Source organism: Flavobacterium sp. Root935 (assembly GCF_001429295.1).
Lineage (GTDB): Bacteria > Bacteroidota > Bacteroidia > Flavobacteriales > Flavobacteriaceae > Flavobacterium.
This window is the reverse complement of the sequence record NZ_LMJL01000008.1, coordinates 290,408-405,750: the sequence shown is the minus strand read 5'-3', so window position 1 is coordinate 405,750 and position 115,343 is coordinate 290,408. Positions and strand designations below refer to the sequence as shown.

95 protein-coding genes, 1 tRNA gene and 4 pseudogenes (1 of these 100 cut by a window edge) are annotated in these 115,343 nt (G+C 34.0%); 51 read left to right on the top strand and 49 right to left on the bottom strand.

The window, feature by feature from the left end:
- From ASE40_RS22490 to ASE40_RS07105, 4 genes and pseudogenes are all read left to right on the top strand, one after another.
- Nucleotides 1-1,216: pseudogene (locus ASE40_RS22490) on the top strand (amidohydrolase) (it extends 493 nt beyond the left edge of the window).
- Nucleotides 1,217-1,360: 144 nt separating this feature from the next.
- The gene (locus ASE40_RS07115; RefSeq protein WP_057116267.1) at nt 1,361-2,704 is read left to right on the top strand and encodes a metal-dependent hydrolase family protein; all 1,344 of its coding nucleotides are present in this window, start codon (nt 1,361-1,363) and stop codon (nt 2,702-2,704) included.
- Between the two features lie 117 nt (nt 2,705-2,821).
- On the top strand, nt 2,822-2,995 hold the full coding sequence (locus ASE40_RS21855; protein ID WP_057116266.1) for an IS6 family transposase: 174 nt from the start codon (nt 2,822-2,824) through the stop codon (nt 2,993-2,995).
- 1,133 nt (nt 2,996-4,128) lie between these two features.
- Entirely contained in the window at nt 4,129-4,350 is a 222-nt protein-coding gene (locus ASE40_RS07105; RefSeq protein ID WP_057116265.1) for a hypothetical protein, read from the top strand.
- 508 nt (nt 4,351-4,858) lie between these two features.
- Here the strand turns inward: ASE40_RS07105 and ASE40_RS07095 are convergent.
- From ASE40_RS07095 to ASE40_RS07075, 5 genes and pseudogenes are all read right to left on the bottom strand, one after another.
- Nucleotides 4,859-4,942, bottom strand: a tRNA-Tyr gene (locus ASE40_RS07095).
- A gap of 465 nt (nt 4,943-5,407) precedes the next feature.
- Nucleotides 5,408-5,794 (bottom strand): annotated as a pseudogene (locus ASE40_RS07090) (TlpA family protein disulfide reductase); the annotation flags it as partial.
- An 18-nt stretch (nt 5,795-5,812) separates the two neighbouring features.
- Nucleotides 5,813-6,574, bottom strand: a complete 762-nt coding sequence (locus tag ASE40_RS07085) for a DUF4369 domain-containing protein (RefSeq protein WP_057116262.1) — start codon at nt 6,572-6,574, stop codon at nt 5,813-5,815.
- Nucleotides 6,575-6,835: 261 nt separating this feature from the next.
- Complete coding sequence (locus ASE40_RS07080) at nt 6,836-7,276, bottom strand: KTSC domain-containing protein (RefSeq protein ID WP_057116261.1); 441 nt, start codon at nt 7,274-7,276, stop codon at nt 6,836-6,838.
- 387 nt (nt 7,277-7,663) lie between these two features.
- Nucleotides 7,664-7,909, bottom strand: coding sequence for a hypothetical protein (locus ASE40_RS07075; RefSeq protein WP_057116260.1), 246 nt, complete (start codon nt 7,907-7,909; stop codon nt 7,664-7,666).
- A gap of 86 nt (nt 7,910-7,995) precedes the next feature.
- On the opposite strand from ASE40_RS07075, the gene ASE40_RS07070 reads away from it, so the two are divergent.
- The 10 genes from ASE40_RS07070 to ASE40_RS07035 all read left to right on the top strand — a co-directional run bounded on the left by ASE40_RS07070 (nt 7,996) and on the right by ASE40_RS07035 (nt 16,205).
- Entirely contained in the window at nt 7,996-8,547 is a 552-nt protein-coding gene (locus ASE40_RS07070) for a hypothetical protein (RefSeq protein ID WP_057116259.1), read from the top strand.
- Entirely contained in the window at nt 8,537-8,683 is a 147-nt protein-coding gene (locus tag ASE40_RS22105) for a hypothetical protein (RefSeq protein ID WP_095931643.1), read from the top strand. The genes ASE40_RS07070 and ASE40_RS22105 overlap by 11 nt, the downstream gene beginning before the upstream one ends.
- An 89-nt stretch (nt 8,684-8,772) precedes the next feature.
- Nucleotides 8,773-9,006: a hypothetical protein gene (locus ASE40_RS07065; protein WP_057116258.1), complete on the top strand. Its 234-nt coding sequence runs from the start codon at nt 8,773-8,775 to the stop codon at nt 9,004-9,006.
- Nucleotides 8,978-9,376 carry a YchJ family protein gene (locus ASE40_RS07060; protein ID WP_241774335.1) on the top strand — a complete coding sequence of 133 codons (399 nt, stop codon included), beginning with the start codon at nt 8,978-8,980 and terminating at the stop codon, nt 9,374-9,376. Before ASE40_RS07065 ends, ASE40_RS07060 begins: the two co-directional genes overlap by 29 nt.
- Before the next feature lie 106 nt (nt 9,377-9,482).
- Complete coding sequence (locus tag ASE40_RS07055) at nt 9,483-10,601, top strand: vWA domain-containing protein (protein ID WP_057116256.1); 1,119 nt, start codon at nt 9,483-9,485, stop codon at nt 10,599-10,601.
- Nucleotides 10,602-10,693: 92 nt separating this feature from the next.
- The gene (locus ASE40_RS07050) at nt 10,694-12,157 is read left to right on the top strand and encodes an AAA family ATPase (RefSeq protein ID WP_057116255.1); all 1,464 of its coding nucleotides are present in this window, start codon (nt 10,694-10,696) and stop codon (nt 12,155-12,157) included.
- Nucleotides 12,158-12,261: 104 nt separating this feature from the next.
- Complete coding sequence (locus ASE40_RS07045; RefSeq protein WP_057116254.1) at nt 12,262-13,116, top strand: DMT family transporter; 855 nt, start codon at nt 12,262-12,264, stop codon at nt 13,114-13,116.
- A gap of 447 nt (nt 13,117-13,563) precedes the next feature.
- Nucleotides 13,564-14,268, top strand: coding sequence for a Glu/Leu/Phe/Val family dehydrogenase (locus ASE40_RS22295; RefSeq protein WP_241774334.1), 705 nt, complete (start codon nt 13,564-13,566; stop codon nt 14,266-14,268).
- Nucleotides 14,192-14,851: a glutamate dehydrogenase gene (locus ASE40_RS22290; protein ID WP_317039089.1), complete on the top strand. Its 660-nt coding sequence runs from the start codon at nt 14,192-14,194 to the stop codon at nt 14,849-14,851. The genes ASE40_RS22295 and ASE40_RS22290 overlap by 77 nt, the downstream gene beginning before the upstream one ends.
- 130 nt (nt 14,852-14,981) lie before the next feature.
- The gene (locus ASE40_RS07035; protein WP_057116253.1) at nt 14,982-16,205 is read left to right on the top strand and encodes a sterol desaturase family protein; all 1,224 of its coding nucleotides are present in this window, start codon (nt 14,982-14,984) and stop codon (nt 16,203-16,205) included.
- A gap of 305 nt (nt 16,206-16,510) precedes the next feature.
- Here ASE40_RS07035 and ASE40_RS07030 read toward each other — a convergent pair whose 3' ends face one another.
- Nucleotides 16,511-18,109, bottom strand: a complete 1,599-nt coding sequence (locus ASE40_RS07030) for a DUF6377 domain-containing protein (protein ID WP_057116252.1) — start codon at nt 18,107-18,109, stop codon at nt 16,511-16,513.
- A gap of 478 nt (nt 18,110-18,587) precedes the next feature.
- Here ASE40_RS07030 and ASE40_RS07025 point away from each other — a divergent pair, with 478 nt between their 5' ends.
- The 6 genes from ASE40_RS07025 to ASE40_RS07000 all read left to right on the top strand — a co-directional run bounded on the left by ASE40_RS07025 (nt 18,588) and on the right by ASE40_RS07000 (nt 28,275).
- Nucleotides 18,588-19,109 (top strand): DUF5004 domain-containing protein, encoded by a 522-nt coding sequence (locus tag ASE40_RS07025; RefSeq protein WP_057116251.1) that lies wholly within the window; start codon nt 18,588-18,590, stop codon nt 19,107-19,109.
- An 8-nt stretch (nt 19,110-19,117) separates the two neighbouring features.
- Nucleotides 19,118-20,200 (top strand): hypothetical protein, encoded by a 1,083-nt coding sequence (locus ASE40_RS07020; RefSeq protein WP_057116250.1) that lies wholly within the window; start codon nt 19,118-19,120, stop codon nt 20,198-20,200.
- 29 nt (nt 20,201-20,229) lie between these two features.
- Nucleotides 20,230-23,247 (top strand): SusC/RagA family TonB-linked outer membrane protein, encoded by a 3,018-nt coding sequence (locus tag ASE40_RS07015; protein ID WP_241774333.1) that lies wholly within the window; start codon nt 20,230-20,232, stop codon nt 23,245-23,247.
- Between the two features lie 28 nt (nt 23,248-23,275).
- Nucleotides 23,276-24,787 (top strand): RagB/SusD family nutrient uptake outer membrane protein, encoded by a 1,512-nt coding sequence (locus ASE40_RS07010; protein ID WP_082586768.1) that lies wholly within the window; start codon nt 23,276-23,278, stop codon nt 24,785-24,787.
- Between the two features lie 199 nt (nt 24,788-24,986).
- Nucleotides 24,987-26,231, top strand: coding sequence for a glycoside hydrolase family 71/99-like protein (locus tag ASE40_RS07005; RefSeq protein WP_057116248.1), 1,245 nt, complete (start codon nt 24,987-24,989; stop codon nt 26,229-26,231).
- A 25-nt stretch (nt 26,232-26,256) separates the two neighbouring features.
- The gene (locus ASE40_RS07000; protein ID WP_057116247.1) at nt 26,257-28,275 is read left to right on the top strand and encodes a glycoside hydrolase family 97 protein; all 2,019 of its coding nucleotides are present in this window, start codon (nt 26,257-26,259) and stop codon (nt 28,273-28,275) included.
- 335 nt (nt 28,276-28,610) lie between these two features.
- On the opposite strand, the gene ASE40_RS06990 is transcribed toward ASE40_RS07000, so the two are convergent.
- A complete protein-coding gene (locus ASE40_RS06990; protein ID WP_057116245.1) occupies nt 28,611-29,525 on the bottom strand; it encodes a hypothetical protein in 915 nt (304 codons plus the stop codon).
- A gap of 174 nt (nt 29,526-29,699) precedes the next feature.
- On the opposite strand from ASE40_RS06990, the gene ASE40_RS06985 reads away from it, so the two are divergent.
- From ASE40_RS06985 to ASE40_RS06975, 3 genes are all read left to right on the top strand, one after another.
- Nucleotides 29,700-30,176, top strand: coding sequence for a MarR family winged helix-turn-helix transcriptional regulator (locus ASE40_RS06985; RefSeq protein WP_057116244.1), 477 nt, complete (start codon nt 29,700-29,702; stop codon nt 30,174-30,176).
- Nucleotides 30,177-30,240: 64 nt separating this feature from the next.
- The gene (locus tag ASE40_RS06980; RefSeq protein WP_057116243.1) at nt 30,241-31,662 is read left to right on the top strand and encodes an MATE family efflux transporter; all 1,422 of its coding nucleotides are present in this window, start codon (nt 30,241-30,243) and stop codon (nt 31,660-31,662) included.
- Between the two features lie 147 nt (nt 31,663-31,809).
- On the top strand, nt 31,810-32,973 hold the full coding sequence (locus ASE40_RS06975; protein WP_057116984.1) for a hypothetical protein: 1,164 nt from the start codon (nt 31,810-31,812) through the stop codon (nt 32,971-32,973).
- Between the two features lie 112 nt (nt 32,974-33,085).
- Here ASE40_RS06975 and ASE40_RS06970 read toward each other — a convergent pair whose 3' ends face one another.
- Together ASE40_RS06970 and ASE40_RS06965 are read right to left on the bottom strand one after the other, a co-directional pair.
- Nucleotides 33,086-33,520 carry a DUF6526 family protein gene (locus ASE40_RS06970; protein WP_057116242.1) on the bottom strand — a complete coding sequence of 145 codons (435 nt, stop codon included), beginning with the start codon at nt 33,518-33,520 and terminating at the stop codon, nt 33,086-33,088.
- A gap of 309 nt (nt 33,521-33,829) precedes the next feature.
- A complete protein-coding gene (locus ASE40_RS06965; RefSeq protein ID WP_057116241.1) occupies nt 33,830-34,315 on the bottom strand; it encodes a DNA-deoxyinosine glycosylase in 486 nt (161 codons plus the stop codon).
- A 164-nt stretch (nt 34,316-34,479) separates the two neighbouring features.
- Here ASE40_RS06965 and ASE40_RS06960 point away from each other — a divergent pair, with 164 nt between their 5' ends.
- Together ASE40_RS06960 and ASE40_RS06955 are read left to right on the top strand one after the other, a co-directional pair.
- A complete protein-coding gene (locus tag ASE40_RS06960) occupies nt 34,480-35,505 on the top strand; it encodes a helix-turn-helix domain-containing protein (protein ID WP_057116240.1) in 1,026 nt (341 codons plus the stop codon).
- Between the two features lie 238 nt (nt 35,506-35,743).
- Nucleotides 35,744-36,694, top strand: coding sequence for a bifunctional helix-turn-helix transcriptional regulator/GNAT family N-acetyltransferase (locus tag ASE40_RS06955; protein ID WP_057116239.1), 951 nt, complete (start codon nt 35,744-35,746; stop codon nt 36,692-36,694).
- A 79-nt stretch (nt 36,695-36,773) separates the two neighbouring features.
- Here ASE40_RS06955 and ASE40_RS06950 read toward each other — a convergent pair whose 3' ends face one another.
- From ASE40_RS06950 to ASE40_RS06905, 10 genes are all read right to left on the bottom strand, one after another.
- Nucleotides 36,774-37,973 carry an NAD(P)/FAD-dependent oxidoreductase gene (locus ASE40_RS06950; RefSeq protein ID WP_057116238.1) on the bottom strand — a complete coding sequence of 400 codons (1,200 nt, stop codon included), beginning with the start codon at nt 37,971-37,973 and terminating at the stop codon, nt 36,774-36,776.
- Nucleotides 37,970-38,512, bottom strand: coding sequence for a low affinity iron permease family protein (locus ASE40_RS06945; protein ID WP_057116237.1), 543 nt, complete (start codon nt 38,510-38,512; stop codon nt 37,970-37,972). The genes ASE40_RS06950 and ASE40_RS06945 overlap by 4 nt, the downstream gene beginning before the upstream one ends.
- The gene (locus ASE40_RS06940; RefSeq protein WP_057116236.1) at nt 38,512-41,331 is read right to left on the bottom strand and encodes an AsmA-like C-terminal region-containing protein; all 2,820 of its coding nucleotides are present in this window, start codon (nt 41,329-41,331) and stop codon (nt 38,512-38,514) included. Before ASE40_RS06940 ends, ASE40_RS06945 begins: the two co-directional genes overlap by 1 nt.
- A 132-nt stretch (nt 41,332-41,463) precedes the next feature.
- A complete protein-coding gene (locus ASE40_RS06935; protein ID WP_057116235.1) occupies nt 41,464-42,303 on the bottom strand; it encodes an MlaD family protein in 840 nt (279 codons plus the stop codon).
- Between the two features lie 22 nt (nt 42,304-42,325).
- The gene (locus tag ASE40_RS06930; protein ID WP_057116234.1) at nt 42,326-43,105 is read right to left on the bottom strand and encodes an ABC transporter ATP-binding protein; all 780 of its coding nucleotides are present in this window, start codon (nt 43,103-43,105) and stop codon (nt 42,326-42,328) included.
- Nucleotides 43,106-43,107: 2 nt separating this feature from the next.
- Entirely contained in the window at nt 43,108-43,866 is a 759-nt protein-coding gene (locus tag ASE40_RS06925; RefSeq protein WP_057116233.1) for an MlaE family ABC transporter permease, read from the bottom strand.
- Nucleotides 43,867-44,126: 260 nt separating this feature from the next.
- Nucleotides 44,127-45,371 carry a beta-ketoacyl-ACP synthase II gene (fabF, locus tag ASE40_RS06920; RefSeq protein WP_057116232.1) on the bottom strand — a complete coding sequence of 415 codons (1,245 nt, stop codon included), beginning with the start codon at nt 45,369-45,371 and terminating at the stop codon, nt 44,127-44,129.
- A complete protein-coding gene (locus tag ASE40_RS06915; RefSeq protein ID WP_057116231.1) occupies nt 45,371-45,928 on the bottom strand; it encodes a TetR/AcrR family transcriptional regulator in 558 nt (185 codons plus the stop codon). Before ASE40_RS06915 ends, fabF begins: the two co-directional genes overlap by 1 nt.
- A 183-nt stretch (nt 45,929-46,111) precedes the next feature.
- Nucleotides 46,112-48,382, bottom strand: a complete 2,271-nt coding sequence (locus tag ASE40_RS06910; protein ID WP_057116230.1) for a glycosyltransferase — start codon at nt 48,380-48,382, stop codon at nt 46,112-46,114.
- Entirely contained in the window at nt 48,363-49,421 is a 1,059-nt protein-coding gene (locus tag ASE40_RS06905; protein WP_057116983.1) for a pesticidal protein Cry7Aa, read from the bottom strand. Before ASE40_RS06905 ends, ASE40_RS06910 begins: the two co-directional genes overlap by 20 nt.
- A gap of 270 nt (nt 49,422-49,691) precedes the next feature.
- Between ASE40_RS06905 and ASE40_RS21680 the strand changes: the two genes are divergently transcribed.
- A complete protein-coding gene (locus tag ASE40_RS21680; RefSeq protein ID WP_082586767.1) occupies nt 49,692-49,853 on the top strand; it encodes a DUF1328 family protein in 162 nt (53 codons plus the stop codon).
- 178 nt (nt 49,854-50,031) lie between these two features.
- Here ASE40_RS21680 and ASE40_RS06900 read toward each other — a convergent pair whose 3' ends face one another.
- The 12 genes from ASE40_RS06900 to ASE40_RS06850 form a co-directional block, all read right to left on the bottom strand.
- Nucleotides 50,032-50,499: a hypothetical protein gene (locus ASE40_RS06900; RefSeq protein ID WP_057116229.1), complete on the bottom strand. Its 468-nt coding sequence runs from the start codon at nt 50,497-50,499 to the stop codon at nt 50,032-50,034.
- A 27-nt stretch (nt 50,500-50,526) separates the two neighbouring features.
- On the bottom strand, nt 50,527-51,033 hold the full coding sequence (locus tag ASE40_RS06895; RefSeq protein WP_057116228.1) for a DinB family protein: 507 nt from the start codon (nt 51,031-51,033) through the stop codon (nt 50,527-50,529).
- Nucleotides 51,034-51,211: 178 nt separating this feature from the next.
- Nucleotides 51,212-51,589: a VOC family protein gene (locus tag ASE40_RS06890; RefSeq protein WP_057116227.1), complete on the bottom strand. Its 378-nt coding sequence runs from the start codon at nt 51,587-51,589 to the stop codon at nt 51,212-51,214.
- A gap of 74 nt (nt 51,590-51,663) precedes the next feature.
- Complete coding sequence (locus ASE40_RS06885) at nt 51,664-51,873, bottom strand: hypothetical protein (protein WP_057116226.1); 210 nt, start codon at nt 51,871-51,873, stop codon at nt 51,664-51,666.
- A gap of 12 nt (nt 51,874-51,885) precedes the next feature.
- Nucleotides 51,886-52,266 carry a DoxX family protein gene (locus ASE40_RS06880; RefSeq protein ID WP_057116225.1) on the bottom strand — a complete coding sequence of 127 codons (381 nt, stop codon included), beginning with the start codon at nt 52,264-52,266 and terminating at the stop codon, nt 51,886-51,888.
- A 211-nt stretch (nt 52,267-52,477) separates the two neighbouring features.
- Entirely contained in the window at nt 52,478-53,209 is a 732-nt protein-coding gene (locus ASE40_RS06875; RefSeq protein ID WP_057116224.1) for a GNAT family N-acetyltransferase, read from the bottom strand.
- A 71-nt stretch (nt 53,210-53,280) separates the two neighbouring features.
- Nucleotides 53,281-53,430, bottom strand: coding sequence for a hypothetical protein (locus ASE40_RS22285; RefSeq protein ID WP_241774332.1), 150 nt, complete (start codon nt 53,428-53,430; stop codon nt 53,281-53,283).
- A 36-nt stretch (nt 53,431-53,466) separates the two neighbouring features.
- Nucleotides 53,467-53,886 (bottom strand): Crp/Fnr family transcriptional regulator, encoded by a 420-nt coding sequence (locus ASE40_RS06870; RefSeq protein WP_241774331.1) that lies wholly within the window; start codon nt 53,884-53,886, stop codon nt 53,467-53,469.
- 276 nt (nt 53,887-54,162) lie between these two features.
- Nucleotides 54,163-55,581 (bottom strand): TolC family protein, encoded by a 1,419-nt coding sequence (locus tag ASE40_RS06865; RefSeq protein ID WP_057116223.1) that lies wholly within the window; start codon nt 55,579-55,581, stop codon nt 54,163-54,165.
- Between the two features lie 127 nt (nt 55,582-55,708).
- Complete coding sequence (locus ASE40_RS06860) at nt 55,709-58,873, bottom strand: efflux RND transporter permease subunit (RefSeq protein ID WP_057116222.1); 3,165 nt, start codon at nt 58,871-58,873, stop codon at nt 55,709-55,711.
- A gap of 12 nt (nt 58,874-58,885) precedes the next feature.
- Nucleotides 58,886-60,103: an efflux RND transporter periplasmic adaptor subunit gene (locus ASE40_RS06855; RefSeq protein WP_057116221.1), complete on the bottom strand. Its 1,218-nt coding sequence runs from the start codon at nt 60,101-60,103 to the stop codon at nt 58,886-58,888.
- 247 nt (nt 60,104-60,350) lie between these two features.
- Nucleotides 60,351-60,944, bottom strand: coding sequence for a TetR/AcrR family transcriptional regulator (locus ASE40_RS06850; RefSeq protein ID WP_057116220.1), 594 nt, complete (start codon nt 60,942-60,944; stop codon nt 60,351-60,353).
- Nucleotides 60,945-61,534: 590 nt separating this feature from the next.
- Here ASE40_RS06850 and ASE40_RS06845 point away from each other — a divergent pair.
- Together ASE40_RS06845 and ASE40_RS06840 are read left to right on the top strand one after the other, a co-directional pair.
- A complete protein-coding gene (locus ASE40_RS06845) occupies nt 61,535-61,969 on the top strand; it encodes a cupin domain-containing protein (protein WP_057116219.1) in 435 nt (144 codons plus the stop codon).
- Nucleotides 61,970-62,197: 228 nt separating this feature from the next.
- Nucleotides 62,198-62,746, top strand: a complete 549-nt coding sequence (locus ASE40_RS06840) for a type 1 glutamine amidotransferase domain-containing protein (RefSeq protein WP_057116218.1) — start codon at nt 62,198-62,200, stop codon at nt 62,744-62,746.
- A gap of 260 nt (nt 62,747-63,006) precedes the next feature.
- Here the strand turns inward: ASE40_RS06840 and ASE40_RS06835 are convergent, their stop codons facing one another.
- The gene (locus ASE40_RS06835) at nt 63,007-63,639 is read right to left on the bottom strand and encodes a hypothetical protein (protein WP_128414946.1); all 633 of its coding nucleotides are present in this window, start codon (nt 63,637-63,639) and stop codon (nt 63,007-63,009) included.
- Between the two features lie 451 nt (nt 63,640-64,090).
- Here ASE40_RS06835 and ASE40_RS06830 point away from each other — a divergent pair, with 451 nt between their 5' ends.
- Nucleotides 64,091-64,327 (top strand): hypothetical protein, encoded by a 237-nt coding sequence (locus tag ASE40_RS06830; protein WP_057116216.1) that lies wholly within the window; start codon nt 64,091-64,093, stop codon nt 64,325-64,327.
- 154 nt (nt 64,328-64,481) lie between these two features.
- Here the strand turns inward: ASE40_RS06830 and ASE40_RS06825 are convergent, their stop codons facing one another.
- The 6 genes from ASE40_RS06825 to ASE40_RS06800 all read right to left on the bottom strand — a co-directional run bounded on the left by ASE40_RS06825 (nt 64,482) and on the right by ASE40_RS06800 (nt 72,922).
- Nucleotides 64,482-64,835, bottom strand: coding sequence for a carboxypeptidase-like regulatory domain-containing protein (locus tag ASE40_RS06825; RefSeq protein WP_057116215.1), 354 nt, complete (start codon nt 64,833-64,835; stop codon nt 64,482-64,484).
- Nucleotides 64,836-65,011: 176 nt separating this feature from the next.
- Complete coding sequence (locus ASE40_RS06820; protein WP_128414945.1) at nt 65,012-65,308, bottom strand: carboxypeptidase-like regulatory domain-containing protein; 297 nt, start codon at nt 65,306-65,308, stop codon at nt 65,012-65,014.
- 23 nt (nt 65,309-65,331) lie between these two features.
- The gene (locus ASE40_RS06815) at nt 65,332-66,849 is read right to left on the bottom strand and encodes a hypothetical protein (protein WP_198530109.1); all 1,518 of its coding nucleotides are present in this window, start codon (nt 66,847-66,849) and stop codon (nt 65,332-65,334) included.
- A 314-nt stretch (nt 66,850-67,163) separates the two neighbouring features.
- Entirely contained in the window at nt 67,164-68,252 is a 1,089-nt protein-coding gene (locus tag ASE40_RS06810; RefSeq protein WP_057116213.1) for an efflux RND transporter periplasmic adaptor subunit, read from the bottom strand.
- Entirely contained in the window at nt 68,242-71,526 is a 3,285-nt protein-coding gene (locus tag ASE40_RS06805) for an efflux RND transporter permease subunit (RefSeq protein ID WP_057116212.1), read from the bottom strand. Before ASE40_RS06805 ends, ASE40_RS06810 begins: the two co-directional genes overlap by 11 nt.
- 10 nt (nt 71,527-71,536) lie before the next feature.
- The gene (locus ASE40_RS06800; protein ID WP_057116211.1) at nt 71,537-72,922 is read right to left on the bottom strand and encodes a TolC family protein; all 1,386 of its coding nucleotides are present in this window, start codon (nt 72,920-72,922) and stop codon (nt 71,537-71,539) included.
- A gap of 175 nt (nt 72,923-73,097) precedes the next feature.
- Here ASE40_RS06800 and ASE40_RS06795 point away from each other — a divergent pair, with 175 nt between their 5' ends.
- From ASE40_RS06795 to ASE40_RS06780, 4 genes are all read left to right on the top strand, one after another.
- Nucleotides 73,098-74,135 carry a sensor histidine kinase gene (locus ASE40_RS06795; protein ID WP_057116210.1) on the top strand — a complete coding sequence of 346 codons (1,038 nt, stop codon included), beginning with the start codon at nt 73,098-73,100 and terminating at the stop codon, nt 74,133-74,135.
- Nucleotides 74,132-74,836 carry a LytR/AlgR family response regulator transcription factor gene (locus tag ASE40_RS06790; protein ID WP_057116209.1) on the top strand — a complete coding sequence of 235 codons (705 nt, stop codon included), beginning with the start codon at nt 74,132-74,134 and terminating at the stop codon, nt 74,834-74,836. The genes ASE40_RS06795 and ASE40_RS06790 overlap by 4 nt, the downstream gene beginning before the upstream one ends.
- A gap of 136 nt (nt 74,837-74,972) precedes the next feature.
- Nucleotides 74,973-75,446 carry a hypothetical protein gene (locus tag ASE40_RS06785; RefSeq protein WP_057116208.1) on the top strand — a complete coding sequence of 158 codons (474 nt, stop codon included), beginning with the start codon at nt 74,973-74,975 and terminating at the stop codon, nt 75,444-75,446.
- A 59-nt stretch (nt 75,447-75,505) separates the two neighbouring features.
- The gene (locus tag ASE40_RS06780; protein ID WP_057116207.1) at nt 75,506-75,958 is read left to right on the top strand and encodes a hypothetical protein; all 453 of its coding nucleotides are present in this window, start codon (nt 75,506-75,508) and stop codon (nt 75,956-75,958) included.
- Nucleotides 75,959-76,206: 248 nt separating this feature from the next.
- Here ASE40_RS06780 and ASE40_RS06775 read toward each other — a convergent pair whose 3' ends face one another.
- The 9 genes from ASE40_RS06775 to ASE40_RS06735 all read right to left on the bottom strand — a co-directional run bounded on the left by ASE40_RS06775 (nt 76,207) and on the right by ASE40_RS06735 (nt 86,180).
- Nucleotides 76,207-76,971, bottom strand: a complete 765-nt coding sequence (locus ASE40_RS06775; protein ID WP_057116206.1) for an SDR family oxidoreductase — start codon at nt 76,969-76,971, stop codon at nt 76,207-76,209.
- Between the two features lie 139 nt (nt 76,972-77,110).
- Complete coding sequence (locus ASE40_RS06770) at nt 77,111-77,836, bottom strand: SDR family oxidoreductase (protein ID WP_057116205.1); 726 nt, start codon at nt 77,834-77,836, stop codon at nt 77,111-77,113.
- Between the two features lie 318 nt (nt 77,837-78,154).
- Nucleotides 78,155-79,078: a helix-turn-helix domain-containing protein gene (locus ASE40_RS06765; protein WP_057116204.1), complete on the bottom strand. Its 924-nt coding sequence runs from the start codon at nt 79,076-79,078 to the stop codon at nt 78,155-78,157.
- Between the two features lie 177 nt (nt 79,079-79,255).
- A complete protein-coding gene (locus ASE40_RS06760) occupies nt 79,256-79,819 on the bottom strand; it encodes a 2'-5' RNA ligase family protein (RefSeq protein WP_057116203.1) in 564 nt (187 codons plus the stop codon).
- 21 nt (nt 79,820-79,840) lie between these two features.
- Nucleotides 79,841-81,211 (bottom strand): alginate export family protein, encoded by a 1,371-nt coding sequence (locus ASE40_RS06755; protein ID WP_057116202.1) that lies wholly within the window; start codon nt 81,209-81,211, stop codon nt 79,841-79,843.
- A 3-nt stretch (nt 81,212-81,214) separates the two neighbouring features.
- Nucleotides 81,215-83,002 (bottom strand): amidohydrolase, encoded by a 1,788-nt coding sequence (locus tag ASE40_RS06750; RefSeq protein ID WP_057116201.1) that lies wholly within the window; start codon nt 83,000-83,002, stop codon nt 81,215-81,217.
- A gap of 150 nt (nt 83,003-83,152) precedes the next feature.
- Nucleotides 83,153-83,842, bottom strand: a complete 690-nt coding sequence (locus ASE40_RS06745; protein ID WP_057116200.1) for a hydrolase — start codon at nt 83,840-83,842, stop codon at nt 83,153-83,155.
- Between the two features lie 225 nt (nt 83,843-84,067).
- Entirely contained in the window at nt 84,068-84,382 is a 315-nt protein-coding gene (locus ASE40_RS06740; RefSeq protein ID WP_057116199.1) for a hypothetical protein, read from the bottom strand.
- A gap of 766 nt (nt 84,383-85,148) precedes the next feature.
- Nucleotides 85,149-86,180 carry an AraC family transcriptional regulator gene (locus ASE40_RS06735; protein WP_057116198.1) on the bottom strand — a complete coding sequence of 344 codons (1,032 nt, stop codon included), beginning with the start codon at nt 86,178-86,180 and terminating at the stop codon, nt 85,149-85,151.
- 107 nt (nt 86,181-86,287) lie between these two features.
- Here ASE40_RS06735 and ASE40_RS06730 point away from each other — a divergent pair, with 107 nt between their 5' ends.
- The 3 genes and pseudogenes from ASE40_RS06730 to ASE40_RS06720 all read left to right on the top strand — a co-directional run.
- A complete protein-coding gene (locus ASE40_RS06730; protein ID WP_057116197.1) occupies nt 86,288-88,681 on the top strand; it encodes a TonB-dependent receptor in 2,394 nt (797 codons plus the stop codon).
- 22 nt (nt 88,682-88,703) lie between these two features.
- Complete coding sequence (locus ASE40_RS06725; RefSeq protein WP_057116196.1) at nt 88,704-89,936, top strand: DUF4374 domain-containing protein; 1,233 nt, start codon at nt 88,704-88,706, stop codon at nt 89,934-89,936.
- 75 nt (nt 89,937-90,011) lie between these two features.
- Nucleotides 90,012-91,433, top strand: a pseudogene (locus tag ASE40_RS06720) (PepSY-associated TM helix domain-containing protein); the annotation flags it as partial.
- A 53-nt stretch (nt 91,434-91,486) separates the two neighbouring features.
- Here ASE40_RS06720 and ASE40_RS06715 read toward each other — a convergent pair.
- A complete protein-coding gene (locus ASE40_RS06715) occupies nt 91,487-92,425 on the bottom strand; it encodes an alpha/beta hydrolase (RefSeq protein WP_057116195.1) in 939 nt (312 codons plus the stop codon).
- Between the two features lie 399 nt (nt 92,426-92,824).
- Between ASE40_RS06715 and ASE40_RS06710 the strand changes: the two genes are divergently transcribed.
- From ASE40_RS06710 to ASE40_RS06670, 9 genes are all read left to right on the top strand, one after another.
- Entirely contained in the window at nt 92,825-94,294 is a 1,470-nt protein-coding gene (locus ASE40_RS06710) for an MFS transporter (protein WP_057116194.1), read from the top strand.
- A 47-nt stretch (nt 94,295-94,341) separates the two neighbouring features.
- Nucleotides 94,342-95,658, top strand: coding sequence for an MFS transporter (locus ASE40_RS06705; RefSeq protein WP_057116193.1), 1,317 nt, complete (start codon nt 94,342-94,344; stop codon nt 95,656-95,658).
- 98 nt (nt 95,659-95,756) lie between these two features.
- The gene (kduI, locus tag ASE40_RS06700) at nt 95,757-96,596 is read left to right on the top strand and encodes a 5-dehydro-4-deoxy-D-glucuronate isomerase (protein ID WP_082586765.1); all 840 of its coding nucleotides are present in this window, start codon (nt 95,757-95,759) and stop codon (nt 96,594-96,596) included.
- Nucleotides 96,597-96,600: 4 nt separating this feature from the next.
- Nucleotides 96,601-97,392 (top strand): gluconate 5-dehydrogenase, encoded by a 792-nt coding sequence (locus tag ASE40_RS06695; RefSeq protein ID WP_057116191.1) that lies wholly within the window; start codon nt 96,601-96,603, stop codon nt 97,390-97,392.
- Between the two features lie 24 nt (nt 97,393-97,416).
- On the top strand, nt 97,417-98,820 hold the full coding sequence (gene uxaC / locus ASE40_RS06690) for a glucuronate isomerase (protein WP_057116190.1): 1,404 nt from the start codon (nt 97,417-97,419) through the stop codon (nt 98,818-98,820).
- Between the two features lie 63 nt (nt 98,821-98,883).
- Nucleotides 98,884-99,906 carry a sugar kinase gene (locus tag ASE40_RS06685; protein ID WP_057116189.1) on the top strand — a complete coding sequence of 341 codons (1,023 nt, stop codon included), beginning with the start codon at nt 98,884-98,886 and terminating at the stop codon, nt 99,904-99,906.
- 10 nt (nt 99,907-99,916) lie between these two features.
- Complete coding sequence (locus ASE40_RS06680) at nt 99,917-100,585, top strand: bifunctional 4-hydroxy-2-oxoglutarate aldolase/2-dehydro-3-deoxy-phosphogluconate aldolase (protein ID WP_057116188.1); 669 nt, start codon at nt 99,917-99,919, stop codon at nt 100,583-100,585.
- A 219-nt stretch (nt 100,586-100,804) separates the two neighbouring features.
- On the top strand, nt 100,805-102,250 hold the full coding sequence (locus ASE40_RS06675; RefSeq protein WP_057116187.1) for a tagaturonate reductase: 1,446 nt from the start codon (nt 100,805-100,807) through the stop codon (nt 102,248-102,250).
- 36 nt (nt 102,251-102,286) lie between these two features.
- Nucleotides 102,287-103,909, top strand: coding sequence for a UxaA family hydrolase (locus ASE40_RS06670; RefSeq protein WP_057116186.1), 1,623 nt, complete (start codon nt 102,287-102,289; stop codon nt 103,907-103,909).
- 315 nt (nt 103,910-104,224) lie between these two features.
- On the opposite strand, the gene ASE40_RS06665 is transcribed toward ASE40_RS06670, so the two are convergent.
- Nucleotides 104,225-105,253: a LacI family DNA-binding transcriptional regulator gene (locus ASE40_RS06665; protein ID WP_057116185.1), complete on the bottom strand. Its 1,029-nt coding sequence runs from the start codon at nt 105,251-105,253 to the stop codon at nt 104,225-104,227.
- A gap of 285 nt (nt 105,254-105,538) precedes the next feature.
- Between ASE40_RS06665 and ASE40_RS06660 the strand changes: the two genes are divergently transcribed.
- The 6 genes and pseudogenes from ASE40_RS06660 to ASE40_RS06635 form a co-directional block, all read left to right on the top strand.
- Nucleotides 105,539-106,984, top strand: coding sequence for a glycoside hydrolase family 28 protein (locus ASE40_RS06660; RefSeq protein ID WP_057116184.1), 1,446 nt, complete (start codon nt 105,539-105,541; stop codon nt 106,982-106,984).
- A gap of 33 nt (nt 106,985-107,017) precedes the next feature.
- Nucleotides 107,018-110,122 carry a SusC/RagA family TonB-linked outer membrane protein gene (locus ASE40_RS06655; protein ID WP_057116183.1) on the top strand — a complete coding sequence of 1,035 codons (3,105 nt, stop codon included), beginning with the start codon at nt 107,018-107,020 and terminating at the stop codon, nt 110,120-110,122.
- Nucleotides 110,123-110,134: 12 nt separating this feature from the next.
- Nucleotides 110,135-111,808, top strand: a complete 1,674-nt coding sequence (locus tag ASE40_RS06650) for a RagB/SusD family nutrient uptake outer membrane protein (RefSeq protein ID WP_057116182.1) — start codon at nt 110,135-110,137, stop codon at nt 111,806-111,808.
- A gap of 100 nt (nt 111,809-111,908) precedes the next feature.
- Complete coding sequence (locus ASE40_RS06645; protein WP_057116181.1) at nt 111,909-112,847, top strand: alpha/beta hydrolase; 939 nt, start codon at nt 111,909-111,911, stop codon at nt 112,845-112,847.
- A 31-nt stretch (nt 112,848-112,878) separates the two neighbouring features.
- A complete protein-coding gene (locus ASE40_RS06640; RefSeq protein WP_057116180.1) occupies nt 112,879-114,099 on the top strand; it encodes a glycoside hydrolase family 105 protein in 1,221 nt (406 codons plus the stop codon).
- 22 nt (nt 114,100-114,121) lie between these two features.
- Nucleotides 114,122-115,343: pseudogene (locus ASE40_RS06635) on the top strand (glycoside hydrolase family 105 protein); the annotation flags it as partial.

Genomic DNA, 115,343 nt, shown 5'->3' with positions numbered 1-115,343 from the left:
TGAGTACTGAGATACCAGTAATGATTATACATCAATCAGGACATTTGGCTGTTTTGAATCATAAGGCTTTAGAAATTGCAGGTTACAATTCACTATCAGAAAATCCTGCCGGAGGGGTAATAAGAAGAAAAGAAGGAACTACAGAACCTAATGGAGTATTGGAGGAAATGGCCATGTTTATACCCCTTTTCAAAATGATGGCTGCACTGGATCATCAGGCTAATGAAAAAATTGCTGAAGCGGGTTTAAAATCTTATGTGAGATTTGGTTTTACTACAGCACAGGAAGGCAGGGCGACAAGAGATGTTTGTGATACATGGCTAAAACTTGCCAATAATAATAAATTAGTAATTGACGTCGCTGCTTATCCGGACATCCAGACCCAAATGACCTATTTGAAAAAAAATGGCATTCAAAATAAATATAAAAATCATTTCAGGATTGCAGGAGTAAAACTTTCACTGGATGGATCTCCGCAAGGCAAAACAGCATGGCTGACAAAACCATACATTAATCCGCCGCCAGGGCAGTTAAAAACTTACGCAGGTTATCCAGCCTTTTCAAAAGAAAGTGACGCCGCGGCGCTGGTGGATTCAGCCTATAAAAATAACTGGCAGATCTTAGCACACTGTAATGGAGATGCTGCCATCGATCAATACATTAGAGCAGTAAGACATGCTGCAAAATTATATGGCAAAAAAACAGGCGTTCCGTTGCCATACATGCACAAACCGTACGTTTTGACCAGTTAGATGAAATGAAATCTTTGGGGATTATTCCCTCTTTTTTCGGGATGCATACCTATTATTGGGGAGATTGGCACAGAGATGAAACGTTGGGTAAAGAAAGAGCATACCGAATTTCACCGGCTGGAACAGCCCTTCGAAAAGGAATGATTTTTACAGAACATCATGATGCTCCGGTTGCCCTGCCAAGCAGTATAATGATTGTATATTCAGCAGTAAACAGAATCAGCAGGACAGGTGATATAATTGGACCCGATGAAAGAATTAGTGTCTACGACGCTTTAAGATCTATAACAATTTGGGCTGCTTATCAGTATTTTGAAGAAAATGGTAAAGGTTCTATTAAAAAAGGAAAACTTGCTGATTTTGTAATTTTGGATCATAATCCATTAAAAGTGAATCCTGCTGAAATTAAAGGTATTAAGATAGTTGAAACTATAAAAGAAGGGAAATCTATTTTTAAAAATTAAAATAGTAATCTAAGATCCTAAATTAAAGTTTTTTTTCCGATTCTAAATACTACTTCATATATGATTGTAATTACTATAAGGAGTATAATTAATTTAAGTTTTTGCCTATTCACACATAATTTAATAAATTTTAAAATTATATGTATGAAAAAGATTTTATGTAATTTATTCGTAATACTTGTGTTTTCAGCTAATGCACAAAGTAATCTGCAACTTTCAAAAATCCTGATAAATAATGTCTACATATTCAATGGAAAAGACAATAAGTTATCAAAAGGAAATATTCTTATTGAAAATAATTTAATAAAGACCATTTCCACCCGATTTATTGAAACAGATAAAAGTGGTTTAGTTCAGATTATTGACGGGCAGGGAAAATATATAATTCCGGGCTTGATTGATGCACATTCTCATATCATGCTGGAATCAATTCCTCAGGCAAAAGCACTTACTTCTGAGTTTGCCTTTTTAGCGCTATTTGCAGCAAATTGCTCTGAAAAACAACTATTAAGAGGTTTTACAACCGTAAGAGATTTAGGGGGAGGGGCATTGGTATTACATAAAGCTATTGATGAGGGAATAGTAGTTGGTCCCAGAATTTTTGCAAGCGGAGCATTTATATCACAAACTGGGGGCCATGGAGATTTTGGCATGCCTACTGATGTCCCAAGAAAATTAGGGGAATTATCTTATATGGAAATTAATGGAATGGCTGCACTAGCCGATGGTGAAGATCAGGTATTAATGCGGAGCCGTGAACAATTAAGGCAGGGAGCTACACAATTAAAATTAATGGCCGGGGGAGGCGTGTCTTCCAATTACGATCCATTGGATGTTACCCAGTATACGGAAGCTGAATTTAAGGCGGCTGTAGGAGCTGCAGAAAATTGGGGAACCTATGTTACAGTTCACGCTTATACCCCTCAAGCTATTATGACGGCCATTAAATCTGGTGTAAAATGTATTGATCATGGCCAGCTTGCAGATGAAGAAACTGCTAAATTAATGGCTGAAAAAGGAATTTGGTGGAGTCTTCAGCCTTTTTTAGATGATGAGGAAGCTATTCCTTTTCCTGCTGGATCAGCCAATAGAAAAAAACAGCTTGAAATGACTCAGGGAACAGATAATGCTTATAAACTTGCTAAAAAATATAAAATAAAGACAGCTTGGGGTACGGATTGTTTATTTGACCAATCATTAGCAATGAAACAAGGAAAACAGCTCTCAAAAATGACAAGATGGTATACGCCTTTTGAAGTTCTTAAAATGGCAACATATGACAATGCTCAATTATTAGCCATGAGCGGAAAAAGAAGCCCCTATCAAGAAGGTAAATTAGGAGAGATTACAGAAGGAGCATATGCGGACTTAATTCTAATTGATGGTAACCCTTTGGAGAATATTCGTCTAATAGAAGATCCTGAAACAAATTTTAAAATTATTATAAAGGATGGAAAAATTTATAAGAATAAATTAATTGAAAGATAAAAAAAAATAGCACTTCATAGCCTATGAGTTCTTTAATTCTCTCGCTTCTAAAGCTAAGTTTGGTTCTGTCGAATCTAGGACTAAGTTTTATTTTTGATTTTTCAAAACTAATAAAAAATGAATACTAAAGGTCATTGTTATCCAAAATATATCATTCTGCAGGCAGTGTATTTCAAATTAAGATTTACACTTAGTTATCGTGATGTTGAAGAAATAATGAAAATTAGAGGAGTGCTTGTGGATCATGCCACGATCCAGCACTGGGTTTATAAGTTTGCACCTTTGATTTAGGCAAAGATGAATAAGAAAAAAGGCAGAGTAGGGTCTAGTTGGAGATTGGATGAGACATATATCAAAGTAAAAGGGATATCGTGTTATTTGGAAAAAACGGTCAAATTGACCACGCTTTTTCAGCATAAAGTGACCACCACTTTCGGATCAAACTGACTACCACTTTTCAATAAACTGAGCATCCGGTTTCGGTTCAAATTGACCACCAAACACTACTTCTTTTCATGTTGTTAAACCATGGATCTGTATAAAAACTACAGACTATGGCAAATAACAAACTAGACATGAACAAAATCAGAAAAGTCATTAAGTTGCACTGCAACAGCAAAAGCAAGTTGTTTATAAGCCGATATTTATCTTTATCCAGAAATACTGTAAAAAAATATATCTATTTATTTGAAGTGCTTGGATTAAGCTTGGAAACCGTAAACAAGAAAACTGACACCGAATTGGACGAACTTTTTTCTCAGGGTCCGACAGAAGTTGTTTTCCTCAAGAATCGAAGATCTGTATGCTTATTTTCCTCAAATGGAACGGGAATTAAAAAAGGTGGGTATCACCATACAGACCATCTGGGAAAAATATATTGAAACTCATCCCGATGGTCTTAGAGTAACTCAATTTAGGAATCGCTTCAAAGACTGGAGCAACAAGGTCAACCCTGTGATGCATATGAATCATAAGGCTGGTGATTGAGACAAATCTTTAGTCGAGGGTGCAGTCAAGATACTTTACAGAAGAATTTATGCAAATCTGAAAGACTCTAAATACTTCAGCATAGAAGACCTGAACCAGGAAATATGAAATCTGCTCGATGCCCATAACAACAAGAAACTTACCGGAAGACCATACTCTCGTTTTGAACTATTCATGGAAGATGAAAGACATGAACTGTAGCCTCTTCCTCTGGAACGCTTTGAGATTAAATACCAGTCTCTGGCAACAGTAATGTAGAATGGGCACGTTCAGTTAAGCCAGGATAAAAACTACTACAGCGTACCCTATCAATATCTAAAGAAAAAAGTAAAGCTGCTGTACACAAACTCTACTTTGAAATATACTTCAAATACAACCGTACAGCCACCCATATCGGAAATCCAAAGCCTTACATCTATACCACAAATCCCGAGCATATGGCAAGCACGCATCAGTTTGTAGCACAGTGGAATGCTTTAAGGTTTATTGGCTGGGTCAACAGCATTGATCCGGCAGTAGGAGAATATATTATGCAGATAATAGAAAGCAGGAACCACCCCGAGCAGGCCTATAAGAGCTGTTTAGGCATATTGTCTTTTGAAAAGAAAGTAGTTGCAGAAAGATTAGCAAAATTCCTGCAAACGTGCTCTGGACTTTAAGATTTACAATTTTAAAACCATACAGAACATTTTAGAAAATAGTCTGGATAAGATACCTATGGAAAACGAAAAGGAAGAAGACCAGAGGATCTTCCCGACCACGGCAATATCAGAGGAAAAAATTATTATAACTAAAATCCTGAAATACACAATCCATTCTCTACTTTCTATTTTGGGTCTTTTCAAAAAGAATCCCAAACCAAAACTGCTTTCCAACATAATCTTACTTTTTAAGTTAATAAATGTAGAATAATATCACTGCCAAATCAAGTCGTTAATCTCGTTAACCCCTGTAATATAAGGGATTTTAGCTGTTTCTGGTGCACTTTTCTGCGCGCCGGAAAGTGCCCCGATTCTGCACCTTTAATTTTGTGAGCATTTATAAATATTGAAAAACAGCCCATAAAGCAAAAAAGCCAGTAAATCATCGGATTTACTGGCTTTAAGACATTTTTTAAGGCTTTTTGAAAAGATTGAAAACTTTCAGTTTTCCGGCTTTTCGGCCTTTTGGTGGGGAGAGCAGGATTCGAACCTGCGAAGTTCACACAGCAGATTTACAGTCTGCCCTCGTTGGCCGCTTGAGTATCTCCCCTCAGCTTTGTGTTGTTGCGCTTTGTTGTTCTAAGCGGTTGCAAAGATAGCAACGTTTTCTACATTTGCAAACAAAAAAAGCACTTAATTTTAAGTTATTTTAAAGTTATTTTTTAATTCATTGGAAGTGAAGAAAATAAAAAAAGCTTAATTGGGACTTTTTTTTTATTTATTCAATAAAATAGGATTATTCTTAATGTGTGATTGCCGTTTTTTTATGTTTTACAGCATAGATTTAAATTTATAATTACTGATTTTCCTCATAAATCAAGAGTAAAGTTGATCAAAAATTCTGTTTTGTTTATTAGTGTTGACTTTAAAAAAAACACAAACATATTTAATATGCAGATCGTTTTCTAAGGGCTGATTAATTAAAACTTTTGCTATTTTTAATGAGTTTTCAATATTGGGTATAAAACAAAAAAATCTCCACGAGGGAGATTTTTTATTTATTCTGAAAATGCTATTATTTAGCTAAAAGCTCTACGATTTTTGCTTCCAATTCTGGACCTCTTAAGTCTTGAGCAACCACTTTTCCTGAGGCATCAAGAATAAAAGTTGCAGGAATAGATTCAACATTATATTGTTTTGCAATTGGCTCGTCCCAAAATTTTAGGTTTGAAACATGTGTCCAAGTTAAGCCATCTTTTGCAATCGCTTCTTTCCATTTTGCAGCATCTTTATCTAAAGACACTCCAACAATATTTAATCCTTTTGGGTGCAATTTTTTATACATTGCTACAACATTAGGATTTTCTTGTCTGCATGGTCCACACCATGAAGCCCAGAAATCTACGATTGTTACTTTACCTAAACTTTGTTTCAGTGAAACTACTTTTCCTTCTGGATTAGGAGCCGAAAAATCTGCTCTTCATTTAGCACTGCCCACTGGTGCAGCTGTAGCTCCAACAGATGGCATTTTTGCTTGGCCAAATCTAGTTTTGATTTCTTTTCCAGGAGTAGTCTTTTTCAAAGACTCATCTAAAGAATTGTAAAGACTTTCTAATTTTTTAGTATCAGCTGTTGGATCATTCAATAAATTTTGAATAAGAATAGCTGAGATATATGATTTTGGATGAGTTTCAGCATAAGTATAATATTTCTTTTTGCTGTTTTCTCCAACTTCTTTCTGGATTTCCATGTATTGTTTCATCAAGCTGTTGATAACTGCTGTATCTTGAGCTTGCTGTGCTTGCTGCATTTTTTGATTATTCTTTTTCTGAAAATCAATTAAGCTTTTTTGAGTTTTTGTAATATCTTCAATGAAAGATACATACTCATCATTATTGTAAGTTCCAGAAACTTTAGATTTTTGGATACTGTCTTTATCAATTGTAACTTTAATTTCACCTGATTCAAGAATCAATGGAATAGGACCATTAGCTCCTTGTAAAATCAAAGTATGGAAAGCTGGTTCAGTTACTTTTCCTTTTATTTCAAATTTTCCATTTTCAACTTTTACTGTATCAAGAGAAACTGGCATTCTTGTAGCAGGATCTGCACCTTGTAAAATAATAGTTTTCCCGTTTTCAATCCCTGTAGCTGTACCTGTAATAAGGTATTCTCCATCTTTAACTTTGCTGCAAGAAATGATAGCTGCAGAAGCTGTAAGTACAAAAAGTATTTTTTTCATTATAAAAAATTAATTAGTTAATTGATTTGTGCAACAAAAGTATCTAAAATTATAAAACATACAGAATTTTGTAACCTAAAATTTTGTTATAGTTTTTTTAGCCTTAAAACCCATTGAATCAGTGTGTTTGTTGGCTTAATTTGATTTAAAACTCTTAACTAGAAACTAATTTTAAATCTTAATAATCAAATTTTTAATTTTTTGACATAAAAAAAGCGCTCGTTTAATAGAGCGCTTTTTTGTAAATATAGTGTTTAAAAACTATTCTTGATTTGTTTTCTTTCTCCAAGTAAAAGAGTTTAAGATATGTCTTTTTGCAAATCTTCCAGGAGAATCAGCATTTACCATTTTAACGTAAGTTGCTTTAGGAACACTAATGTATTCGTAAACGCTTCCGTTAGAAAAGTCAATGATTAAACGACCTTCAACAAATTTATAATCTGTAATTGTACAAGTTGAAATTGTTTCTGTGTACTCAGGTAAATTAAGTTTAATAGTATCAGGGTGAATGCTTACTAAAAAGTGGTAAGCTTCGATGATAGTTTTACTTTTTTCTTCTGCAGCTTTTAGACCAGCGTCATCTCCTTGAAATTTATCAGGATGCGCTTCTTTCATTGCATTACGATAAATTGTTTTTAACTCTTTTAACTCTGCAGTTTTTTCTACGTTTAGTAACTTGCGGTATTCAACTATTTTTTTCATAAATAAAAGGTAACTACTTGTCTATTAGTTTGAAATCGATATTAATTAGTTCAAATCGACAAATTTTTTGCAAAGGTACACTTTTTTTTAACTTTTTAGTTTTGATCGAAAAAATATTCTTTACGGAATCGTTAAGAGTTAATGGAAATGTGATGTACTGATCGTTTTTTAACCACAAAGCGCACAAAGAGTTTTATAAGATTCTGAATAAAACAAAAACACAGAGTTCGCAAAGCTTTGTATTGATAAAGCTTTGCGAACTCTGTGTTTTAAACATCCTTTAGATAAAAAAAACTTTGCGTTCTCTGCGTTAAAAATTAAACGTTCCAACCTGAAACCTGAAACCTGAAACCTGAAACTTGAAACTTGAAACCTGAAACCAAAGAACTATTCCGGCTTATGATTAGCCTTATCGAAGTTTCTTGATTTCTTTGGATATTTATTGTAGCTGATATCGCTTGGATTTTCGATAATTGACTTTATAGTAATCCAATCGCCGACATTAAAGTTAGATTGAACCATTTTATAATCTAAAAGATATTCGCCACAGAAATAATTATTGTTTTCATCTTTTTCTATAATACCTGTAAAAACTCCTTTTTGCGGCATTTTTTGTTGTGAATCTTTAGACATCTTTTTTTATTTTGAAATTACGAAGCAAAGGTAAGCAATTAATGTTTGTTTTAGGGAGTTCCGTACAATCTGAGTATATTTGCAGCATGCAGAAAAACTTTAAGCCACATCCTAATTCTTTTAAAAATACATTTTGTGCTTTTAAGGAAGTGCTTCCAAATGAAATTGAAGGTTTAAAAAAGCAATTTGAAAGTAAAGCAGGAAGTTCTTATTATTATACAGAAGCAGGAATGTACCGCGTTTCCAATCATTGGGGAAGATTAGCAAACAGTAAATGGCGTTTAATAGCCAGAGAACCTGAGACAGAATCGAAAACTAAGATTGGTTTTGCTAAATGGGAAGAATTTTACCCAGATAATGTCGAAGAAAAACTGTATTACATAAAAGCCGATTTCGAAAAAAATCTTGCCAATTATGAGCACAAAAATAACCCAGAATATGATGGGAAACCTTTGCTGCGGACAAGTTTTGAAACGACTAAAAGATTGAAACAAATAAGAAATTTGCAACAATTAACTTCTTGGGCAAAGCATTTTGATTATGATGATATTGATGAATTGCGAAAGCAGATTATCAACGAATTAATTTTTACGGAGAAAACGTTAGAACAAATTAAAAGAGAAATATATGGGACGTAATAACGAACGCAATATCAAGAAACACAATGATAAATTGCACAAAGCCCAAGCAAAAGCAAAGCAAGCCGAAATAGCTCGTAAAGAAAAGCTAAAGGAAATTGTAAAGAAATTTAACGAAAGTAAAAACGAAGAGTAAATAGTTTCAGGTTTCAGGTTTCACGTTTCAGGTTCAAAACGTTAACTTGAAACCTGAAACTTGAAACAAAATAAAAACAAAAAAAATATATGAATAGTAAATTCGAAACCTTAAAAGCGAGCGTACAAGAAATTATCGATTTGATCGCTGCAAAAAATGACAGAGAAGCAAACAATAAATTATTGGAAGTAAGCGAAACATTAGACGAAATGATTGATTTTGCTGAAGAAGATGAAGAAGTGAGAGAAATCACTCGTTATCAGGTTTTGTTGAATCAGCTTCATGTAAAAATTAATGGAGAAGAACCAGTCGATGGAGAATAAAATATGCTTCTGCGATACCGGTTTATTGTTTGAAAACTGCTGCGGATTGTATTTAGATACTAGTCAAAAAGCTCCATCTGCATTGGCATTAATGCGTTCGAGATATTCGGCATACGCTTCTCATAATGCAGATTATCTTTTGGAAACAACTTATAGTTCAGAAAGAAAATATTATTCAAAACCAGAAATTTTGAGATGGGCAGTTTCGAATAAGTGGCAGAAACTAGAAATATTGAGTTTTACAGAAAACACAGTGGAGTTCAAAGCATACTTTTTAGATTCAATTAATAAACCACAAGTACATTATGAGTTTTCTACTTTTAAGTTCGAAAATGGATCTTGGCACTACGTAGACGGAAAGTTTGAATAATTAATACATCTAACATTGTTAATTGTAGTTTTTGATTAAATATTTTAACTAAAAATTAATAAACGATTCGTTTTTCATAATTCTAAAAAGACGTAATTTTAGATTTATGAAAAACGAATTTAAAAAAGGCTTTTACTTTAAGACTTACGAAGCTCCTTTTCAGTCTCCGTTTGACAAACTTTTTACTATTTTTAAAGAGTTGATCACCCATACTTCGGGCGATTTTGACGAAGCTATCAGCTGGCTTCGGGAACTGGATATCGAATATAAACTTACTGACGAAAATTATACCATCGACGATTTTATCGAGGATCTTAAGAAAAAAGGATACATCAGAGATGAAGTTAAAGACGATGGAAGTCCTGGATTAGGAATTACTGCAAAAACCGAAAGAGCCATTAGACAACAGGCTTTAGATCAGATTTTTGGAAATCTGAAGCGTTCAGGAAGCGGTAATCATAAAACGAAACATGCCGGAAATGGAGATGAACACACAGGAGAATTCCGTGAGTTTAATTTTGGAGATGGTTTAGAAAGAATTTCTTTGACCGAAAGCCTTCGAAATGCACAGATCAATAATGGTGTAGAAAGTTTTATGCTCACCGAAAATGATTTGGTTGTCGAAGAAACGCAGTACAAAGCACAGATGAGTACGGTTTTGATGATCGATATCAGTCACAGCATGATTTTATACGGCGAAGACCGAATTACGCCTGCAAAAAAAGTGGCAATGGCTCTTGCTGAATTAATTACGACAAGATATCCAAAAGATACACTCGATATTTTAGTTTTTGGAAATGATGCCTGGACAATTCCAATTAAAGATTTGCCGTATTTGCAAGTTGGACCTTATCATACCAATACGGTTGCAGGTTTGCAGCTGGCAATGGATATCCTTCGCAGAAAAAGAAATACAAACAAGCAGATTTTCATGATTACCGATGGAAAACCAAGCTGCGTTCGCGAACGTGATGGTTCCTATTATATGAATAGTAATGGTCTTGACGAATATATTGTAGATAAATGCTACACACAGGCTCAGCAGGCAAGAAAACTGCATATTCCGATCACAACTTTTATGATTGCCAAAGATCCGTATTTACAGCGTTTTGTAAATCAGTTTACAGAAGCAAATCAGGGAAAAGCATTTTATACTGGGCTGAAAGGTTTGGGTGAAATGATTTTTGAAGATTATGAAACGAATAGGAAGAAAAGAATTAAATAGTTTTTAGTCGCAGTCGCAGTTTTCTGTAGAGACGCACCACAGTGCATCTAACGCTCGCCAAATCAATAATAAACAATCTATATTTCAATAAAATGGAAATAAATAATATAAAGACTTTAGGTCAATTAAAAGCCGCTGGATATAAAAGTACAAGCATTAAAGATGAATTGCGAAATAACCTTCGTGAAAAAATAAAATCGGGAAAACCTGTTTTTGAAGGCGTTCATGGTTTTGAAAATACTGTAATTCCAGAACTAGAACGCGCAATTTTATCACGTCACAATATTAATTTACTCGGACTTCGCGGACAGGCAAAAACTCGTTTGGCACGTAAAATGATCGAATTATTAGATGAATATATTCCGTTTGTATCGGGTTCAGAAATTAATGACGATCCTTTAAATCCGATTTCTCGTTTTGCTAAAGATTTAATTGAAGAAAAAGGGGACGAAACACCAATTTCTTGGCTGCATAGAAGTGATCGTTTCTTCGAAAAGTTAGCAACTCCAGACGTAACAGTTGCAGATTTAATTGGAGACGTTGATCCAATAAAGGCGGCAAATTTAAAATTGTCTTATGCAGACGACCGCGTAATTCACTTCGGAATGATTCCGAGAGCGAACCGCTGTATTTTTGTAATCAACGAATTACCCGATTTACAAGCAAGAATTCAAGTTGCTTTATTCAATATTCTTCAAGAAGGCGACATACAAATTAGAGGTTTTAAAGTTAGGATGCCTCTTGATATGCAGTTTGTTTTCACGGCAAACCCAGAAGATTATACCAATAGAGGAAGTATAGTTACACCTTTAAAAGACAGAATTGGGTCTCAGATTTTAACGCATTATCCTGAGAATATTGCTATTGCAAGAACGATTACAGAGCAGGAATCTAAATTAGATCAAAACCAAACGGATATTGTTTATGTACCGAGTTTAGCCAGAGATATTTTAGAACAAATAAGTTTTGAAGCCCGCGAAAGCGAATTCATTGATAATAAAAGCGGAGTAAGTGCCAGAATGAGTATTACAGCTTTTGAAAATTTAATAAGTACCGCAGAACGCCGTGCTTTGATTTCAGGAGTTGATAAAACAACACTGCGTTTATCTGATTTTATCGGAATTATCCCAGCGATTACAGGAAAAGTAGAATTGGTTTACGAAGGCGAGCAGGAGGGAGCAGATGTTGTGGCAGAAAGTCTTATTGGTTCAGCGATCAGAACTTTGTTTCCAGAATATTTTCCTAAAATTGAAAAATTAGAAAAACCAGACGAAAAAACGCCGTATTCTGATGTTGTAGAATGGTTTTTTGCCGAAAGTGGTTTCGAATTATTAGACGATGCTTCAGACGCTGAGTATAAAAGTATTCTGGATGAAGTCACTCCATTAGATGAATTATTAAAAAAATACCAGCCTCAATTGGCAAAAGAAGATCAATACTTTATGAAAGAATTTGTTTTGTGGGGATTGGTTGAATATAGAAAATTAAGCAAAGACAGATTTGCAAAAGGAAATCAGTTTAGAGATATTTACGGGAGTTATATCAGCAAATTTTAAAAAGATTTTTTCTTTGAAATTCTATCTGGTCTAACCGGTTTTTTAAAACCGGTTGGACCTTTTTATTTTGGAATAGATTACTTTTACAATCCAAATATAAATCTATGTTATTCCTTATTTTAAGCATTTTATGCAGCGTTATTGTGGGTGTTGTATTCAAAATTTCAAGAAAATACAATGCAAATCCCTCTCAGATCATTTCATTCAATTATATAACAGCCATTACACTCTGCTATTTTACTTTTGATCCAGACCTTCAAACATTAGATAATAATGCACCTTTAGGAATTTATACAGCAGTCGGAATTTTACTTCCAATTGTATTTTTATTTTTGGCACTTTCCATTCGATTTATGGGAATTGCAAAAACAGATGCCGCGCAGCGATTGTCGCTTTTTATTCCCATTTTAGCAGCCTGGCTTTTGTTTAATGAGTCATTTAACACTTATAAAGTTATTGGTGTTTTAATTGGTTTTGCTGCACTTTTATTCATTCTTAGAAAACAGTCAGACAATAATGACAACAAATGGATTTATCCTGCATTGGTATTATTCGGTTTTGGACTTGTAGATATACTTTTTAAGAAAATTGCTTTGTATACGGCAGTTCCTTATACAACATCTTTGTTTTTTGTTTTTCTAATTTCGTTTGCTGTTTCTGTCTTTATCGTGCTTTATAAAATAATTATTCCAAAAGAAAAATTAGAAGTTAAAAATATTCCTTTCGGAATACTGGTTGGAGTTTTTAATTTCGGAAATATTTTATTCTACTTAAAAGCTCATAAAGCATTTGCAGAAAATCCGTCGACAGTTTTTGCAGGAATGAACATGGGGGTTATTATTCTTGGAACTATAATTGGCGCTTATTTCTTTAAAGAGAAGCTTTCTAAAACTAATATTTTTGGCTTGTTTCTGGCTTTAATTGCTATCGTTTTTATATTTATTTCACAATTGCAGTAAATTTTTTTAGGTGTTAATCCTTTAATTTACAGTTGATTTAATGTTATGTTTTCAATTGATCGAAAATAAACTCGACTAATTCTATAGAATTTATAAATATATTTTTGTAGATTTGCTTCAACAATGAAAAACTATAGCCGAAATATGAAAACGTTTTTTCCATGCAGCTTTGCGATGTGCTGCATGATGAACCGCGTTTTGAAATGGCGTTAATAGAGAAAGTACTTGTTAGTTATTTTTTTTTTAGCCTTTCATTGCACCATGAAAGGCTTTTTTTTGAATTATTTAAAAAATGAAATATGAGAACCAATAGAAATATAAATATTTTGATGCGCTGCTGTTTAATAAAAATTCCGTGTTGCATGTAGCAGAAGGAATAAAGCAGATAAAAATCTTCATAAAGAAGATATAACTTAAAAAGTAACCCAAAACTAAAAACTATATATTATGAGTTCAGAAATTATAAAACATAATCCCTTTCAATCGATGATTGATCGCTTTAATATTGCTGCAGATATTTTAAAATTAGATGATTCTATTCGACAAAAACTGCAGCGACCAGAAAAACAAATCACTGTAAACTTTTCTATTGTCTTAGATAACGGAGACGTTCAAAATTTTGAAGGTTACCGAGTGATCCACAATACAGCTTTAGGGCCTTCAAAAGGAGGTATTCGATATGATACCGCTGTTAATTTGGATGAAGTAAAAGCACTTGCCGCCTGGATGACCTGGAAATCTGCTGTAACCGGAATTCCGTTTGGTGGCGCTAAAGGCGGCATTATTTGCGATCCTAGAAAACATTCTAAGGCAGAATTAGAAAAAATTACAAGAGCTTACACAAAAGCTTTAGCGGATATTTTCGGACCAGAAAAAGATGTTCCAGCTCCAGACATGGGAACTGGTCCAGACGAAATGGGATGGCTGATGGATGAATTTTCTATAGTACACGGCAGACCAATTCATGCCGTAGTTACAGGAAAACATCTTCATTCTGGAGGATCTTTAGGCAGAGTAGAAGCTACAGGAAGAGGCGTAAGTATTATAAGTCTTCTGGCACTTCAAAAATTAAAAAATCAGACCTGCAAGAGCTACTGCGGCTATTCAAGGTTTTGGAAATGTCGGACTGCATTCGGCTTTATTTTTATATGAAAAAGGAATAAAAATCGTTGCCGTTAGTGATGTTTCAGAAGCTTTGCATAATCCAGACGGAATCAATATTCCAGAACTGATTTTGTATTATAATTTGAATAATAAAACGATAAAAGGTTATCCAAATTCGGTTGCCATAAAACACGAAGATTTATTGCTTTTAGACGTTGATGTGTTGATTCCGGCTGCAAAAGAAGATGTTATTACGCAGAAAAATGCTGGTGATGTTCAGGCAAGAATTATTGTTGAAGGTGCCAATGGTCCTGTTTCTTCAGATGCAGATCAAATTCTGCATGATAAAAATATATTAGTTGTCCCTGATATTTTAGCCAATGCCGGCGGTGTTACGGTTTCTTATTTCGAATGGCTTCAAAATTCGCTTTTGGAGTCTTGGAGAATTCACCAGATTAACAAACGTCTGGAGGATATATTAGAAAAAGGTTTTGATACTGTTTTTAGAGTTGCAGTAAAACATGATGTAACGCCTCGTATTGCTGCTTATATTATTGCTTTGAAAAAAGTAGCCGAAACACAATCGGTAAAAGAAGTTGCTTTAGAAGCGCCTCAGTATAAACAAAATTAAATCAGGTTTACTTCGTAAAGATCATTTTCGTTGATTACATTTTTAGTCTCCCTAAAAAGGTAATTAACGGGAGTGTCTTTTTCGTTTGTGCTATTAAATACAATTTTTAGAATCGAAAAATATCATACAAATGAAAAATATCAATTTTCTAGCTTTTGCTATGCCAGCCTTTTTTCTTTTTTTATTTTTAGAATATAAGCTTGCTCAACGCAGAAAAAGGCCTGAAATTTTTAACTATGAAAGCTCAGTTTCTAATATTAGCATTGGTATTGCAGAGCGGTTGATTAACTTATTTATTGCCGCCAGTTTTTATCAGTTGTATTATTTAATCTATGACGATTATAGAATATTTGATATTCCGAGCAACGCTTTGGTTTGGTTTGCCCTCATTCTTGCCACCGATTTCGTGTGGTATTGGTACCACCGATTAGGACATGAAGTCAATTTTTTCTGGGCGGCGCATATTGTGCATCATCACAGCGAAGAATTTAATTTTACCGCTGCGGCCAGAATTACAACTTTTCAGGCAATAATACGAACGGGATTTTGGTGTGTGCTGCCATTAATTGGTTTTCATCCTGCAATGGTAATCACGATGCTAATTGTCCACGGAGCATATTCTTTTTTTACACATACACAGCTTATTGGTAAAATAAAATGGCTGGAATATGTTTTTGTAACCCCTTCTGTTCATGGCGTTCATCATGCATCTGACGAAAAATATCTCGACAAAAATTACGGAGATATGTTTACGTTTTGGGATCGGCTTTTTGGAACTTTTCAAACCGAGGAAGAAAAACCAAAATACGGATTAACACATCCGCTCAAAAGCTATAGTTTCTTGTGGCAGCACTTTCATTATTACTTTGAAATTTACGAATTATGGAAACGCTCAAGCGGATTTAAAGCCCGATGGAAAGCCGTTTTTGGAAGTCCAGCCCACATGGATCAAGATATTCGCCCTATTCTGGAAAAGCGTTTTCTACAGGATAAAAGTAATCCGCATCAAAGACTTCGATTTAAAAATTATCTTTATATACAATTAGGAATCTGTACGCTGGTTTTAACCGTTTTTACGTATTATTTTGATTATTTAGAAATCTACGATAAACTGTTTGTACTTTCTTTTATTATTATCACTTTAATCAATTGCGGCGCTTTATTAGAACAGCGAAAATGGATGTATTATTTAGAATATGCCCGTATTTTATTAATTACAACTTATTTTTTATACGAAGAAGATTTGATCATGTTTTTCTTCGTGCCTATTGCAGTAATGATTTTTGTTGAGCAGTTATTTTCTTTGAGTAAACTTTATCAAAATACAATTTTACAATTGGAGACTTCTGAATAATAAAAAATAGCCACGACTTGAGCGATAGCGAATNAAAAAAATATAATGGAAATTGCTCTTTTTATGAGAAGTCACAGAGTGACGAATTATTTATAGAAAAATGTTTGTTATACAAAAAGCCCCAACGGAGCGACATATAAATTTAAGTACTAATAATATGTCGCTCCGCTGGAGCTTTTTTCTTGAGGTATTACCTATATTTCTATAAATATTTAGCTTCTCCGAAGCTTTTAGAAGATCTCAAAAACTCAAAAACTCAGAAGCTCAGAACCTTAGTATCTCAGAACCTCAGCACCTCAGCACCTTCAAATAGTTTTAATCTCCATAATTTTTTGTTCAAAAGTATCTTTAAAATCAGATTTACTTTTAATTCTGGTTTTGTAGGTGTAAATTGTAGCCACAGAAAGTTCTAAGAATTCTGCCATTTGACTACTGTCCTGAATTCCTAATCTGTATAAAGCAAAAATTCGCAGTTCGGTATTCAAAAGTTCGCCTTTTTTTACAATGCATTTATGATCGTTTGGGAACAGTTTATTGAATTCGGTCACAAAAGTGGGAAACAATCTCAAGAAAATCTCATCAAATTGATGAAATAGATTTTCTCTTTCTTCCTTTACGTTATAGCGCTTTAAACTGGCAATAACTTCATCTGTTTTTTTGGTGATAATTTTATGAAGCGTGCTTTTCTGAATATGATCTATTTTATTGATGAAAGCCGAAGTTGCTTTGATGAAATACGTAATATATTCTTCTTTTATAGCATTTGCCTCGCTTAAACTCACATTCATTTCTTGTAATTGCAGATAAGAAGAAGCCATAATTTTTCTAGCCTTATTTTTTTCTTTCAACTGCTTGAAAATAATCCCTAAAAACAGAAAAATAATAACCGTAAGAATAGTCAATAGAATAATGATTTTTTCCAGTTTATCATTTTTGTCTTTTACATTATTCAATTGTGCCTTTTCTATAATTGGCAGAATAGATGAAATCTCAATTTTTCGATGTCTGGCGTTATAAAAAGTGGCGTCATCCATCGCAATATTGATGTATTCGTTGGCTTTATCCAAATATCCCATTTTAAAAAGTTCGTTGGCCAGATTTCGAAGTGCAACCGTTTCTTTTGTTGCATTTTTGACATCTGCAATTGCGGCAAGCGCCAGATATTGAATAGCCTTTTTAGTATAACCTCTTTCCGAATAAATATATCCTAGACTCGAAGTTGCAATTCCGTAATAATCCGGAGGCAGATTATAATTGTTGATCCAATAACTAAAGGCAAATTCTGCACCGCGCCAATCTTGCTGTTTTAGACGTTTCAGGCTTTCTGCGGCCCAATATTCATTAGTATTTGTACCAATTAAAGCCAATGCCTTTTTTAAGAAATGATTTCCCTGCTGCACATAATGAATATTAAAGCGCTGATCACGGTTGTAATCAGCTAAATCATAATAGGCTCGGGCTTTAATGTTATAATATTCAAATTTATTTTTAAGATCAAGTTTAGTATCATCAATAACATTTAAAGTATCAATTGCTTCTTTAAAAAGTCCAGAAGACAGTAAAACAAAACCTTCTTTAATTCGGCTTTTAGACAAAAACTTGGGATCTTTTAAAATTTTAGCTTTGATTTTAGATTGCTCCAGATAATAATAAGCAGAGTCATATTTAAAAGATTTGTATTCTTCAAATAATGACATATAACAATTGTACAGCTCTTCATTGTTTTGATTAAGCGTAAACTTTGAAACGTTTTTCTTTAAAGCTTCAATTTTTCGATATTTCTGTTTCAGGTAAACATCTTTTTTCAAGAGAACCTGATCTAATTCTTCTAAGTAAGGATTTGTCTCTTTTGCAGTCAGAGAAAAACTTCCAATGAAGAAAAGCAGTATCAATATTCTTCGCATGATTTGGTTTTGGTTAGGGTAAAAAGTAGTTGTTAGATATTTTAGTTAATTCGTTTAAAATTAAAAAATAAGTTTGGGATTAGACGAAAACTAATTTTTAGAATCTTGTAAATTGTTTAATAACATCGCTTTAGAAGGTGGTTTTTGGAATAAAAATAAGCTGTAAATGTTAAAAACGAATAAATTATTTGCAATTATACAATAAAAACTAGTTATATATATGCATAGTGAAAAAAATATAGTGATTATTTTAGATATTGTCATTTTTACCATTAAAAAACCACCTATTTTGATCTAAACAACGTCTTGATTTTTTAAATGTAAAATTAAATATAAATAATTGATATTTAATTAGTTGTGTTTTAAAATGATCAGATTTTATCTTGATTTTTCTCAGATATTTTTTTTAAGATTTATTTAACTTCTAGTTTCGCTGTATCCTTTTGAAGGGGTAACAAACTAACAAAAACCAAAATTTATGAAATGTAAAAGTCTTTATTGGTTAGCTTTTATAATGTGTTTTTTTGCGCTTAGCTGCGACAACACAGAAGATGGAAGCTACGTAGATCCGATTACCATTTATGAGAAAGTAAATGGGAATTGGCAATTGGCAAATCTGAAAATGGTTGATGAAGTTGCGAAAGCAAATAAGATCGAACCAAATGAAGAAAACTTGAGTACCTATTTCAACTACGAAGATTTTAAAATCAACTTCAGCGTAGACGAAAAAAACCAGCCAACAACTTATGAAGTAACTGGAAATGTCCCTCCATTATTTGCTCCAAAGGGTTACTGGGCGCTAAGCTCAGCTTTTCAGCCGACTAATTCTGGTGCAACAAGAATCTACTTGTACAGTGATGCACAAAAAACTCAAAAAACAGATGAACTTCGATTGATTTCTGTTCCAGGAAAAAATGACGAAATGCAGATTCAGTTAACGCATTCTTCAGACGGAGTAGATTTTGTGTCTTATGTATTTAAATTAAATGCTATTAATTAAAAAGTAATATGAAAAAGTTTATATATACAATTTTACTTGCCTTGTTGATGGCTCCTAATTTTATTCAGGCACAAGAGGCTGCTGGAGCTGTAGGGCCAATGTCATCTTATCCTGTTGTATACATATATGATGAACAAGTGACCTGGTATTTTGATTTATCAGGAACAACATTTGCAGAAAACGAAAATTTATACATCTGGATTTGGTCGCCATCTGAACCAGATGCTGGAAATTGGGAGAACTCTTCTGAATTTGCCAAACTTAAATATGAAGGAAACAAAGTGTGGAGTTTTACTTTAACTCCAACAGTTTATTTTTCTAAAACTCCTGCAGAAATTGCAGCAAGTGCGGGCTTTTGGTTTCGTTTAAAAAACAAAAACGGATCTAAACAAAGTGAGGTTGCCAATATGCCGTATACAGATTTTACGTCATTTTATACTGCAAATGAGGTAATCAGATCATACCCAACAAAACCTTTAATTGATAAACCAGTTAGTATTTTATTCAATTCTAATTTGAAAGATGGTTTTGCAGGTGTTGAAAGCGTTCATTTTCATAGTGGTTTAAACAACTGGGCAGTTTTGCAGGAGTATCAAGCATGGCTTCCAGATGTGTCTGAAAAAACAAAATTGAAAGATCTTGGAAATGGTTTTTACAGAATGGATTTGATTCCGCAGCAATATTACAATACAGAGCCAGGTTTTGTTATGGAAAATATTACTTTCCTAATGGTAGCAAAAGACTGGACAACAAATTCTGGCGACCAAATTATTTATGCTGGAGAATTTATTCCGCCGCCGCCGCCAAGTTTCAACTTTTTCCCATTACAGATAAGTCAAAAAGATTTTCTTGGAATGTCTAGAAAAAATAATGAACCAGGTGTAAACAAATTACTTTACACTATTACAGCTGGCACAAAAACATTCTCTGGTGAGTTTTCTGGAGGAACTGCAGAAATTAAAGGTTTTGTGAATCTTGTTTCTGAACTAAATGGTATTTCAAATTTAAATGAAATTCATGTTTTGGTAAAAGACAACAAGGATAAAACGATTTCGGACACGACAATTCCGCTAAAAACTTTAGATAAATAATTCACTATTAAATTAAAACACCAATTCTAATGAATAGTAAAAATAAAAAAAGCGTCCTGCATCAAATGTGGACTGCTAAATCGGCGGTATTGATGATTTTTATGCTTTTTCTTTCTGCCGGCATATTTGCGCAGGGGAAAAAACAGATATCAGGAACCGTTTACGACAATACTGGCAATGTATTGCCGGGAGCTTCTATCATTGAAGTAGGAACAAAAAACGGAACTACAACAGATTTTGACGGTAAATTTAGTCTTCAGGTAGCCGTAGGAGGTGCAATCGAAGTTTCTTTTATTGGTTCAACAACTCAAAGAGTTCAGGTTACAGGAACTACTTCTAATCTTGAAGTGCGTCTGCAAAATGATGGTTATACTTTGGCAGAAGTACAAGTGGTTTCTGTAGGTTATGGAAAAGTAAAAAAATCAGATTTAACGGGAGCTATTTCAACTGTTGGAGCCGATGATTTAGTAAAAGGAACCATTTCATCAACAGAACAAGTTTTACAAGGAAAAGTAGCAGGATTAAATATTATTCGTCCTTCCGGCGATCCATCCGCGGGTTCTACAATACGATTACGTGGAGGAACTTCTTTAACAGCAAGCAACAGTCCGTTAATTGTGGTTGATGGTATTGCAGGGGTAGACATAAATGTGGTGCAGCCGGCAGATATTAAATCGGTTGATGTTCTTAAAGATGCTTCTGCAACTGCAATTTATGGTTCTAGAGGAGCAAACGGGGTAATCATGATTACGACTAAATCTGGAACTAAAGGAGTGTCTGTAACGTACAGCGGATTATCAAGTTTTGGTTACGCTGCCAATAATTTAGATCTTTTATCAGCCAATCAATGGAGAGGTTATGTTCGTGAAAATGGATTGGCAGATGCTGTAGATTATGGCGGAAACACAAACTGGCAGAAAGCAATTGAACAGACTGCAGTTTCGCAGTCACATACTTTAAGTATTAATTCTGGTAAAGCAGACAGCGGTTTCAGAACTTCACTTTCTTATCTAAACAATGAAGGTCTTATAAAAAGATCTGGTTTAGAAAGAATCAGCGGAAACGTTACAGCTTATCAATTTCTTGGAGACAACAAAGATGTAAAGTTTGATATGGGATTATTTGCAAATATCGACAAATGGCACCCTATAGACTATAGAATTTTTGAAAGAGCTTACAACTTAAATCCAACAATTCCAGTTTACAATTCTGATGGTGAATTTTCTGAAGTAACTGGAAATATTTATCAAAATCCAGTTGAGATTTTAACCAACAGAACCATTGATAATGAGAGACACCGATTATTAGGTTATTTTAAAACAGATGTCAAATTCTTAAACGATTTTACCGCTACAGCTAATATTTCATTAGAACATAATGCCGTAAAAGGAGGTTCGTACAAACCATCGTATGCCGTTATGGAAGGGCAGACAGAAGGCGGTTTTGCACAGAGAAGTTATGGCGAATTTACAAATGCACAAGGAGAACTTTATGTCAACTATAACAAAACCTTCGACAAACATAACGTAAGTGCTTTGGCTGGATATTCTTACCTGCAAAATATTTACGAAGGTTTTGGAGCACAAAGAGGCGGTTTTGTAACAGATGCTTTCAGCTATAACAATTTAGGGGCTGGTTACAATTATCGTCTGGGTGATGTTTATTCATACAAAGGAAAATCAAATTTAGTTTCGTTTTACGCTCGCGCCAACTATGGTTACGACGGTAAATATTTATTGACAGCAACTGTAAGACGCGACGGATCAAGCCGTTTTGGAGAAAACAATAAATGGGGAACTTTCCCATCTGCATCTGCAGCCTGGAGAATTTCTAACGAAGCATTCATGGAATCTTCAAAAGGATGGTTAGACAATTTAAAAGTTAGAGTTGGTTACGGGGTTACAGGAAATCAAGATGGAATTGGCGAATACAAATCGCTTTCTATTTTAGGAGTTGGAAACGACAGTTACTACGATCCAGTTACTAAAACTTGGAGTTTGGCATATTCACCAAAACAAAATCCGAATCCTGATTTGAAGTGGGAATCAACAGAGCAGATAAACGTTGGTTTTGATTTTGGTCTTTTCAATAGAATTACAGGATCATTCGAATGGTATTCTAAAACAACAAAAGATTTATTATATACTTACGAAGTGCCTCAGCCTCCTTACTTAGTAGGAACTATGCTGGCTAATGTTGGTGAAATGTCAAACAAAGGAGTTGAACTTACTTTGAATGCGGATATTGTAAAAGGAGATAAATTCAATTGGAATGCGAATTTGACACTTGGTCATAACGTTCAAAAAATCGAAAAACTTTCAAACCCAACGTACAAAACAGATGTTATTTACAGCGGATCTCTGCACGGTTTAGCAGGTATGTCTGGACAATATTCTCAAATTATTGCCGAAGGATATCCAGTTGGAACTTTCTGGGGATTTAAAAATGCTGGTTTAGATGCTGATGGAAAAATTCAATATTATAACGCTGCGAATGAAGTAGTGGCAGAGAGCGCATTGGTTGATGCAGATAAAAGAGACTTAGGAAACATCCAGCCAGATTTAACTTTAGGTATCGGAATGAATTTTACTTATGGAAATTTTGATCTTGGAATTTCAGGATACGGAATGTTTGGGCAAAAAGCATTAAATGCGACCAACATGATGTTAAACGATCCAAACAGGTTACCAGCTTTTAATGTGCCTGATGATTTCTTAAACAGCGGTATTACATCGGCACCAAAGTATTCTGATTATTGGATTGAAGATGCATCATTCTTTAGACTTCAAACCTTATCACTTGGTTACACACTGCCATTAAAATACAAAAAATCTAAAGTTAGATTCTATGTAATGGGAGAAAACCTATTTGTAATTACAGGCTACAAAGGTGTAGATCCAGAGATTGGTCTAAATGCTCAAGACGGAATAAATCAAACGGGAGTAATGGATCAAACGGGATTAGCAGCTCCTGGAATTGACAGGTACAACAATTATCCTCGACCAACTACGATTTCTGTTGGACTAAATTTTACGCTGAATAATTAAGCGAATTGATAACCATAAAATATTAAAAATGAAAATCAAAATAACAGCAGCGATACTTTTAAGCATGCTTTTTACGGTATCATGTACTGATCTAAACGAACAGTTATATGATCAGGTAGAAGATGGAAATTTTGGAAACACACCTAAAGAAATAGATGCGTTGGTTGGTGGAGCTTATTCTTCTTTAAGAGGATTCTCTGATGCAATATCGAATAATTTCCCGACTTGCGAATATGTTTTCTTTTTGAATGAAGTAGTTTCAGACGAAGCTACAATTCCAACAAGAGGAACAAACTGGTACGATGGCGGACAATATCAAGATGCACAAAAACATACTTGGAAAGCTGATAATAGAATGATTCTTTCGGCTTGGCGTTACAATTATACTGGAATTGCTAAGATCAACGCGATCATTTATCAAATCAATAAATCGTCATTGACAGAGAAAGCAAAAGCCCCAATTTTTGCAGAATTAAAAGCGCTTAGAGCTTATTACTACTACAATCTTTTGGATTTATTCGGAAATGTTCCGATCGTAACTAATTTTGAAGACACAGATCTTCCAACCAATTCAACTAGAAAAGAAGTATACGATTTTGTTGAAAAAGAGCTTACAGATGCAATTCCGTATTTAAATGGAAATGTAGTGTATTCTAAATTGACTAAAAATGTAGCCTATTCAATTTTGGCAAGATTATATCTGAATTCTGAAGCATTTATTGGCGTGGCGCGCTGGCAGGATTGTTTAGATGCATGCCAGAAAGTAACAGGTTACAGTTTAACACCAGATTTCTTTGCCAACTTTGCAACAGAAAATCAAACTTCAAGCGAAATCATTTTTGCAATTCCTTACGATTCAAAAGCAGGAACGGTTGGAAATTACATGAACTCAATGTCTGCTCATTATAATCAAAAATTAGCAATTTCACCAATAGGAAATTACCCTTGGAGCGCTAACGGAATGTGCGCTCAGCCTGGAGTATATTCAACTTTTGCAGATACAGACAAAAGAAAAAAATGTATGCTGGCAGGAGATCAAATTAATCTTGCCACGGGTTCTGTAATTATGATGGACAATGGAGAACCGTTGACTTATACAGAAAACTTGACAAGTTTAACAGATGCCAAAGAAAATGAAGGAGTTCGTTTAGCTAAATACGAAATGAAAGCAGGAGAACAATGGGAGCGTGATCATGATTTTGTTTTAATTCGTTATGCAGAAATTTTAATGATGCAGGCAGAATGTTACGTGCGTTTGGGCTCGCCAGATTTAGCAAGACCATTTCTACAACAAGTAACCGCACGTGCTGGAGAAGAAATGCCGGCAACTATTGATCTTGCTTTTATAGACAAAGAATTGTTGAAAGAATTTACATTTGAAGGAAGAAGAAGAACAGATAATATTCGTTTTGGAACATTTTTTCTTCCATGGTGGGAAAAAGGAACTACTGAAAAATACAGAGCAATTTTTCCAATTCCAAGTACAGTTTTAACTACAAATAAAAACCTGAAACAAAATCCTGGGTATCCTTTGAATTAGGTTTCTAAACTGTCAGTCTTCCATGTTGGTTAGTCGTGGAAGGCTGACATGTTTTTAAGAATGAATATCTGAAGGGCTTTATTTTAGCCACAGATTAAAAGATTCTCACAGATTATAATTAAACAAATACAAAACAAAAAATCCTTTTTAATCTTTTAATCTGTGGCAAAAAATATAAAATAATAAATAATACATCAGTATGAAAAGATATATCACATCGCTGGTTTTCGGTTTAATGAACATTGTGATGGTTGCTGGCTGCAGCAGTGATGACAAAGGTCCAGAAAAACCCGTAGAACCAGAAGTAGTAAAACCTGTTGCGATAGAGAAAACCAACAGCACCAAAATTTATGTACACTACATGCCGTGGTTTGAAACCAACGAAAGCAGTGCCGATAAAAAATGGGGATATCATTGGACAATGGCCAACAAAAATCCGAATAATGTTGCGGCTAGCGGCCGTAGAGAAATAGCATCTTATTATTATCCGCTGATTGGACCTTATCACTCAGGCGATAAAAATGTGATTGAAAATCATTTATTGATGATGAAATACTCTGGAATCGATGGAGTTCTAATAGATTGGTATGGAACTTTTGATGTATATGACTATAGAATGGTCAAAGAAAATACCGAACAGCTGATTGATATGCTGGAAAAAGTAGGTTTAGAATATGCCATTGTGTATGAAGATCGAGTAACCAAAAGTGCAGTAGATGCCGGAAAAGCTATTTCGGTAACCAGTGCTGCAAAAACAGATTTAGCTTATGTACAAAATAATTATTTTACTGATGCTAATTATATCAAAATTAATGGCAAACCTCTATTAATGAATTTTGGACCAATCATTTTGCAGACTCCTGCCGAATGGACAAATGTATTTGGTACTTTAACCACAAAGCCAACATTTTTGACACTTTGGGATCAATCTTACGAAGCAGGCGAAAATGCTTCTGGCGAGTATGCATGGGTATACAAAGACAACAGCTTCCTGACGAATTTTTACACCAATACCAAACCAAAATTAGGAGTTGCTATGGGAAGCGCTTATCCAGGATTTAAAGATTTTTATGCAGAAGGCGGAGGCGGAGCAGCAATTGGATGGACAATCGAGCACAATAACGGAGCGACCTTAGACGCAACACTTGCTTTGGCTAAAAATGCTAATGTAAATTACCTACAGCTTATTACTTGGAATGATTTCGGAGAAGGAACAATGATAGAACCAACTTTCGAATTCGGTTATTCTTTTATTGAAAAAATAAAAACTTTTTCGGGAGTAAAAGATACAGAAAATATTTTCCCGGAAATCAGCAAATTGTATGATTTACGCGTACAGAAAAAAGGAAATGTCGAAGCCCAGAAAAAACTCGATCAAGCGTTTAATTATTTTGTTTCCATGCAGTCAGCAAAAGCAAAACAAATAATTAGCGAAATTAAATAGAGCTGTAATTAATACAATTTAAATAATGAAAAACAAAAAATATAGATACTGCCTAATGGCACTGGCATCAATGCTGATTTTTGCCTGCAGTACTAAAAAAACGTATAAAATCAGTTCTCCTGAAAAAATCTCTGAATTAACTTTTGAATTAACTCCTTCAGGACAGCCTCAATATAGTTTTTCTTCTAACGGAAAATCGGTTATTGAACCTTCTCTGCTTGGTTTCGAATTTCAAGGACTTCCCAAAATGACGGAAGGTTTTGAAGTCGTTTCAACAGAAGAAAAATCGGCCGATGAAACTTGGGAACAGCCTTGGGGAGAATTCAAAAAAGTAAGAGATCATCATAACGAATTAATTGTTCACTTAAAAGAATCAAAAGGCGAGGAGCGTTTGGTTGATATTATTTTTAGGGTTTTTGATGATGGAGTAGGATTTCGATATGAATTCCCGAAACAGCCTCACTTAGGAAAAGTCAAAATTTCTAATGAAATAACACAGTTTACCTTTAAAGACAATAATGAAGTTTGGTGGATTCCAGTTCATCGCGAAAATAGTTATTACGAAAGCGAATACCGTAAAACTTTAATGAGTAAAACAGATACCATTAATACGCCGGCAACTTTTGAAACCAAAGACAAATTGTATGTAGCGATTCACGAAGCCAATCTAACAGATTTTGCCTCAATGACACTTCTAAAAACTACAGACAAGCAATACAAAAGTGATTTGGTGCCGTGGGCAGATGGTGTAAAAGTGTATGCAGAAACGCCTTTTAAAACACCTTGGAGAACCATTGTTGTAGGTAAAAATCCTGGAGAAGTGGCAACTTCGACAATCATGCTGAATCTAAATGAACCTTCAAAAATTGAAGATTTATCTTGGATCACACCTTCAAAATATATTGGAATCTGGTGGGGAATGCATTTAGAAAAGTACACTTGGGGACAGGGACCAAAACACGGTGCAACAACTAAGAATACAAAAGAATATATTGATTTTGCTGCAAAAAATGGTTTCGACGGCGTTCTAGTCGAAGGCTGGAACGAAGGCTGGGACGGCGACTGGACTGCCGATGGTTCTGCATTTAGTTTTGTAAAAGCCTATCCAGATTTTAATTTGGAAGAAATTACAAAATATGCTGCTATGAAAAATGTTCGTTTAATTGGACATCATGAAACTGCAGGAGCAACCAAAAACTACGAAAGCCAGCTGGAAGATGCATTCAAATTGTATCAAAAAATGGGTGTGAATTCGGTTAAAACGGGTTATGTAAACAAATTCCTGGATAAAAAAGAATGGCATGACAGCCAGTACGGAGCACGTCATTACAGAAAAGTAATTGAGACTGCTGCCAAATATCATATCATGATCGATAACCACGAACCAATGAAAGGAACGGGCTTACAGCGTACTTATCCCAACTTTATGTCGCAGGAAGGCGGAAGAGGGCAGGAATACAATGCGTGGTCTGTAGATGGAGGAAATACGCCAGAGCATTTAACTACGCTTCCTTTTACCAGAATGCTTTCTGGACCTTTTGATTACACGCCGGGGAATTTCAATTTTGATTACAAAACGCCTTCTGGGGCAAAAGTACAGACTACTTTAGCCAATCAATTGGCATTATATGTTATTATTTTTAGTCCGCTGCAAATGGCTTCAGATTTACCTGAGAATTATGAGGGAAAACCAGAATTTCAATTCGTAAAAGACGTTCCTTGTACTTGGTCTGACACTAAAGTTTTAGATTCTAAAATTGGTGAATACACTACAATCGCTCGTAAAGATTGGGAAGAGAAAAACTGGTATTTAGGTTCAATCACCAATAGAAATGCAAGAGATTTAAAAGTAGCACTTTCATTTTTAGATAAAGACAAAGAATACGAAGCAGAAATCTATGCAGACGGACCTGGAGCAAATTATAAAACCAATCCGTATCCTGTTACAATCTCTAAACAAAAAGTAAATAATAAAACTGTATTAAATATTAAGTTGGGCGCTGGAGGAGGAACAGCAGTAAAATTCACTCCACTAGAGAAATAAATTAGTTGAGTTTTATTTTGAGTTAATTAAGTTAAGTTTAGTAATGCAAACCCGATACTGGAGAGTTATCGGGTTTGTTTTTTTTTGTTTCAAGTTTCAAGTTTCAGGTTTCAAGTTTCAAGTTTCAGGTTTTCTTTGCTTTGAGTATAATTTTACCGCAAAGCACGCTAAGTTTTTTAACAAGCCAGGTTTTGCAAAAACTCAAAAGTTCGCAAAGCTTTGAGAAAAAAACTTTGCGAACTTTGCGTAAATCTTAGCGTCTTTGCGTTAAAAAAACTTAGCACCTTAGCACCTTAGCACCTTAGCACCTCAGAACCTTAGCCCCTTAAAAAAAATCAATGTTTATAAAGCTTAACATGATTTCCAAAGCTATAAGTAGCTGTTATAGTCGGACCGTTATATCCCCATTTAAAAAATCCATTTAATCTTTCTTTTTCAACATCTACTCTGATATTAAGACCAGTATATCCAGCTGTTAAACTAAAATTTTGATAAACATTGTACAACACCGATAAATTGTAACTTAACAAGCGTCCGTCAAAATCATTAATTTTAATAGCAAAATAATTGATATTAGCATAAAGACCAACTTTTCTACCTAATACAAATTCTCCAAAGAGACCAATATCTGGCAGAGGGGCAGTAAAGTCAAAATTATCTTTATATTCTGCCTCGATTGTTGCTCCTTCTAATCTCATACCTACATCTCCAAATAGAACGTGTGCACCAATAAGCGCTCCAATTTCGTATTTTGGTTTTGATATGAAAGCATAACTGTATGTAATTCTTGCAATATGATTGTCCATAAAGGCAGAAACAGTAGCATCTACCGGATAAACGTGATCACCAAATTCAATTTCCTTCTGAAGTGTTTTAGTGGCACTTCTGCTCAAATAGTAATATTCGGCTCCAAGTCTTGATCTTCTTGAGATTCTCCATTCAAAAGTTCCCATAAATGAAACAGAGCTTTTATTAAAGCCGAGATCTTTTTCAAAATCAATTAAATTGCCAAAACTTCCATTATTACTTCCTACTTCAACTTCGGTATTATTTACAGGAAAAAAAGCACCCGCCGTTACCTTGAATCTTCTCGCATGCCACGGAAGATCATCTGAATAACTGTCCTGAAAATCTTCAGTTTCAGTTTTAAAAGTTGTTAAACTTTCACTAGAATTATTTTCTGCGATAGTTTGAGCTTTTAGCGGAATCCATAAGAGCGTCATTACCAAAAAAACAAATATTTTTTTCATCAGATTTAGTTTTTAGATTTTGATTAGGTAATATTTAACATTAAAGTTAGTAAAAATTATCGTTCATTTTTATTTTTTATATTGAATTGTTAAATTGAAGTATTTGGTTATCAGTAAAATATGGGTCTTATTTAAAATTAGTTGACATGTCATCTTTTTTTATAACTTTGCCTCATGGAAAAAGCAAATACAGATAAAGAAAGTTTTTCAAATTTTTGGAAAGAGGAAATATCCGATAGTTTCTTCTTTCAGATTCACCGTATTAAACGTGCAATTTTTAGACGCACCAATGCGTTAATGACAGAAGCAGGAATTACATTGCAGTTAGAACAATTGCCATTGCTGATGATTTTGAATTATAAAAGCCTTTCGCAAAGAGAATTATCAGACAAAACAATGCGCGATAAATCTTCGATTTTAAGAAGTATTACAGCGCTTGAAAAGAAGAATTTAGTTGAGGTTGTAAAAGATAAAACAGATAAAAGAAAGAATATTGTAAGTCTTACCTCTGATGGAGTTGCTATGGCAAAAAATATTCGATCGCTAATGAAAAGGGCAGAAGAAGAAGTAATGTCTGTATTTTCTCCAAAGGAAAGAATAGAAGCTTTAAATGCGGTAAAATCTTATGCAGATAAATTAGAAATACTTTAATTTTTTTTAAACTTTAAAAGTTGATATGTCAACTTATTTTTTAAATAATTATTTGAAATAAAAAATGAAAAAAAACGAATTATTAGAAGGACCAATTCTTTCTTCATTATTAAAGCTGGCAGTTCCAATCATGATTGCCAATCTCTTACAAGCTGCTTACCAATTGGTTGATGCTTTTTGGGTAGGTCGCCTCGGCGGAGATGCTGTTGCCGCAGTTTCAATAAGTACGCCAGTAATATTCTTAACCATTGCTTTAGGAACTGGACTGGCGATTGCAGGATCTATTTTAATTGCGCAATATTTTGGTGCGGGAAATCAAACAATGGTCAATCATGTGGCGGCGCAGACATTGTCAATGGTAATTATAGTTTCTATAGTTTTATCTATTATTGGATATATTTTGAGTCCATATTTTTTATATCTTTTAAAAGTAACGTCTGAGGTTTATGCAGATGCTTTAGGATTTATGAGAGTCGCCTTTGTAGGTTTGGTTTTTAGTTTCGGATTTATGATTTTCCAATCTATTATGCGCGGGGTTGGTCGTGTAACGCTTCCTGTTTATATTGTTTTAGGAACAGTAATTTTGAACTTTGCGCTGGATCCTTTGTTTATTTTCGGGTGGAATTTTATTCCAGCAATGGGCGTAAAAGGTGCTGCATTGGCAACTTTGTCTACACAGCTTTTGGCTATTATCATTGGATTTGTGATTTTATTTAGAGGAAAACACGGAATTCATCTTCGCATTCAAGATTTTAAACCTGACTATAATCACATTAAAAGAGCTTTTGAAATCGGATTTCCATCTTCTATAGAGCAATCTATGCGTGCTCTGGGTATGATGGCGATTACGTTTTTAATTGTACGTTTTGGTACAACAACGGTTGCTTCTTATGGAGCAGGTTCCAATTTAATTCAGCTGATTTTAATTCCAGCTTTAGGTTTATCGATGGCGATTGCTACTCTTGTTGGGCAAAATATTGGTGCAGGAAATATTGACCGTGCTGCTCAAATTTCAAAACTAGGTGCTTATCTCGGTTTCGGATTGTTAACAGGATTGGGAATAATAGCGTTTATTCTTGCGCCATATTTAATTGCGTTTTTTGTTCCAAAAGATCAAGCGGTTATAGAAGGTGGAACAGAATTTCTTAGAATTACCTGCCTTTCCTGGGGATTTTTAGGTTTACAACTTTGCTTAACGGGCGTGTTCCGTGCCGTTGGAAATACAAAATTGCCAATGATTTTAACTTTGGTTTCGCAATGGGTAATTCAATTTCCGCTGGCTTTTATTTTATCTCATAATACACCACTAGGAAAAATCGGAATTTGGTGGGCTTTCCCGATTTCTTCGGTAGTGACAGCATTAATTACCTTAGTTCTCTACATAAAAGGTGACTGGAAAAAAGAAAGATTAACTGGTAAAACCAATAAATTAATCGGTAAAGTAGAAAGCGAAATTGTGAAAGAGGGGTTTGATATTTCGAAATAAAAGGGTCTAAGATTCTGAGATACTAAGGTTCTGAGATTAATAAAAAGACGCACAGTTGTGCGTCTTTTTAATTTTATGCTAAATGCAAAAGAAAAATTTAATTATCTTAGAACATTAGTATCTCAGAACCTTAGCACCTTTTTAAAAATGACCAAAAATCTAAAACGTTATTTCGTAAAATCTGTAATTGTACTAGCCTTAATTCATTTAGCCTATTTTTTATACGGTTATTTTACTTTTGAGGGAATCGCTAAAATTAATATCTATACTGAATTTTATCGTTTTAAGTTTTACGATGATGTTTCTATATCGCATTTTTTTGTGAGCGGTTTGTTTTTACTTTTCTTCCTCATTTTCTTAGTTCGAAATCATTCTAGAGAAAATTATAAAGGAGGAAGTTTGCTTAAAATTACTGCCTGTTTATTGCTGATTTCGTTTTTAACTTTTTCATTTTTTGTTAGTTACAGCTTCGGAATGAATGCGAAACTGAAAACAGAATTATCTGAAAATGATTTTAATAAAGACAAAAAACTACTTAATGTTCTAAATCCGTTTTTATATGGTTATACATCTTACAGTTCGGAGAAACTTTTTAATTATGAGAACATCTTATATCCAAAGCCGTATCCTGTAATTAAGCAGGAAGATACCATTTCTGCAGGAGAATACCCAATAATTGAAACCAATTATTATAGTATCGATACCATAAAAGCCCTCACAAGTACTTTTGACAAAACTAAAAATAAAGCTGACAGTATTCTGGATATTATTGGTTTAGATAAAGAAGAATTGTATAAAAGAATTATCTCTAAAAAAGTTATAAAAGATAGTACACAGATTATTTTTAAAGGGCTTCCTGTGCATCCAGAACATGATGAAGATATCTGCATATTTTTGCAAAACAACTCATTATTTAATGCTGTACATGGTGATTCGATCGACAAACAAAAGTATCAATCTGCAGTAGAACGTTATAAAATATTGTATAAATCTAAGAAAGATTCTTTAACGTATGAATTTCAAAAATTAGACACAATTCTTAGAAAATACAATATAGAAACCAATTTGATTCCGAAACAATTAACCCAAGATGTTTATCATTATAGAGATAATCATGGGGAACCGTTGAATGGAATTCGAAATAATTTTGAAAGAAAAGCTCTAGCAGAAAAGTTCAACACTTTAGATAAACTTTTTTACGAACCAAATTACCTGCATCCGAATATTATCGGAATATATTTCATTGTAATTGTATCGGTTTGGATAATATTATCACTATTTTATTTAGCTTTTAATAAAAAAAAGGAATAGTTCAATATCAAAATCAATATCAAAAATCTATGTCAATTTAAAATTGAAATAATTCTTTTGATTGTCATTGATCCTTGATATTGAAATTGATTTTTGTAATTGTTATTCTTTGCTAAACCCTGTGATAATCTGCTTTCCAGTGCACGATTGCTTTTTTGATTGAGTCTCCGCTTAAATTGTTCTTTAAAACATCTTCTACAAGCGGAATCAATTCGCTGTCGGGAGCAAAGCGTAATGCAAATATTTGATCGTCTGTAAGCTTGTATTCAAATTCTTCAAATCTTTTGCCTGTCAAAGAGAAATAGCGGTAACGCATTTCTAAACGCACGATTCTGTTTTGTAATGTAAGTGCATAATGCTGGCGCAGCATAAATGCTAAAGCGAACAAAAAGACAAAAATAACGCTTATGAATCCCCAGATAAGATAATCTTCTGTCGTTGCAGCAAAATAAATGCTTGCAATTAAAAATAGAACTAGAATTGGATAATATACAAAATGGTGTGGGGTATAAAACCGTATATGATTGTAATAGGTTTGAATTTTCATGTTTTTCTTTTTTAAAGGTACTCTAAAAAAACAAAGCTGCTCTATAAAATTATAGAGCAGCTTTTTCCCAAAAATAAACTAACATAACCAATGTTCTCTTTATAATCTAAACTTTTTTAAAGTTTGTTAAGTAATTTTAGTAAGAAGAAAGCCTTTCCATTTCGTTCATCACATTTTCAACAGGGCTTATTTTTCTTTGTTTTCTACGATGTAAAATTAGATTTAGAGTGGCTATAATTTGTTATATTTTAAAAGGAAAAAGTTACATGATTCCAATATTTGGATTTTAATTGTATAAAATTATTGCTCCTATAATAAGGTTTGAATAATACTCCATTCTTTTAATTTGTCTTGAGAAGTCTTACTGGCGTTGGCGGGACTGGTAGAAGGAAGCGTAAATTTTTTATATTCTTTTTTTAAGTGAACATATTTTTTAAAAAAAGCAGCAGCTTTCTGTCCGTTAAAAAGAATGTATTCTATTTGAGGATGTTTTTCTAGAAAATCTTCAAAATCATTTGCAATTTCATTTTTAATTGCGCTGTCGAGACTTCCAACACGGTCGCAAAATTGTAAGACATCCCAAAGAGCAATATGGTTTTTAATCAATAAATTTTTTCTAGTTTCATAATCAGGCGAAAATTCTTCTCCTAATATTTCAAAGAGAAATTTCCAAAAGTTATTCTGCTTATGACCATAATATTGATTGAGTTCTAAAGATTTTGTTCCGGGCATTGTGCCTAAAATCAGGATTTTAGAATCTGGAGAACTAATGGGAGCAAAAGAGAAACTTTTCATATTTAAGAGTTGAATTTATATCTGTTAAAATAATCATTTATAAGGAATTATAAAACAAAACGATAAAATTATATAACACGTTTCGCTTGTGTTTACACGAACTTTGACTTCAGATTTTTAGCAAAGATCTATTTAGCAAATTATAGAATTTAAATCCAGTCACCATGAAAATTGTTACTATAAATACAGAAAAAACACAAAATATATTTGATGAACTTCATACTAATTTTGGCGGAAAAGTGACTTTTGACTTAGACGAATATACACTTGAAGTAGAAAATAGTTTTGCAGAAGGTTCAATTATAGGAGCTTCTTTTAATGATAATATTTCGTATGTTCAGTTTGATATGACATTTTCAAGCGATGTCAGACTAGATATTCTAAATGTAAAATCATCACCAATTTATTTTGCATACTGTTCTAAAGGAAGTTTGTCGCATAGTTTTGGATTAAATGGGGAAGAGCGAAAACTAAAAACTTTTCAGACAGCCATTGTAACTTCAAAACAAAATCAGGATAATGTTTTATTTTTTGAAAAAGGGAAAAAAACTAAACTGACTTTAATTATTGTGGGAACTCAAGTTGATGCTAAAACTCAATTACATTCTTTAAACCAAAGAGTAAAAGATACCTTTTTTGAAAATAATTTAGTTCAGGATTTCTTTTATATAGGTTCTTATAATTTACAAATTGCAGAAAAAATCGAACAGCTTAATTCTATTACACAAACGGGAATTGTTCGTAATTTATTGAAAGAAGGTATTATGAGAATTATCCTTGCAATGGAAATTCAACAACATTCAGACGACTTGCACGCTTTCGCAAATGAGTCAAACGGATTGACTTTAAGAGAAATGGAAGAAATTAAAGAACTTTCAGAGTTTATTAAAGCAAGTCCAGAAGAAGCTTTTTCTATTAAATCTTTAAGCAAAAGATCAGGTTTATCTCCAAATAAACTTCAAGAGGGCTTTAAAATGATACACAATCGTACTGTTAATGATTATATCACACATATGCGTGTATTAAAAGCTGAGATATTGATACGAACTTCAGATCTAAATATTTCAGAAATAGTGTATTGCATTGGTTTTACAAGCAGAAGTTATTTTTCAAAAATCTTTAAACAAAAATTCAACTGCAGCCCAAAAGAATATAAATTCAATTTGAATTCGTTGGCTATAACGGCGTAACCGCCGAAGTTGCTAAGGTTCTGAGATGCTAAGATACTAAGCTTTTAGATAAACATATAACTTCAGAACTTAGTATTAAGAAAATAAAGTCGCTAGCTCTAAAGCACAATATATAAACGCTAAGGTTCTAAAATTCTAAGTTTTCCGATAAAAAAAACTTAGAATCTTAGAACCTTAGTTTCTTAGTATCTAAAAAAATCATACATTTGCATAACTAGTTATATAATTAATTATTGTTATGGAATTTTTTAATAAAGTTGGTAAAGTGGCTTTGGGAAGTCGTTTACGTTTAATGACGGCAAGTTTTACAGATGATGCTGCTAAAATTTATGAATTATACGGAATAGATTTTAATCCGAAGTGGTTTCCTGTGTTTTATACGATTGCAGAAGATAGAGAAAGGACAATTACGGAGATCGCAAATGAAATTGGACATTCTCAGCCTTCCGTAAGCAAAATTATTCAGGAAATGATTGGTGCCGGAATACTTGAAGAAGGGGCGAAGACCGATGATAAACGCAAGAATAATGTTGTTTTAACCGAGAAAGGACTTTTGATTTCGAACAAAATCAAAAATCAATTATTAGACATCGATGTGGCTGTTGAAGGCTTGATTTCTGAAGCAAAACATAATCTTTGGGCAGCAATTGAAGAATGGGAATTCTTGTTGCAGCAAAAATCATTATTTAAGAGAGTAAGCGACCAGAAAAAAATTCGAGAAAGTAAAGATGTTGAAATTGTAGAGTATAAACCAGAATATAAAGAAGCATTTAAATCTTTAAATGAAGAATGGATTTCGACTTATTTTGAAATGGAAGAAGCTGACTATAAAGCCTTGGATAATCCAGAAGATTATATTTTGAATAAAGGCGGAAAAATTTTAGTGGCTTTGTATAAAAATGAACCTGTTGGAGTCTGCGCACTTATAAAAACTCAAAATCCTGAATATGATTTCGAAATGGCTAAAATGGCCGTTTCGCCAAAAGCACAAGGTAAAAATATTGGCTGGCTCTTAGGAAAAGCAATAGTAGATGCCGCAAAGGAACTTGGTGCAAAAAAGATATATTTAGAAAGTAACACGATCTTAAAACCTGCAATAAACTTGTATTACAAATTGGGTTTTGAAAAAGTTTTCGGACTCTCAACCCCCTATAAAAGATGCAATATCCAAATGGAGTTAGTTTTATAAAGTTGCTAAGGTTCTGAGATACTAAGACTCTAAGAAAAAACTTAGTATCTCAGAATCTTAGTCTCTTAGAACCTTTTTCTCATCTTCCAAATCGATAATACTCCAAATCTGTATTTTTTTTATTGTGAAGAGAATCTAATATAGAATTCATTCCGATCACGCTGAAGGTTATGCCGTTTCCTCCAAAACCTAGAATATAATGTTCGTTTTTTCTCGGATTTGGTTTTCCAAAATAGGGGAGTCCGTCTTTGGTTTCTCCAAAAGTACCTGCCCAGGAATAATCAATTTTGAAATTTAAGTCTGGAAATCGTTTAAAAAAATTCTTCAAAAGATACTGCTCTTTTTTAGGCAGTAATTTATCGCGTTTTACAGCATCTTTAAAATCTTCGTCGCCGCCACCCATAATAATTCGGTTATCTTCTGTAGTCCTAACGTAATGGTAAGGAGAAGCGGTATCCCAAAATATAGCATGTTTAAAACTTTCAGGAAGATCTGGCTGACTTTCAGATGCAATAACATAAGTGCTTTTTAATTCGACAACCTTTTCGGTTAAGGTTTCTGTACTTTCATAACCTGTGCAATGAATTATATGTGAAGCGGTTATGGAGTGCTTTGAATCAGTTTCAGCAATTATTTTACCTTTTTGGTGTTGTATTGAAGCAACATTTGTTCGATCAAAAATCTGCATGCCTTTTTCATGGCAATGAAATAAAAGATCAGTAGCTAATTTGAACGGATCCATTACGGCTGCAGTTTTAGATTCTATTGCTGCAATGGCATTTAATCCCATTTTCTGTAATTCAGACCGATTGAGCCAGCTAACTTCAAAACCATGCTGTTTGCGGGCTTTAAATTCGTTTTTTAAATATGGGACATCCTTTTTTAATGTAGTAAAATAGATGCTTTTTTTAAATTCAAAATCACAGTCACACCCTACCGTGTCAATAATATTACGAAGATCAAAAATGGCTTTTTTTCCATTTTGATAACTTTCTACGGCACATTTTACCCCTCTAAGTTTAATAAGCTGATGTAACGGTACATCAATTTCGTATTGCAGTAAAGCAGTGCTGCCTGATGTACTGCCTCCGCAGACATCACGACGGTCTATCAAAACAATTTTTTTTCCTTCGTTAATTAATTTGTAAGCGGTAAGGGCTCCAGTAATACCTCCTCCAATAATTAAAATATCGGTATTGATATCAGAATCGATCGAGGGATAACTATGTTTTATGGCATTTTTTAATGGCCAGTAAGTTTCTGTAGAGCTTAATTTCATTTTTTAGATGCGTTTTTGGTAGTGTTTTTGGTATTCTTCGGAGTGGTTTTGCCCGTTTTCTTTATGGTTGTTTTATCTAATGGTTTATTTTTTTGTTGTTTTCGATTGTGCAGCTCATGTGCCTCTGCAATAGAATGTGAAGTTCTTATGCTTTCGTCTTTTTTGGCCAGTTCACTCAATCGATGATAGTATTTTTGAACAATAATCATTTCTTCTTCAGTCATGCTTTCAATATCAACCAAACTATTGCTGGATAAATCATTAGAAGCAACAAGCTCATTTAATTTTAATTGAATGGCGAGCGAATCTTTATTTTGAGCTTTTTGAATTAAGAAAACCATCAAAAAAGTAATAATTGTAGTTCCAGTATTAATGACCAGCTGCCAAGTTTCTGAATAATCGAAAATTGGTCCCGAAACGGCCCACGCAACAACGATAATAAATGCGCCAATAAAGGCAGTGGTACTTCCTGCTGCTTTGGAAACTTTTGTAGCAAATTTCTCAAATGCACTTTGACTATGTGGAGATTTAGAATTCATTACGATTTTTTTGTTTTAGATTTACTTACTTTTTCTTCCTTTATAACTTTATTGTTTTTTTCGTCATAAACAGCAGGATCAATTTCTTGTCCCGTTTTGCTGAATATTTTAATTTTTGGAGCGTCATGCGTACCAGTAATAACAATCGGAAATCCGATAAGTCCGAAAAGGGGAAGACCCAAACGCATTCTAAGATCCAATAGTCCGTCAAAGCTTGTAGTTCCTTTTATAGTTGGTTTAAAACCGGCTACAGTAAAGGTGAATGGTTCAATATGAATAAGATTTTTATTTATTGTAGATTTGACTTCAATTCCTTGCATATCAGGATTATTCAAACCATTTTGTCCTGTTTTAGAACTAATTCCATCAAAAAGTTTTAGTCCTTTAATTTTTACGTCTCTTAAATTCAATGTACCGCCTCCCTGAAGAGATTCATATATAGGTCCCATATTACCGTTTAAATCTCCTTTGATGTTATAATCTACGGAAATTATTCCGTAAGCTTTTTCAGCTGCGGTAACCATATCATGAAACATCGGAATTTCTTTGTAAGCTCTTTGTACATCAAAATCTTTCGCACGGAAGTGAGCATCAAAATGTGCTGCTGTAGGTGATTCATCTTTGTAAGTTGCATCAATTCCTAAAATACAGTCAATGATGTTAAAGGTTGTATTTTCTAAATAAAACCCACCTTTCGTAATACCCGTTTTTCCGTTAAGTTTGTTGAAGACCAGTCCGTTATATTCTACCTTGTCTGCACTTGCATTTAAACTGACATTTAAGTTTTTCGGAATTATAACTACACCGCTCATTTTCGGATGATCTTCTTTGGCATATTCTACCTCAATATTTCGATCTTTATTTTCGCCTTTTTCAAGTGCCATAAATTCGTCAACATTTATCAATTTTGATTTTAAGTTGAAATTACCGCTCAAAGTTCCGTGCGATTCTAAGAAATAATTTATTGTATTTAAGAGGTAACCGTTAATATCAAAATCTGATTTACCGTAAGACGCATTAAATTTCTCAAACCACATTTTCTCGTTTTGAAAACGGAAATTTCCCTGCTTGATAAAAAAAGCTTTCGGAAACAACTCAGATGTTGCTTTTATATTTTTAAGGATTAAAGTTCCTTTATTATCTAGTTTGTCATATTGTCCAGTTGTAGCGTAACTTTGTTTTCCTTTCAATGAAAGATCTGCTTTTGCATAACCCGTTAAATCGAGACCTTTTTGAGAGAAAACCTGATAGATTCTACCAACATTCAATTCACCTTTTATTTTTGCATTATAAGCCAAATCATTAAAATCTGATACAGTTGCATTTACGTAAACAGGATTTCCTTCAAAAACAAAAGAGGCTGGAGCAACTGCAACAATCAAATCTTGATAGGTTCCTGCTTTGTTAAGCATATTGGCAACAAAAGTGATATTAGTGATTGGATTTGGATAATATTCTGTTTTAAGCCATCCGTTTCGTAATGAAATACCACCGATAGTTTTTGGAAAAAGTTTTTTAGACGTGCTGAAAGTACCGCGTGCCTGAATATCGGTTTTTAAAATTCCTTTTACGTCAACACTGGTTAAACCTAAAGCGGCATCAACGACAGCCAAATCCAAAGCGCCTTTGACACTTGCATTGATATCCATTTCGCTCAGACCTTTACTATGCAGATAAGCGTTGAAATAATCTTTTTCGCCTACTTTAAATTTTAATGTTCGCAGATTAATCAATAATTGTTCAGGATCCAATGACGGAAGTATTGCATTCAAATCCACTTGGAAATCGGTTAATGGAACAGGGGCATTTTGGTAATTTACCGAACCTTCATTTATTTTTAAGTTGAAAGCTAGATTTGGTTTTTGCTTTTTAGCGACATTATAATCGCCTTTAAAAGTAAATACCAAATCACTTCGGCCAGAAATATCCGTTTTTTCTAACCATGTTAAATATTCTGGAGGCATAACAGACAATAAATCTTTAACAGTTGTATTCTCTGAAGCGGCTTTTATATTTATCTTATAACCATCTCTAAGAATGGAAAAAAGGCCAGTAAATTTTAAGGGTAATTTATTGATATTAAGTTCATTCTTTTGAAGAATAAACGAAAGCGCATGTGTGTTAATTCGGGTAATTAAATCGGCGCGAACCTCTTTTTTTCTAAGATAAGCTGTTCGGTTATAATAGAAATCCAGATTTTCAATTCTGGCATCGGTTGCAAGATCAAAAATATCTTCGCTTAAGTTTCCTTTTCCAACATAATTAAAACCTTGAGCATCGACCAAAATTTTGGCCGAACGATCGTTATATTTAACATGACAATTTTCTAAATCAATGCGCTCTAATCGAATTGCTGTTCCTTCTTCTGGAGCGTTTGGATCGTTTTTCTCGTCTTTGGGTGCCACATAAATATTATAGTTCGCCTGACCTTTTTCATTAACCATTACATTGATTAACGCATCTGAAATATACAGCTTGTTGATTTTTACTTCATTATCAAAAATCAAACGTTTTAAGTTTATACCAAAAGCAACTTGATCTGCTTTTAACAAAGTATCATTGCTAAACGGTTTAGAACCGGTAAGAGATAAATCGTCTAAAGAAACTGTCAAAGATGGAAAATGAGTGAAAAATGAAAGTCTTGATTTGCTAAAATCTAGTTTGGTATCTAAACGTTCATTGGCAATCTTTTTTACTTCAGAAGCAATTTTACCAGGAAACAGCAACGGAATTATAAACAATAAAAACAAAATCACCGCAATCGTAATTCCGGTAATTTTTAAGACTTTTAAGGCGGTATGTTTAAATGAAGTTGGCATGTACAATACGTTTTTGTTGTTTAAAAACTGAAATGAATTTAGATTTAAAGTGTTAGAAATTAGAACTTAAAGTTGTAATAAAGAATTATGATTTAAAGAGATTCTGAATTTTCAATTTCAAATTTTCTCAATTTATTTTTTCTTTTCAGCTTCAGCTTTTTTAGCATCTTCTTCTTTTTCCTTTTGTTCTTTCTCTTTCTGCTCTTTCTCCTTTTGTTCTTTTTCTTTTTGCTCTTTTTCTTTTTGAGCTTTCTCTTGCTGTTCTTCTTTTTTCTCTTTTGCTTCTTCTTTTTGTTTTTCCTTTTGTTTCTCTTTTTTCTTGAAATAACCTCTAAACAGGAAATTGCTTTTTGCAGCTTCCATATTTTCGCTGAAACCCTTTGTTCCACTTTCTAAATTAGAAAGCGTGTTCGAAACGCTGTTCGCCATTTTATCATCTCTAACCAATCTAGCTAGCGCACCGTTTCCGTTGTTCATACTGTGGCTGAAAATGGCTATTTCATCTGAAATTACACCAATATTATCCACGCTTTTCTTAACGCTTTTCATAATATCGTGCATTTCTATTCCGTCGACAGAAGCAATCTGCCCATTGTCTTGAATAACTTTTTGGGACTTTTGCCCTGGAGTAATTGTCAATACTTTGTCGCCCATTAATCCGTCAGAACCAATGCTGGCCGTTGCATCTGTTTTAATAAATTTTCGAACATCTTCTTTCATTACTAAAACAACAACTACAGATGAATCGTTTATTAATTGAATTTGTTCTACAGTTCCGACATTAATACCCGAAAAACGAACATTATTTCCAACTTCTAAACCGCTTACAGTTTTAAACTGAGAAGTAATATGAAAGGTTGAACCGAATAGGTTTTTTTGTTTTCCGATAAAATATACGGCCATTATAAAAAGCAGTAAACCTATTGTTACAAACATTCCTAATTTCCAAGTATATCCCGATTGCTTTTCCATGATTTCTATTATTTATTTTGCTTTATTCAAAAAATGAGCGTACCCATTCGTCTTCGTTTTTTTCTAATTCTTCGTATGTTCCTTCGGCGTGAATTACTCCTTCTTTTAAAACAATAATTCTATCGGCAGTTAATTTCGCACAAGCCATATCATGTGTGATAATGATCGAGGATGTTTTTTGTTTGTGTTTAATATCAAGAATCAATTCACTAATTTCTCTCGATGTTATCGTATCTAAACCTGTTGTAGGTTCGTCGTATAAAATAATTTCAGGCTTTAAAATTAAGGTGCGGGCCAGACCAATTCTTTTTTTCATTCCTCCAGATAATTCAGAAGGCATTTTGTCAATTGCTTCTGATAAACCAACACTTTCAAGAGCTTCCATAACTTCACTTTCAATTTCTTCGGCACTTAAATCACGTTTGTGTTTGGTCAGTGTAAAAGAGAGGTTTTCTCTAACCGACATTGAATCGTAAAGTGCACCACTTTGAAATAAAAATCCGATTCGGACTCTAATCTCATTCAGTTCTTTTTTGGAAATGTTCAGTACATTTTCGTCAAAAACTTTAATTTCACCTTTGTCAGGTTCAATCAATCCAACGATGCATTTTATCGTTACCGATTTTCCAGATCCTGAACGTCCTAAAACCACCAAATCTTCTCCTTTATTCAAAGTAAGATTTACGCCTTTTAATACTTTATTATCTTTTCCAAAAGTTTTGTGCAGATCTTTAATCTCTATAATTGGAGCTTGATCTTTTTCTTTCGTTTTGGGTTCTTTATGTAGTTTTTCTTTGGTCATTTTTAAAAGAATAAATCGGTTATTTGAACGGCAACCATATCAATAATAAAAATGCTTAATGATGCTGTTACAACGGCTGAATTGGCAGCTTGTCCAACACTTTCTGTTCCATTTGATGCGTTAAAACCTTTATAACACCCAATCATTCCAATAAGAAATCCGAAGAAGAAAGTTTTAATAGTAGCAGGAAACAAGTCTAAAAACTCTAATGATTGAATGATTTGAGTTAGATATCTGTAAAAGTTCACATCTCCGTGAATATTAATTCCTACATATCCGCCCATAATTCCGATTGCGTCGGCAAAAAAGACTAAAATCGGCACCATTAAAGTACAGGCTAATACTCTCGTTACAACCAAATAGTTATAAGGGTTTACTGCCGAAACTTCCATTGCGTCGATTTGCTCTGTCACTTTCATAGATCCTAATTCGGCTCCAATTCCAGATGAAATTTTTCCGGCGCAAATCAAAGCTGTAATTACTGGTGCAATTTCTCTAATTAACGAAAGTGCAACCATTCCTGGAAGCCAGCTTTCGGCACCAAATTTTACCAAGGTTGGTCTTGACTGGAGTGTAAGTACCAAACCCATAATAAAACCTGTAATGGCAACTAAAGGCAGCGATTTGTAGCCAATGACATAACATTGTTTTAAAAACTCCTTCGTCTCATAAGGCGGAATAAATACCTCCTTAAAAAACTTTTTGGCGAACAATGTTGTTTCTCCAATTTCAGCAAATGTATTTTTTAGGTTGAGAATCAAAATGTTTTTGTTTTTAATATGAATGATATAAAATGAGAATCAATTATTTAACAGTTTTTTCTACTGATTAAATTATATATGAAAGTTAGCCCGATACTTGTTAAAATATATTACACAACTTTTTTCGAGCCTTATATAATTTTCATAGGCTCACAATATTTGAAATAAATTTCCGTTGCCGTTTTTGCAAATAAAAAATCCCTTTCGTTTAGGAAAGGGATTTATAAAAATGAAAAACTTTTAAATTTTGGCGTATATCGTTATTCTTTAAATTTTTTAAAGATTGAGCTGGCAACATGACCTCCAAAACCGAAAGTATTACTCATAGCATAATCAACTATTCGCGATTGTGCTTTTCCGAGAGTAAGATTAAATTTGCCGGCATACTCTTCTTCAACAGTTTCTGTATTTATAGTGGGCGGTACAATGTTTTCCTGAAGTGCTTTTATACAGGCAATTGCTTCAATAGCTCCAGCGCCGCCAAGCAGATGTCCAGTCATAGATTTTGTAGCACTAACATTTGCATTCGGATTTATTCCAAAAACTTTTTCCAATGCTTTAAGTTCGCTTAAATCACCAGTTGGAGTAGAGGTAGCATGTGCGTTGATATAGTCAATTTTGTCTGGAGTAATCTCCGCTTCTTCAAGAGCAAGTTCCATTCCTAAAACTGCACCTTCGCCTTCAGGATGTGTTCCTGTTAAATGATAAGCGTCTGCCGCCAGTCCGCCGCCAACAATTTCGGCATAAATTACCGCATTTCTTTTGATGGCATGTTCATAGCTTTCCAATATGACAACGCCGGCACCTTCGCCCAAAACAAATCCGTCTCTTGTAACATCAAAAGGACGTGACGCTTTAGTGTAATCATCATTTAATGTTGACAATGCTTTTGAAGCATTAAAGCCGCCAATTGAAGATTCTGAAACAGAAGCCTCAGACCCGCCGCTGATAATCATATCTGCTTTACCCCAGCGAATGTAATTGAAAGCATCTATGATTGCTGTATTACTTGCAGAACAAGCCGCAGCTGTGGTATAATTAATGCCGCGTAATCCATATTTAATAGAAATGGCTCCCGAAGCTATATTGACAATTCTCTTTGGAATAAAAAACGGACTAAATCTTGGTGTGCCGTTTCCTAATTTGTATTCTCCAAATTGTTCCTCAAAAGTAGAAATACCGCCGTCTCCACAACCCCATATAACACCAATTCGGTTTTTATTTAAGGTATCAAAATCAATATTTGCATTTGTTATTGCTTCGTCTGCTGCATATAGAGCATATTGCGTGAAAAGATCATATTTCCTAATTTCATTTTTCTCAAAAATGTGCTGCGGATTAAAGTTTTTAACTTCACATGCAAATTTAGTTTTGAATTGTGAGGTGTCGAATCTTGTTATTGGTGCTGCACCGCTGACTCCATTAATTAAGGAATGCCAGTATTCTGACACATTATTTCCAATGGGAGTTACAGCTCCTAATCCTGTTATAACTACTCTTTTCATTATTTTTTAGGTCTTAATTCTGTTAATATTGTTTCTCTTACCAATTCAAAATCATCGTCGGTTGTAAGCCTCGAAAGCTGTACAATGGCTACCATATTTGTTATAATCATTATTGCTTTTGTTCTTGGTGCCATATCAAAATCAAATATGTTTTGTTCTTTTCCTTCAATTAAAATTCCAGTAAGCCATGTAATTACCAATTGAGCAAATTGTTGTAATTCTGTTTTTATGGAATCATCTAAGGTGTTTAAATCTGTAGCTAATGAGCCTACAATACACACTTTATTCTCTTTTTTAATTTTAGCCTGTACTTCTAAGAAAGCTTGCAGTTTTGTTAATGGTGACTCGTTAGCCACTTTTTCCTTTAAAATTTCAACTCTTTCGATATGTTCTTTTATTGTCGCTACACCCAAATTTGATTTTGTAGGGAAATGATAATGTATCGATGCTGTTTTTATTCCTATATCATTAGAGATGTCTTTAAAACTAAAAGCGTTATAACCTTTATCCCTTATTAATTGATCTGCTTTTTCAATAATAGATTCTCGTGTTGTCATGGCAATAATTTTTATACAAATATACTACCTATTAGTAGATAGGCAAATTATTTAAACAGTTTTTTATTTAGTGAAGATTTTGATGATTTTGACGAAATAGCAAAAAACAAAAAATCCCTTTCATTTAGAAAGGGATTTTCAGGGTTTTAAAAGAGAAGTATTTGGTTAGCTTCTACCTTATTTTTATGAATTAATTGCGATTCCAGTGCGGGATTTCATTAACGGAATAACTTTAGACTGTGTCTGAGCTAATTTTTCCATTAATAATCTTGCTGTTAAAAAACATACTGTAGATTCTGCGCCTTGATTTAAGTTTACATTTTCTTTTTCAAGTCCGTCATAACCACCGCCGCTTACTGGGTTGTACATAATTTGATTCAAGTGGTTTTTACCTAAGAACCAATTAAATGCAATTCTCATTTTCTTTTTATATTCTGGAGTTTTAAATGCATCATAAAAAGCATTTAAAGTCTGTATCGTGTAAGTAACATCTATTGGCTGTTCTCCATATTGTTGTGGTTCTGAACCTTTATGGTGCCAGCTTCTATTAGAAATTGCTTTAAAATCACCATTTACGAATGTTTTAGAAATCAAGAAATCTAAAGAATCTAAAGCAACCTTTTTGTAAATTGGCTTATTAGTAATTAAGTAAGCATACAGCATTGATTCTGGTAAAACACCATTTCCGTATGTTAAATAATTTTCAAACCATTTCCAGTCTTCTGTAGCTGTATCTTCGTAATTTTTAAGCAGTTTTGCATTCAATTTATTAATAATTGCCGCTACATATAAATTAGGAATTGTTGAGTGATACAAGTACAAACCTTTTGTTGCAAAACCAATAGAACGTGGCGATTGAATAGTTTCAGTCCATTTTAATGAATTCAATAAACATCTAGTTGCTTTTTTAGTAATAGCTTCTGGAAGAATATCTGAAAGCGAAACCACAGTTCCTAATGCCCAAATTGCTCTTGCATTTGAATCTTCTAAGTTAACTTCTGCATTTTGTTCAACATGTTCACGATTTTCCTGATCTACATAATTGATGAAATCTCCTTTTGGTTTTTGACAACGCTGGATAAAATCTAAGTAGATTAGGATATAAGCTAAATCATCTTTATCTTGAGTCAGTTTGTAATGCATACAGAAAGCAATCAATGCTCTTGCGTTATCGTCTAATGTATATCCAGAATCTAAATCTGGAATTGAAATTTTACTAAATTGAATAATACCAAGTTCGGTAGTTAATCTTTTAATATGTCTTAGTTGAATTTCCGGATAACTGTATTTAATCTCTGAAGAATTTTCCATTAAGTTTTTATATGTATTCATGTGGGTAATGGCAGCATTTTCCCAAGAAGAAGCACGCATTTTTGTAAACGAGTTTATACCCATTTCATTTCTTAAGTTTTCATCAGCGATTAATTTAATTGCCGCATCTGCAAACTGATCTACATCTCCGATATCTACTAATATTCCTGAATCTGGAGTTAATACTTCTTTTGTATGAGGAATTTTAGAAGCCACTATAGGACACGCACAGCTCATTGCATAAGCAAAAGTACCGCTTACAGCCTGATTTGGATCTTTAGATGTAAACATATAAATATCTGTAGCTTTTAGGTATTCTAAAAGTTCATCAGTGTCTAAATATTTGTTTATAAAACGTACATTATTCTGCAGATTTAATTCTTCTACAATTGACTCTAATTTTTCTCTATAAGTATCTACACCATCTTTAATTAAATTTGGATGTGTTTTTCCAATAATTAAATACAATGCATTTGGTGCTTTCTCAACAATTTTTGGAAGTGCCTGCAATCCAGTTTCGATATTTTTTCCTTCGCCTAAAAGTCCAAAAGTTGATAATACGATACGATCTCCAATGTTTAATTTTTCCTTTGCATTTTGAGGAGCTTCATAAACTACGATATGAGTTCCATGAGGTACGCAAGTAATTATTTCTTCATTGATGTCATAGTCTTTAATTAGTATTTCTTTTGATTTGTTAGTCATTACAAAAACCGAATTGCTGTAACTCAATAACAGTTTTACAAAAGTTTTTAATTCGTTGTTTGGGTTTGGTATTACACTATGGAAAGTGTATGTCACAGGTACCTTAATTACATTTAAAAAATCTAATAGATGATCTCCGTAATTTCCTGAAAACAAACCAAACTCATGTTGAATGTGAACTAATTTTACAGCTCCATCCTGATTGATTTCTTCTGCTACTTTTGCGTACTCTTCTCTGTTTTTTGTGTTTAAGGTAAATGCCTGTGTTGGTTTTTCTTTTGGTGTATCCACAAGCTCACATATTTCGCATGTGATAGATTTACCGTATACATCGGTGATTCCTTTAATTGTATCTTGAGTATAAGTTGCTATGCCGCATTGTGTTGGCGGAAAAGTAGATAGAAAAACTATTTTTGATTTATTTGATATTGTTTTCATGAGAATTCATTTTTAGTTCGGTTAATAACTCGTTCAGGTTCAAAGATGCCACCGCAATTTTGTCATCGGCAGCGCCATAATAAATATATAATCGGTCATCAAAAATTGCAGTTCCAGTCGGGAAAACTACATAATTTACATAACCATGTCTTTCGTAATATTCAGAAGGAGTAATAATTGGTTTTGGCAGTCTGCCGATTACTTTAGCTGGATTTTTTAAGTCCAGTAAAACGGCACAGGCATGATAAACCAATCCTTTTTCTCTTCTTTCAGCAGCATGATAAATTAAAAGCCAGCCGTCTGCTGTTTCGATCGGCGGAGCTCCTGGTCCAATATGACTTGTTTCATGGTCAAACTTGGGTTCCATTACAATATGACTCGGAAGATCTTTTAAATAATTTTTCCAAAAGTCTTCAGTCAGCTCAGATTTTTTTTCGAATGTAACAATCTGAATAGACGGGAAGAGCCTGTGCAATGCGACAAATTTTCCATTAATTTTTTTCGGAAAAAGAACCACATTTTTATCCCACACGTATAAGTGCTCTTTCATGGTCTCCGTAAGCGGATAGTTTCTTTCGGTATTAAAAGCTAATATCTTTGCAATACTCGGATTTTGTAAATGGTTTCTAATTAGATTAGTAAATTCATTTAAAATAAATCGCGGTGTAATTATTCCTTTCTTTTTAAACTTTACTAAATCTTTAGAAACAGCAAAGGCACCGCAGGCATTTAATCCGTCATACGTGACATAAGTCATATAATACAGGTCATCTATTTTAGTAATTCTTGGGTCTTCAACTCCATGAATTTCATAAATATACTCTGGAAGAAAAATCGGATTTGAACGTCTTTCTACTAAAGTTGTCGGTCCTTCAAAACGACAATAACCTATAGTGGAGAAATTTCCTTTTTTGGCAGCTCTGTAAAACATGTGAACAGTATTTCCATCTTGATAAATGGCTGGATTTAAAACACCCAATTCTTCAAAATTTCTTTCTGTTTTTTCTAAAAGAACACCATGCTTTTTAGCTTCTTCCATTACTGTAATTATTTTTGATAAAATTACCTTGGGATAGGAGCAGCGATTAATCCAATCCATTAAAAAATTAACTCAAAAGCTTAAACATGGTAATTCTGTAAGACTAAAAAATAATAATGAAAACCTGCGGTAAATACTTGTTTTTTAGTTTATTGAGTTAATTTAAAAAGCGTTTTGAGTTAACAAGATTTGTAGGAATAAAATAAATTTGAATAACAAACAAAACAGACTATTGAATAGTCGTATTTACGAACTAAAAAATCTAAAATTATGTTACGCTGGACAGTCATTTTTATAATTCTTGCTATTATAGCCGGAATTTTTGGTTTTGGTGGTATTGCCGCTGGAGCTGCAGGTATTGCAAAAGTTTTGTTCTTTATCTTTATAGTGTTATTTATTATTTCACTAATTACAGGTAGAACAAAGGTTTAAGCACTTTTAAGAAGATATTTTTTTTTAACATATAAGTAATTCGGGTTCTACGGAACTTGAATTACTTTTTTGTTTTTAGACCATTTGAGATTATTTTCAGAAATCAAAAATGTAAAAAGTATAAAGCAGCTAAATTCAACCTCTGCCACTCTGAACCTTAAACCTTTGGACCTTTTTTCTAATACCATTTAGCATAATATTTCCGCGTTATGAAAGCTATTGGTATCCCTACGCAGCAAATTACGATTAAAATTGACAATAGGAGAGCAAAGTCTAATTTCTTTTCTGGTAAAACAGGAAAAACAATTGGAAGTACAATAAGATTCATTACAACCCAGATAAAGAAGCCATAAGAAACTCCAGATAAAAGGGTGTTTATTTTGAAAAAAGGAATGTACGGAAAGATCTTAAAATAAAACCAGGCAAATATAAAAGTGATTAAGAAATGTAAACCTAAACCCGCAAAAGTCATTTCTGTTCCAGCTGTATAAGCTTCTTTTTTAAAAACACCGCTTGCGATAGACTGCAGGATTTTTTCGGCTGTTGTTTTATGAAGGATCACGGCATAAATTAAAATAGCTGCAGTAATATCTAATGTGCCAGCTACCAAACCAGAAGAAACAATAGTCTTAACTTTTGATCTCATAAAAATAAATTTTGGTTTAACTATTTATTATTTTTTGATATTTTCATAAATCAATTTCAATTGATGTGTATGTCTTTGTGTATGAACAATTGCAAAATAAATCCATTCGTAAATAGTGAAATTTTCAAAACCTGGTATTTTGGCATCAAGACACGTTAGCGTTAAATCATAGGTTTCAGCAGCTTCAAATAAATCTTTTTGTATTTTATTTAATGAAGCCAGTAATTTGCTTTTATCATAATCAATTTCAGCAGGTTTTATATTTTCGGGAGATTGGTATTTGATATTAAAATCTAAAAAAACCGCATCCAGATTTTTAACGTTTTCATCAGCCTCACGGTTTGTTTTCTCTGTTTTTCCAGCAAACAGCTTTGGAATATCAGCACAAGCTAAAATAATATGCTGTGCAGTCTGTCCGGCTGTCCAGCTTCCTTCAAATGGTACAATATTAATTTCTTCCTCCGAAAAAGAAGAAATAGTATCATTCAATTTACTGTAAGTTTCTATAATAGTATTTTGGATACCGCTTTTCATCTTATTTTAATTTTAGAATTAGATCAATAACAGCTGTGAACCGATGGGTTTTAAGAAAACCTGCCAGTGCATTTTGTTCAATTAAATTTATAGAATTAGGGGAATGATAGTACTTCAAATATACGATAAAAAAAAATAAAATTCTAATAATCAGTATTTTGAATTTCGGTTTTCTGCTTTAATTATTTACAGAGGTAATCCACCACACATTTCCAAACGGATCTGTAACACCGCAGGTTCTGCCATAATCTTGGTCGCTTAACTCCATTAAAGAAACAGCTCCGTTTTCTATAGCTTTTTTATATGTTTCATCGGCATTGGGAACATAAACAAATAGGTGTGAAGTTTGTTTTGCCCAATCCGTAATTTCATCCGTAATCATAATGGTGCTTCCGTTAAGGGTAACTTCAGCATGCATTATACTTCCGTCTGCGCGGATTGATTTTGTGTTAGTTTCAGATGCTCCAAAAACAACTTTTGTAAAATCGATAAATTTTGCTGCGCCTTGTAAAATTAAATAAGGCATTATGGTTTGATGTTCTGCCGGAATATTCATTTTCGATATTTTAAAATTAGTATTCTAAAATTACGATTTTTATTTTACTATTTGTAAATCAATAAATTATGTTTTTATAAAAGAACCTCACAATGAAAACCATGTGCATTCAGAAGCTCAATTATTATATTATTTGAAATTCCCGCAGCATGAATTCGTAAAATTTTATCGCAGTCTTCAAGGTCAAAATTAATAGCGCTGTTAGGATAGTGTTCAAGAAGTTTCTCAATAATAATTTTACATTGAGATTCTTCTTGAACATTTGTTTTAAAAACTTCAATCATAAAGTTTTGAATTTACAGCGCGATATTTTTGTATCGCTCTATTTTATGGTAATAGATATAAGAAATCGCCAGAATCACTAAAAAGATCAATGGAAAAAAACTTTGAAAATTCACTCCGTCAACCGCAAAATGACTGATAGAAGCAAAGATAAAATCGAAACCAAATCCAGCATATGCCCATTCTTTTACATTTTTAGGAACTTGTGGAATTACCAAAGCCAAAACACCTAGAATTTTAAAAATTACCAAGGCAACTCCAAAATATTCAGGGTAACCTAAATGTCTGATTCCTTCTTTAGCTTCCTGGCTTTGTGAAAATAAAGCGGGCATAACGCCTTCAAATAGAAAAATAATAATAGTCGTAATCCAAAAAATAATTTTTGCTTTTTTCATTGGGTATTGTTTTAAAAGGTTATTAGTTAATGTATTACAAATCTAATAATGTTTTGCTTTTTAACGAATACGCATTTGCGACTATTTTAGGGGCATTTGGGACATTGTTGATTTTAGATTTTAGTCCCGAAGCCTCGGGATAGATTTTAGACTTTAGATTTTTAACCGCAATGACAGAAAATGAGAAATTTGGATTTTTTGATTTTAAAATTTACTTCAGTTGGTAATTAGTAATCAAAAACAAATCTTCAAAACCTAATCTTGTATAAATCCCTTTTCCTAAAGCTGAAGCTTGTAACTGGGCATATTCACAGCCGGCATCTATTGCTTCGTTGAGGGCAAATTTCATAATTTCTTCTGCAAAACCCTTTTTACGCATTTCTGGAATTACTCCGACGCCATGAATTCCCATTATATTTCCAGTTTGAAAAAGGGTCAGTGTTCCAATTGGTTTTTCTTCAAAATGAACCAGATAAAACTTCACATTTTCGTAATTATGCACCAGCGTTTCTTTACTGATTACATAGCTAAAAGATAATGGATAAATATCAGACCAAGTTTTGGCATCTTCTTCATTTAGAACTCTTTTAAAATTCAACTTATTTTGAAGTGTGAATTTTTTATTCAGTTTTAAGGCCATAGCCATCAGTTGAATTCGAATTTTAAATCCTTTATTTTCAAAAAATTCACTGGAGTTACTTCCAAAAATATCCCAATACGGAATAACTAATCCCGGATTTTTTTCCATAATTTCCATAATCTGCGGAAGATTTTCTTCTTTAATATCTTCACGAAACCATAAGCGGTTTGGCCAGCCTGAGTTTTTTATTTGGCTGAATTCAAAAGGATCGAATTTATGATAGGAAAGGAGAGGAGTGGCAACAGTTCTCCAAAGTGCTGTAAGATTGTCAATATTGTCTTTAATAAGGTTTCTATTGGTCATTGTAATAACAAGTTTGAATTATAGAGCAAAGATAAAACCAGTCTTTTAGAAAAGCCTTTACATATGTTGATTTACAAATCTTTTTCCAGACTTTTTCTAATTCGGCTTAACTGCGTTGGCGTAATACCTAAATGCGATGCAATATGCAATAACGGAACCCGATCTGCAATACTTGGATGTTTTTGTAAAAGACTTACATATCGCTCGGTTGCGTTTTGCATGACCAAAGCGACTTCTCTCTGCTCTTTATCTATAATTCAGTTTTTCTCTAAATGAGCGATATAAAAGTTTTTGAGATCATCGTTTTTATTAATTAACGAGATGTATTTTTTATAATTAAGATTGATGATAATGCTGTCTTCCAAAGCTTCAATTGTAAAATTAGAAGGTGATTGCAGCATTAATGAAACCTTAGAACCTGCAAAATAATTTTCAAGAAAGAGATTTTTGTTATAGAAATTTCCCTGTTGATCTGTGATAAAAGCTCTTAAAACACCTTTCGCAATAAAATGAAGATTTTTAGCGATTTCTCCGTTTTGCAATAACGTTTCTCCTTTTTTAAGGGTTTGAAATGCTGCAATGCCCTCAATCAATTGCCATGAGTTTTCAGAAAGAGGATAGTAGCTTTCAATGGTTTGTTTTAAGTTATTGAGGTATATCTGGTGGTTAGAAATCATTATATAATTTTTAAGCTTACCAAAAATAGCTAAATTTTGAGTCAGATTTGTCATTTCAAGGAAGCAAACTCATTTGCTGAATCACTAATGCTAGTGTGGTTGCTTCGTTTCTCGCAATGACATAAAATGAGATAAAATAAAATCAGCGAGAGGCTTAAAAAAACTTCGTGCCTTAGCGCCTTCGTGGCAAATTAAAAAAACTAAAAAACGCCATGAAACCCAAAGGTCTCATAGCGTTTTCATCTCAAAAAATAAATAATTAACGGGTAACGGGTATTATTTCCAGCCTCCGCCCAGAGCGCGGTACAAATCTGTATTGGCTGTAAGCTGTTGTCTTTTAATATCAGCAAGTTCTAGTTCGCTTTGCAAAAGATTTGCCTGTGCTGTTAAAACTTCCAGATATTCTGCCATACCATTTTTGAATAATAGGTTGGCATTTTTAATAGCCAGCTGTAATGTTTTTACTTTTTCTTTTAAGAAAGTTTCCTGCTGTTGTAATTTCTCTACTTTCACCAAAGCGTCAGAAACTTCGCTTACGGCAACCAAAACCGATTGTCTGAAATTTAAAACTGCTTTTTCTCTTTCCGCTACAGCGATATTATATTGCGTTCTTACTCTTTTATTGTTCAAAAGCGGTTGTGTTAAACCTCCCGCAACCGTTCCGAATAAAGAAGCTGGAATGTTGAACCAATTGCTGGTTTCGAAAGAATTTAATCCGCCTTGCGCAGTGATTCTTAAAGCTGGATATAAATCGGCTTTTGTGATTCCTACGTTTGCGTTGGCAACTTTCAGAGCTAATTCAGCACTTTTAACGTCGGGTCTTCTGCTTACTAATGAAGACGGAATTCCGATTGCTGTATTGTGTTTGACATCAATAGTACTTAAACGAATTGTTCTTTCTTTTGAATTTGGAAAAGATCCCGTTAAAACACTCAAAGCATTTTCCTGAATCGCAATATTTTGTTCTAATAACGGAATCAATTGCGCTGAGTTTAATTTCTGTGCTTCAGATTGTTGAATAGCCAATGTCGTTACCTGACCAGCATCGTATTTTAATTTGATAATATTTGTTGTACTATCGTTTAATTTTAGATTTTGTCTGGCAATTTCCAATTGTGCGTCCAGCATCAAAAGATTGTAATATCCTCTTGAAACGTTTGCTACAATATTCGTCTGCAAAGCTTTTTTTACTTCTTCAGATTGAAGATATCCTGCGTAAGCACCTTTCTTTTGGTTTCTGATCTTTCCCCAAATATCAGCTTCCCAAGAAAGAGAAGCTCCAGCAGAATAGTCGTCAATATGTTTGGCACCAATTGCTTGGTTTAAATTCAATCCAGTAAAACTATTGTCAGACGGATTACTTGTGCTTGCATTTACAAATAAATTAACCTGAGGTACATTTCCCCATTTAGATTGTGTAAATCTGTATTGCGCAATTTCGATGTTTTTTTCGGCAATCTGAAGATCGTTGTTTCTCGCAACGGCACTGTCAATTAGTTTAATAATATCTTTTTCTGTAAAGAAATTTTTCCACTCCAAATCGGCAATACTGGTTGTATCACTCGAAACCGATGCATTCCTGAAATTCTCAGGAAATGCATCTTTTGGAGTTTCAATATCCTTCGAAACTTTACAGGATATTAAGGTCGTGATCAGAATGGCGAAGGTCACGATTTTGGTTATATGATTTTTCATTGTTTTGTTATTAGATTTCTGTACAAGTATCTTTTCTGGTTTCAAGATCTTTTGAGATTCTGTACGATATATAAGCGATGCCAATGATAATGGCTACTAAAGCTGTTGTTATATAGTTTTCCATATTTTATTTTTCTTCATTATGAATTACGGCAACTGGTTTTCCAGAAACCTTTTCTTGTAAATGCTGGAAGATGATGAAGAGCACCGGAATGATAAACAAACCTAGAATTACTCCTGAAAGCATCCCTCCAGCTGCCCCGATACTGATAGAGTGGTTACCTTGTGCAGATGGACCTTTGGCACTCATCATTGGCACTAAACCTACTACAAAAGCAAGAGACGTCATGATAATTGGTCGCAAACGTAATTTTGCTGCATCGATTGAAGCTCTGACTAAAGCTTGTCCCGATTTTCGTTTTTGAACGGCAAACTCGACAATCAAAATCGCATTTTTAGCAAGAAGTCCAATCAGCATGACGAGCGCAACTTGTACGTAAATGTTATTTTCGATTCCAGTTAAACCAATCGCTACGAATACTCCAAAAATACCTGCAGGGATTGACAAGATTACAGCCAAAGGCAAAATGTAACTTTCATACTGTGCAGCAAGTAAGAAATAAATGAATATCAAACACAGTAAGAATATAGTTGCAGACTGTCCTCCGGAAGAAATCTCCTCACGAGTCTGGCCCGAGAATTCAAACCCGTAACCTGCAGGTAATTGTTGTGCTGCTACTTCTTCAATGGCTTTAATGGCATCTCCCGAACTAAATCCTGGTTTCGGAATCGCATTAATCGAAATTGAATTAAATAAATTGTATCTAGAAGCGGTTTCAGAACCATAAATACGGGTTAGTTTCACTAAAGTATTTATTGGCACCATTTCGCCTGTTTTGTTTTTGACAAAAACTCTGTCAATAGCAGTTGGATCAGCTCTGTCTTCGATATCGGCTTGAACAACCACACGGTAATATTTACCAAATCGGTTGAAATCAGAGGCCTGAGCGCTACCAAAGTAAGCCTGCATCGTTTGTAAAATGTCTTTTACATTAACGCCTAACTGATTTGCTTTTTCGTCATTAACTTCCAATTGTAATTGCGGATAATCTGCTTTGAAAGAGGTAAAAGCAACAGCAATTTCTGGACGTTTCATTAATTCGCCGATAAAGTTTTGAGAGATTCCAGAGAATTTATCCAGTTTTCCTCCCGTTTTATCTTGAAGAACCAAATCTAAAGCCTCAACGTTACTAAATCCAGGAACAGTTGGGAAACTGAATACGAAGAAACTTCCGCCAGAAATAGCGCCCAGTTTACCACGAACCTGATTCATGATTTCGTCAATATTTTTCACTTCGCCTCGTTCCTCATTTGGTTTAAGCAATACGAAAACTACTGCAGAAGATGGACTTGTTGAATTTGTCAATAAGTTGAAACCTGAAATCGCTGTTACAAATCGAGAAGCATCTAAACCTCTTAAAGTATTCTCAGCTTCAGTCATTACTTTTTGAGTTCCGTCTAATGATGTTCCAGAAGGTGTATTTACTGCAATAGCAATAAATCCTTGATCTTCTGTTGGGATAAATCCTGCTGGAGTTGTTTTCACCATAATTACTGTTGCAACAGTAATTAAAGCTAATCCGCCTAAGCTCAACCATTTTCTTCTGATTAAGAATTTCAATCCGCCAACGTAACGGTTTGTCAACGATTCAAAACTGCTGTTGAAAGCGGTAAAGAATTTTTCTTTAAATCCTTTTTTCTCATAAGGCGCGCCATGATCGTGAGATCCATGATTATCCTTTAAGAATAAAGCAGCAAGCGCCGGACTCAATGTTAAGGCATTAACAGCCGAAATTACAATTGCGATTGCCATCGTAAAGGCAAACTGACGATAGAAAACTCCTGTTGAGCCTTCCATAAAACCAACCGGCAGGAATACAGCAGCCATTACCAGCGTAATCGAGATAATAGCACCCGTTATTTCGTGCATTGCTTCATGGGTTGCGATTTTTGGAGACAAACGTTTGTGCTCCATTTTCGCATGCACCGCTTCGACTACCACAATGGCATCATCGACCACAATACCAATCGCCAGAATTAATGCGAAAAGCGTTAAAAGGTTGATCGAAAATCCGAATAACTGCATGAAGAAGAACGTTCCTAAAATTGCTACAGGTACAGCAATAGCCGGAATTAATGTTGATCTAAAATCTTGCAAGAAGATAAATACCACAATAAATACCAGTATAAAAGCTTCTATTAACGTATGCTCAACCTGTTCGATAGATTGGTCAAGAGATACTTTTGTACTATAGAAAATATTGTGTTTAATGCCTTTTGGAAAATCTTTAGAAGCCTTTTCCATCATTTTGTTAATAGCAATCTGAATATCATTCGAGTTAGAACCCGCTAACTGAATAACACCAATTACAATTCCTTTTTTACCATTTAAACGAGTTAAACTGTTGTAAGAGTAAGCACCAAGTTCAACTCTCGCTACATCTTTTAAGCGAAGTACTGAGCCATCTGCATTAGAACGTATAGCAATATTTTCATAATCTTCTGGTTTGGTTAATTTTCCTTTGTATTTAATAACGTATTCAAAAACCTCTTTGCTTCGCTCTCCAAATTTCCCTGGAGCCGCTTCCAAACTTTTGTCCTGAATCGCTCCCATAACTTCGCTTGGCGTTACTTTGTAAGTCGACATTTGCGTTGGATTCAACCAAACACGCATAGAATAATCTTTTACACCACCAAAAATACTAGCAGAACCTACACCCGGGATACGTTTTAGTTCCGGAATAATATTAATCTGCGCATAGTTGGCCACAAAAGTCTGATCATATTTCGATTCATCTTCTGTGTACATACCAATCGCCATGATGAAACTGTTTTGCTGTTTCGCCGTAACAATACCTTGCTGTACAACCTCCGCAGGAAGCTGGCTCGTTGCCTGAGCAACTCTGTTTTGTACGTTTACCGCAGCCTGATCGGCATCTGTTCCAAGCTTAAAGAAAACCGTAATCGCTAAAGTACCGTCGTTACTGGCTGTAGAACTCATATAAGTCATGTTTTCTACACCATTTATTGATTCTTCGATAGAAGGTGCCACAGAACGTAAAACCGTTTCTGCGTTGGCTCCAGGATATACCGCCGTTACCAAAACCGATGGAGGCGCAATATCAGGAAACTGTTGTAAAGGCAGTTTAGTTAAACCCAATACCCCCAGAATTACCAATAAAATGGAAATTACGGTTGCCAGTACAGGTCTTTGTATAAATATTTTGAACATTGTCTTTTAGAATTATTTTTTATTAGTTACTTGGGCAACTTTTGCAGCTTTTTCAGGTTGAATCGCCTGTCCGTCCTGAAGTTTGTCAATACCGCTCATTACGATTTGATCACCCGTTTTTACACCATCTTTAATTAAATAATTGGTACCATTTTTACCTACAACTGTAATTGGCATTTTGGTTACTTTGTTGTCTTTGCCTACGGTGAAAACAAATACTTTATCCTGCATTTCAATCGTAGCGGCTTGCGGTACTAAAATCGCATCGTCGTGTTGTAACCCTAAACGAATTCTTCCTGTGTTTCCAGAACGTAAAGTTCCGTTTGCATTGGGGAAAGTTGCTCTAATGGTGATCGCTCCTGTAGTTTTATCAAACTGACCGTCAACCATATCGATTTTTCCAGTTTGAGGATAAGCGTTATTATCAGCCAAAATCAAAGTAACCGGAGGCAGTTTTTTGATTTTATCACCTAAAGAACTTCCTGCGTATTGTGATTTAAAGTTGATGAAATCTGTTTCCCCTAAAGAGAAATAAGCAAATACTTCATGAACGTCAGATAAAGTCGTTAAAGGCTCAACATCAGCAGCAGAAACTAAACTTCCTTGTTTTTTAGGCAGTCTTCCAATGTAACCACTTACCGGAGCTGTCACATTTGTGTATCCTAAATTAATTTTAGCAGAACCAACCATTGCTTTTGCCTGCTCGATATTCGCAGCAGCAATTTTTTGAGAAGCTTTAGCCGTTTTCAATTGATAGTCAGAAACTACTTTGTTTTGAACCAGCGGAGTAAGTTTATCTACTTCTAAATTAGCGTTGATTAAAGCCGCTTCTGCAGCGTGAAGACTTGCCAAAGCATTGTTTAACTGCTCACGAAACGGACGCTCATTGATTTTGAATAAAGTTTGTCCTTTGCTTACATACGCACCTTCGTCAACAAAAATTCTGTCAAGGTTTCCGCTTACTTGCGGGCGAATTTCAACATCAACAGTTCCTTGTATTGCAGCAGGATATTCAGCGTCAGTTGTAGTGTTTGCACTTGTAATAGCCAGCACAGGTAAAACCGGTGGAGGCGGAGCAGTAGGCGCCTGATTTTTATCGGCACAGCTGCTTAATACTAGGGCCAGAATAAAACTGGTTATAATTACATTTTTCATTTTCATAGTGGTTTTAATTGGTTGAACATTTTCTCGGATTAAATTCTTTGGTATTCTGGCATTCTCGGGATTCATATTTAATTGAATTAAATTATCTAACGTTGTTAAGTAAAATTGCACAAATTTTTATACAGCAAGCCCTTTCCAATTCTATTCTAAATCGGTATTAAATTATCTAACATTGTTAAGTAAGAGTCTAAAAAAGAGCTTTTACTACCTTTATTAAATTTTCTAACAGTGTTAAGCGAATGTTATAAAAAAAAGGATTTTATATTATCCTGTTTAAATCATTTTACACCGTTAAGTAAAATTGAAAATTTTTTTACTGTATAGATTTGATGATACCGCCAATGGCATCTTTCAAAATCTGAGCATTTATTGTTTCTAAAATATCACTTTTATTGATGATATTGATGGCGATTAAACCATGAATAACAGAAAAGAAAGTAAAATATTTTTGTTTGATGATATCTTCACTAGGGTTGCTGTCCTTCATGATTTCAGCAATAACACCTGTGAACAATTTGTAAGGTGCTTCCTGAGCCGAACATCGCTGTGCGCAGCAGGTCATTTGAACACCAAACATTAACTGATACATTTCAGTATTAGTAAAAGCGAAGTCCCAGTAAGTCATCCACATGGCTTCTAACTGATCTTCGGGTTTTTCAAATTTGGCTTTAGCAGTTTGTAACTCTTTCGCCAGTTTCATAAAACCTTTGCCAGTCAGTTCTTCTAGTATTGCTTCCTTATTTGAGAAATATTCATAAATAATAGGAGCAGTATATTCGATCCTATCGGCAATTTTACGCATACTCAAACCATTCCAGCCTTCGTCTTTCACGATATCATAAGCAGCCCCAAGGATGTTGTTCCTTGTCTCTTCTTTTTGTCTTAAAATTCGATCTTTACTAGCCATTATATTCGAGTATTAAATTGTTTAACACTGTTAGGCAAATGTATGGCGGTTTTTCTAATTATGAAATATTTTTATCATAATATTTTCTTATCGTGTCATAGATTGATTTAAAAAACTTCGGAAAGCCCTTATTTTATTCAAGTTTTTGTCTGGCTGATTATTTTAAGGAGCAGACATTTTTTAGTTTTTAAGACCATTTGTCCCGCTCTCCATTATATTTTTTGTAGTCTCGTTAAAGAAACGAGACCACAAAAAGATACCATTTCGATCGGGGCTAGACGAGAACGTATCTTTTTCATTAGAACTTTTCAAATTTTACCATCAATGATTTTCTCGAAGGTAAAATTCCAGAGGAATGAAATATTTATAGATTGTTAAATAGCGGTTTACAAAAGCTCCAGCGGAGCGATATAATAATTATCAAAATCAACAGAGATATTTCGCCCCACTGGGGCTCTATCAAAATGTAATTAATTGTTTCTATAATATTTCGTCCCGCTGGGACTTTTAATGAAATAGTAATTGTTTCTTTTGTCGGACTGAGCAAAACCACCTGTATTAATTTTTTTCGTAACATTACAATAAAAAAAATGAAACCACTAACCATCCTAAAAACCACAATTACTCTTTTATTTTTCCAGCAGACTTTTTCTCAGGAAACCAAAAAAGAAACCGCACAGCCGCAATACACAATTGAAAACTGTGTCAATCATTTCGAATTAGAAAAAGCAACAAAAACCAAGGTAGGTTATCAATATTGGTTTGGCGATAAAAACTTCACTCAGGAAAACACACTCAAAATGAGTATAGTAGAACCTGGCAAATCTACACACGCGCCACACCATCACGTCGAAGAAGAATTTTTCTATATCCTCGAAGGCACAGCCGAATTCTACCTTGACGGAAAAACCAAAATCGCAGGTCCGAACACGAGTTTTTACTGCCCCTCAAATATGGAACACGGAATCAAAAATGCTGGAACTACCGATTTAAAATATTTGGTTATTAAAAAGGATTTGAGGTAATTCCTTTAATATGATTTTTAATCGTTCTCTAAGTTTGTCATCCTATAAAATAGGGAACTAACATGACAGTTATTTTATATAATTTCATTTTAATTTTTAATAAAAATCTGGATTTCAATTAATTAACTTTTATTAAAGAAAGGTTTAACACTGTCCGCTTTCTCTGGCTGTTTCAAATAAGTAATTTTAGGTAAATCAAAATTAATCACATTTTAAATATTTAAAATTATGAAAAAGAATATAGCCATATTAGCAACAAACGGTTTTGAAGAATCAGAATTAGCATCTCCTAAAGCCTATCTGGAAGAGCAAGGTTGGAATGCAGATATTGTAAGTTTGAAATCAGGAACTATTAAATCTTGGAAAGACGGAAATTGGAGCAAAGAATATAATGTCGATGTGGTATTAGATCAGACAAATGAAGCCGATTACGATGCTTTGGTTCTTCCGGGAGGAGTTATAAACCCTGATTTATTAAGAAGAGAAGAAGCTGCAGTAAATTTTGTCCGTTCATTTTTTGAAAGTAAAAAACCAGTAGCCGCTATTTGCCATGGTCCTCAAATTCTGGTAGATGCGGATGTTTTACAAGGTCGAAAAGTAACTTCGTTCTTTTCAGTTAAAAATGATTTGAAAAATGCCGGAGCACAATGGGAAGACTCAGAAGTGGTGGTAGACAATGGTTTAGTAACCAGCCGAAACCCTGATGATTTACCTGCTTTTAATAAAAAAATGGTAGAAGAAATTAAAGAAGGAAAACACGAGCGTCAGACAGTGTAATTTTTTTTTATTTCTTAAGTAACAAAAATGCAAGACCAAAATTGGTCTTGCATTTTTTTTGTGATAAAATTGTGGTGCTTTGACTTCGATCTGTCAGACAAATGTTTACATGCGGTTTGTCATCCTGAGGGACGAAGGATCGCACGCGCATATCGACAAGGATTGACGACTTAGCTTATTTTTTCTAACTACTGCATGAAAAACCTCGATCTTATGGATCAAGGATTTGTTTCAATGTTTTTGGTTTTTCAATGCGTTATCTATAATTCTAATGTAATCAAATAAATAATGAAAGCAAGTATTATTGATCCAATTCCAACTATCAGTATAGGATCGACTATATCAAAAAGTTTAGGTTTTTTAGGAAGAGAATATACAATGGCTGTCAAAATAGAGATCGAAAACAAAATCAGAAAAATTCTTTTTCCTCCTCCAGTGTCTACTTCATTTCTGCATCTAAGATCGAGGTATTCTTTATCATTTTTTACCAGCGAATGAATTTCACAAGAATTTTGTGTGTTGAAATCATTCAAATCATCTTTTAAAATAGCAATGGAGATGGTATCTCCAGTTTTTATTTCATTTATAACTTCTTGATCATTAACACAACTATAGTCATAACCAGCAATCTCAAAAGTACTTTGATTATTAATGCAATTAAATTCTATCCATTTTCTGCTTCTTTTTCCTTTTCTTTCTTTGAATTTAGGAGCGTTTGAAATGATCAGGTTTTCATAAACTTCAAGATCTGATTGTTCTATGACATAACTTCCACTAATGACTTTGATAAAAAAATAAGTTCCGAAAATGAGACACAATACAGATACAACTAAATAACCTTTTTGTTTTTCTTCCCAATCACTAATGTTGTTAATCATATTAAAGTTTGTCATATTTTGTATTCAAAAATAGGAATATTTTTAGAGATTTTGGCTTTGGAATTGTTTGTGTTTTTTTACAATCTTGTTATTTTGACCTAAGTCATAGTGCACAGGCGAAGCAAATCTCCACAAGTAGCTCCGCAATCTAGATCGCCAATCTTTGTAGAGTTTCTCGCTAAGATTTCTCTCCCGAAGCCTCGGGATCGAAATGACAAAAATGCGATAAATGCCTGCTGAAATATAGATTTCTTATATTTGATAATAGTAATATATTAATTGAAAGAAAAATCTTTCTTTTTAAAAAGTTTTCTTACATTTGAAGTTCCTATAATTACGACTTTAAATTAGAACAAGATTTGCCCTTGTATTATGTGTACGGTATCGGAAACGACCGTAAACGCTGTCGTAGGCGTTAGGAACACTAAAATGCAAGGGTTTTTTATATTCCTAATACTACGACATTATGAGTACAAAAAACACCCTTTCCAAAGAAGCCGAAACAAGGCTGATTGATTTTTTTAACCATATTATAGATCCCGAAGATATGGCTAAAATATTAAGACAAGTAAATTGCATTTTAGCTCTCGGCGTAACGCGACAACACGAAACACTCCAAATTGGACTTTTAAATTTTGAAGACAATTATTATTGGCTCAATGAATTGGCGGAGATTTTGAATCCTTATTTGAGTGAGGACTAAGGTTGATAAAATGGAAAAACCTCGATTTTTTTAGGATCGAGGTTTTAGTTCTTAAGGATATAATGTGTTCATTACTTTGCGGGTGCAGATTTCAAATCCGCGCTATCTGGTTTAATCATATTACTCATAGTCGTCATTCTCAAATATTACTCCTCTATTTAGACCCATTTATTTTATAGATTGAATCTTTGTATTTTTCACTAAGTAAAAATATAACTTCGCCTGTAAAGCGTTCTTTTTGTTGTTCTCCATTTCGTATCTCAATAGCCACAATTGTATCTATAGAAAATCCATCCTTTTTAAAAATTAATTTACTTGATACATCATGATTTTTATCAAGTTCAAAATAACCTGCTTCATTTGTGATCGTTGCTTTCTTACTGTGTATATTATAGATCGTAACATCTTTCAAAGGTTTACAATTAGTATCATAAACATATCCATTGTATTTATCATTTTTACAAGAACAGACTAAATAGAATAATAGTAAAATATACCTATTCATCATAATATATTTAATTTAGTTAACTATATTAACCCCAATACATCATTTTCAGAAGCCACTCTTCTTTTATAAAAATTAGGTTGTTTAAATTTACCTCCTAATATGTTATCAGAATGATAAGGCATGATGTCTATTTCTCCTGATAGAGGAAATTTAGGATTTTATTACTATCTTTTATTTTAATCTTGCGAAAGATAAATTCTTTGTCCTTTAAAACATTTGTTTGATGTTTCTCCTGAATTACTACATCCATAAGAAGGCAGGGTATCAATTTTATAGCCTTTTGCAATAAAAACTAACTTTGATGGATAATTTTTAGTATATGGCAATTTAAAATAACCATCTTTATCTGTATAAGTTGTAATATTATTATCGACATCATATACTTTTACATTTTCAATTGGAACATTCTTTGTAGTATTGTATACAAAGCCGTATTTTGATTCATAATTACATGAGATAAAAAAGATATTCATAATGAAAATAATTAAATAATTTTTCATGATACTTTTATTTTTGTTAACCACAGTAAACTTAAAACATCTTCTTCGGATGCAGCGTATTTTGCATAATCACGATTTCCTGACCATGGTTCATCTTCATAATAATACATCAAATTTATTTCTCCTTTTGTTCTCAATTCATTAAAATAACTTTTTCCTCCATCGCTAATTTTGATAACTCTTTGTGTTATATCAGAAGTTCCTGCATGAGTATAAGAATACTCAGTTCCACCATACGCTTGGAGAATTGTATGACCTATCTCATGCGCTGATGTATCTGAAAAATTTTCATCAACTTTATATTTCTTTGCATCTGAATAATACCAATTTTGTTTAGATATTTCATACCAGTCAACATTGTTCAAATATCCAATATTATATGCTATTCTCTCGCCTGATACTAATTTTCCAAAAGTTGATACAACATCTCTAACTTTACTTGGATTTCCTGAACGCATCCAATCATTATTGGTATTGTAAGTTAGCTTAACGGTATTCATTGTGTTTTCTTTAACATTGAAAGTATTTATATATAATTCAAATAAATCTCCATTAATATTTATATTTTTTGCTACTGCATGATTTCTATTTCGCCCCCAATGATAATTTAATCCATCTAAAGCTAATTTTTCTAAATCTGAAAAGCTTCTTGTTCTGCTTTTAATAACGGGATTATTTGGATTTAAAACGGAAGGGGGAATTTTATCCCAATCGCAAACTGTCCTCGCAGGCGTTCCATACATATTTGCATTTATGGTTTGGCATGTTAATCCATTTTCTCCGCCATCAGTAAGGTTTACTCTGAGTGTAACATCTATACGTTTTGTGTTTCGATTAATTATTACATCTACCCAATCAACCTCTTTGTATGAGACTTCAAATTCAATTTCTTTCGTTTTTACTTTGCCCTCCTTAGTTGCTATAATCTGCGCTTTCAGTTTTTTACCCGCAAATTTTGTACTGTCATAGATTTCGTCATTGTCAAAACCATCCCAATTTAAGTGATATTCGCCTCTTTTTGTATAATCTGGTTCTGACAAAACATAGGGCGCAAAAAGTTTTTGATATCCCCATGTTTTTGAAATAAGCGGTCCTTGTGTTGTTTTTTTTGCTTCAAAAAGAATAAGGGGCTTTTTTTGTGCTAATATGATTACTGGTTTTAAATATCCCATCTGATAAATTACCTCATTATTCTCATCTGTAATTTTAAAATCCAAAGAATCTATATCACTGTTTTTTAAGGTGTATTTAAAATTAAAAAAAGGATTTTCAGGATTGTTTTTAAAATCTAAAATTCCAAAAGGAACAACTGTTTCTTCTTCTTTATCTAATTTAAGATCTAGTTCGAAATCTAATTTTTGAGACCCCGAATAGATTTCTGGCTTTCCAAAATAAGTTTGACCACTAGCTGTCATTGATGCCTTTCCTCCAACATTTGAAGTGTATTTTTTAGTAAAAATTTCAACTTCTTCATGTTGTTCATAATTGCCTTTAGATTTTCTATAAATTGTCATAATTGATTCCTGTTAATGTTTTTCTCCACTATCTAAATTTCCACGTAGGTGTCGTAAAATATTGTGGTGAAAATAAGTTTGTTTTGTAAATATATTCTTAAATGTTTTAAATAAGCTACCACTAAAAGACATTAAAATAATAAAATAAGTTTATTTATATGTTAATACAAAACATTTAAACCTTATGTGAATTGTGAAAATAAAAAAAGGACGGCACTTTAACAGCGCCGTCCTTTTAGGCAAATTTTTAAATTTGCATTCATAAAAATGCGTACAGTAATTAATAATCACTAAAATGAAGACTTAAACGCAGGTTATTCGTTTATTGTATCGCCTTCCTTAGTTTCTTCGCTGGCAATTTTTACCAGTTTATCTTTCGGGTTTAAATCACCGAATATTTCGATTTTATCGTCGATTTCTCTTCCTTTTTTAATGTTGACTCTTGTTGCTTTGTGGTTCAAAACTTTGATCACAAATAAACCTTCAGCAGAATTCACCACCGCCGATTTCGGAACTACAAATGTGCTGTCTTTTGCGTTTAAAGGCAATAAAACTTCGGCAACCATTCCAGGTAAAAGATCTTTTTTGGTATTGATAACGTCCATTTCAACACGCTCAGAACGCAGTTTTAAATCTAAAGCACCAGACATTCTGGTAATTTTCGCTTTAAAAGTTTCTGGCAGCGATTTTACATTAAAACTCATTTCGTCGCCATTGTGTAAATATCCCGTATACAATTCTGGAATAGAAACCGCCAAACGCAATTTATCCTGCTGTTGAATCGTCAACAAAGGCAGATCAGAACCTTTTCCGGCTGGACCAACGTAAGTTCCTAAATTCACATTTCTAGCTGCTACAACACCGTCAAAAGGAGCGCGGATTTCTAGATAACCTCTCATAATGCCCACTTCTTTGTGTGCCGCAACCGCAGCCTGATATTGTGCGTAATCAGAATTCTTTTTACCGCTTGCCATTTCTAAATCGTTTTTAGAAATCGTTCCTTCAACCTTGCTTGTTTCATACAAACGGTTGTAGGTGCTTTTGCTTGTTGCATAAATCGCTTCCATCGATTTCAATCTTGATTCGGCTGCAGCCAATTGCGAACTGATTTCTGGCGCTTCTAACACAATCAAAAGCTGTCCTTTTTTTACTTTCGTTCCAATATCAACTTTTAATAATTTTACGAAACTGCTCACTTTGGCGTATAAATCTACCTGTTGGAAACCCGTTAATTCTGCTGGTAAACGCAATTCTGTAGTCAGTTTTTCTTTTTCTAAAAGAAACGTTTCTGTTTTAGGTTCAATTTCTGCCGTAACAACTTCTTCTTTCTTTGAATTACAGCTGTTCAGAAAAAATAATGCTGCTAAAAACAGCGGGCTGTATTTTATAATTTTAGTGTTCATTTTTTGGTTTTAATGATGAGATATAATGGATACTTTCTTCGTCTTCGGGATCTAAAGAAACAGATTGTGTCGTTGTTTTTTCTTGTGCCCAGGCAAAAATCTGCGGAAGGATTAATAATACGGCAAAAGTAGAAAATAAAAGTCCACCGATAACCGCTCTTCCTAACGGAGAAACCTGATCGCCTCCTTCGCCGTGGCCAATTGCCATTGGCAGCATTCCCGCAATCATCGCAACAGAAGTCATGATAATTGGACGCAAACGCAGTGCAGCAGCTTCACGCGCAGATTCTAAGGCATTGCCATTTATTTTTCGAAGCTGTTCGGCATTCGTAACCAATAAAACGGCATTGGCAATCGAAACCCCAACCGACATAATAATTCCCATATACGACTGTAAGTTTAGTGTAGAACCTGTAATAGTCAGCATTAATAAGGCTCCTAAAACTACCGCAGGAACTGTCGTTAAGATTACTAACGAAACTTTGAACGACTGGAAATTAGCGGCCAACATTAAGAAGATTACAAAAACGGCAACCAATAATCCTGATTGTAAACTACTTAATGTTTCAGTCAGTACAGTACTTAGTCCAATTGGCGTGATAAACAAACCACGTGGTAATTCGCCAAGAGAACTAATTGTTTTGCCTACATCTTTTGTAGCCGTACCTAAATCGGTTTGGTTGATGTTTGCAGTAACGGTAATGTACGGCATGGCCCCTAAATTGTCATTTTCACCGCTTACAAATCCGGGTGTAATTTTAGCAACGTCACTTAAAACAGGACGAAGCGAGTTTCTCAATAACGGAATTTCTCCAATATCGGTTTTACTTTTCATCTGGTTCAACGGAACCTGAACCTGAACGTTGTATGATAATCCCGCTCTTTCATCAACCCACATATTTTTTTCGGTGTATCTTGATGATGAGGTTGAAGCCACAAGCGAACGTGAAATATCGTTCATGTCTACGCCTAATTCTGCTGCACGGGTTCTATCAATATCAATATTCATTGCAGGATAATGAATCGGCTGTCCTATTTGAACGTCTCTGAAATATGAAATTGCTTTTAATTTGTCAACAATTTGATTGGCGTATAATTCATTTCGTTTTTTATCTTTTCCTGCAATTCGAATTTCGATTGGAGTAGGAGAACCTTGGCTTAAAACCTTATCCGTTAATTCAATTGGTTCAAAAGAAACTTTAGTGTCTGGCAGTACTTTTTTCAATCTTGCTCTGAACTCGTCTTTAAACTCATCCATATCGGCATGATAATCTTTTAAACTTACCTGGAAAACAGCTTCATGCGAACCTGCCATGAACAAATAAATCGGGTTGATGGAGAATAAAGACGGGTGCTGTCCGACATACACAGAAGAAATTCCTATATGTTCCGGGCCAACCATTTTCTTCAATTCTTTTAATGTAATCACAGCCTGTTCTTCTGTTCTTTCTAAACGAGTTCCGTCTGGAGCACGAAGTCGCAGTTGAAACTGACTTGAATTGGTTTTAGGAAATACATCTTTACCTATAAAAGTAATTAATACAATTGCTAAAACCGTTGCAGAAACCAGATATACAATACTAGTTGCTTTTTTATGAACGAATAATCGATCCAGCGTTCTCATAAAGCGGATTCTAAAACGCTCAAATGCACCTATTTTTCCGTCGCTGTTTGTATCGTCTTTTTCTACATAATTTTTTTTCTGTGTAATAAGCTCTCTTTCAGATTCTGGAGTTAAGCCGCAGGCATTAAATTCAGCTTCATCGTCTGTAATTTCCGGCGTATGATCGTGTTTTGGATGCGCTTTCATTAACCAGTTGGCCATTACAGGCACAAAAGTCTGTGAAAGTAAAAACGAAATTACCATTGAAAATCCGATTGCTAAAGCCAAAGGCAGAAACAACGCTCCCGGAATACCAACCATTGTAAATGCTGGTGCAAATACGGCAAGAATACACAATAAAATCAATAATTTTGGTAAAGCAATTTCCTGACAGGCGTCCCAAATGGCGAGTGCCTTTGGTTTTCCCATGTCGAGATGCTGGTGAATATTTTCGATCGTAACCGTACTTTCATCCACCAAAATACCAATTGCCAAAGCCAATCCTGATAGCGACATTAAGTTGATCGTCTGCCCAAATAATTTCAGGAATAAAACTCCCGAAATGATCGAAATCGGAATCGTTAAAATTACGATTAACGCTGCACGTCTATCTCCCAAGAATAATAAAACCATTAAACCCGTTAAAACCGCACCGATAATTCCTTCGGTAATTAAACTTTTAACCGAGTTGATTACATAAACCGACTGGTCAAATTCGTATGATAATTTTACGTCTTCTGGTAATGTACTCTGAATTTTAGGAAGTTCTGATTTTAATTTCTGAACCACATCCCAAGTCGAAGCATCTCCAGCTTTTGCAATACTGATATAAACTGAACGTTTTCCGTTTACCAAAGCATAACCCGCAGTAATATCGGCACCATCTTTTACAGTCGCTACATCGCCTAATTTTAAGTTTTGAACGCTTCCTTTGAATAACGGAATGTTTTCAAAATCCTTAACTTCTTTAATTGTATTGTTGGTCGGCGTGATATAATTTTTGTCGCCCATTCGCACGTTTCCGCCCGGAGCCGTTTGGTTGTTGACACGAATCGCTTCTACAACCTGATCTGGTGTCATATTATGCGAACGCAGTAAATCTGGGTCAACGTTAACCTCGATTGTTCTTGGGCTTCCGCCGAAAGGTGCCGGAGACAATAATCCTGGAATCGAAGTAAACGAAGCACGGACATAAACGTTGGCTAAATCCTGTAATTCGTTGTTTGAACGTATTTTACTGCTCAAAACCAATTGTCCGATCGGCAGTGAAGAAGCATCAAAACGAATGATAAACGGAGGCTGTGTTCCCGGTGGAAATGCCGCTTGAATTCTGTTCGAAAGCGAACTCAATTCGGCTGCTGCCTGCGCCATGTTTGTGTTTTCATAATAGGTTAATTTCATGATCATTAACCCCTGAATATTTTTAGTTTCTACCGATTTTACACCATTGGCAAAAGGCAGAATGTTGACATAAGTCTTGGCAAAATAAGCTTCCATCTGGTCTGGCGTGTAACCTCCAAAAGGATGCGCAATATAGATAACCGGCAAATTCATTTTCGGTAAAATATCTACCTTAATGTCTTTGATGGCACCAATTCCGAAGAAAAATAGACCCGCAACCAATACTAATATGGAAATGGGCTTGCGGAGTGCAAAACGTATTAAATTCATTTGGATCTAATTAAAATTCATTTATAAATAAGTCAAAATTGCCAGTTGCTGCAACTTTCAGCAAAAACGACTGCCATACATTATTGTTAACAATATCACGATCAATTTCCGCACGATTCAAAACATACATTGTTTGTGTTAAATCAGTTAAGTCGGTTAAACCGTTTTTGTATAAAGTGGATTTTTGCAAATAAGCTCTTTTTGCCGCATCAACCTGAATAGGCGCTTCGGCATAATTTTCTAAAGTAATTCTGATCTTATCTTCGGCAAAATTGAGCTGTGATTTCAATTCTCTATCCGCCTGATTGTATTCTTCCTGTAAAGCCTGAGAAACAAATTTCTGAGCGCTGACTTGTTTACTGGATCTAAACGGCGTGGTTAAATTCCACGTAATTCCAACTCCAATCAAATAGTTTGTACGATCTGGATTTACGCCGTCCCAATAATTTCTGCTGAAAGCATTTTGGTCGGTTGCATAGCTGTTTTCAAATCCTGAAGCTCTGGTTTGTAAAACACCAAAAGCACTCATTGTTGGGTAATAAAAACGTTTGAATAATTTAACCTGCTGGTTGCTGTAATCAATTCTCGTTTTATAGAATTGCAATAACGGATGCAGACTGTCATTTGCCACATTTCCTTTAATTAGTTCTTTTGGAATCTGAGTTACAAAAAGAGTATCTGTAACAAAATCCTGAGGCGCAACACCCATCAAATCAACTAATTTGTTGTTTTGTTCTTTGACAAAATTTCTAGCTAAGTTTAAAGCAATTTTAGCTTTAGAAACTTCTGCAGTTGCTAGTGTAGAATCTACGCCAGCTAATAATCCGTTTTTAACTCTGGCAACAGCTGTCTTTTTGAAAATTTCTGCGCGGTCTAGATTTTTTTGCTGCGAAATCAATAATCTTTGGCTGGCTAATAAATTAAGATAAGCAGCAGAAATTTTGATTTCCTGTTGGAATTTTTCCTGCTCTAAATCTTTTTCTTTGGTCTGAACATCAATCTTAGACAAATTGATTTTTTCTTTCATTTTTCCAAATGTGAAAAAATCCCAGTTCATGTTGACCAGATAAAGCGCGCCAAACGCTGAGTTCCAGTTTTGTTCAGGTAACGGAAGTCCTGATGAAGCAACTCCAAGTCCTCCAAAACCATAAAGAGGTCCGTTTTGACCATTTACAGTTCCGTAATCTTGCTGCGCCGACAAATTTAAGTTAGGCAGATAATCACGACGAGATTGTTTTAGAGTCTCTTTTGATGCATTGGTGTAATTGTTTTTTGCTCGGATGGAACCGTAGTTTTCAAGCCCAGTTTTTATTGCTTCTTTTAAAGAAAGGGTCTGAGAGTAACCGATTGAGGCAAAAATCAATAAAAATAAAATGGTAATTTTTTTGAAATACATAAACTCAAGGTGTGATATGAAATGTTTTTTGATGAAACAAATTTATTTCTCTTACGCTGATAAAAGTCAGGTTAAGTGATGTACTGCACTAGTAAATGACGAATTGAATTTGTCATTTTTTGAAAAAATTAATTAAATATTTGTTCGTACTTTGTAACCTATTTCCAAATTAAGAATGAACAAAAAAGTCGATAACATATTGGATAACAAATGGTGGCAGGAGGTTGCCGTTGTCCTTTTTTCATTTACAATTTATACCTTAAAAAATGATTGGATGTTATTTAGTTCATTCATTTCTATTTTAATGGGGGTATTTTTCTATTGTATTTTATACATGCACGCCCAATTTAACCGTTTCTTTCTCCTTCCCATTTTATTCAAAGCAAACAAACCTTTTACGTATATCATATTGACATTGTTTGGCGTTTTTGTATTTTCTGTTGTATTGTACGAAATCACAATGCTGGATATGTTTGCCAAATGTCATTTGTATCAAAACTCGCATCAAAGAAGTTACGCTTATCAATTGGCCAGCGTTCTAGGAACTTTAGTCTGTATTCTGAGTCCGATAATTGTATTTAAATTTTATCGTATTCACAGAAAACAAACCGATGCGGCTTTATTGTTCAATCAAATGCAGTTAAATTCTTTGAAAGGACAATTGAATCCGCATTTTTTGTTCAATACTTTTAATACACTTTACGGAATCAGTCTTCAATTTCCAGACCGAACACCAGATTTGATTATGAAGGTTTCGCAGCTCATGCGTTATCAGCTGGAAAGTAACGGCAAGCAATTTGTGTCTCTGGAAGATGAATTGGAGTTTATAAACAGTTATGTACAGCTTGAAAAAGAAAGAGTTGGCTATCGCTGTGACATTACATTTGATGCTGATATTGACAACGAAAATGCTTATAAAATTTCGCCAATGCTTTTAATTGCATTTGTTGAAAATGCCTTTAAACATGGAACTTGTGCAATAGAAAACTGCTATGTAAAAATTACGATTACGGTAAAGGAAGGATTACTACATCTGCATGTTACCAATTCGATTCCGAAGAAAAACGATGTGATTTCGACTAAAATCGGCTTAAAAAACACAATCGAACGTTTGAATTTAATTTATGGGAAAGATTATAAATTAGATATTCAAGACGATAAACAGACTTATATTGTTGATTTGGAAATACAACTTAAAAAGTTTGTAGGATGAGAGACGCAAAAAAATGCATTATTGTAGACGACGAACCAGCGGCGCATTATGTTTTGGCGAATTACATCAAACAGAATCCGCAGTTAGAATTGGTTTTTCAGGGTTATAATGGTATTGAAGCAATGAATTATCTCAGAGAAAATACTGTTGATTTGATGTTTTTGGATATTAATATGCCTGAAATCTCTGGAATGGAACTGCTGAAGATTCTTCCAACACATCCAAAAACTATTTTGACAACCGCTTATTCTGAATTTGCTTTAGAAAGTTACGATTACGGCGTGATTGATTATCTGCTGAAACCGATTTATTTTCCAAGATTTTTAAAAGCAATTGATCGTTTTTTTGCCACAGAAAATGGAAAACAAAAACCAGAAGAAGCAATTAATTCGGTTAATGTGAAAGTCGACGGCTACTTAATGAATATCGAATTAGATCAGCTTTTGTTTGCGCAGAGTTTTGGGAACTATGTAAAACTGCATACAATTAAAAGGACTTATCTGGCATCGATTACAACAACTGAATTTGATAAATGCCTGCCAGAAAAAAGTTTTATGCGTATTCATAAATCGTATATAGTTGCCTTAGATAAAATTGAGGTTACTGAAAAAGATTTTGTGGTAATTAAAAATGAAAAAATTCCAATAGGAATTACTTATAAAAGAGAACTAACCGATAGATTAAAAAAGCTGGAATTATAAATTGATTTCTGTTTAAGTGTTTGTTTTTAAGATGATTAATTTGCATTCGTTAAAAATGTTGTTCACTTCATTTGTTCTTAATTAAAAAGTAGTACTTTTAATACGTTATTTAAAGTTTAATTTAAAAAATGAAGCCATGAAAAACGTGTTTTTGACTTTTACTTTTTTATGCAGCAGTTTTTTAATTGCACAAGAAGGAACGAATATGAAAAAAGTAGTTACACCTCCAGAAGTTGTGAGACTTGCTTTTGAAAAGGAATATCCAGGTAAAGTGCCAGTTTGGGCCGAAGAATATGTGGGAGATGACAATGATGAAATTCGTTACGAAGCACGATATAATGTAAATAACACAACCAAAGCATTAGCGGTTTACGACAATTTGGGTGCTATGAAAGCTTATGAATTACAAATTCCTTTAAGCCAGCTGCCGCCAAAAGCACAAGCCTATTTAAAGAAAAATTACCCGGCCAAAGCTATTCGCGAAATTGCAGTTGTTGTAGATTATAAAAAAATAACGACCTATGAAGTTGGAATTGAAATAGACGCCAAATTCTATGATATCCAGTTTGATAAAGACGGTGGTTTTAATGTGATAGTAGAGAAAAATTAATTTTGTAGGAAAATTATCAATATTTGTTTAGTTTTATATTTTTAATTTAAAATCTAAGCATGAGAAAAATTATTTTATTCGCCTTTGTAATTTATAGTAATTTTCTAATTGGCCAAAATGGGATTATAGTGCCGCCAGAAAATATTAGAACAGCTTTTGAAAACCAATATCCGCAAAAGAAACCAGTTTGGGATATTGAATACGGTAAAAATGAAGATATCATTTTTGAAGCAAAATTTAATGAAACAGCAAAAACAATTGCTTTTGCCCGATATGATAAAGAAGGAAATTTTAAAGCTTACAAAACACAAACATTATTAACCAAACTGCCGAAAAAAGCACAAGCTTATCTGAAAGAAAATTATCCTGTTAAGTCTTTGACGCAATTTTTTGCTGTCGTAAATAATTTAAATATAAAAAGTTATGAAGCCGGAGTAGTAAAAGATGCAAAGTTTTATAATCTAGTTTTCGATCAAGACGGTGAATTTTATAAAAGAATCCAAATTAGGTAAACTTCTTACTAATTCAAATATATTTTGAAATGACAAACCCGATAAGTTTTTAAAGCTTATCGGGTTTTGTTTTTTATGGGTTAAGAAGTTAAAAGTTAAAAGTTAAAAAAATTACCACTAACCATCAACCACTAACCATCAACCATTAACCATCAACCATTAACCATCAACCACTAACCATTAACCATTAACCATTAACCATTAACCATTAACCATTAACCACTAACCATCAACCATTAACCATTAACTTAAAGCATCATCCCACCAGAAACTTCAATGCGTTGTGCATTTATCCAGCGAGCTTCTTCAGTACATAAAAAAGCTACGACACCACCAATATCGTCAGGTAAACCAACTCTTCCTAAAGCGGTTACAGAAGCTATTTGTTGGTTCATTTGTTCATTATCGCGAACCACTCCGCCGCCAAAATCCGTTTCGATTGCGCCTGGGGCAACAACATTTACTTTGATTTTTCTAGCACCTAATTCTTTTGCCTGATATTTAGTTAAGGTTTCAATTGCCCCTTTCATTGCAGCATAAGCAGCATAACCAGGGAACGAGAATCTAGCTAAACCAGTAGAAATATTTACGACTCCGCCGCCGTCATTCATTATATTTAATCCTTTTTGAGTTAAGAAAAACGGACCTTTGAACTGAATATTAGTCAATTGATCAAACTCAGCTTCAGTTGTTCCAATGAATGAATTGTGAATTCCGATTCCAGCGTTGTTAACCAAAAAGTCAAATTTATCAGTATTGAAAACACTTTTTAAAGTTGATTCGACTGCTGTAAAAAATGAATCAAAAGTACTAGACTCAGCCACATTTAATTGAAGCGAAGCCGCTCTCTGACCTAAATTTTCGATTTCTTTCACCACCAAATCAGCTTCTTCTTTTTTACTGTTGTAAGTGATAATTACGTCAATTCCTTTTTTTGCTATTGCAATTGCCATATTTTTTCCTAAACCTCTGCTTCCTCCTGTAACCAGAGCTATTTTTGTATTTACTGCCATTTTTTATAATTGTTAATTTGTGAAATGTAAAATGTAAAATGTTAGTTGTAAGATGTGAAATGGGATGTGAAATTTTTGTCATGTTTTTTTAAGGTAGGATTCCTTTTTTGCATCTCACATCTCACATTCAACATTTTACTTAATTAGAATGCAAAGCCTCAAATGATGCCTTCAATTCTGGCACACTTGCGTTTAATCTGGTTTCGCTTGTTCCAAAAGTAAGTTCTGTTCTGCCTTCTTTTAATTGTTCAAAAATAGAAACAATAAAATCGCTCACGCTTGGATGTGCATCGTGTAAACCAACTCCACCCAAATCTGTATTAAGTGCCGGCGGAATAATTTCGATTACTTCGATGTTTTTAGCCTTTAATAAATGACGAAGTGAAATCGTAAACGAACGGAAAAACGCTTTCGTAGCCGAGTAAACCGGAACTTTTGCAAAAGGAGAAAACGCCAATCCAGAAGTTACATTCATAACTGTTTGTAAAGATTTCAACTCAATAAATAAAGAAGTTAAATGTAAAGGAGCTTCGATATTCGTTGCGATTTCAGCTTTCATACTTTCGTAAAAACCAGCATCTGTAACAGAAATCCATTTTTGAATTCCAGCATTATTGATTAATACGTTTAAGTCCGGATGATTTTCAGAAATCCATTTGTAAAGTTCGATTCTTTCTTCTTCTAAAGATAAATCGCAGACTTTTGTTATCACCGATGGAAATTTTGCTTTTACTTCGTTTAAAACAGATTCTCTTCTGCCGCAGATTATAACGGTATTGTTTTCTTGAATAAATCGTTCAGTAAGTCCAAGTCCGATCCCGCTTGCACCTCCTGTAATTAAAATTTTGTTGTTTGATAAATTCATCTTTTCGATCTTTTAAATTGATAAGACAAAGGTAGGAGCAAAGTAGATTTGGGAATTGTAAATATCAAACCGATGTTTGCGAAATTCAAATCAGATACCTGAAATTCATTTTTTTTAAATTCCAAAAATCCAATTCTTATTTTATGTATTCCTGAGCGAAGTCGAAGGACACGCACAGAATATACTTAAAGCATGGTCTTTGCGAGGAACGAAGCAATCTCACTTGCTACAGGTACTCATACTAGTGCGGTTGCTTCGTTTCCTCGCAATGACAAGTATTGCGCGTAATTGTATAATCTAAAATCTAAAATCAACAATCTACAATCTAAAAGCCAAAGGCGTCAACGACGTTTGTTTCTTAAAGAAATTAGAAAAATGCGCTAATTCTTCAAAACCAAGTGAATAGGCAATTTCAGAAATATTCCAATCTGTTTGTTTCAAAAGGATTTTAGCTTCGTTTGTTAATCGGCTGCTGATTAATTCTGTTGTGGTTTTTCCAGTGTTTTCCTTTAAAACCTTATTTAAATGATTGACATGAACTGATAGTCTAGATGCAAAATCTTTGGCAGTGCGCAATTCTAATCTTTGATTTGGAGATTCAATTGGGAATTGTCTTTCAAGTAATTCCGCAAATAAAGAAGAAACTCTCGCAGCAGAATTGTGTTTAGAATACAGCGCTGTAATAGGCTGTAATTTTTGTCCGAAGTGAATTAATTCTGCAACATAATTTCGAATTAAATCGTATTTATAGATATAATCAGAATTGATTTCTTTTTGTATTTTGTTGAAAATCAAAGCGACTTCTTCAACTTCTTCATCAGATAATTGAAATATAGGATAACCGTCTGAAGCGAAAATCGGAAGTTCGTCCAAATCGATTCCGCTTTTGTTTTTAGATAAAAATTCACTGGTAAAAACACAAAACTGTCCAGATTGGTTGGTGTCCTGCGGTAAATAGTTGTACGGAATTTTTGGCGTTGCAAATAATAATCCCTGCTTTTCTATATCGATTATTTTATCGGCATATTCGGCTCTGTTTTTCCCGCGAATCAAACTTATTTTGTAGTAAGCCCTTCTGTCATAAGGCATTCCAGGCTTTTCTTTCATGCGTTCCAAAAGCTCTTTGATATCAAATACATTAAAATGACCAATTTCTTTTTGAATGTCATTTGGCAATAAGGAGTTAGGTTCTACAGTTGAACCTTCGGTAATATCTTTATAAAATGAATCTAGGGATTTCATATTTTAGAATTGTAAAATTCAAATATACGAAACATTTTTTTTAGTTGTAGGTTTCAGGTTTTTTTAGTTTCATGTTGCTTTGCTTGTGTTTATTTAACCGCAAAGAACGCAAGGTTTTCTCGTAAAGTTCAAAAAGAAAACTTGCGTTCTTTGCGTAAATCATTCCGAACCTTGCGGTTAAAATAAACTTCCCTGAATTAATTCTGGCTGAGGATTACTGCCAAAAGGAAATATTTCTAAGATAAAATATTGTTTTTTAATCGGATCAAATTCTCTTAGTATAATAGCATCACATAAAAATTCCATGTTAATTGTAGTGAATAAATCACGGGCAATTTTGATGTTTTCAGGCGTTAGATTTCGTCCTATTGAAATATGAGGATCGTCGCTTCTGTCTTTACTGGAAATCAGAAGTGTTTCCTGAATTTTTTTCATCATAGGTTTTAAATTTACTTTAGAATCTTCATTAGGAGATATAAAGAAAGCCCGACTTTCCTCATACGCATCAAAATGATCTAAATAAATTTGTATTGGAATTAAAGTGTCAGCGATTTTAGAAAGCTTTTGTATGAATTTTTCAAGCTGATTTTCACTCGCTTTAAATCCACCAATTGTAATATGTGCTACAGAATTGCAGCTGCCATACCATCCAATTTTATTGAATAATTCTAATTTTAGTTTTTTGATTATCTCAATTCCATCTTGTGAGGGATGAAAAACAACTGAATATTTCTTTTCCATTGCATCAGCTTTTCTGCAAATTTAAAATTTAAACTGAGCAGTCAAAGCTGAATAAAAATAATCTTTTCCTGAACCGGCTTCTTTTAGGAAAGCTCCGGCATTAAACCAAGCGCCTTCAACGGAAAGCGTTAAAAAGGAATTTACGTTATAATCAAAATTAGCAATCAATTGTGTTCCTATAAAACGCTCGGTTGTGTTGTCTCCAGAATATAACAATTGCATGTTTGGAGCATATAAACCGTCATGAATTGAACTTTTCCAGAAAATATCATAATCTATCCCGAAGCCTAAATTTTTTGTTAGATCGAAAGCAATCGATGGGTGAATGTCAATTAAATTCGCTGGACCTATTAACCCAACCAAGCCAAAATAAGCGCCTTTTGGATATAAGGGATTGAACGTTTGTAATGTATTGTCGCTATTGTTTTTATCTCCAGAAATAAACTCGGTTTTTAAACCAATTTCAGGACTGAATTTTACATTTTCAAAAGTATAAGATGTGTTTGATGAAAGTGTCCATGCTGCAATATTTTGAGCATTTATTTTTCCAAATTGATACAATCCTTCAAAATCGTATTTCCAGTTTCCTTTTGTTTTCCAAATTCTGGTTCCTATCGAATGTCTTGTTTCTTCACCAACTGCATTATCAAAAACAGCTCGGTTTTTCCATAATCCTAAATAATACAAATCGATATTTTGGATAAAAGGAACTTTATGAATCACCGTATAACTTCCCCAAAGTTTAGCATTGTCATTGAAATCATCATTAAAAACACCAGGTTTATTAGCAACAGGATGAGAGTAAAAAGCATCTGTCTGCCAGCTATTGTTTTTATAAAATAGTTTCACTCCGTCAAAGGCGATTCGGTTATTTGGTCTTTCGCGAACGCTTACTAAACGCTGTGAGCCGTAAGCCATTTCTTGTCGACCAGCTCTAAGAGTTAACTGCTGATTTTTATTCTGAATGAAATCAACATCTAAAAAAGCCTGATGAAAATCCAGTTCGTTCTCATCCACTGGACTTGGATCTATTTTGCTGTTGGCAAGACTGCTTTGGAATTCAACAAAAGTCCTGAATCTGCCAAAATGTATATCGGCATTTAATAAATAACGTGAAAGTAAGTAGCCGTCTCCGCCAGTTGTTTCGTCGCCCCATTTGTCATTAACGGTATAAAAATATTGTTCTCTGATTTCACCGCCAATTGAGGCGTAGTATTTATCGTTTTTACCTAATGGAATATATTTGATTTTCTCGTACCAGCTTTTCGTCGAATCGGCTTTTAGATATTGAAAATCATCCTCATATCGCAGCTTTTGAAAAACTGGTTTTTGTTGTGCATTTGCAGAAAAAAAGATTCCCAAAAGCAACAATAGTAAGAATGTATTTTTCATGATTTAATTTTTTTGGTAACCTCCAAAGTAATTTACCGGACTCCAGTCTGGAATTGCTTTTGGGGTTTGTTTGGCAAAGGTTCTAAAGTCATTATCGGCATATACTATTTTTCCGTTAACGACTGTTAGTTTGGATTCGATGTTAAGGATTTTTTCTTCAGAAGTTGAAAAATAATCGTCAGAAAGAATCGCAAAATCGGCTAGTTTATCTGCAGTCAGCATGCCTCGGTCTTTTTCGATATTGATTAATTCGGCACTTCCGTAAGTAAATAATTTTAAAGCGGTTGTTCTGTCTACGATATTTTCGTCATTCATATATTTTAAACCGCCAAGTGTTTTACCAGTAGTTAACCAGTATAAACCAACCCACGGATTGTAACTTGCCACACGGGTTCCGTCAGTTCCCATTCCTACTTTTATTCCCAATTCTAAAATTTTCTTAAGCGGAACTGTATTTGCAGCAGCGGTTTTGCCATATCTTTTAATGAAGCTTTCTCCTTGATACGCCATTCTGTGCTGAATTGCTAATCCGCCATTTAAGGCTTTTATTCGTTTTAAATTTTCTACAGAAACCGTTTCTCCATGATCAAAGAACCATAAAAGGCCGTTTAAAGGAGTTTCCTTGTTAATGTCTTCGATGACATTTAAAAATCTTGTAATGCTTTCGTTGTAAGTCGCATGTATTCTAAATGGCCATTTGTTTTTTACTAATAATGATAAAACTTCTTTCAATTGTCCTTCCATCGCTGGGCTTAATTCAGGTCTTGGTTTGTCGAAGTTTTCAAAATCTCCTGCACTCATAACCAAGTTTTCTCCGGCGCCCTGAACGTGATATTCTACTTTGTCCGAATGATGATCGTCATCACAGCCTTCACCAATTTCAACAGTATTAATCCATTTGGTGTAATCGTTTAATTCGCTTCCTGCTTTTTGTGCAAACAAATAATAAGGCATTCTGATGGTCAAATCACTGTCTTTGCATAAACCGTTTGTTACGCCGTAATCGTCTGGAAAATTTTGAAATCCGCCTCCTGCATCCATAATAGCGGTTACGCCAAGACGATTCATTTCGGTCATAAATTGCTTAGTCGAATTAAATTTTTCATCCTGAGTTAATTCTGGAAGTTTGGCAAGAGTAGAGTAGAGGATAAAAGCATTCGGCTCAGCAATTAATAATCCGGTTGGATTTCCGTTAGCATCTTTTTCAATTAATCCCGCATTTGGATTTGGCGTATTAGAATCAATTTTTAATGCTTCTAAACCTGCTTTGTTTAAATAAGCGTGTCCATATAAATGCAGTACAAATGTCGGAACATCGCCGCTTGCTTCGTTAATTTCGGCCAAAGTTGGCAGTCTTTTTTCTTCGAACTGGTAAGCATTCCATCCGCCTACAACTCGCACCCATTGTCCTTTTGGAGTTCTTTGTGCTTGTTCTTTCAGCATGGCTAACGCTCTTTTTAAAGATCGCACTCCGTCCCAGCGTAATTCGGTATTGTAGAATCTTCCGCCACGGATAATGTGCATGTGAGAATCAAATATTCCAGGAATAATTACTTTTCCTTTGGCATCGATTATTGTTGTTGCTTTATCTTTTAACTTTAATATTTCACTGTTTTTTCCCGTTTTAAGAATTTTTCCATCAGCAACAGCCATCGCTTCAACGATTGTGTTTTTATTGTCCAGAGTGTGAATTACTGCATGATGAACAATTAGTGTGGCTTTTTTGTTTTGCCCGAAAATGGGAAGAGAAATGATTAAAAGAAGGGCTGTTATTTTAGAAATGAGTTTCATGGTTGTGGTATTTAAGTGGTTTTGGAGAGTGGGTTTTAATTAAAAATTGAGAATTAAAAATTAAATTTCAGCTCATCTTCGTGGAAAAATAAACTATAGATTTTAAATATCTTTTAATTTTTAATTCTCAATTTTTAATTTAAAATAAAATTAGTGTTTCAACATTTCGTGAGCATATTGTACGCCTACACCATAAGCACCACCGTATTTTTTAACTAAATCTGTTACAGGTACATAAGTTTCCTGACGACCCCAATCGCGTTGCAATTCTAATAAATACTGTAATGAAGTTATTGGGTGAGCGCCAGCTTGAACCATACGTGTTACGGCCATTTCGTGCGCTTCTTTAGAAACGTCTCCGCTTGCATCTGTAATTACATAAACATCATAGCCCTCGTTGATTGCTGATAATGCTGGCCCAACGATACAAACACTTGTCCATAATCCGCCAAAAACAATTTTCTTTTTACCTGTTGCAATAATTGCTTTACGTGCAGGAGCATCCTCCCAAGTGTTCATTGTGGTACGATCAATATAATTTGAAGTTTTTTGCGGGTAGAATTCTTCGATTTCTCTAAAAACAGGTCCGCTGAATGATTTTTCTGCAACTGTTGTTACGATACTTGGCACTTTGAATATTTTTGATGCTCCAGCAACAAGGGCTGTATTGTTTCTAAGTTGATCGATTGGAATGTTGCTTACTGCAAATGCCATTTGGCTTTCATAATCTACCAGTACCAATGTATGGTTTGTTGGATCTAATAATGCTGGACTTGGCTTTTGAGCGAATCCGATAAATGTAACTAATAATAAAACTGCGGTAAGGATTAATTTTTTCATGATAATTTGATTTTGTTGTGAATAAATGGTTTTTAAAAATTATTTAGTATTTGATTTTCAGTGTTTTGCATTCAAATTAAATGCCTTGTTTGTAATGTATTGATTTTAAAAGGTGTTTCAGAAAAGGCAATAGTTATCCTAACGATATATCGTCAATCAAATTGGATATTTCGTGAATGAATTATTTTAAAGCTTTAATGAATTTTAAAAGGAAGATTCTGGCACCTAAATTTTTCCTTTTAGATGTAATCTGTGGAGAATTTCAGATTTTAGTAAACCGCTTCCTCCACCAAAATGTTCAATTACTTCTACATCTGGCTGATGTTTTAAACAAAATGAAGTAAATTCTTTTTCGATATGATCTTCGATTCCGGAACTCAATAGAACAACATCGATTTTGTGATTCTGAAAATATTCTTGAGCCTCTTTCTCATTGTTGAAAGAAACAGCGTTCCAATCTTCATAAGCATTTACAAGGCGAAGTAAAATGGCCAGAATTGCTTCATTTTTTCCGAGTAATAAGAATTCAAGTGTTTTCATTTTTTTAAGTTTCTGAGATTCTGAGTGGCTAAGGTTCTAAGTTTTTTTTACTTAAAAAATTAGTTTGGGCAGAACTTCTAAATTTATTTCTTTCGTTTTTGTTTCGACTTAATCTAGAACAAGAAAAGATTTTATGTTTCAAATATTTTCTCTTTGTTTTCGATTTCAGTTTTTGACAGAACTTGTAATTTACTTTGCAAATTTATTGGTTCTTATCTTGCTTCAACTTAATCTAGAACAAGAAAAAAAATTAAGGCTTTCATACCTTTTCTCTTTTTGATTTCAGTTTTTGATTGAACTTATAATTTGCATTACAAAGATAATTTAAGAAGAAAAAAACAGCTCTTAATCTAGGACAAGAAAGTGTTTTAAAGTATGATTTCACAATTTTAAAAAAGAAGATGAGTTTGAGTTGTGTAAAAAAAATGTTAAACTTTAAAATTTATTTTATTGATAAACAGTTTGTTAGTTTGTTTTATTGATAAGAAGCGCCTAGCTTTTTCTCAATATGAGGAAAACCGTAAGGTAATTGCTTTTGTGAATTATAACTTTGACATATAGAAATTTGAAACAGTGGCACTCTTTACCTTTTTAGATGTCATTTAGAATTTTTATAAAAAACTGTTTTTGGAGAAACGTTTTTAGAATTTAATTGACAGATTCATTTGATCGTGGGTTTTGTATATAAGTTTGCAATATACATTAATGTCGAATTTTTAAGGGTTTTAAGATTAAGTCGACGGACATAATTTTAAGACCCTTTTTTTTACCACAAAAATGAAAAACCAATTAACCAAAATTGAATAATGTCGGTATTGATTTTAAATTTTTGTGGAGAAAAGCCATAATAGCTTTTAAATGCAGCCGAAAAATGAGAGACATCTTTATAGCCGCATTTGTAAGCAGCTTCGCTTACTGTTGCTGTTTTACTTTGAAATAACTCTTTCGCATGTTCCATTCTAAGTTTAATGATATAGCTTTTGACAGTTGTGCCAAAACAAGCTTTAAAACCTTTTTTTAATTTGAATTCGTTTAGCGAAATAAGTCGTGAAAGTTCTGGCAGGGTAGGTGTGTTTCGATAATCGTTGTCTAGTATTTTTTTTGCTTCTAAAAGTTTGTTGTATTCTTCTTCGTCAATTTTTTCTTTTAATGGAGGTTTGGTAATTATTGCTTCGAGCTGGTGAATTAGAAGTTCTTTAATTTTGCTTTCAATATAAATTCTCTTGAGTGCACCTTGACGCGTACAATTCTTTATTTCGTGTGTAACCCATTGAATTGCAGGTGAAAAAGGAAGATATTTTGAGTTTAAATAACTGGATTCTTTTCTAAGAATGTTTTTTGAAAATTTTTCATGTAGCTGCCAATCTTCATTAATGATATTGTAATAAAACTCCTTCGATAAAATAATAGACAAGTAATTTATTTGTTTAAAAGGTGGAATTGTAAATGAAGCTTTAAAATTACTGGTATAAAAAATATTGTGTGTATTTTCTTTAGAAAACTTTTCGCCTTCTAACTGGTCTATTTGAGTTTCTACATTGCTGCTGTAAATAAAATTCATAATAACAGATTCTTCATCTATTTCAAAAATGACTGTTTTTGAGCTCGAATAATACATTTGGGTATCGAGTATAACTAAGCCTTCTGTAATTAAATGCCGGCTGCTAATTTTCTCTGAAGTGTTGTTTTCTATATTGATATTCTCCTCTGTTAAAATGCTTTTTGGACAATATTTATCTCCAATTTGAATTTTAATTAGTGGCGTTTCTGGTGTTAAAAGTGTGGCTTTGATTTTCAAAATTTAATCCGTTTTTACAAAATAATAATCCGTTTTTCCCTATCTTTTTTCAGGTTGTTGATGGTACTTTTGCGACAAAGTTATTTATAATTAGTCTAATTAAAGATATGTCAACTCAAAAATTTTTATTTTTTATTTCATTTTTCTTCTTTTCGTTCTTATCATTTTCCCAGCAAAATCAAGCTGTTACCGTATCTGGACAAGTTGTTGAAAAATCTGGGCAAACAATTCCATTTGCCACAATAGTTATAGAAAAAACGGGTTTAAGTATGATTTCAGATGAAAACGGGAAGTTCATTTTTAATAATGTTAAGCCGGGAAAACACACATTAAAAATTTCTGCAATCGGGTTTTCAAGCTTTAAAAAAAGTATAGAAGTTTCAGATGTCAGCATAAATATTCCAGTTCAGTTAGAAAGTGAATTACAAGAGTTAGAAAGCGTAACCGTACTTGGAAGAACACCAACCGAAAAAGTAAATAAACAAGCTTACAGCGTAACAGCAATTGATGCTAAAAAATTACACAATTCAACATTGGATCTGTCTCATGCCTTAGATCGTGTTTCTGGAGTTCGTAATCGCGAAGCAGGAGGAGTTGGTTCGAGATCGGAACTTTCTATAAACGGATTTTCGGGTAATCAGATCAAAGTTTTTATTGACGGAGTGCCAATGGATAATTTTGGTTCTTCATTTCAAATGAATAATATTCCAATCAATCTTGCCGATCGTGTCGAAGTTTACAAAGGAGTTGTACCAATTTGGCTGGGCGGAGATGCTCTTGGAGGTGCAATTAATATTGTGACTAACAGCAAGCCAAGAACTTTTGTAGATGCTTCTTATTCTTTCGGATCTTTTAATACGCATCGTTCTAGTATCAACGCAGGCTATACGGCAAAAAGCGGATTCACAACAGAAATCAATGCTTTTCAAAACTATTCAGACAATAATTATTGGGTCAACGTAGACGTTGCCGATTTAAATACGGGAGCTTATTTCCCCAATCAGCGCGTAAGACGTTTTCATGATAAATACCGCAATGAAACCGTAATTGTAAATATTGGAGTAACAGGAAAAAAATATGCCGATAAATTAATGATTGGTTTTACTGGAGGAGAAAATAAAGCTGATATTCAAACTGGTGCAAGAATGGTTAGCGTTTTTGGAGAAATCTACAGAAGAGGAAGTATTGTTATGCCGACTTTAAAATATCAGGTTAAAGATTTATTTACCAAAGGTCTTAATGTTAATGTTACGGGTAATTACAATTTTGGATTCGAACAAAATGTAGATACCGTTTTTAGAAGATACAATTGGTTTGGAGATTATAAACAATATGAAGGTACTGGTGGAGAAAGAAGCCGTACACTTCGTAAATTTTATAACAATAATGGTGTAGCGACAGCAAATGCAACTTATACGCTGAATGAAAGACATTCATTTATGATCAATAACACTTTTAATACTTTTGACCGTAAAGAAAGTGACGAACTAGTTCCTGAATCTTTGGTGTACAAACAGCCTAAAAAGACACAAAAAAATGTTTTAGGTTTAGGGTATAAACTGGATTATAATGAAAAGTGGAGTACTTCTTTATTCTTAAAAGATTACTCATTAAAAACTACTTATTCAAGAAGTTACAATCCTTCTGGAAATGCGGGCGATATTGCTTATCAAAAATATGTTGATAATACTTCTACAACAGGCTATGGTGCCGCGACGAGTTATTACATAAAGCGTAATCTTCAGGTAAAAGCTTCTTTTGAGAAGAGTTACAGACTTCCAACTCCTGAAGAAATCTTTGGAAATGTAAATGATAATTTAGAAGGAAATCTGGCTTTAAAACCAGAAACTAGTAACAATTTTAATATTGGTGCAAGTTATCAAACGAGTTTTAATGTAAAAAATGCGCTGTCATTTGATGTGAATCTTTTACATAGAAATGCAACAGATTTTATTCGTCCTACTTTGAATAATAATCAAACCATGAATACCAATGTAAACCAAGGTAAAGTAACCAATTATGGTATTGATGGGGAGGTTAGATATTCGTACAGCAACAGGTTTACGGCTGGATTTAATGCCACGTATCAGAATATTAGAAATATGACTGAATATGAGCCAAATCAAAATTATGTTTCTCCATTTTACAAAGACAGAATTCCAAATATGCCATTCCTTTTCGGAAATGCCGATGCAACAGTATTCTTCAATAATCTATGGAAAAAAGGAAACAATTTATCCGTTGGCTACAATTTACTATATGTCCATACTTACTATTTGTCTTGGCCAAGTATGGGAAGCAAGGATAGTAAATTAGAAATTCCGCAACAGTTCAGCCATGATTTGAATGCAGTTTATACGCTTGCTAACGGAAAATATAATATTGCTTTTGAATGTAAAAACTTCTTAGATAATAAACTCTACGACAACTTTTCATTGCAAAAACCAAGTAGAGCTTTTTACATCAAACTTAGATATTACTTCAGTAAATCAAATAATTAATTTAATACAAACACATATTACAATGAAAAAAAGTACCAAATTAGCGTTATTATCAGCTGTATTAGCTTTTACAGCTTTTTCTTGCAGCAGTGATTCAGATAAACCAGGCGACACAACAGGTGGAGGGACAGATACTGGAAAAACTAAATATATTATTACTGCAACAACAGGAGCAGCAGGAATTGCAGATTATTTACTAACTGCAGACGATGTCACTACAGGATCTATCACAACTACTGGAAACGGATTGGAACAAGACGGAACGTACCGTTACTATATTACAGCACAAAATAACTTTTTCAGTTTACTTTACGGACAAGGAAATCCTGGAGCTGTAACAACTTACAATTTAAATGCTGAAGGAAAATTAGTGAAGAAATCTGATTTCCAGGCAGAAACTGTACACGTATTTGCTGCTGTAAACAAAGATATCCTAACAATTAAGGTTCCAAGAAGTGGTGCTTCAATTGCTTCGATGTACAAGATTGATGCTGAAAAATCACTTATTATTGGTGAAGCACAGCAGGATACTAAGAAATTGGCAGGAAACGGTGAAAGAGCTTTCTTTACTTGGGCAACTCAGGTTGGAGACAAAGTTTATATGCCATATATGAGTATTAAAGGTGATGGAGTAGATAATTTCGGAACTGTAAATCCAGATAGTACTTGGGTAGCAGTTTACAACTATCCAGAACTTAAATTAGAAAAAGTAATCAAAGATAACCGTACAAGTTACTTAGGAGCTTATTTTACAAACGGATTATTCCAAGACGAAAATGGAGATGCTTACGGGTTCTCTGGAGCTATTGCTACAAGTAATGCTGTTTTGACTTCTACAAAACCTTCTGCGGTTGTAAAAATCAAAAAAGGAACTACAGAATTTGATAAGTCTTATTTCTTCAACGTTCAGGAAAAATCTGGAGGATATAAAATTTCTTCTACCTCTTACATTTCAAAAGGTAAATTCTTATTGTTAATGTACGGAAATGTTGGAAAAAACAATGGTGCAGTTAGAATGGCTATTGCCGATGTGTACAACCAGACATTTACATGGGTTACAAATGCTCCTGCAACATTAACTTCTGTTACAAGCCGTTATAATATTACTTCTGAAGACGGAAATTCTGCAATTGTTGGTATCAACACTCCTGATGGAAACTGGATTTATTCTATCAACGGCTCAACAGCTGTTGCTACAAAAGGAATGAAAGTTGAAGGCGGACAAATTACTGCAATTCAGAAATTAAAATACTAATATTTTTTTACCGTAAGTCCTTCTTTTTTATGAGGACTTGCGGTTTTTTTATTTATCCTATTTATCTATCCAATTATGTTTTCTTCTTCAAAACCAAAACCCAATACTAAGAAAAAAAGTAAAAAATCGCTTTTTAAGCGTGTTATGGCCTGGCTCCATTTGTGGCTTGGCCTGGCATCTGGAATTATTGTAGTGATTGTCAGTCTTACGGGCTGTATATATGTTTTCGAAAATGAAATTAAAGATTTTATTGAAGACTGGCGTTTTGTAAAACCACAGGAAAAGGCATTTATGCTTCCATCTCAATTGGTTACAATTGCAGATAAGAAAATGAAAGACAAACATGCAGCCAGCGTTACTTTTGGCGAAAAAGACGAAGCAGCTATTGTAGGTTATTTTGTGGAGAAAAAAGAAGAAGGCAGCAAAAGCGAGAGAGAAAGAGGTGAACGCAAACGAGACGATAAGAGAAAAAACTTTGCTAAAAATGAAAGTGTAAAAGCAAAGTCGGACTTAAAAGCGCAGCCGAATGAAAAAGGAAAAGAAAAAGGTAAAAAAGGAAAAGGCGGAAGAAGAAGCGGGACTTTTATAAGTGTTTATATGAATCCTTATACTGGGGAAATACTGAATGTTAAAACCTTTTCTAGAGGAGAATCGCCAGATTTTTTCAGATGGATTTTAAACGGTCATCGTGCATTATGGCTTCCGTATGATATAGGACGCCCAATTGTAGGAGTTGCGGTTCTGATTTTTGTTTTTCTTTTAATTTCTGGAATTGTTTTGTGGTGGCCTACAAAATGGATAAAATCAATTATAGATAAAAGTTTTAAAATAAAATGGGACGCAAGTTTTAAGCGCGTCAATTACGATTTACACAATGTATTCGGATTTTACAGCTGTATTTTTCTGTTTTTTATTTCCGTAACCGGTTTAGTGTGGAGTTTTGGCTGGTGGAGCAAATCGTTGTACTGGGTAACTTCAGGTGGAACACCATTGACAGAAAATCGCGAATCACCAAAATCTGATACAACTAATATTAAGGCATTTAATATTACAACGGCCGATAAAGTATTATTGAATATTAAAAAAGAAAACCCTCAGGCAGCGGGAATCATGATAAGTATTCCTTCTAAACCTGCAGATCCTATTGGTGCATTTGTTTACAAGCAGAGACATACTTTTTATAATATGGACCGCTATAGTTTTGATCAGCAGACTTTGAAAGAGATTTCTATTAAAACACCTTTCTCGGGGAAATATATGGAAGCCAATATTCCAGATAAAATCCGAAGAATGAATTATGATATTCACGTAGGAAGCGTTCTTGGTTTGACAGGTAAAATTATTGCGTTTCTCGCTAGTTTAATTTCTGCCAGTTTACCTATTACCGGATTTATTATTTGGTGGGGAAAACAAAAATTTGGCAAAAAGAAAACACCTGCATCGAAACCAAAAACAGCCAGTAAAGCAATTCCTGCTCCGAAATTGAAAAGAAACGCANTTTTTTTTTTGATCAAAAGGCAAAACTTGTAAAAGTTTTGCCTTTTTTATTTTTAGTTATAACCATTGGCTTTAAGCCATTCTACACAATCTCTTGTCCAGAATTTACTAGTGTCATTTACTCCTAATCCAAAACCGTGGCCGCCTTTTTCATATAAATGTAACTCCGCTTTAACTCCGTTCTTTTTAAGTGCCAAATAATAATTAATACTGTTTTCTGGTATAACAACTGTATCATCTGTCGCATGGATTAAGAATGCTGGAGGCGTTTGAGACGTAACTTTCTTTTCATTTGAATAAGAATCAATTAAATCTTGTGACGGATTATTGCCCAGTAAATTAGTCTGCGAACCTTTATGCGTAATTTGATTTTCCATTGAAATTACAGGATACATTAAAATAGAAAAATCGGGGCGTGCACTAACTTTATATGTAGATTCGTAAACTTTATCATCATAATGAGTAGATAGAGTTGAAGCCAAATGACCACCCGCAGAAAAACCTAAAATTCCGATCTTATTCGGATCAATATTTAATTTTGCTGCATTTTGTCTTACATAACGAACTGCCTCTTGGGCATCTTGTAACGGACCAACAATTTTATTCTTCATAATCAAATCGTTCGGAAGACGGTATTTCAATACAAAAGCCACAATTCCCAAGCTGTTGAACCATTCGGCTACTTTTGTTCCTTCTTTATCAAAAGCTAAATGCATATAACCTCCGCCGGGACAAATGATTACAGCAGTTTGATTGGGTTTTGCATCTTTAGGAAGAAAAATGCTTAAGGTAGGAATGGTAACCTGAGTTGTACTTTGCAGTTTTCCGTCAGTAATACTTTCTTTTTCCTTATAATCTGCTGCTTTTATCTCGTCTGGAATTTTATTCCATAACGGAATTACCTGATTCTGTGCACTGCTGGAAAATATTCCACAAAGCAATAGCAAACCCAAAGCAATTCCTCGTAATGGTTGTGTTTTTTTATTTTTCAATTTGTTTGGTAATTATTTGATTTTTAAATATTTATTAACTTTTGTTGTAAAAAAAGTAACCGTTTATTCTAAAAGTAAAATTAGAATAAAATTGATTCTAGAAACATAAATTTCAGGACAATTTTACCCCATAAAAAGGATGAATTTCACCTCTTGGTTTTTAACAAATATATTGTTTAATGTGTAATTTTGTATTCTTTTTTTTATGTAATATGTTTATTTAAATAGTTAAAATAATTTTTTATACAATTTATTTGGATTGTAGAGATTAAAAACTATATTTGTGCAATCGATTACATTATTTATTTCATTGATTGTTAAAATATTGATTTTAACATTTTTAAATAGAAGTAAATGCTGAGATTACCAAAAATTACAAAACTATAATACCCACTTACTATGAATCAAACCGAAACTGTTGCCGTGAATGAGAATGTCAAATCTACAGGAAAATACCGTTGGAGTATTTGTGCATTGTTGTTTTTTGCAACTACAATTAATTATCTGGACAGACAGGTTCTTTCGCTGACTTGGAGCGATTTTATTGCACCAGAATTTCATTGGACAAATAATGATTACGGAAATATTACAGCATTATTCTCTATTTTTTATGCAGTTTCGTTACTCTTTGCAGGAAGATTTGTAGACTGGTTAGATACTAAAAAAGGATTTCTTTGGGCAATAGGGATTTGGTCTGTAGGGGCTTGTCTTCATGCATTTTGCGGAATTGCAACTTCAGGAATTATTACAGGCGAATGGTTTGTAGGATTTCACGGTTCAAAAGAAATAATCAGCACTGTTAGCGATACGGCCTTGGTAATTAATGTAAGTGTGGCTCTTTTTATTTTCGCACGTTTTGTTTTGGCAGTTGGAGAAGCTGGAAACTTTCCGGCAGCAATTAAAACTACAGCAGAATATTTTCCTAAAAAAGATAGAGCTTTTGCAACTAGTATTTTCAATGCTGGAGCAACAGTTGGAGCTTTAGCGGCGCCAATTACAATTCCGTTTATTGCAAAATCATTTGGCTGGGAAATGTCATTTATTATCATTGGAGCTTTAGGATTTGTCTGGATGGGATTCTGGATGTTTATGTACGATAAACCAGAAAGACATTCAAAAGTAACAGCAGATGAGTTAGCTTATATTCAGCAAGATGACATCGCTGATAGTAAATTAGTGGGTTATGTTCCCGAAACAACTACAAAAGTTTCTCTACTAGAGTGTTTTAAATACAAACAAACTTGGGCATTTGCATTCGGAAAATTCATGACAGATGGTGTTTGGTGGTTCTTTTTATTCTGGACACCAGCTTATTTAAGTTCTGTTTACGGAATGGATTCTACTCAAGCCGCATTACCATTGTTTGTTTTATATATGATTACTTTATTGTCAATTATCGGCGGATGGCTTCCAACTTATTTCGTAGAGAAAAAAGGAATGAATCCATACGAAGGAAGAATGAGAGCGATGTTGATTTTTGCGTTTTTCCCATTGTTAGCACTAATTGCACAACCTTTAGGATATATTAGTTACTGGATTCCCGTCATCATTATCGGAATCGCTGGTGCTGCACACCAATCTTGGTCGGCAAATATCTTTACTACGGTTGGAGATATGTTTCCTAAAAAAGCAATTGCCACCATTACGGGAATTGGAGGTTTAGCAGGTGGAATTGGTTCGACATTAATCAATAAAGGATCAGGAGTTTTGTTTGATCATGCTAAAGAAACAAATATGGTTTTCATGGGATTTAAAGGAATTGAAGCTGGATATTTTATTATATTTTCTATCTGTGCCGTTTGTTATTTAACTGGCTGGATTGTGATGAAAACACTAGTTCCGAAATACAGACCAATTACAAATCTCTAACCAAGATTTCTCAAAACTAACTAACCAACTTAAACCAAAACCACATCATGAACCAAGCTAATGCAGCAATAGGAAAATACCGTTGGACTATTTGCAGTTTAGTGTTTTTTGCTACAACTGTCAATTATCTGGATAGAAATGTAATAAGTTACCTTCGGCCTTTTTTAGCAGAAGCTTTTCACTGGACACCAGAGCAGGAAGTAATTGATTATTCAAATATCGAATTGGCTTTTAAAATAGCTTATGCTTTGGGAATGCTGGTTGCAGGTGGAATTATTGATAAGTTAGGAACAAAATTAGGTTATGCAATTGCAACTGGATTGTGGAGTTTAACGGCAATTGGACATGCGCTGGCAACAGGAACAGGAGGGTTTTTAATTGCACGTGTGTTTTTAGGAGTAACAGAGGCAGGAAACTTTCCGGCAGCGATAAAAGCAACAGCTGAATGGTTTCCGCAGAAAGAGAGAGCTTTAGCAACAGGGATTTTTAATTCAGGAAGTAATATTGGAGCTATAATCGTACCTTTAACTGTTCCTCATATTGCAGAAAAATACGGATGGCAGTGGGCTTTTATCATAACAGGAATAGTTGGTTTTATCTGGCTGATTTTATGGTTTTTGTTTTATGAAGTCCCACAAAAGCAAAAACGTCTGTCTCAGGCAGAATTAGAATATATTACTTCTGACAAATTAGAAGAAGTAGAAGAAGAATCAAAAGAAAAAGTTTCGTGGATTAAATTGTTGTCGTTTCGCCAGACTTGGGCTTTTGCAATTGGTAAATTATTGACAGATCCAGTTTGGTGGTTTTATCTCTTCTGGCTTCCAGATTTTTTGATGAAAGAGTACAAACTTACAGCAACAGAAATTATCTGGCCTTGCGCGCTGGTATACATGATAGGAAGTGTTGGAAGTATTGGCGGAGGCTGGCTTCCGTTAAAATTAATAAACAATAATTGGCCTGCTTACAAAGCTCGTAAAACAAGTATGCTCATTTATGCATTTGCCGTTCTTCCCGTTTTGTTTTCACAATATTTAGGAACAATAAATATGTGGTTTGCCATATTGGTTATTGGTCTGGCGGTTTCAGCACATCAGGCCTGGAGCGCCAATATCTTTACGACTGTTTCAGATATGTTTCCAAAAAAGGCAACGGCATCGGTTACAGGAATGGGAGGAATGTTTGGAGCGCTTGGCGGTATATTGTTGACTTTAGTAGTACAGAAAAACATGTTTGTGTACTATACTAAATTGGGTAAAATCGAAACAGGATATTTCATTATGTTCTGTATCTGCGGAGCTTCATATTTATTGGCTTGGCTGATTATGCATATTCTAGTTCCGAGAATGAAAAAAGTAGAATTGTAAAGAAAAAATGATCGGCAGTGAAATAAATTTTGGTTTGAATTATGGTTTTTCAATATAAAAAATTAATTTTGTGCAATCGATTACATTAAATAGAAATTATGACAAAATATAGTTCAAGATACGCGTCAAGCCCAGAAGCTGTAAAAAAATATGATACACAACAATTAAGAGAAGAATTCTTAATTGATGACCTAATGCAGGAAGATGAAGTGGTATTGGTTTATTCTCATTACGACAGATATATTGCAGGTTCTGCAGTTCCGGTAAAAGGAGATTTGGTTTTAGAAACTATCGATCCGCTTAAAGCGCCTTATTTTTTAGAAAGAAGAGAACTTGGAATTATTAATGTAGGAGGAAGCGGTTCTGTTGTAGTGGAAGGAACAACTTATGAATTAGGTTTTAAAGATGCACTTTACATTGGAAGCGGTAATAAGGAAGTAATCTTCAAAAGTGATGATGCAGGTAGTCCTGCTAAATTCTATCTGAATTCAGCTCCAGCTCATACCAATTACCCAACTAAAAAAGTAAGTTTAGCGGAAGCGAATAAGCTGCAGTTAGGAACAATGGAAACAGCTAACCACCGTACTGTAAACCAAATGATTATTGGAAGTGTTGTTACAACATGCCAATTGCAAATGGGAATGACAGAATTAAAACCGGGAAGTGTTTGGAATACAATGCCGGCTCACGTTCATGACCGTAGAATGGAAGTTTATTTTTATTTAGATATTCCACAAGATCAGGCTGTTTGTCACTTCATGGGACAGCCTCAAGAAACAAGACATATCTGGATGAACAACCATCAGGCAGTAATTTCGCCGCCTTGGTCTATTCACTCAGGTTCAGGAACCAGTAATTATACTTTTATTTGGGGAATGGCAGGTGAAAACTTAGATTACGGAGATATGGATGTTTGTAAAATCACAGATTTAAGATAAGAATATGACAAACTTATTTGATATAAAAGGAAAAGTTGCCCTTATTACAGGAAGTACGCACGGACTGGGAATGGCAATGGCAAAAGGACTTGGAGAAGCCGGGGCTACAATTGTAGTGAACGGAAATTCATCTCAGCAAAAAATTGATGACGCCGTAGCTGAACTTCAAAAAGAAGGAATTAATGCTGTGGGTTACAAATTTAATGTAACAGATGAACAAGAAGTAAAAGCTGCAGTTGAGAAAATCCAAAGCGAAGTAGGACCAATCGATATCCTAATCAACAATGCTGGAATCATCAAAAGAATTCCGTTGTTAGATATGGAAGTTTCAGATTTTAGAGAAGTAGTTGATATTGATTTAGTAAGTCCGTTTATCGTTTCTAAGCATGTTGCAAAAGGAATGATCGAAAGAAGACAAGGAAAAATAATCAACATTTGCTCAATGATGAGTGAATTAGGACGTAGCACAGTTTCTGCTTACGCAGCTGCAAAAGGCGGTTTAAAAATGCTGACTAAAAATATGGCTACAGAATGGGCAAAATACAATGTTCAGATCAACGGAATCGGACCAGGATATTTTGCAACAGAACAAACAAAACCAATTAGAGTTGACGGGCATCCGTTTAACGATTTTATTATTAGTAGAACTCCAGCGGCAAAATGGGGAGATCCAAGCGATTTAGCCGGAGCAGCAATATTTTTATCATCAAAAGCGAGTGATTTTGTAAACGGTCACATTTTATATGTTGACGGTGGAATCCTTGCTACAATTGGAAAACCTTCAAACGAAGAATAATTCTCAAATTATATTTTAAAAGACATGAGCGCAAATACATTCATACATGACAATTTTTTATTAGAAAATAAATACGCTGAAGAGTTATATCATAATTATTCTAAAAATCAGCCAATTATTGATTATCACAATCATCTTAATCCACAGTTTATTGCAGAAGATAAGATTTTTGATAATATAACAAATGTATGGATCAATGGCGATCATTACAAATGGCGTGCAATGCGTACATTAGGAATTAATGAGCAGTTTGTAACAGGAAATGGTTCAGATAAAGATAAGTTCTTAAACTGGGCAAAAACAGTTCCATATACGATGCGTAATCCTTTGTACCACTGGACACATTTAGAATTAGCTCGTTATTTTGATATTTATGATCTGCTGAATGAAAAATCGGCTGAGAAAATTTATATTGAAACTTCAGAAAAAATAAATTCTCAAGCTTACAGCACACAGAATCTTCTTAAAAAAGTAAACGCTGAATTAGTTTGTACTACAGAAGATCCAATTGATTCGTTAGAATATCACCAAAAATTCGTAAACAATTCAGTTGGAATCAAAATGAGTACGGCTTTCAGACCTGATAAAGCCATCTTAATTGCTAATGATGGTTATAATGCATATCTGGACACATTAGGGGATGTGTCCGGAGTTGCAATTAATACTTATGCTGATTTACAAACCGCATTAAGAAAAAGAATTGAATTCTTTAATGCAAACGGATGTAAATTAAGTGACCACGGTTTAAATCAAATTGATTTTGAAGAATTTACTGAAAATGAAGTAAATGCAATTTTCAAGAAGAAAAGAGAAAACAGAATTTTATCGCCGGAAGAAGCTTTGAAATTCCAAAGCGCAATTTTGATTTTCTTATCAGAAACGTATCATGAATTTGGATGGGTACAGCAGTTTCACTTAGGTGCATTACGTAACAATAATGCCCGTATGCACAGAATTTTAGGTCCAGACACAGGATGGGATTCTATTGGAGATTATCCGCAGGCACAAAAATTATCTGCTTTCTTAAATGCACTAGACAGCAAAGATAAATTGACCAAAACAATTATCTACAACCTAAATCCAGCTGATAACGAAGTTATGGCAACGATGATTGGAAATTTCAATGACGGAAGCGTTCGCGGAAAAGTACAATTTGGTTCAGGATGGTGGTTTTTAGATCAAAAAGACGGAATGACAAAGCAGTTAAACGCGCTTTCAAATATGGGATTAATCAGCTGTTTTGTTGGAATGCTTACTGATTCTAGAAGTTTCTTATCGTTCCCAAGACACGAATATTTCAGACGTATTTTATGCAATCTTTTAGGAGATGAAATCAAACGCGGTGAACTTCCAAACGATATGGAATGGATTGGAAAATTAGTTGCTGATATTTCATACAACAACGCTAAAGAATATTTCAAATTTTAATTAAAAGTTAACCGCAAAGTTCACAATCCCGATAGCTATCGGGAGTGGCAAAAAAAATATAATATGAGTAGAGTAGTTGCATTTGGAGAAATTATGCTGCGTTTATCGACAGAAAGACATTTGCGTTTTTCGCAGTCTACAGCATTTGGTGCTACGTATGGCGGCGGCGAATTTAACGTATGCGTTTCTTTGGCAAATTACGGAGTTAATGCTGAATTTGTTACCAGGCTGCCAGAAAATGAAATTGGTTTTTCTGCATTAAGAGAAATCAGAAAAATGAATGTCGAATCTAAAAACATTGTTTACGGAGGAGAGCGTTTAGGAATCTATTTCTTAGAGACTGGCGCAGGAACACGCGGAAGCAATGTCGTTTATGATCGTGCACACAGTGCCATGTCAACTATTGAAAAAGGACTGGTTGATTGGGAAAAAGTGTTGGAAGGAGCTGAATGGTTTCACTGGAGTGGTATAACACCAGCGATTTCAGAAAGTGCAGCTGAAGCTTGTTTAGAAGCAATTAAAGTCGCGCATAAATTAGGAATTAAAATTTCCTGTGATTTAAATTACAGATCAAAACTTTGGCAGTATGGTAAAACGCCAAGCGAGGTAATGCCCGAAATGCTAAAATACAGTAATGTGATTTTAGGAGATATTGATACTGCGTATTTTATGTTGGGAATTCCTAAAGTAAATCCGAATTATCAAGACGAGAAAACGCTTCCAAATTTATATACAAAATTGTTCGAATTTATTCCGAACCTTGAAATCGCTGCTACGACACTTCGTTATTCTGTAAGTGCTTCTCACCAAAGAATCGGCGGAATTTTATTTGACGGAAAAGCAATTCACAGTGCAGCTGTAAAAGAAGTTACTCCAGTAGTCGACCGTGTAGGAAGCGGCGATGCATTTATGGGCGGACTAATTTATGGTCTGCTGGAATACCAAAATAATAACCAAAGAGCATTAGATTTTGCAGTTGCAGCATGTTGTTTAAAACATACCATTGCAGGCGATTACAACTTGGTTACATTGAAAGAAGTTGAAAATATGATTGATGGTGATGGCTCTGCATTAGTATCAAGATAAAAAAATAAAAATGGCAAAATATTCAAGAATTGAAGTCGCTTCGCAAATGAAAGAAAACGGTATGGTTCCGTTGTTTTTTCATTCTGATATCGAATTGAGTAAAAAAGTTTTAAAAGCATGTTACGACGGTGGTTCTCGATTAATGGAATTTACCAGCAGAGGTGATTTTGCACACGAAGTTTTTGGCGCTTTAAACAAATATGCTTTGGCAGAACTTCCAGGAATGATCTTAGGAGTGGGGTCAATTACAGATGCCGCTTCTGCTTCATTGTACATGAGTTTAGGTGCAAATTTTATTGTAACACCAGTTTTTAGAGAAGATATTGCTATCGCTTGTAATCGTAGAAAAGTATTGTGGTCACCTGGCTGTGGTACTTTGACAGAAATTGCGAGAGCAGAAGAATTAGGCTGTGAAATTGTAAAATTATTTCCAGCAGATATTTACGGACCAGAATTTATAAAAGCCATAAAAGGACCGTGTCCGTGGACAAACATCATGCCTACAGGAGGTGTTTACCCGACTAAAGAAAGTCTGAGTTCATGGTTAAATGCAGGTGCAACCTGCGTTGGTTTAGGTTCGCAGTTAATTTCAAAAGATATATTAGAAAATAAAGACTTCGACGGATTGACTGCAAAAGTCAGTCAAGTTCTTGACATTATAAAAGAGATTAGAAAATAGATTAAGGGGTAATCATGCCGAACTCCTTATTTTATAAGTTTTTTTTAGATTTTTAGAGATTGTAATTGAACATTACGCTTGAAAAATTTTACCCGCCATTCCTCACAGCAGGTTTTATTTTGCTAATCGGGTGTAATGTTTCATTTACAATTTAAAAGGCAGAAATAAAAAAATAAGGTTTGTAAATGGTTATTTATAACGCATTAAAGAAAATTTAAAATGAAAAAATTAAATAGAATAAATACAGGATTAGAAAAGTTACAGCCAATTAAGGTAGTTCAATTTGGAGAGGGTAACTTTTTAAGAGCCTTTGTTGATTATGCTTTTGACAAACTAAATAAAGAAGTTGATTTTAATGCCGGTATTGCAATAGTTCAGCCTTTGAAAGACGGTATGGTAAATATGATTAATGATCAGGACGGTCTTTATACCTTATTTATGAACGGAATTAAAAAAGGTGAAAAAATACAAGATATTGAGTTAATTACAAATATTGTAAAAACTATAAACCCTTATACTGAATTTGCAGATTATTTGGCTTTAGCCAAAGAAGAAGAACTTCAGTTTATTGTTTCTAATACTACAGAAGCTGGAATTGAATTTATTGAAAGTGATACTCCAGACATGCAGCCGCCAGTGTCATTTCCTGCAAAATTGACGGTTTTATTATATGAAAGATTTAAACATTTTAATGGAGATGCTTCTAAAGGAGTTACAATAATTCCTTGTGAATTAATTGATTATAACTCTGAGACACTGAAAAAATATATTTTACAATATGTTGATTTATGGAAATTAGAAGATGCATTTAAAACTTGGGTATCAGATGCTTGTACCTATCACAGTACTTTGGTTGACAGAATTGTTCCTGGATATCCAAGAGCTGAAATTGAAGAATACAATAATAAATTAGATTATGAGGACAATTTAATTGTTGCGGCTGAACCTTTTTTCCTTTGGGCTATTGAGGGCGGAGATGATTTAAAAGCAAAATTGCCATTTCATAAAACAGACTTGAATGTAAAAATCGTTGATGATATACGTCCTTTTAAAATGATTAAAGTTCGTATTTTAAACGGTGTGCACACGGCAATGGTTCCTTTTTCACTTTTACATGGTAATAAATTAGTAATGGAAACTGTTAACGGAGATTTTACTGGAAAATTTGTAAACAGCGTTATTAGTGAAATTAGTGAAACTCTTGATATGGACAAAAATGAAATTACGGCCTATTCTGAGGAAGTAATGGACCGATTTAAAAATCCATTTATCAAACATGCACTTGCTGATATTGCATTAAATTCTGTATCGAAATTCAAAGTAAGAGTTTTGCCTAGTTTATTAGGATATTATAAGGCTAACAAAAAACTGCCTGTTAATTTGACTTTTTCATTAGCGAGTTTAATTCGTTTCTACAAAGGAACGTGGAATGGTGAAAGTTTACCGGTTAAAGATGGTGAAGATATTACAACTTTCTTTAACGGACTTTGGAAATCTGATGATTATGAGAAAATCGCTCGTTTAACATTACAAAATAAAAATTTCTGGGATGAAGATTTAACAGAAATCACTGGATTAACAAAAGCAATTACAATTGCATTAGAAGAAATTGATGCAAATGGTATTGAAGCTGGCTTCGCTAAGTTTCAAGAAAGAATCAAATAAAAAACACACAAAAAGAACAAAGAACAAAGGTTAATTATGGCAACGCAGAAAAAATTAATAAAAGTTCATCCTACTGATAACGTAGCGGTAGCTTTAGTAAATCTTACAGCAGGCGAAGTAATTGATTTTGAAGGAGAATCAATTACTGTTGAGTCTGATGTAAAAATGAAACATAAGATTGCAATGGTTCCTTTTAATGTAGGAGACAGAATCATTATGTACGGTGTTTTGGTAGGAAAAGCTAGTGCAAGAATCGAAAAAGGAGGATTGCTTTCTACTTTAAACGTAAAACACGAAAGTGATAAAGTTACTGGTAAAACAGAAACTATTGGCTGGAATGCGCCAAATGTTGATAAATGGAAAGACAGAACGTGGCAGGGCTATCATAGAGAAGATGGACAGGTTGGAACAGAAAATGTATGGTTATTTTTTCCATTAGTTTTTTGTGAAAACAGAAACATCGAAATCTTAAAAGATATCTTTGAGAAAGAGTTGATGAAACCTAAAGAAAATGATTATCAATTGTTGTTGCGTTCTTTAGTAAAATCAGAAACTGGCGGAGCAGGAAATCAAGAAGCGTCAAACGATGCTAACTTGTTCAATAATATTGAAGTTAAATTCATTACACATCAAGGTGGATGCGGTGGAATTCGTCAAGATTCTCACAGTTTAGCGAAGCTTTTGGCTGGTTACGTAAATAATCCAAACGTGGCTGGAGCAACAGTATTAAGTTTAGGATGCCAGAATCTTCAAATTTCAATTTTTAAAGAAGCTTTAGATGCGATAAATCCAAACAGTAAAAAACCTGTTTTAATTTACGATCAGCAGTCTATCGGGACAATTGAAACGATGTTGAGCAGTGTGGTAAAAGATACTTTTGAAGCTATTAAAAAGGCAAACGAAATTAAGAGACAACCAGCTCCATTATCTAAATTAAGAATTGGTTTAGAGTGCGGTGGATCTGACGGATTTTCTGGAATTTCTGCAAACCCAACGTTGGGAGTGTTATCGGATCATTTGGTTGCTTTAGGAGGAACTACAATTCTTTCTGAATTTCCAGAATTATGCGGAGTAGAACAGGAATTAGTAAACCGTTGTGTAGATGATAAAGATGGAAAACGTTTCTTAGATTTAATGCAATGGTACGAAAAAACAGTTGTAGATGCAGGTTCAGGATTTGACATGAATCCGTCACCCGGAAACATCAAAGACGGTTTAATTACAGATGCAATGAAATCGGCTGGTGCGGCTAAAAAAGGAGGAACTTCACCAATTGTAGGAGTTTACGATTATGGAGAATATATTAATGAAGCAGGATTTACATTGTTATGTACTCCTGGAAACGATGTGGAATGTACAACTGCAATGGTAGGTTCTGGAGCTAATATGGTATTGTTTACAACAGGTTTAGGAACTCCAACAGGAAACCCAATTGCGCCAGTTGTAAAAATTTCATCAAACACACAGTTAGCGAATAAAATGTCTGATATTATCGATATTGATACTGGTGGAATTATCACTGGAGAAAAATCAATTGATGAAATGGCCGACGAAATGTTAGAATTTATTATTGATGTTGCCAGCGGTAACATTAAAACTAAAGCTGCAATATTAAATCAAAACGATTTTATTCCTTGGAAAAGAGGGGTTTCGCTTTAAGTTTTTAGGTACTAAGGTACTAAGGAGCAAAGTGACAAAGGTTTATATAGAAGACGCACAATATAGTGCGTCTTTTTTTTGTTAGGTTTATCCGTAGAGAAAGCTCCAGTGGAGCAAAATTTTTATAGCATTACAATATGACAAACAAAAGAAGCTCCAGAGGAGCGACATATTTTTCTACGGCCTAGATTTATGTCGCTCCTCTGGAGCTGCTGTGAATGTTTATTCTTTCCTATAAATATTTTGCTTCTCCGAAGCCTGCATAAAAAAAGCCCATTCTAAAATGAGCTTATATAACTTATATAGGGAAAAAAATTAAAAATTAGTTTTGGTAGAAGATTTACGAATATGTAATTCTGGTGCAAGAACCACCTTTTTTTCGATTTTAATAGTATCTGTTTTATCGACTTGTTCTAAGAAAACGCGGGCAGACATTCTTCCCATTTCCAATGGTGACTGATCTACAGATGTGATAGATAATTCCATGAATTTTGTAAAAGGCTCATTACTAAAACCAGCCACACAAAAATCGTTTGGAATATTGATATTGCGCTCTTTTAATTCTTGAATAGCTCCTAATGCAGCAAAATCACTCGAAGAAAATATAGCATCGGGAGGAGTTTCTAATTGCAAAAGTTTATCGACAGCTTCTTTTCCCGCGTCAACAGCACTTTTGGTATAGATGACATATTTTTCATTAAACTCTATTCCGTTATCCAGTAAAGCTTGCTTATATCCTAAAAAACGGTTTTTAAAGATGTCCAGCGATTGATCTCCAGAAAAGTGAGCAATATTTCTACAGCCTTCATCAATCAAATGTTTCGTGGCTAAATAACCTCCTTTAAAGTCGTTAATAGTGACAGAGCTTACACCATCAATATGTTTGCTCCTGTCAAAAAATATCAGTGGTACATTTTTTTCTAGTACATTTCTAAAAGCGCTGTCATTTTCATCAGAAACGCCAGTTACAGACATCATAATTCCGTCAACCTGCGCATCTACAAGCGTATGAAGATTTTCATTCTCTCTCTTAATACTTTCGTGTGTTTGACAGATAATAACCTGATAGCCATGAGGATAAAGTTCTTCTTCAATTCCCCTGATTACAGACGCAAAGAAATTGCTGTCAATACGCGGTACAATAACTCCGATATTATTACTTCGACCACTTTTTAAAGCCAGCGCCAATTTGTTCTGCTTATAGTTCATCGCCGCTGCGGTTTTAATCACCAGTTCACGTGTAGCCTCCTTAATTTTAGGATTGTTATTTAGTGCTCTAGAAACTGTTGCAGCAGTGATATTTAGTTTTTCAGCAATATCGTAAATAGTTACTTTTTCACTCATTAAAAAAAGTTTTATCGGATTATTTTAGACAAAAATACATTTTTTTTTATTACGCAATATAAAATGTTATCGATTACCATAATTAATAACTAAAACGTTTTATATTTTACAATGATAATAAATTATGTGTTTTTTTAAATTAAATGTAATTATATTTTATAATAAAAATTAAATATATAATTTTTTTCTAAATTAATTTGGTGTCTTAGAACAATTTTTCTACTTTCGTGTAATCGATTACACAATTACTTGCGTTTTCGACTTTAAACAAGAAAATACGACTAAATGATTCCTCCTAAAAACCTCACATTTAATTGGATTGTATTTTTAACTGCTTTTACTGTAGTGGCGGTATCATGCGCAAAGAGAACCTCTTCTGTTTCTTCTAATGCATTGAATCCGTGGAAAAAAATGGATTTGGTTTTAAAAAGTATTCCGCAAACACATTTTTTGGATAAAGTATACAACATAAATGATTTTGGTGCTGTTGCAGATGGAAAAACGCTTAATACGGAAGCTTTTCAAAAAGCAATAAAAGAATGTGCGGCAAACGGAGGCGGGCAGGTTTTGGTTCCAAATGGGAAATATCTAACTGGAGCTATACACTTAGAAAGTAATGTGAACCTGCATTTAGAAGATCACGCTGAGATTCTTTTTAGTTTAAATCCTAAAGATTATCCAATCGTTCATACCTCTTGGGAGGGAACAGAAGTAATGAATTACTCTCCTCTTATTTATGCAAAGAACAAAACCAATATTGCTGTAACTGGAAAAGGTACTTTAAACGGCCAGGCTGACAGCACCAATTGGTGGATTTGGTCTGGCGGAAAAAATTACGGCTGGAAAAAAGGGATTCCGTCTCAAAATGATCCGACAAACCGTGAAGTATTGGTCGATATGGCTGAAAAGGGAGTTCCTGTTGCCGAACGCATTTTTGGTGAAGGAAGATATCTTCGTCCAAATTTCATTGAGTTTTTTGAATGCAATACCGCATTAATCAAAGATGTTACAATCATAAATTCTCCTTTTTGGATTTTGCATCCAATTAAGACAAATAACATGATTATTGATGGCGTAACGGTTAACAGCCATGGACCTAATAATGACGGCTGTGATCCTGAGTATTCTCAAAATATTGTAATTAAAAACTGCACTTTTAATACTGGCGACGATTGTATTGCAATAAAATCCGGCCGCGATGCCGATGGAAGAAGAGTGGCAATTCCGAGTAAAAATATAATTGTGCAAAACTGTAAAATGATCGACGGCCATGGCGGTGTTGTTATTGGGAGCGAAATTTCTGCAGGTGTAAATAATGTATTTGTTGAAAATTGTGTAATGGACAGTCCCAATCTGGATCGCGCCATTCGTATCAAAACCAACTCTAAAAGGGGCGGCATTATCGAAGATATTTTTGTTAGAAATCTTGAAGTCGGCACTGTTAAAGAATGTGTTTTAAAATTAAACATGTTTTATAATGTATACGGATCACAGACTGGGAATTTTATTCCAACCATTAGAAATGTAAGTTTAGAAAACGTAAATGTGAAAAACGGTGGCAAATACAGCGTTTGGGCAGAAGGATATGCAGCATCTCCAGTGGAAAATATTACCCTTAAAAACGTGAAAATTCAGAAAGTAGATTCTGTTTATTTATTAAAAAACGTAAAAAACATAAATTTTATAAATACCTACATCAATGAGAAAAAAGTAGAATCAATTAAACACTAAACACTATCAATTAACCAAACTTTAAACCAGACTATGAATTTTAAAAAACTATCAAAGAAAAAAGAAAAATACAGCTTTGTATTTTTATTTTTCCTGAATTTACTGCTGTGTAATACAACAAATGCACAGTCAGTACTAATTGAAGGAAAAATTACCGATGCCGCGGGACTATCACTTCCTGGAGTAAATATTCAGGAAAAAGGAACTAAAAACGGAACTTCAACAGATTTTGAAGGAAGTTTTAAAATGAATGTAACTAATCCAAAAGCCACTTTGGTTATTAGTTATTTAGGCTTTCAAACGCAAGAAGTTACTATTGCCGGAAAATCTAAAATTAACGTAAGTCTTGCAGAACAATCCAACTCTCTAAATGAAGTTGTTGTGGTTGGTTATGGCTCTGTTAAAAAAACTGATTTAACAGGATCTATTAGTACAATCAGTGCTGCAACTATTACAGAAAGAAATACTACAAGTCCATTAGAGGCAATTCAAGGAAGTACACCAGGGGTTCAGATTTCATCTGCTTCAGGACGTGCAGGAGACGGATACAAAGTGGTAATCAGAGGAAATAATTCATTAGTTGGATCATCACCATTATATATCGTAGATGGTGTTCCAGTTGATAATATTGACTTTTTGAATCCGCAGGATATTTCTAGAATGGATGTTTTAAAAGATGCCTCTTCGGCAGCAATTTATGGTTCGCGAGGAGCGAGTGGTGTTATTATCGTAACAACAAAAAGCGGTGCAAATGTAAAATCTGGAATCAACGTAACTTTTGATACTTCTTATGGTAATAAAACTGCCGTGAGAATGCCAAAAATGATGAACGGAGCAGAATGGTGGAAATTCCATCAGGTTGCCTATATGAGTGCAACACCTCAAACACAAACACCTGCGCAATTAGCAGCTTTAGCAGGAAATCAAAGTCCATTATTAGTTTCCCGCGCTAACAACGGTTATAATTTTGACTGGACAGATGCTGTTCTTAAACCAGGTATGACTCAAAACAATTATTTAAATGTTACAGGACGTTCAGATTCTGGTTTGAGTTATAATTTAGGATTTGGTGTTCAAAGCGATGAAGGACTTATCGAAAATGATTCGACTGATAAATATTCTTTTAAATTGGGATTGAACCATAAAATCAATGATAAATTTACTACTGGGGCCAACATTACTGTTGCACGCCTTGATACACAATTAGGAAGTGATTTAGCAATGCAGGACGCTTTCAGATTAAGTCCGCTGATGTCGCCTTGGGCTGTAGATGCACAAGGAAATGAGAAAGTAGGAACACTGTTTTTCCTTCCAGGAAAATTAACTTATCCAGATGGTTCATGGGCAATAAACAAAACCAGTACTGTAAACCCATTAATGGAAATTGCCAATTCATCTCAAACAGAAAAAACATGGCAGACAGTTGGAAATGTTTTCTTCCAATACCAGCCTTTAAAATGGCTTTCGTTTAAAACAACATTTGCAGGAGGTATCGAAAATACTGTTACTAGTACAGCTTATAAAGCGCAGACCAATGCAGGTGTAACCTTAAACGGAAAAAATTCTGCATCAATTAAAAACTTCAACAACTTTAACTACACTTGGGATAACCAGATCGATTTAAAACACACATTTAAAGAAGTACACGATTTTAGTGTTTTATTATTACAGAGTTTGTATTCAAATGTTGATGAAACGTCTTATTTATATTCTAACAATCAGCCTTTTGATGTTGGATCAAATAATATGGGATCTGGAGTTCAGACGAGTTATAACATAAGTTCTGGCTATCAAAAGAACACTTTAAGTTCTTATGCAGTTCGTTTAAATTATACATTTAAAGACAAATATCTTTTAACAGCTTCTACAAGATGGGATGGTTCTTCTGTTTTATCTGAAGGTAATAAATGGCAGAGTTTCCCTTCTGTAGCTTTAGGATGGAAAATTAGCAAAGAATCTTTCTTAGCAAATAGCTCAGTTATTTCAGATTTAAAACTTCGCGCAAGTTTAGGTTATACAGGAAACGACAACGTTGCACCTTATACTTCTCAGGCTTTATTGAATCAGCAGACTTTTTATGCAAATGGAGCTAATGTAGTATCAGGCTGGCAGTCTGAAAATTTAGCGAATCAAAACTTAACTTGGGAAAAAACACGAGAGTTAAACTTTGGTCTTGATTACGGATTCTTAAATAACAGAATCACAGGTTCTGTAGATGTTTATGACAGATTATCAGATAAATTAATTTATAAACAAGAACTACCTCTTGAAACAGGTTATAAAAATACCTTTTCTAATGTTGGATCTGTTAGTAATAAAGGGGTAGAAGTTCTTTTAACTACAAAAAATATCAAAAGCAAAAATGTAAATTGGGAAACTACTTTCACGTTTACTAAAAACGTAAATAAATTAGAGTCAATTTACAATCAGGATCAAGTAAGTGATATTGGAAACAAATTAATTTTAGGATCTGAATTAAATCCAAACTACAATTACGTTTATGACGGAGTTTGGCAGGAAAGCGAAGCTGCACAAGCTGCGTCATACGGAATGGCTCCAGGACAAGCAAGACCAAAGGATTTGAACAATGACGGTAAATTCAATCAAGATGATAGAACTGTAATCGGAAATGCTAATCCAGACTGGCAGGGAAGTTTATATTCTAAATTGACCGTTGGTAATTTTGATTTCAATTTCTCAGTTTTAACGAGCCAAGGACAAACAGTTTTAAGTACTTTCCACCAAAACTTTGCTGACGTGAGCGACCGTGGACGTCAGAAATTAGCAATGGATTACTTTATTCCAACAAACGGGACAGGAATTGAGGCTAATGCAAATAATACAAACCCAAGACCAGGCCCGGTAGCTACTGGAGCTGGAGCTTATTGGACTTCTTTATTTGGGTACTACAGAGACGTTTCTTACGTGAAAATTAAAAATATATCTTTAGGATACACATTAGATTCTGAATTATTGAAAAGGCTTAAAATAAGTAATTTAAGAATTTACGTGAATGTTTTAGACCCATTTGTATTTACAGATTTTGATGGATATGATCCTGAATGGGCTGGTGCTGCCTTTGGAGTAAACCGTCCAGCATCAGTGACTACACAATTAGGATTAAGTGTTAAATTTTAATAAGGATATCAAATGAAAAAATTCATCATAATATTAGGAATCATTGCAGGAACCTTAAGTTCTTGCAGTAATTATATCGAAGAAGAAAGTTTGTCAAATGTTCCAGCTGATGGAACTTATAAAACAGCGGCAGGTTTTCAGTTATTAATAAACACAAACTATGCTTGGCTTAAAAGTATTTACGGAGGAAATCCATGGCTTTTTGAAGCAGGAACTGATATGTATGCGGAAGGAAGAACTCCAGAACCAGCAGGTTTGAGCCAGTATACGCTTTTAATTCCGTCCTCAGACAATGTTGCCGATTTGTACAGACCATGTTATCAGTTAATTCAATCAGTGAATAAAGCAATTTATTATTCAACTGTGACCGAGCAAACTTCTAATTTAAATACACTTTTAGGTGAAGCTAGATTTTTAAGAGCTCAGGCTTATTTTCTATTAGTTCAAACATATGGTGGTGTGCCAATTGTAAGCGAGAATATTACAAGCCCAGTTTTATCTTTTACAAGAAACAGTGCAGAAGAAGTATACGAACAAATTATTTCAGATTTAGATTTTGCTTTAGCTAATGTTGGAACTGCTGCTTACAGCACATCTGGAAAAGTCAACAAAAGAGCTGTAAACGATTTATTGGCAAAAGTATATTTAACAAGAGGATATGAAACTTTTGGTAAAGCGGATGATTTTTCAAAAGCTGCCGCTTATGCCGATGCTGCAATCGCTGGACAAACTTTAGCTATCGCTTTCGATCAGCTATTTAAACCAGGAAATGATTTAAATGCAGAAACGATTTTTTCTGTACAGTACGACAAAGCTTCAACAAGTACAGATCCGACGAAATTGGGTAACAACCAGTTTTACTATTTCAGTTCTTATTTAGGAGGGGCAGAAACTGGAGCGCCACTAAGAAGTTACAATTTATGTCCAACAGATTATGCACTAGGTTTATACGAAAAAGGGGATGCAAGATGGAATGCTACTTTTATGACAGAAATTTTAGAAGGGCCTGAAACAACAAACGGCGTTACAAAAACTATTTTGTATTATCCGTATTACAGAAGTTCAAACCCAGCTTCATTAAAAGTGAGACATTTTTACGAGCCAAAATGGTTTACTCCAGCAGATAAAACAGCTTGGATGGCAGCAAATGCTTCTAGGTTAGCTTCAACATTTGTGTACCATCCTTGGGGAGAATACTCTGCAGCACATACGTTAATTAAAAACTTAGACTGCTACACTATTCCAGTTAAGAAATTTGATGATCCCGACCCAACTACTCCTTCTAGCACAGGACCTGTAAGTACAAGAGATATCATTGTAGCAAGATTGGGAGAAACTTATCTTGTAGCTGCTGAAGCCTATTTAAAAGCTGGAAATCCGGGAACTGGATTAGATCGTTTAAACGAAGTGCGCAGAAGAGCAGGAGTAGCCAATGCAACTTTAGCTCAATTTAATATCGACTATATCTTAGACGAAAGAGGAAGAGAGTTATTAGGAGAATACAAACGCTGGTTCGATTTAAAACGTACTGGAACTTTGGTAGCGAGAGCTTCAGCTCATAATTATAAAATAAAAGAAGCAAATTTTGTTGGTGTTGACGGCAAACTTAAAATTTTAAGACCAATACCACAATCTGCTTTAGATTTAAACCAAAATAAAGATTTTCCTCAAAATCCTGGTTATTAGTAATTTTTTTAGTTTTTTGAGAATATTGTTTTTTTGAAGTAGTTAAGAAAGAGTTTGACTATTTGTCAAGCTCTTTCCTTAACTTAAATTAAGAATTGAAATGCAGAAAGTGAGATTAATTTTAATAGTATTTTTTTATGTAATTACAGCTCAAAGCCAGCAGTACAAGATTGATACGTCTTATACAATTAAAAGCACTTTTACTAAATTGATTAAGAAATATCCTTTTATTACAATTCCAGAAATTAAGCCCAATCCAGACGTTACAGAAATGTTTGATTTGGTTTATAATAAGGAACAAGATAGGACATTACATTTTGATGCATTTGTAAATACAAAAAAGAAAAAGAATCCAGTCGTAATAATGATTCATGGCGGAGGATGGAGATCTGGAAATAAAAACCAAATGCAGTTTTTAGGAAAAGAGATCGCATCAAAAGGGTATTCTTGTTTTGCCATAGAATATAGGTTGTCGCTGGAAGCCAAATATCCAAGGGGTGTAATTGATGTAAAAAATGCAATCAGATTTATAAAAGACAATGCAGGAAAATTTAATGTAGATCCTAATAAAATTGCGGTTTTAGGCTGTTCGTCAGGAGGTCAAATGGCAGCTTTAATAGGAACAACAAATGAAAATCCGATTTTTGAAGATAAAACTTTTAAAAGTAAACATTCATCAAAAGTTCATGCGATTGTCGATGTAGATGGAGTATTAGCATTCAAACATCCAGAATCATCAGAAGGAGATATGGCAGCCTTTTGGCTTGGCGGAAAATCAGATGAAACTCCAGAAAACTGGAAAAATGCCTCTGCATTAACTCATACCGATAAAAATACACCGCCGATATTATACATCTGCAGCAGCATTCCGAGATTCCATGCAGGACGCAATGATATGATTAAAATTTTGAATGAGAATAAAATCTATAATGAAGTGCAGACAATTCCAGATTCGCCGCATTCGTTTTGGTTTTACGAACCTTGGTTTGGACAAACAGTTTCGTACACCGTACGATTTTTAGATAAAATTTTTAAGTAATTTAGAATAAAAATGAAAACCAATACAAACTATGCATAAATCTCTTTCTAAAAAGATTACTATAAAAACCGTAATTATTTTACTGCTTATTTTCGGTTGGAAAAGTATGGCTCAGGATCAAAACGATTCAGAAAAAGCTGTTGTTCCTTACGATTTAAAATGGTCCGAAAGAACTGCAATTACCATTTTAAACAAATATCCACAGGCGTGGCAGCTCGACGGAAACGAAAAACCAAAATGGGATTATAAAATGGGATTTGTATTGTCTGGTTTTGAGAAATTATATCAAAAAACAAACGACAAAAAGTATTTGAATTATATCAAAGAGTATGTTAATGGAATGATTGACAGCACTGGAAATATTAAAAAATACGATATCAAAGAATACAATATTGATTATTTAAATCCGGGAAAACTGCTTTTCAATTTATATGACATTACAAAAGATTCCCGCTATTTACAAATTATTGGGAAGCTGCGAAATCAGCTGGAAACACAGCCAAGAACAGCGAGCGGAGGATTTTGGCACAAGCAGATTTATCCAAACCAAATGTGGATTGATGGTTTGTATATGGCAGAACCTTTTTATACGCAGTTTACGGTTAAATATGAAAAGGGAAAAAGTTTAGACGACATCGCTAAACAATTTGAATTGGTTCATAATCATATTGTAGATAAAAAAACAGGTTTAGTTTATCATGCTTGGGATGAAAGTAAAGAAATTGCTTGGGCAGATAAACAAACAGGAACTTCGCCAACGATTTGGGGACGTGGAATAGGATGGTACATGGTTGCACTGGTTGAAACCTTAGATTATTTTCCGAAATCACATCCAAAGTATAAAGTTTTGGTAGAATATTTGAATCAGATTTCAAAGAATGTAAATCAGTACAAAAGTGAATCTGGATTATGGTATCAAGTAGCAGATAAACCAGAACTGTTTGGAAATTATGTTGAACCATCAGCTTCAGGAATGATTATTTATGCTTTTGCTAAGGGCGCTAATAAAGGCTATTTACCCAGCAGTTATAAATCGACAGCTAAAAAATCATTTGACAGTTTTGTAAAAGAATTTGTAAAAGTCGATAAAAAAGGAGAAATAAATATTCTGAATGTTTCTTCGAATGTAGGTTTAGGAGGAAAACCTTTTCGAGACGGAACCAACCAATATTACCTCACGGCAAAACCAAAAGAAAATGGCGCAATAGGCATAGGAGCATTTTTATTGGCCGCAATAGAATTAGAAAAATAAAAGAATTTAAATATATTTTGAAATGAAAAATACTAGAAAACAAAGTTATTTGATGTCGGTTTTAATGATCTGCGTTATGACATTTACAAGTTGTAAAGTAACTTCTCAAGAACCAGCAAAAAAAGATATTGTAATAGGAAAGAATGCGAAGTGGTCAGATAAAATGGCATTAACTTTAATGAAACGCCATCCAGAAGCATATATGCTGGACGATGCTAAAAAACCAAAATGGGATTATGTACATGCTTTAGTTTTACATTCTATCGAAGAATTATACAAAAAAAATCCAGATACTAGATACAAAGCTTACGTAAGAGGTTACGTAGATGAGTTGGTTCAAGCTGATGGAACTATTAATACATACGAATTTGATAAATACAATATTGACTTAGTGTTGCCAGGACGTTTGCTTTTTGATGTTTATGAGTCTTCAAAAGAAGATAAATACTTAAAAGCAATGCAGTTAATTCGTAAACAGCTTACAGAACAGCCAAGAACACAAAGTGGAGGATTTTGGCACAAGCAAATCTATCCAAATCAAATGTGGTTAGACGGTTTGTATATGGGAGAGCCATTCTACGCAGAATATACTGCTAAATTTGAAAACGGAAAAAGCTTTGATGATATAGCCAAACAATTTGAATTAATTCAGCTTCACGCGACAGATCCAAAAACAGGATTGTTATACCACGGATGGGATGAAAGCAAGCAAATGCCTTGGGCAGATAAACAAACAGGAAATTCTCCAAATTTTTGGTCTAGATCATTAGGATGGTATGTAATGGCTTTGGTTGATGTTTTAGATTATATGCCAAAAGATCATCCAAAACAAAAAGAATTGGTGAAATATCTAAACAATGTTTCGGAAGCATTACTTAAATTTCAGGATAAATCTGGTTTGTGGTATCAAGTTACAGACAAAGTTGATGGAAAAGGAAATTATTTAGAGGCCTCTGGTTCGGCTATGTTTTCGTATGCTTTTGCGAAAGGAGCAAACAAAGGATATTTACCAGCTAAATTTAAAAAATCAGCCAATAAAGCTTTTGACGGATTAACTAAAGTTTTAATCAAAAAAGTAGATGAAGATGGCGGAATCACTTTAACAAACTGCTGCCAAGTTGCAGGTTTGGGAGGAACTCCATATCGTGATGGATCTTACGAATATTATGTAAACGAAAGAAAAAAAGACAACGATCCTAAAGCTACAGGACCTTTTATTTTAGCAGCTTTGGAGTTGAATCGAT

What these genes read in the sequence shown, in the direction of transcription:
- ASE40_RS07115 (WP_057116267.1), top strand. Translation starts at nt 1,361, where the DNA reads ATGAAAAAGATTTTATGTAATTTATTCGTAATACTTGTGTTTTCAGCT.
- ASE40_RS21855 (WP_057116266.1), top strand. Translation starts at nt 2,822, where the DNA reads ATGAATACTAAAGGTCATTGTTATCCAAAATATATCATTCTGCAGGCA.
- ASE40_RS07105 (WP_057116265.1), top strand. Translation starts at nt 4,129, where the DNA reads ATGGCAAGCACGCATCAGTTTGTAGCACAGTGGAATGCTTTAAGGTTT.
- ASE40_RS07085 (WP_057116262.1), bottom strand. Translation starts at nt 6,574, where the DNA reads ATGAAAAAAATACTTTTTGTACTTACAGCTTCTGCAGCTATCATTTCT.
- ASE40_RS07080 (WP_057116261.1), bottom strand. Translation starts at nt 7,276, where the DNA reads ATGAAAAAAATAGTTGAATACCGCAAGTTACTAAACGTAGAAAAAACT.
- ASE40_RS07075 (WP_057116260.1), bottom strand. Translation starts at nt 7,909, where the DNA reads ATGTCTAAAGATTCACAACAAAAAATGCCGCAAAAAGGAGTTTTTACA.
- ASE40_RS07070 (WP_057116259.1), top strand. Translation starts at nt 7,996, where the DNA reads ATGCAGAAAAACTTTAAGCCACATCCTAATTCTTTTAAAAATACATTT.
- ASE40_RS22105 (WP_095931643.1), top strand. Translation starts at nt 8,537, where the DNA reads ATGGGACGTAATAACGAACGCAATATCAAGAAACACAATGATAAATTG.
- ASE40_RS07065 (WP_057116258.1), top strand. Translation starts at nt 8,773, where the DNA reads ATGAATAGTAAATTCGAAACCTTAAAAGCGAGCGTACAAGAAATTATC.
- ASE40_RS07060 (WP_241774335.1), top strand. Translation starts at nt 8,978, where the DNA reads ATGGAGAAGAACCAGTCGATGGAGAATAAAATATGCTTCTGCGATACC.
- ASE40_RS07055 (WP_057116256.1), top strand. Translation starts at nt 9,483, where the DNA reads ATGAAAAACGAATTTAAAAAAGGCTTTTACTTTAAGACTTACGAAGCT.
- ASE40_RS07050 (WP_057116255.1), top strand. Translation starts at nt 10,694, where the DNA reads ATGGAAATAAATAATATAAAGACTTTAGGTCAATTAAAAGCCGCTGGA.
- ASE40_RS07045 (WP_057116254.1), top strand. Translation starts at nt 12,262, where the DNA reads ATGTTATTCCTTATTTTAAGCATTTTATGCAGCGTTATTGTGGGTGTT.
- ASE40_RS22295 (WP_241774334.1), top strand. Translation starts at nt 13,564, where the DNA reads ATGAGTTCAGAAATTATAAAACATAATCCCTTTCAATCGATGATTGAT.
- ASE40_RS07035 (WP_057116253.1), top strand. Translation starts at nt 14,982, where the DNA reads ATGAAAAATATCAATTTTCTAGCTTTTGCTATGCCAGCCTTTTTTCTT.
- ASE40_RS07030 (WP_057116252.1), bottom strand. Translation starts at nt 18,109, where the DNA reads ATGCGAAGAATATTGATACTGCTTTTCTTCATTGGAAGTTTTTCTCTG.
- ASE40_RS07025 (WP_057116251.1), top strand. Translation starts at nt 18,588, where the DNA reads ATGAAATGTAAAAGTCTTTATTGGTTAGCTTTTATAATGTGTTTTTTT.
- ASE40_RS07020 (WP_057116250.1), top strand. Translation starts at nt 19,118, where the DNA reads ATGAAAAAGTTTATATATACAATTTTACTTGCCTTGTTGATGGCTCCT.
- ASE40_RS07015 (WP_241774333.1), top strand. Translation starts at nt 20,230, where the DNA reads ATGAATAGTAAAAATAAAAAAAGCGTCCTGCATCAAATGTGGACTGCT.
- ASE40_RS07010 (WP_082586768.1), top strand. Translation starts at nt 23,276, where the DNA reads ATGAAAATCAAAATAACAGCAGCGATACTTTTAAGCATGCTTTTTACG.
- ASE40_RS07005 (WP_057116248.1), top strand. Translation starts at nt 24,987, where the DNA reads ATGAAAAGATATATCACATCGCTGGTTTTCGGTTTAATGAACATTGTG.
- ASE40_RS07000 (WP_057116247.1), top strand. Translation starts at nt 26,257, where the DNA reads ATGAAAAACAAAAAATATAGATACTGCCTAATGGCACTGGCATCAATG.
- ASE40_RS06990 (WP_057116245.1), bottom strand. Translation starts at nt 29,525, where the DNA reads ATGAAAAAAATATTTGTTTTTTTGGTAATGACGCTCTTATGGATTCCG.
- ASE40_RS06985 (WP_057116244.1), top strand. Translation starts at nt 29,700, where the DNA reads ATGGAAAAAGCAAATACAGATAAAGAAAGTTTTTCAAATTTTTGGAAA.
- ASE40_RS06980 (WP_057116243.1), top strand. Translation starts at nt 30,241, where the DNA reads ATGAAAAAAAACGAATTATTAGAAGGACCAATTCTTTCTTCATTATTA.
- ASE40_RS06975 (WP_057116984.1), top strand. Translation starts at nt 31,810, where the DNA reads ATGACCAAAAATCTAAAACGTTATTTCGTAAAATCTGTAATTGTACTA.
- ASE40_RS06970 (WP_057116242.1), bottom strand. Translation starts at nt 33,520, where the DNA reads ATGAAAATTCAAACCTATTACAATCATATACGGTTTTATACCCCACAC.
- ASE40_RS06965 (WP_057116241.1), bottom strand. Translation starts at nt 34,315, where the DNA reads ATGAAAAGTTTCTCTTTTGCTCCCATTAGTTCTCCAGATTCTAAAATC.
- ASE40_RS06960 (WP_057116240.1), top strand. Translation starts at nt 34,480, where the DNA reads ATGAAAATTGTTACTATAAATACAGAAAAAACACAAAATATATTTGAT.
- ASE40_RS06955 (WP_057116239.1), top strand. Translation starts at nt 35,744, where the DNA reads ATGGAATTTTTTAATAAAGTTGGTAAAGTGGCTTTGGGAAGTCGTTTA.
- ASE40_RS06950 (WP_057116238.1), bottom strand. Translation starts at nt 37,973, where the DNA reads ATGAAATTAAGCTCTACAGAAACTTACTGGCCATTAAAAAATGCCATA.
- ASE40_RS06945 (WP_057116237.1), bottom strand. Translation starts at nt 38,512, where the DNA reads ATGAATTCTAAATCTCCACATAGTCAAAGTGCATTTGAGAAATTTGCT.
- ASE40_RS06940 (WP_057116236.1), bottom strand. Translation starts at nt 41,331, where the DNA reads ATGCCAACTTCATTTAAACATACCGCCTTAAAAGTCTTAAAAATTACC.
- ASE40_RS06935 (WP_057116235.1), bottom strand. Translation starts at nt 42,303, where the DNA reads ATGGAAAAGCAATCGGGATATACTTGGAAATTAGGAATGTTTGTAACA.
- ASE40_RS06930 (WP_057116234.1), bottom strand. Translation starts at nt 43,105, where the DNA reads ATGACCAAAGAAAAACTACATAAAGAACCCAAAACGAAAGAAAAAGAT.
- fabF (WP_057116232.1), bottom strand. Translation starts at nt 45,371, where the DNA reads ATGAAAAGAGTAGTTATAACAGGATTAGGAGCTGTAACTCCCATTGGA.
- ASE40_RS06915 (WP_057116231.1), bottom strand. Translation starts at nt 45,928, where the DNA reads ATGACAACACGAGAATCTATTATTGAAAAAGCAGATCAATTAATAAGG.
- ASE40_RS06910 (WP_057116230.1), bottom strand. Translation starts at nt 48,382, where the DNA reads ATGAAAACAATATCAAATAAATCAAAAATAGTTTTTCTATCTACTTTT.
- ASE40_RS06905 (WP_057116983.1), bottom strand. Translation starts at nt 49,421, where the DNA reads ATGGAAGAAGCTAAAAAGCATGGTGTTCTTTTAGAAAAAACAGAAAGA.
- ASE40_RS21680 (WP_082586767.1), top strand. Translation starts at nt 49,692, where the DNA reads ATGTTACGCTGGACAGTCATTTTTATAATTCTTGCTATTATAGCCGGA.
- ASE40_RS06900 (WP_057116229.1), bottom strand. Translation starts at nt 50,499, where the DNA reads ATGAGATCAAAAGTTAAGACTATTGTTTCTTCTGGTTTGGTAGCTGGC.
- ASE40_RS06895 (WP_057116228.1), bottom strand. Translation starts at nt 51,033, where the DNA reads ATGAAAAGCGGTATCCAAAATACTATTATAGAAACTTACAGTAAATTG.
- ASE40_RS06890 (WP_057116227.1), bottom strand. Translation starts at nt 51,589, where the DNA reads ATGAATATTCCGGCAGAACATCAAACCATAATGCCTTATTTAATTTTA.
- ASE40_RS06885 (WP_057116226.1), bottom strand. Translation starts at nt 51,873, where the DNA reads ATGATTGAAGTTTTTAAAACAAATGTTCAAGAAGAATCTCAATGTAAA.
- ASE40_RS06880 (WP_057116225.1), bottom strand. Translation starts at nt 52,266, where the DNA reads ATGAAAAAAGCAAAAATTATTTTTTGGATTACGACTATTATTATTTTT.
- ASE40_RS06875 (WP_057116224.1), bottom strand. Translation starts at nt 53,209, where the DNA reads ATGACCAATAGAAACCTTATTAAAGACAATATTGACAATCTTACAGCA.
- ASE40_RS22285 (WP_241774332.1), bottom strand. Translation starts at nt 53,430, where the DNA reads ATGCAAAACGCAACCGAGCGATATGTAAGTCTTTTACAAAAACATCCA.
- ASE40_RS06870 (WP_241774331.1), bottom strand. Translation starts at nt 53,886, where the DNA reads ATGATTTCTAACCACCAGATATACCTCAATAACTTAAAACAAACCATT.
- ASE40_RS06865 (WP_057116223.1), bottom strand. Translation starts at nt 55,581, where the DNA reads ATGAAAAATCATATAACCAAAATCGTGACCTTCGCCATTCTGATCACG.
- ASE40_RS06860 (WP_057116222.1), bottom strand. Translation starts at nt 58,873, where the DNA reads ATGTTCAAAATATTTATACAAAGACCTGTACTGGCAACCGTAATTTCC.
- ASE40_RS06855 (WP_057116221.1), bottom strand. Translation starts at nt 60,103, where the DNA reads ATGAATCCCGAGAATGCCAGAATACCAAAGAATTTAATCCGAGAAAAT.
- ASE40_RS06850 (WP_057116220.1), bottom strand. Translation starts at nt 60,944, where the DNA reads ATGGCTAGTAAAGATCGAATTTTAAGACAAAAAGAAGAGACAAGGAAC.
- ASE40_RS06845 (WP_057116219.1), top strand. Translation starts at nt 61,535, where the DNA reads ATGAAACCACTAACCATCCTAAAAACCACAATTACTCTTTTATTTTTC.
- ASE40_RS06840 (WP_057116218.1), top strand. Translation starts at nt 62,198, where the DNA reads ATGAAAAAGAATATAGCCATATTAGCAACAAACGGTTTTGAAGAATCA.
- ASE40_RS06835 (WP_128414946.1), bottom strand. Translation starts at nt 63,639, where the DNA reads ATGACAAACTTTAATATGATTAACAACATTAGTGATTGGGAAGAAAAA.
- ASE40_RS06830 (WP_057116216.1), top strand. Translation starts at nt 64,091, where the DNA reads ATGAGTACAAAAAACACCCTTTCCAAAGAAGCCGAAACAAGGCTGATT.
- ASE40_RS06825 (WP_057116215.1), bottom strand. Translation starts at nt 64,835, where the DNA reads ATGATGAATAGGTATATTTTACTATTATTCTATTTAGTCTGTTCTTGT.
- ASE40_RS06820 (WP_128414945.1), bottom strand. Translation starts at nt 65,308, where the DNA reads ATGAATATCTTTTTTATCTCATGTAATTATGAATCAAAATACGGCTTT.
- ASE40_RS06815 (WP_198530109.1), bottom strand. Translation starts at nt 66,849, where the DNA reads ATGACAATTTATAGAAAATCTAAAGGCAATTATGAACAACATGAAGAA.
- ASE40_RS06810 (WP_057116213.1), bottom strand. Translation starts at nt 68,252, where the DNA reads ATGAACACTAAAATTATAAAATACAGCCCGCTGTTTTTAGCAGCATTA.
- ASE40_RS06805 (WP_057116212.1), bottom strand. Translation starts at nt 71,526, where the DNA reads ATGAATTTAATACGTTTTGCACTCCGCAAGCCCATTTCCATATTAGTA.
- ASE40_RS06800 (WP_057116211.1), bottom strand. Translation starts at nt 72,922, where the DNA reads ATGTATTTCAAAAAAATTACCATTTTATTTTTATTGATTTTTGCCTCA.
- ASE40_RS06795 (WP_057116210.1), top strand. Translation starts at nt 73,098, where the DNA reads ATGAACAAAAAAGTCGATAACATATTGGATAACAAATGGTGGCAGGAG.
- ASE40_RS06790 (WP_057116209.1), top strand. Translation starts at nt 74,132, where the DNA reads ATGAGAGACGCAAAAAAATGCATTATTGTAGACGACGAACCAGCGGCG.
- ASE40_RS06785 (WP_057116208.1), top strand. Translation starts at nt 74,973, where the DNA reads ATGAAAAACGTGTTTTTGACTTTTACTTTTTTATGCAGCAGTTTTTTA.
- ASE40_RS06780 (WP_057116207.1), top strand. Translation starts at nt 75,506, where the DNA reads ATGAGAAAAATTATTTTATTCGCCTTTGTAATTTATAGTAATTTTCTA.
- ASE40_RS06775 (WP_057116206.1), bottom strand. Translation starts at nt 76,971, where the DNA reads ATGGCAGTAAATACAAAAATAGCTCTGGTTACAGGAGGAAGCAGAGGT.
- ASE40_RS06770 (WP_057116205.1), bottom strand. Translation starts at nt 77,836, where the DNA reads ATGAATTTATCAAACAACAAAATTTTAATTACAGGAGGTGCAAGCGGG.
- ASE40_RS06765 (WP_057116204.1), bottom strand. Translation starts at nt 79,078, where the DNA reads ATGAAATCCCTAGATTCATTTTATAAAGATATTACCGAAGGTTCAACT.
- ASE40_RS06760 (WP_057116203.1), bottom strand. Translation starts at nt 79,819, where the DNA reads ATGGAAAAGAAATATTCAGTTGTTTTTCATCCCTCACAAGATGGAATT.
- ASE40_RS06755 (WP_057116202.1), bottom strand. Translation starts at nt 81,211, where the DNA reads ATGAAAAATACATTCTTACTATTGTTGCTTTTGGGAATCTTTTTTTCT.
- ASE40_RS06750 (WP_057116201.1), bottom strand. Translation starts at nt 83,002, where the DNA reads ATGAAACTCATTTCTAAAATAACAGCCCTTCTTTTAATCATTTCTCTT.
- ASE40_RS06745 (WP_057116200.1), bottom strand. Translation starts at nt 83,842, where the DNA reads ATGAAAAAATTAATCCTTACCGCAGTTTTATTATTAGTTACATTTATC.
- ASE40_RS06740 (WP_057116199.1), bottom strand. Translation starts at nt 84,382, where the DNA reads ATGAAAACACTTGAATTCTTATTACTCGGAAAAAATGAAGCAATTCTG.
- ASE40_RS06730 (WP_057116197.1), top strand. Translation starts at nt 86,288, where the DNA reads ATGTCAACTCAAAAATTTTTATTTTTTATTTCATTTTTCTTCTTTTCG.
- ASE40_RS06725 (WP_057116196.1), top strand. Translation starts at nt 88,704, where the DNA reads ATGAAAAAAAGTACCAAATTAGCGTTATTATCAGCTGTATTAGCTTTT.
- ASE40_RS06710 (WP_057116194.1), top strand. Translation starts at nt 92,825, where the DNA reads ATGAATCAAACCGAAACTGTTGCCGTGAATGAGAATGTCAAATCTACA.
- ASE40_RS06705 (WP_057116193.1), top strand. Translation starts at nt 94,342, where the DNA reads ATGAACCAAGCTAATGCAGCAATAGGAAAATACCGTTGGACTATTTGC.
- kduI (WP_082586765.1), top strand. Translation starts at nt 95,757, where the DNA reads ATGACAAAATATAGTTCAAGATACGCGTCAAGCCCAGAAGCTGTAAAA.
- ASE40_RS06695 (WP_057116191.1), top strand. Translation starts at nt 96,601, where the DNA reads ATGACAAACTTATTTGATATAAAAGGAAAAGTTGCCCTTATTACAGGA.
- uxaC (WP_057116190.1), top strand. Translation starts at nt 97,417, where the DNA reads ATGAGCGCAAATACATTCATACATGACAATTTTTTATTAGAAAATAAA.
- ASE40_RS06685 (WP_057116189.1), top strand. Translation starts at nt 98,884, where the DNA reads ATGAGTAGAGTAGTTGCATTTGGAGAAATTATGCTGCGTTTATCGACA.
- ASE40_RS06680 (WP_057116188.1), top strand. Translation starts at nt 99,917, where the DNA reads ATGGCAAAATATTCAAGAATTGAAGTCGCTTCGCAAATGAAAGAAAAC.
- ASE40_RS06675 (WP_057116187.1), top strand. Translation starts at nt 100,805, where the DNA reads ATGAAAAAATTAAATAGAATAAATACAGGATTAGAAAAGTTACAGCCA.
- ASE40_RS06670 (WP_057116186.1), top strand. Translation starts at nt 102,287, where the DNA reads ATGGCAACGCAGAAAAAATTAATAAAAGTTCATCCTACTGATAACGTA.
- ASE40_RS06665 (WP_057116185.1), bottom strand. Translation starts at nt 105,253, where the DNA reads ATGAGTGAAAAAGTAACTATTTACGATATTGCTGAAAAACTAAATATC.
- ASE40_RS06660 (WP_057116184.1), top strand. Translation starts at nt 105,539, where the DNA reads ATGATTCCTCCTAAAAACCTCACATTTAATTGGATTGTATTTTTAACT.
- ASE40_RS06655 (WP_057116183.1), top strand. Translation starts at nt 107,018, where the DNA reads ATGAATTTTAAAAAACTATCAAAGAAAAAAGAAAAATACAGCTTTGTA.
- ASE40_RS06650 (WP_057116182.1), top strand. Translation starts at nt 110,135, where the DNA reads ATGAAAAAATTCATCATAATATTAGGAATCATTGCAGGAACCTTAAGT.
- ASE40_RS06645 (WP_057116181.1), top strand. Translation starts at nt 111,909, where the DNA reads ATGCAGAAAGTGAGATTAATTTTAATAGTATTTTTTTATGTAATTACA.
- ASE40_RS06640 (WP_057116180.1), top strand. Translation starts at nt 112,879, where the DNA reads ATGCATAAATCTCTTTCTAAAAAGATTACTATAAAAACCGTAATTATT.